This is a genomic window from Lysobacter korlensis, assembly GCF_042434515.1.
In genome coordinates, this window is the sequence record NZ_JBHLTG010000001.1 from 1,412,814 (window position 1) to 1,525,433 (window position 112,620).

The window sequence follows — 112,620 nt, forward strand, 5'->3', positions numbered from 1 at the left end:
AGGACCGGCTCTCCCGGTACGGCCGCGCAAAGCGCGCGCTGATCGGAGTCGCCTGATGCCGCATCGTCTTGTGATGTCGGCGGCACCGCCCGTAGTCGATGCCATCGCGTCCACCGCCACGCTTGCCGTGCCGCTGACGGTTTCGGGCTGGATGCTGCTCGGTCATCCGGTCGAGGACTGGGTGCTGCTGGGAACTGTGGGGCAACTCTGCCTGACGCTGCCCTATTGGGTGTGGCGCATCGCCCGCGAGTGGCGCCAGGCCCGCAAGCAGGAATCGACCCTGTGAAGCCCAAGATTAATCGCCGCAAGCTGGCGCGTGCATGGGACTGGGGGCTTGTCGCCTTGGGTGGCGTTGCCGCGTACCTCGTGACTGCGATGCCGGCGCTCGCTCCTGAGATGGGCAAGGCCGGGCCGTGGATCACGGTCGGTATTGGCGTGCTCAACGTGCTGCTCAACAAGCTGCCGAAGCTGCCGGCCGAATGAATCCCTCGCCTGTAGGTGTCGTCATCGAGGCGATCGGTGGCGTGCGGGCAGCCGTGTTCCTGTGCACTGCGATCGGCATGACCGTGATGGCCGGCGGCTATCGACTGAAGGTCGAGCGCTTGGAGTCGGCGGCCGCGACGCACGCGGCGGCTGATCGCCAGATGCAGCTGTGGGCGCTCGACCGCGCCCGCGAAACCGAATACCAGCACCGGCTCGCTGTGGGCGAGATCGATGCGCGACTCACAAAGGCGCAATCCGCCCATGACGAAGCACTGCATGTCCTTGGCGCTGCTCGCAGCGCTGGCACTGTCCGCGTGCGCGACGACCGGAAGTGCCCAGCCGCCCACGTGCCCGCGACCGAGCCCGCCACCAGCGGCAGTCATGGTGCCGAGGGAATCTACCTTCCTCCAGAGGCTGAGCAGCGAGTTCTACGACTTACTGCAGAAGCCGACCGAAACACCGAGCAACTGACCGCATGCCAGGCCTACGTGCAATCGCTACAGGTGGCGCCGTGATCCCGGGCCAGTCCGTCGACATCGGCAGGCTAGTGCGGGAGGAGGCTGACCGGCTCGACCTGCGGGATGGCGCTGCACGCGCATGGGTTGAGGGGACCTGCTTCCTGTGCCGAGACGTCAGCGAGTGCCCGTCGCCCGCGATGTGTGGAATCGATAAGCCGGCCCCCGACAAGGCGCTCGAGCGCTAGTAGCCACATGGATGCCGGCCTGCTCACCGCCGTGGTCGTGACGGTGGCATGTGGCATTGCGCTGTCGGTGCCTGTGATCCGAGCGGTACGCAGAATCAGGTGCAGGTAAGAATGCCCAAGGGAGCGCCCCGACATAGGCCGACATCGGTGCAGGCGAGGCGGCACTGCCCACCGGAACAGAGCAGGCAAGCGCGCCGCACGCTGGCGACCAACTGCGCCGCATGGCGGAAGCTCCGGGCCACAGTGCTCGCAGCCGAGCCGCTGTGCCGTGAGTGCAACAAGAAGGGAATCGTCCGGGCCGCCAATCACGTCGACCACGTGAACGGCGACCCGAGCAACAACGACCTGACCAACCTCCAGCCGCTGTGCGCTCCCTGCCATAGCAGGAAGACCGCAGCCGAGGACGGTGGGTTCGGCAACAGGAGAAAGGCCGATGTCCGTGTTCACCGCTGAGGACAAGGAGCTGCTCACGCAGCTGATCGCTGCGAACGAGTCAGCCACCCGCGCCAGCCTTGAGGTTGCCCGCTCAGTAATGGAGCTCGCCAACTCGGTGGGACAGCTGGTGATCGCCATGGACGCAGAGAGCGCAGACGGCTTCGACGACGCCCCTGCGCCGGTTGACACGTACGGCGGGCTCGATGCCTGACCGGGGAGGGGTGGGTCGAAAGTCTGGCTCGCCTCCAACGCGACACGGGCGTCCAGTCGTTTTTTCACACCGTCAAAATTGAGATTCGAAAATGCGAGGACGGAAGCCAACGGCTCCGCACCTCAAGCTCCTGGCTGGAACCACTCGCCCGGACCGTGAGGTTTCGGACGCGCCGCAGTTCGACCTGATCGACGAATTCCCGTCGCCGCCCCAGCATCTGAACGTTGACGGCGCGGAAATGTGGAACCGCCTCGGGCCGCAGCTGGTGATGGCGCGCGTGCTGCAGGTCGTCGACCTCTACGCGCTGGAGCAGCTCTGCTACGCCTGGGAGCGATTCCGGAAAAAGGCGAAAGCGGGCATGGACATCACGGCCGCCGAGGACACTGCCTTGAAGGCGCTGTTCTCCGAATTCGGCATGACGGCCGCCTCGCGGCGGAAGGTCTCCAGTGGCGAAGAAAAGAAGTCCGGAAACCGATTTGCCCGAAACGGCAAGCGGTGATCGGGACTACGTAGCGGTCGCCCTCGCGTACGCGCGGGAGGCGGTGGCCGACAAGAAGGGGAGGAGGTTCGGCCGGCTGATCCGGCTCGGCGCGCAACGGTTCCTCGACGACCTGAAGCGGGCGAAGCGGAAGGACGCTCCGTTCCGGTTCGACGAGTGGCACGCGGTCGACGTGTGCGACTTCATCGAGAAGTTGCCGCACGTCGAGGGGAAGTGGGCGACGCCCGAGATTGTGCTGCACCGGTCGCACGTGTTCTTCCTCGTGAACCTGTTCGGGTTCCGGAAGCCGGACGGCACGCGGCGGTTCACGTCGGCGCTGTTCGCGGTGGCCCGTAAGAACGCGAAGTCGACGTTGGCCGCGGCGATCCTGCTGTACTGCCAGTGCTGCGAGGACGAGGAGGGCGCTCAGGTTATTTCGGCGGCGACCACCGGCTCGCAGGCGCGGATCATCTTCAACGTCGCCAAGCGGATGGCGGAGAAGACGGCCGACCTTCGGGACGCGTTCGGACTGGAGTGCTGGGCGAACGCGATCAGTCGGGTCGAAACCGGCGCCACGTTCAAGCCGATCAACGCGAAGGCCTCGACGCAGGACGGCTTGAACCCGTCACACGTCGGGCTCGATGAGATCCACGCGCACAAATCGGCAGACCTGCTGAACGTGCTGACCTCGGCGGCTGGTGCGCGCGCCTGTCCACTGTGGCTGTACACCACGACCGAGGGATACACGAACCCGGGGCCGTGGGCAGAGATCCGCCAGTTCGCCAAGCAACTGCTCGAGGGCGTGCTCGGCGACACGGCCGATCACTTCCTCGCAGTGTTCTACGCGGTCGATGACGGGGACACCGATTTCGACGAGGCGGCCTGGCACAAGGCCAACCCCCTCGCCGATTCGAACCCGCACCTGATCGCGGCCATCCGGAAAGAAGCGGTCGAGGCGAAGGCGATGCCTTCGAAGCTCGCCGAGTTCCAGATCAAGCGGCTCAACCGTCCGGCCTCCGCGGCGAACGGCTTCATCCTGCTGCCGAAGTGGAAGGCCTGCGACGGTGCGGTCGACCTCGAGGCGCTGCGGGATGTGCCGTGCTGGGGCGGGCTCGACCTCGCGAGCACGCGCGACCTCACGTCGCTGCGGCTGGTGTGGAAGCTGGACGGAAAGCTCCTGACGTGGGGCCGGCGCTGGGTGCCAAACGCCGCAGTGACGCAGCGGACCGAGCGCGGCACCGTCCCGTACGCGGGATGGGTCGCGGCTGGACTGCTGGAACAGACCGAGGGCGACGTCACTGATTACGCGGTGATCGAGGCCGCGGTGCTCGACGTGTGCAGTCGCTTCAACGTCCAGGCGATCGGCTTCGACCGGTGGAACGCAACCGAACTGTGCAACCGGCTTCTCACTGCAGAGGTGCCGATGGTCGAGTTCGTGCAGGGCCCGAAGTCGTACCACCCTGCAATGACCGAGCTCGAACGCGCCTACGTGAGCGGAGCGCTCGCGCACGGCGGCGACCCGGTCCTCGGATGGTGTGCTTCGAACCTGATCGCCCGCAAGGACCAGAACCTCAACCTCGCGCCGGACAAGAAGCGTTCGGCCGACAAGATCGATGACGTGGTCGCGCTGCTGATGGCCATCGGCCTGTCGGGCAGTGCGCCTGTCGAGGAAGACCTCGACGCCTTCCTTAACTCTCCAGTGGTGGCCTGACCTATGGCGCGAGACCTGAAATTCTGGCGCGGCTGGTTCGGCGGGAGCGCGCTGGCTGAGCGCACCGGCGACCAACATGCGCCGCCGGGCGCGGCCCTGGTGGACGGCACGGCGAGCGTCGGGCCCGATGGGGCGATGCAAATCGCCGCTGTGTGGGCCTGTATTGACCGCCGCGCTATGACGATCGCGGCGCTGCCGCTGTTCACGTACACCACCGATGCGGACGGGCAGAAGACGCTCGCGCGCGGGTCGCGCCTCTACCAGCTGCTGCACGACAGTCCGAACGCCCGCATGACGCCGCTCGAGTTCTGGCGCGCGATGCTGATGAACTACGACCTGCGCGGCAACGCGTACGCGCGGATCGACCGCGACGAGCGAACCGGGGAGGCAATCGCGCTGTGGCCCATGCCAGCCGACCAGGTGCGTGTCTCCGTCCTCGACGACGGCTCCATGGTCTACGAGTACCGGGTCGGATCCGATGTGGCGGTTCTCGCCGAGTCGAACGTCCTGCACCTGAAAAACCTGGGCAACGGCACGACGGGACTCGCGAAGCTCGAGTTCATGAGGGCAAGCACCGACGAGGCGGCGAAGGCGCAGACCAGCGCGTCCAAGACCTTCGGCAACGGTGGGAAGCCGACCGGCGTGCTGATGATCGACAAGGCCCTGACCGATCCGCAGCGCGAGAAGGTGCGCGAATCCTTCCGCGGCCTGACCGACGGAAGCACGTCGCGGCTGATGGTCCTCGAACATGCGATGACCTATCAGCAGCTCAGCCTCACGCCTGAGCAGCAGCAGATCCTCGAGACACGCAAGTACGGGATCGAGGAATTCTGCCGCTGGTTCGACGTGCCGCCGGTGCTGATCTACCACTCGAACGTGACCGTGTGGGGTAGTGGCATCACAGAGATCGTCTCGGGCTGGTACCGGACCTCGATCGGGCCGCTTTGCGTGATGGCCGAGCAGGCGATTCGTAAGCGTGTCCTCACCCCGCGCCAGCGCGCGACCATGTCCGTCGAGTTCAGCACCGACGCGCTACTGCGCGCGAGCCTGAAGGACCGGATCGAGATTTACGGCAAGGGCATCGCGGCCGGCGTCTACAAGCCGAACGACTGTCGCCAGCTCGAAAACCTGTCGCCCGAGGAGGGCGGCGACCGCCTGCTGATTCAGTCGGCCCTTATCCCGCTCGCGATGGCCGGGCAGAAAACCGCACCAGGAGGCGGCACCGATGCAAGTACGCAAGCACCTCGCGCTGACTGACGTCGCGCTCAAGTTCGACGACACCGGCGCCGGCACGTTCCAGGGCTACGCCTCGGTCTTCGGCGGCGTCGACTCTTACGGCGACACGATCATCAAGGGCGCGTTCGCCTCGACGCTGCGCAACAACGGCGCGCCGAAGATGTTCTTCAACCACGAGTGGACCATGCCGGTTGGCAAGTGGCTCACCGTGAAAGAGGACGATCACGGCCTGTTCGTTGAGGGCGAGCTCACCCCGGGCCTCGGCCTAGCCGGCGACATCCGCGCGGCCATGAAGCACGGGACGCTCGACGGCCTGTCGATCGGCGGCTACCTGAAGAAGGGTGACTACGAGGAGACCGAAGGCGGCCGCGTGATCCGCCGCTGGTCGAACCTCATGGAGATCTCGCCCGTCGCGTTCCCGGCCGATGCGTCGGCGCGCGTCAACCTCGGCAGCGTGAAGGCAGCCGACTCCACCGAATTGGCGGAAGCGATCGAAGAGATCGAATCCGTCCGCGATTTCGAGCGTTTCCTGCGGGATGCAGGCGGCCTCGGCAAAGGGGCGGCCGTTGCGCTGGTCGCCCGCGCCCGTGAGGTGTTCGCAGCCGGGGGATCCGGCGCCGAAAACCTTGAGGCGAAGCAACGCGCGGAGCTCGTCGAGCGCATTCAGCGCCTGGCCGCAGGCCTCGCGTAAGGCGCAACCACCGCTGCATCCCAATCGACCGCCATTCCGGCGGTTTTTTTATACCTGGAGACATCGTAATGACCGACCAAATCATGGTTGCCCTGTCGGGCATCGAGACCGCACTGCAGAAGGCTGCAGAGCGCGCCGACAACGAAGCCCGCGAGCTGGGCAAGGTCTCGACCGAGACGAAGAACGCGCTCGAGAAGTTCGGCACCGAGCAGCGCGAACTCGCTGACCGTCTGCTGTCGCTCGAGCAGCGCGGCCTGGCCCCCGCCAACGGCATCGCCTCGGTCGACACCTGGGGCTCGCAGCTGGTCAAGGCGTCCGCGCTGTCGGCGTTCCAGTCCGGTCAGACGAACAAGTGCTCCGTCGAGGTGAAGAACACGATGCTCGGCTCTGACGCGACCGTCGCGCCGGACCGCAAGCCAGGCATCGTTCCGGGTGCGTCGCAGATCCTCACCCTCGAGGCGCTGCTGCCGTCCCTTCCGACGAGCTCGAACGCGATCGAGTACACGAAGGAGAACGTGTTCACCAACGCCGCGAACGGAACGGCCGAGGGTGGCGTTCTGCCGGAGTCGAGCATCACGTACACGCTGGTGAACATGCCGGTCTCGACCGTCGGTCACTTCATCAAGATCAGCGAGCAGCTGTCGAAGGACAATGCCGCGCTCGCGGCCTACGTCAATCAGCGCATGGTCTACGGCGTCGATCTGAAGGTCGAGACGGCGCTGGCCACCGGCGCCGGCGGCGCGAACCTGTCGGGCATCTTCAACGCCGGCAACTACACCGCGCACGGCTACCTGTCCGGTGCGCTGGGCTCGGTGCTGGCGAAGTGCGTGCTGATCCGCAAGTCGATGGCTGACCTGCGCAACGCCGGCTACATCGCCGACGCGATCCTGCTGAACCCGACCGACTGGGCGAACATCGAGATCGAGCTGCTCACGACGAACGCTGGCCAAGTGCCGTTCCGCTACGACGCAGCGGGCACCCCGATTCTGTTCGGCGTGCCGGTGGTCCAGTCCGGTGCGGTCACGGCTGACACGTTCGCGGTCGGCGCGTTCCGCCAGGCCGGCGTCGTGCACAACCGCGAAGGCGTGACGATCGAGCTCTCCGGCTCGGACGGCACGAACTTCACGTCGAACCTCGTCACGATCAAGGCGAACCGTCGCCTCGCGCTGGCGATCGAAGTGCCGGCGGCGATCCGCGGCGGCGACCTGACGCCGCCGTCGGTCTAAGCCGTAACGCAGCAATGAGGCGCCGCCCCTCCGGGGGCGGCCCTCTCGCGAGGACACATGCAAAAGCAAATCGAATTCATCGCGCTGGGATCCAGCGGGCTGATCGGGAACTTCAAGCCCGGCGACCGCGCGCGCGTTCCGGCCACGCTAGCAGCGCACTTGGTCGACGAGGCCAAGGTCGCCAGGTACGCCGACGCACCGCCGCCGGCAGAGTTCAAGGTTGACGCGCCGGTGCGCGAAAACGTCGAGCAAGCGACCCGACGCATCCGCAAGACAAAGGGCTAACCCATGCTGACCGTCACCGCTGCGGCCGTTGAGCCCGTCACACTCGCCCAGGCCAAGGCGCACCTTAACGTGCTGCACACCGACAGCGACGTGCACATCGGCGCGCTCGTCAGCGCGGCCCGCGCGCACGTCGAGATGACCACCGGGCGTGCTCTGGCGGCGGCGCAATACATGTGGCCGGCGGGCCCGTCATGGCAGCAGTTGCCGCTTGCGCCGATCGCTGCGGTGGCCGCCGCGACCTACATCGATTCCAGCGGCGCGCGCGTCGCCCTGCCGGCCTACACCGTCGACCTCGAGCGCGGAGCATTGGCGCTGGGGTCGGGCTCGCTGCTCGGATCGAAGGTCAACATCACCTTCACGACCGCGGCCCCGGCCGTGGTTCCGGAGCCGTTGCAGCAGGCGATTCTCCTGCAGGTGCAGCAGCTCTGGGACGGCGAAGACGAGAAGCGGCGCGACACCATTGCCGCGCTCGTCGCTCCGTACCGCCTGAACCTCGGGGTCTGACCGGTGAACGAGAACGCGCTGCCCGAGCGGATCGCGATTGAGCAGCTCGCCGAGGCGGTCGATCCCGCTACTGGCGCGCGGGCGAAAACATGGAGCGTGCTGCATGCGCGCGTGCCCGCGCAGTACCGGCCGCTGTCGAGCGGCGAGTCACTGAAGGCCGCGGCGGCGACGTCGAGCCTGCGCGTGCGCTTCATCGTGCCGCGGCTGTTGGGCGTCACTGCGGCGATGCGCGTGCGGTACGACGGCCGCCTGTTCGCCCTGACCGGCGAGCCCATCGTCGACCCGACGAAGCGGAACCGCATGACGATCGAAGCCGAGGCGGGGGTGATCGATGGCTGACACCCAGACCCTTCGCGGGCTCGACGACGTGCTGTCGAAGCTGCGCGCGCTGCCGCCGGAGATCGTCAGCAAGCGCGGCGGCGTGGTGAAGTCAGCCCTGCGCAAGGGCGGCAAGGTCATCGCCGATGCCGCGGTGCGCAACATCAACGCGATCACCACGCGGCCTGAGACGGAGGAGGGCGGCTACGTCAGCACCGGCATCCTCGCGAAGTCGGTGGCCGTAAGCCGTGACCCGAAGCCGCAGCAGGCCGGCGCGAATGAGCGCTACCGCGTTCACCTGCGCAAGCGCACCTATCCGGACGGCACGCGGACCATCGCGACCGGGCGCTACCTCGAGTTCGGAACCGCCAAGCGCGCGCCTACGCCGTGGCTGCAGCCGGCCTACATGGAGACGCGCCAGCAGGCGCTCGAAACCGTCGCGTCCGAGCTCGGCAAGGGCATCGATCGCGCGATCAAGAAGATGAGCCGAGGCGCCTGATGCTCCCGACCGTCTACGCAACGCTGCAGGCCTCGCCCGCGGTGGTCGCCCTCGTCGGCAATCGCGTGTTCCGCCACGGCTCTGCGCCGCAGGACGTCGCGCGCCCGTACGTCACATGGGCGGTCGCCGGCGGCGCGCCGGAGAATGGATTCGATGGCGCATGCGCCGACGCCTTCCGCGTGCAGGTCGACTGCTGGTCGGACAGCGACGCGGGCGTCGAGACGCTCGCCGCCGCGGTGCGCGACGCGATCGAGCCGGTGGCGCACCTGGTCGCCTACGTCGCCGACGAGCGCGACTTCCAAACCCAGCGGTTCCGGATCGGCTTCGCCTTCGATTGGATCCTCGGCCGCTAACGGCCGCGCACCGCTGCAATCCCATCGCCGCCTACGGGCGGTTTTTTTCTGCCCGTTAGGAGGGCCGTTCTATGTCCGTTATCAAGTCACAGGGCACCCATCTGCATTGGGCGACCGCTGCCACCACCAACAACAAGGTCACCTGCGCGACCGGTATCTCCGGACTCGGCGGCGCCGCGGACCAGGTCGACATCACCTGCCTCGACGACAGCGAGCGCAAGTTCGTGAAAGGCCTCGGCAACCCGGGGCAGGTGACGGTGCCGTTCAACCTCCACGCGGACGATGCCTCGCACAGCGCGCTGATGGCGCTCAAGGAATCGGGCGCGGTCGTGTCTTGGGGCATCTACGGCTCGCAGGCGACCACTGCCCCGACCACTGTCGGCAGCGTGATGCAGCCGGTCGTCGGACGCACCTCGGCGATCTTCAACGGCTACATCAGCGACATCAACATCGATGTCGCCGGCAACGACATCTGGAAGGGCACGATCACGATTCAGCGCTCCGGCGCTGTGGCGTGGGATCTGACGCTCACCTAATCGACTGAACGGCGAGAGTTCAACGGCTCGGCCCGGTCGATGGGGTAACGCGCGGCGTTCGCCGTGTCGCGCGCCTGTCGGCCGGGCCTCTTTGAGGCAACGGCGAATGAGCAAGTACGGTTTTCTCCTGGTCAAGCCGGAGATCCACGCGCGTGAGGTGAAGATGCCCGACGGCTCGACGCACACGCTGCATTTCAAGCAGATCAGCGCCGCCGACTTCCGTGGCTACCAGCTCGACGAGCAGAGCGACGACGCATCCGTGCGGACCGCGGCCATGCAGAAGCTGGTCGCTGCTTCGTTGTGCGAGGACGACGGGAAGCCGGCTCTTACGGCTACGGAGTACGCGCAGCTGACCATCGAAGGGCTCAACGCTCTGTTTCCGGTGGTGCTCGAGGTCGGTGGCTTCAACCGGAAGGCGGACGCTGCAAAAAAGGACTGACCGAGCGTGGCGAGGCGTGGTTCTGGCACGTGCTCGCCCTCGCGCTCGGTAAGACCATCGGCGAGCTGCAGGCCTCCATGGGCGAGGCCGAGTTTGACGCCTGGCGGGAGTTCTACCGCCTGTATCCCTTCGATGACCTGCACCGGTTCCACCGGCCGGCCGCCCTCATGGCGTGCTCGGGCGTGTCCGGAAGCTTGGATCAAGCGATCGAGCAGCGCCTGAAGTGGCTGCAGCCAGACCCCTCCGACCGCTTTGCAGACACCGACGCCCTCTTCTTCGGGGCGGCCGAACCCTGATGAGGTAATCCGATGAGCGTAGGCCGCATCGTTGTCGACCTGCTTGCCAAGACGGGCAGCTTCGAAACGGACATCAATCGTGCCGCGAAGCTGGCCGAGAAGCGTGCGAAGGAGATCGACGACTCTCTGCGCCAGGCAGGCGCTGCGGTGGGGACCGCGGTGGCTGCAGGCGCCGCGGTCGCAGCGGTCGCGATCAAGGCCAGCATCGACCGCATGGACGAGCTGAGCAAGGCCGCGCTCAAGGTCCAGATGCCCACGGAGGAGCTGAGCAAGCTCGCCTATGCAGGTGGTCTGGCCGACGTGTCGGTAAGCGACCTCGAGTCGGCCCTCGGCAAGCTAACGAAGTCGCAGGCGGCTGCGCTCAAGGGCACGAGCGAGCAGGCGCAGGTGTTCGAGGCGCTGGGAATCAGCGTCAAGAAGGCCGACGGTTCCTTGCGCGGCAGTGGCGAGGTACTGGCTGATTTCGCCGACAAGTTCGCCGCGGCGCAGGACTCCCCTGAGCTGATGGCTGCCGGTATGGCGATCTTCGGCAAGTCCTTCCAGGGGATTATTCCGCTGATCAAGGACGGCTCTCAGGGGCTTCGAGAGGCGGGGGACGAGGCAGAGCGTCTAGGCCTCGTGCTCACAACGGAGGCCGGGCAGAGCGCCGAGGCGTTCAACGACAACCTGACCCGACTGCAAGGCGCACTTGACGGTGTGACCAGCGTGGTCGCAGCTCAACTAGCGCCTCATCTCAACGAGCTCACTGACCAGCTGGTCGAGCTTGCCAAGGAAGGTAACGGCGCGGCCGAGATCGCCGACAGCATAGGCGCAGCCTTCGATCTGATCGGCGGCGCGGCGGTCGTGGTGTCGAGCACCGTCCGCGGCGTGACATTCGACCTCATCGCGATGGGCAACGCCGGCCAAGCGGCGCTTGCCGCCCTGCGAGGTGACTTCAAGGGGGCGGCAGCAAACCTCCGAGAGGCGGGTGCTGCGCGCAGCCTGGCCGAGGCCGAGAGCGCGGACATCGAGCGGGTGTTCTCTGGCCGCAGGGCGGCTTCGAAACAGCCCTCTGCCGCTCTCTCCAAGCAGTCGGCTGCGCAGGTTCAAGCGGAGCAAGAGGCGGAGCAAATGCGCCAGCGCCTGGCGGCCGTGCTGAGCGGCGGCGCAAGCAAGTCCAAGGCCGGCAAGTCTCGCGGGGGCAAGTCGGAAGCCGAGCGGGAAGCCGAAGCGCTGCAGGCGCAGTACGAATCGCTCATCGGCGCCCAGCAGCAGCAGATCGCGCTGTTCGGTGAGGCCGGCGAGGCCGCGCGCGTCCGATATGAAGTCGAGAACGGTGCGCTCGCCGCGCTGGAGCCGGCATTGAAGGCGGTCGCGGTCGCCAATGCGGAGAAGCTGGACACGTTGCGCGAAGAGGCTGACGTGCAGGCCGAGCTCGACGCGATCAACAAGCGGCGCGAGGAGTCGGCGCAGGACGTGCTCGCGACCATTCGCGAGGAGATCGGCCTGATCGGCATGAGCGCCGAGCAGCAGGAGATCTGGAACAACCTGAAGTGGGCCGGCGTCGACGCGAACAGCGCGCTCGGGCAGTCGATCGCTGACACCACGCGCGAGCTGCAGAACCAGCGCGAGACGCTCGGCACGCAGATCACCCTGATGGACGACTTCCGCCAGGGCGCGGCGAACGCGCTGACCGACTTCGCGACGGGCATGAAGAGCGCGAAGGACGCTGCGATCGACTTCTTCGACAGCTTCGCCGAGCGGATCACGCAGATGATCGCGGAGCGCTGGATGGAGCAGCTCTTCGGACAGGCGGGAACGACCGGCACCGGCACGTCCGGTGGGAACTGGATTGGCATGGCGCTGGGCGCGCTGTTCGGTGGCGGCCGCGCCGGCGGAGGGCGGGTCGACAACTCGCACGGCTACCTGGTCGGCGAGCGCGGCCCGGAGCTGTTCATCCCGGCGACGGCAGGCACGGTCATACCGGCCGAGCAGACCCGGCGCATGGGCGGCGGGGGCGCAACGCTCAATCAGACGTTCGTGGTGCAGGGCGCGCCGGACCGGCGTACGCGCGAGCAGTTGGCACGCGAGAGCGGGCGCGCTGCGGCGCGCGGCATGGCGAGGACAGGACGATGAGCTTCATCAACACCCGGCTCAGCAAGGCCGTCGCGTACGGGTTCACGGGCGGCCCTGAGTGGTCGACGCAGATCGTCCCAATGGACAACGGCCGCGAGCAGCGCAACGCGCAATGGCTCTACCCGCGGCACCGGTACAGCGCGCAGTTCATGAACCTGCCTCCGGCGCTGCGCGACGAGGTGCTTGCTGCCTTCCATGCATGCCGCGGCCAGCTGCATGCGTTCCGCTTCAAGGACTGGAACGACTTCACGGCGGCGAACGAGCCCATCCTGCCGACGGTCGGCACCACGACGCCGGTGCAGCTGCTCAAGACCTACAAGTTCGGCAGCGAAAGCGCGACGCGCCTGATTCAGGCGCCCATCGCAGGCGCGGTGGTCCGGCGCGACGGCGCAGCGGTGGCCGGCACCCTCGACACGGCGACCGGCCTGTTCAGGCCCGACGTTGCGTGGCTCGCGGGCGCATACACCTGGTCCGGCGAGTTCGACGTCTGGGTGCGTTTCGACTCGGATTTCAACGCCTTCACGATCGGCAACTGGCAGGCACACACCAGCGACATCGAGCTTCGCGAGGTGCGTCGATGAAGACGATCCCGGCAACGTTGCAGGCGCACTACGACGAGCCGGCCACGACCACGACGTATCTGTGCCGCATGCAGTGCAAGGACGGCACCGTGCTCGGCTTCACCTCGCTCGATGCCGACCTCACCTTCAACGACGGTGCCGGGCCGGTGCTGTATCGGGCGGACAACGGGTTCCGTGCCGACCGCATGCAGGCGACGGCGGACCTCGCGGTCGACAACACCGATCTACACGGCTGGGTCGCGGACACCGGCATCACTGAGCAGCAGATCCGCGCCGGCCTGTTCGACTACGCGCGGATCCGGATCTACCGGGTCAACTATCTGGACCTCGCGGCCGGGCACGAGATCATCGCGACCGGCACCGCGGGTGAAACGAAGTTCAGCGGCTCGAAGTGGTCGCTCGAGTTCCGCTCGCTGACCCAGCAGCTCAAGCAGCCAATCAGCAAGCTCTACTCGCGCACGTGCCGCGCGAAGTTCGGCAGCCAGCCGGTCGGCACCGCGGGCGAGCAGCCGACCGAGCGCCACCCGTGCCGCAAGGCCTGGACGTGGATCGCGGGCACCGTGACAGCGGTGAACGCAACCGAGCCCGACCGCCTCTTCACCGACACCGGGCTCACGCAGGCCCAGCACCACTTCGTGCCTGGTGTCGTCGAGTGGGTGACCGGCCAGAACGCCGGCGCGCAGATGGAGGTCGACGCGTTCGCCGCTGGCGCGGTGACGCTGACCCTGCCGCTCGCGTACCCGATCGCCGCCGGAGACACCTTCCGCATCCGCCAGGACTGCGACAAGACCTTCTCGATGTGCGGCGCGCGCCATGCGAACACCCTGAACTTCCGCGGCGAGCACCTGATCCCGAACGACGGCGGGCAGTCGATGGTCCCGGGGGCGCAGATTGAACGCGCCTGACGCCGCGCGCGCGTACATGGGCGTGCCGTTCGTGCACCAGGGACGCACGCGCCGCGGCCTCGATTGCATCGGGCTGCTCGAGCTCGCGTTGCACGACGCAGGGATGGGCCACTACGCAGCCCATCCCGCTAACCGTACCGACTACGGGCGCGATCCGCACCGGGGCCTGCTTGAGCAGCGGCTCCGGGAAATCTTCGGCGAGCCGGTCGCTGACATGCGGCCGGGCGATGTCGTTGCGCTTCGCTACGCCGGCCCGATCCGGCACGTCGGACTCATTGGCGATCACCAGCACGGCCTGTCCCTGATCCACACCGATTCCCACCTCGGCCGCGTGACCGAGCACCGCATTGACGACCGCTGGGCGACGCGCATCGCGCTCGTGTTCCGGCCGGAGGTTTCAGCTTGAGCGGATCGACTATCGGCGGCGTCATCGGCGGCGCCATCGGCTTCTTCGTCGGTGGTCCGGCGGGCGCGCAATGGGGCTTCATGATCGGCTCCGCGATCGGCGGCTACGTCGATCCGATGCAGATCGAGGGCCCGCGCCTCACCGATGCGATGCAGCAGACGTCGAGGGACGGCGTCCCCATCCCGTTCGGCTACGGCACGTTCCCCACCGCCGGCAACGTCATCTGGACCGACGAGCTCAAGGAGCACAAGAAGAAAGAGCGTCAGGGCAAGGGTGGTCCCGAGGTGACGAGCTACACCTACACACGCAGCTATGCGATCGGTATCTGCGAGGGCCCGATAACCGGCCTGCTGATGATCAAGCGCAACGGCAAAGTGGTGTGGGACGCTCGTGACCCCGACACGTTCCGGGAGTACCTGCAGGACAGTCTCGCCGCGAGCACTGGCGTGTGGCGTTCGTTTGGCACTCTCTTTTTAGCGCGAAATGCATGGAACAGCCGGTGGGAGGGCAAGGCGACCATGTACCTCGGCGACGAAACGCAGTTGCCCGATCCGACGATCGAGGCCGTCGTCGGCGTGGGCAAGGTGGGCGCGCAGCGCGGCCTTGCCTACATGGTGATCAAGGACGATGACCTGACCGATATGCAGGGCGCCATCCCTCAGTACGAATTCGTGGTTGCGAAGTGCGGTCAGCAGGTGAACGCTCCGAGCTTCATACAGGCCGAGTGGTTCGTGCTCGGGTCGCAGGCAAACCAGAGCGGCCGTTGGCTGCAGCCAGGCGACGGCTATGACTTCGCGACGTTGCCGGACACGGTTACGCCGGACATGGCAACGCTGAACCGATTGATGCGACTTCGGACCCGACTCGTCGCGTGGTTCGGCGAGCTCGGGTACTACACGACGGATCGCGGAGCGACGTGGAAGAAGCTGACCGGGCCGCCCATAAGCGTCCATCCATACACTTACTTCGGCACCGCGTACTCCGGCTCGACTGCAGTGATCGGGGGCCGATGGTGGCTCGCCCTCGGTAATCAAGGCAGCGCGTGGACGTTGGACGAAGGCGATAGCTGGACGTCGGTGCCGCGAGTGCCTTGGCCGGGGATCGGGTCGGTCGATGACCAGTTCGTCGCCGGGCATCCCGGCCTGATCGTCCGCGGTGGCGCTTACGGCGGCGTAACGTACTCGACCGACAGCGGCGCGACCTGGGCGCCACGCGTCGAGATCTACCACCACTCGAACGATGGCAGCATTAATTGCGGCGCGTCCGACGGTACGACAGTGGTGGTCGGGGGTTCGCGCTATCGCATGTGGTGGTCGACCAATGGGGCGGCATGGAGCGAGTGCTCCGTTCCCTTTGCAATGCCCCTTACAGGCACCAATGCCGGGGCAACGAGCAGGATCGTCAAGATCGTGCACACGATCATCCGGGGCGAGCCCGCGTGGGCGGCGATCTGCGACGGTGGCGAGTACGCGAACGCGATCCTCATCTCGCGCACTGGCAAGGCATGGACGAGAGTCGAGGGGCTGACGCCGTTCTTCCCGGCTGACATGCATGCGGCTGCAGAGCGCATCGTCATCGTCGGCAGCCGCAATGACCAGGCGGTGATTCTCACGACGACCGACCTGGTCCAGTGGGAAGAGCGACCGCATGGGTTTGGGGGCTCGACGAGTTACGGCGTAGCGGTCGCAGCTGCGCCTGCGCCCGATGCCGACACGCTGGTCCCTATCCCGGACGCGCCTGCGTACTCGCTGCAGCCCGACGGATCCCTCGCCGGTCCCGGCGGGACGGTGATCGACGTGTGCCGGCCGGCGCTGGGCGAGGTCGTGGCGGATCTGCTGCAACGCGTCGGCATCGAAAGCGGGAGCTACGACACGAGCCAGCTGACGGACCCCGTCGACGGCTACAAGGTGGCTACCGCGGCGGGCGCGGACGTAATGATCGGCGCCCTGATGCCGGCGTACTTCTTCGATGCGGCGGAGTACGACGGCAAGCTGCGGTTCGTGAAGCGCGGCGGGAACGCCGTCGTTTCGATCGGCCCGAACGACTTCGCCGAGCGCGACGGCGAGGCGGTGACGCTCGAGCGTGTCCAGGAGGCTGAGCTGCTGCGCAAGGTCACGGTCGGCTACCTCGATCCGATGACCGCCTACGCACCGAATACCCAGTCTTGGGAGCGCCGGAGCGGCACCATCGAGGCCAAGGGGGAGAGCGCGAGCGAGCTGCCGATCGTTTGCGCAGCGGACTTCGCGGCGCAGGTTGCGGAGAAGCGTGGCAAGGTCGCGTGGGCGGAGCCTGAGAAGCTGCATTTCAGTCTGCCGGCCTTACGGTGGGCGCGTCTCGTGCCGACCGCCATCGCGCACGTTACCGTCCGCGGAGAAGTGATCCGCACGCGCATCATGTCGGTGGAGGAAGACTCCGGCGTGCTGCTGGTCGAGGGCTCCCGCGATCGCCAGGCGGCCTACACCGGCACGGTATCGGGTGTTCAGCCGCCGCCACCGACGATGGTGGAGCCCCCGCTCATCGGGCCCACGAAGTTTGCGGTGATGGACCTGCCGGTGTGGAGGGAGGCGGACGATGCACTTGGCGTGTACGTGGCGGCCTGCGGGTTCCTAGCGGGCTGGCGCGGCTGCGAGGTGCAAGTCAGCACGGACGCCGGTGCGACGTTCGCAGAGGTGGCGCAGGTGACTGCCGCGGCAACCGTCGGAACCACGACCACCGCGCTTGCGGAATGGGTCAACCCGGCATATCCGTCGCCGCAGAGCGTCACCGTCAGCCTGCCGGATGCGCCTGCCAGCGTCAGCTACGAGTCGCTGCTGCAGCTGACCAACCGCGCCGCGCTCAAGCTCGATGACGGCACGTGGGAGATCCTGCAGTACCAGACGGCCGCCACGAACTCCGACGGCACGTTCACGCTGTCGGGGCTGGTGCGCGGACGTTATGCGACGACGCCGGGCGCGGCGTCTGCGGGAGCGGTTCTAGTGCTCCTGGACCACGCGGTGCAGTTCGTCCCCGTGCAGCGCCACGTGCTGGGCGCTTCGCTCATGGCGCGAGCTGTGCCGTACGGCGTAGATCCGGACGCGGTTACGGGGCGCGCCCTCACGATCGCCGGGCGCAGCCAGCATGAGTGGCCGGTGCATGCCGTCGCCGCGACGCGCGACGAGACCGGAGGCGTCACCGTCTCATGGGTCGGTCGCGGACGCATCGGAGCCGAGACCGTAGCCCACCACTCTCAGTACTTCGCCGGCTACCGCGTGACCTTCAGCGACGGACACAGCGCCGACGTCACTGCCAGCAGTTACACGCGAGCCAGTACGCCGGCGGGCGCCACGGTACGCGTCGCCGCACTCAACTCCATAACGGGCGCGGGCCCGACCAGCGAGGCCATTTCCACATGACGACCCCGAACCTCTCGCTTCAGACCGTTCCGGCCAACAGTCTGCAGCCATCTGTGCCGGTCAACGATGCGCTGCAGGTCCTGGACGCACTCGTGCAGCTCAGCGTCGAGACCATGGCGGCCGCGCCGCCGGCGACCCTTCAGGCGGACGTCGGAAAGCGATGGATCATCGCCGCGGGCGCAACCGGCGTATGGGCCGGCAAGGACCGCCAGATCGCGCTGTGCACGGCAGCCGGGTCGTGGCGTTACTTCAGTCCAGCAGAGGGCTGGCGTGCAGACGTGCGCGACACCAACGCAGCGCTCCGGTTCGATGGCGCGGCATGGGTGGCGATCTCGGCGGAGATCGGGGACGGCGCCGTCACGACGGCCAAGCTTGCGGCCGGAGCGGTAACGCCCGCCAAGCTGGCAGCCACGGCGGTCACGCCGGGGAGCTACACCAATGCGAGCATCACGGTCGACCAGCAAGGCCGGATCACGGCCGCCGCCAACGGCTCTGGCGGAGGAGGGGGCGCTGCGAGCAAAGCCCGGGTCTACCTGAACACCGCGGCCAGCACGCCGGGTGCGGCCGGCTGGTACAAGCCGCCGTTGGACACCGTCGATTTCGACACAGGCTCCATGTGGGACGCGACCAACCAGCGATTCATGCCCAAGGTGGCGGGCTACTACCAGTGCAACCTTCGCATGCGGACGAACACCACCGGAAGCCTGTCGGGCGTCGCCATCCGAAAGAACGGAACGGTTTACTTCAACGTCGGCAGCGACAACGCGACCGCATCCTCCAACGCCCGCGGCGGCTCGGGGATGATCTACTGCAACGGGACCACGGATTACCTGGAGCTGGCGGGTTACAGCTTCGCCAGTCGCGCGATGACCGTCGGCCAGTACGACACCTATATGGAGGTGTTCGGCCCGATCTAGCACGGCATGCGCCCGCTAGCTGGGCACCTTGACGAACATCGTCGCGCCCGAGTCTCCAGCGGTCAGTTCAATCATTCCTGCCAGCGCTTCGATGTGGGGCAACAAAGCGGGATCGGAGATCACGCTCGTCAGAAGCTGGAGCTCCAAAAGGAGCGTCTGCAGTGAGATGAAGTCCACGTAGAAGCTACCCCTCGGATGCATTGCTGCGATCCGAGGGAGGTCATACGCGCGCCCGAGGTGGTAGAGCCGGAACATGAGCGGCAGCGGCACGTGAGTCACGTGTTCGATCGGGGCATCGCCGCGCGGCAGCGAGACGCGTACGTAGACCAGCTTGTCGTGCGCGTAAGTGTCCGGCTCAAGTTTCTGCTGGAGCGGGCGAGGGCACTGACGCATGCGGGGTCCTGCGGGATTGGGTCGGGCGCCTATGTTCGCGCGATTCGCTGGCTGGGCGGCGCCCGGTTCTGTTCGGCGTCTCAGCACCTCATCCGCTGAGACGCCGACGCGGATACTGCCAGCATGGACTTCACTTGGCACCCTTATCTTCGCGGCCCCGGCCTAGCTTTCAACGGCCTGTTCGTTGCGCTGCTCGAGAACCTGGACGACGGGCGGGCAAGGGTCGTGCTGCATCCGAACCTGCCGGCGAAGTTGCGACACGAGTTCGTGGAGTCGGAAGCGCACGGCCGTCGCTACGTGGAAGCATGGACCAAACGGTGGGATAGCGAGCTGCGGGAGCTGTACGGACCCGGCGGCGCGATCGAGTGACTTGCGATCACCATGGTTTCACTCGCGCGGCGAGATCGTCTCCGCGGCCCCGTCTAGGCGCCGCCGCTTGCAGGGTTGGTTCTCAGCGAGCAAGGGCCCGGGAGCCACGGCCCCGGGCCCCTTCTGTTCTAGAACGCTGCCGCGGCGAAGGATCAGTGACGGCAAGCCTTCGCAACGTGGTCATTCCAGGTGCGCAGCGCATCATACGAACGCTCCAGGCCGACGGTCTTTTCCCATCGGTCGCGAGCGGCCTTGGTGTCGGCGCACTCGTCGTAAATCGGCGCCTGGTGTTGGATGGGAATTACTGCCGCTTCGCCGCCCGGAGCCTGATTCGATCGGCGCGCCCACTGTGCCTCTCGGTAACGCTTCTCGGCCGGAGTGAGCTCGCGGTCGGGCGTGAACTGCTTGATGCCCGCGACAGCCGCCGAGGCAGGGCACGGAGACGTCTGGTAGCTGACCGGCTTGCCCTTCTCAGTGCACTTGTAGATCGCCTGTGCGTGCGCTGAGGCGGAACCCACCAGCAGCAGCAACAGGACGGCGCGAACGGCGAGCATGGGGTGGCTCCTTGAGCGGCTGGTAATCCTACCGGACAGAAGTCGAGCGGGGCTGTCAGAAAAACCCTACGTCGCCGCGGAGAGTTTGCTGACTGCGGCATGCCGATCGCTGCGGCAACCTGTATCTGCCCCGGCGCCTGGCCACTTCGGGCTGCCACGGACTGGCGGCCGATCGACCGCACGGACCTCAAGCGCCGGCGCCGGGGCACACGCGGCGCTTGCATCTCAAGGCAGAGTCCTGAAAAATAGCGGACTGCGCTAAGCGCGGTGCATGTTCCACGGCGGGGACTCCTGAAAATAGAGTCGCCTAAGTGCTTGTAATCCCGGCAGAGTCAATCAGCCTTCTAAGCCGGTGGTTGCAGGTTCGAGTCCTGCCGGGCGCGCCACGTTGAAGTAAATGGTTTTATGGTGGCTGTAGCTCAGCTGGTTAGAGTACTGGATTGTGATTCCAGATGTCGGGGGTTCGAGTCCCCTCAGCCACCCCAGATTGTGTGGTTCCGCTGCGGTCTGATACACTTCCGCAGCTGCGATTGTTAGACGAGTTCCGGGCCGTTAGCTCAGTTGGTAGAGCAGTTGACTCTTAATCAATAGGTCCAAGGTTCGAATCCTTGACGGCCCACCAAATCGAAAAGCACCTGGTCCGCCAGGTGCTTTTCCTTTTTGGGCGAAGCTCGCGCAAAATCCGCAGGCTCCGGGCGAAAGTGGCGGAACTGGTAGACGCACTGGATTTAGGTTCCAGCGCCGCAAGGCGTGCGGGTTCGAGTCCCGCCTTTCGCACCACCCCTGTGGCCTGGCGCTGTCGGCGTGACGCCGCAAACGCGCCGCGTCGACGGGGGGCGCTCCGCGCCCTCATGTCCTGCAATTGCGCATGGCGCCCCGCGGCATGTCCCGCGCTAGCGCCAGCGCTGGCAGATCGTGCAGTTATCGGCGAAACTTGCCCGTTCCGTTGCCGCGAGCCGGCGCGGCTCCCTAGTTCAACAACATCGTGTCGCGGCCCGGGGCCGCGGTCGCAGGAGTGGATATGCAAGTCTCGGTCGAATCCCTGGGTAACCTCGAGCGTCGCCTGACCTTCAGCCTGCCGGAGGATCGCGTCGCGGACCAGGTGAGCGGACGTCTGCGGGAGATCGCACGTGGAGCCAAGATCAAGGGCTTCCGCCCGGGCAAGGTGCCGACGCGCGTGATCGAGCAGCGCTACGGCCAGCAGGTGCGAGCCGAGGTTGTCGACGCGCTGCTGCGCGAGAGCTTCTCGAAGGCTATCCGTGAGAACGAGCTGAAAATCGCGGGCAATCCGCAGATCGTCCCGACGGACACCAGTGCGTTGTCGTACGTGGCCACGTTCGAGGTGGTGCCGGACTTCGGCGACATCGATGTTTCCAAGCTCAACGTCGTGCGTCACACCGCCGAAGTCACGGACGCAGATATCGACACGATGATCGAGAACCTGCGCATGCAGCGCCGGACCTGGAACCCGGTCGAGCGCGCTGCGCAGGAAGGCGATGCCGTTGAGGTTGAAACGTACTCGCAGGTCGAAGGCGAGCGCTTCCCGGCAGAAGGCGTCGAGCGTGGCGTGACGATGGTTGGCTCGGGCGCGATGTTCCCGGCGATCGAGAGCGCGCTGATCGGCATGCAGACCGGCGACGAGAAGACGGTCGACGTCGAGTTTCCGGCGGACTGGCGCGTGCCGCAGTTTGCTGGCCGCACCGTGCAGGTGCACCTGAAAGCTCTGAAGGTTTCAGAGTCGCAGCTGCCCGAGGTCGACAGCTCGTTCATCCAGAGCTTCGGCATCAAGAGCGGTGAGCTCGACCAGTTCCGCAGCGACATCCGCACCAATCTCGAGCGTGAGCTCAAGGGTGCACTGATGACGCGCCTGCGTCGCGAGGTCGGCGAGCAGCTGATCGCCGAATACGCCTCGGTCGAGATGCCGCCGAAGCTCGTCGAGGCCGAGGCGCGCGAGATGGCGCGGCAGGCATTCGAGCAGGCGCGCCGGCAGGGTCATCAGGGCGACCTTCCCGCCGATGCATACACCGGCTTCCTTGAGGCGGCGCGCAAGCGTGTCCTGGTGGGGCTGCTCGTCGGTGAGATCGCGCGTCGCAACGAACTCCGGCTGGACCCGCAGCGCGTCAACGAAACGCTGCGCCTGATCGCGTCGACGTATGAAGAGCCGCAGCAGGTCATCGAGCTGTACCGGAATGATGCCCAGCTGATGTCCGGGCTGCAGTCGCGCGTAATGGAGGAGCAGGTGATCGACTGGATCGCCGAGCGCGCGCAGCACACTGAGCAGCCGATGTCCTTCAGCGAGGCGATCCGCCAGTAAGCGATTGCCGGGCGCTACCCGGCCGCCCGGCACGCGTTTCGGTCGGTACCGGTCATCGGGGCGACGAAACCGTCGCTCCACCCACTTGCATGATGGTCGGCTCGACCCCAAGTTGAGCAGACCTTGCCCAAGCCCGACCAGGTGCTGTCGATATGGAAAACCTTACCCGTGCCCTCAACCTCGTTCCGATGGTGGTCGAGCAGACCAGCCGCGGCGAGCGCGCGTACGACATCTACTCGCGCCTGCTGAAGGAGCGGGTGATCTTTCTGGTGGGCCCGATCGATGACCACGTCGCGAACGTGATCGTCGCGCAGATGCTGTTCCTCGAGGCGGAGAACCCCGAGAAGGAAATCAGCCTCTACATCAACTCGCCCGGTGGCGTCGTCACGGCCGGTATGGCGATCTACGACACCATGCAGTACATCCGCCCTGACGTCAGCACGATCTGTGTCGGTCAGGCGGCGTCGATGGGCGCGTTGCTGCTTGCGTCGGGCGCGAAGGGCAAGCGCTACGCGCTGCCGAACTCGCGCGTGATGATCCACCAGCCGCTCGGCGGCTTCCAAGGTCAGGCGAGCGACATCGATATCCATGCGCGCGAGATCCTGACCCTGCGTCAGCGCCTGAACGAAGTCCTGTCCAAGCACACCGGCCAGCCGCTTGAAACGATCGCACGGGATACCGAACGCGATAACTTCAAGAGCGCTGAAGCCGCGCGCGAGTACGGCTTGGTCGATCAGGTGCTCGAGCGTCGCCCCGAAGAGTCGATCCAGTCGGCCTGACGGTCGCGAAAACGGCCTAAGTTGCTGTTACTTCTTAAATTTATCCGGTTCGGCCTGACGCCCGGGACTGCCCGGGCGCCTGTGTTATTCTCGGGCCGTCCCACCTGAGGTTGGCGCCTCCGTCGACCTCGAGACTTGAGCATTACTAGGCAGAAGCATGAGCGACGACCGACAGGGCCGCAGCGCCGGCGACGGCAACAAGATTCTCTACTGCTCGTTCTGCGGCAAGAGCCAGCACGAGGTCCGCAAACTGATTGCCGGGCCCAGCGTGTTCATCTGTGATGAATGCGTCGAGCTCTGCAACGACATCATCCGAGAGGAGCTCGAGGAGAAAGCGCAGTCTGGCCGCAGCCACCTGCCGAAGCCGCGCGAGATCCTCGAGGTGCTCGACCAGTACGTGATCGGCCAGCAGCGCGCCAAGCGCACGCTCGCGGTTGCCGTGTACAACCATTACAAGCGCATCGAGAGCCGTCAGAAGAACGACGACGTCGAGCTTGCGAAATCGAACATCCTGCTGGTGGGCCCGACGGGCTCCGGCAAGACGCTGCTTGCCGAAACTCTCGCGCGACTTCTCAACGTGCCGTTCACGATGGCCGACGCGACGACGCTGACCGAAGCCGGCTATGTCGGCGAGGACGTCGAGAACATCATCCAGAAGCTGCTGCAGAAGTGCGATTACGACGTCGAGAAGGCGCAGCACGGCATCGTCTACATCGACGAGATCGACAAGATCTCGCGCAAGTCCGACAACCCGTCGATCACGCGCGACGTCTCGGGTGAAGGCGTGCAGCAGGCGCTGCTCAAGCTCATCGAGGGTACGGTCGCCAGCGTGCCGCCGCAGGGCGGGCGCAAGCATCCCCAACAGGAGTTTCTGCAGGTCGACACGCGCAACATCCTGTTCATCGTCGGCGGAGCGTTTGCGGGGCTCGACAAGATCATCCAGCAGCGCAGCACCGAAGCCGGCGGCATCGGTTTCGGCGCGAAGGTCAAGAGCAGTGAGCGCAAGGCCGACATCGGTCAGACGCTGGCCAATGTCGAGCCGGAAGACCTGATCAAGTTCGGCCTGATCCCCGAATTCGTCGGCCGCCTACCCGTCGTCGCCACGCTCGAGGAGCTCGACGAAGCCGCGCTGGTGCAGATCCTCACCGAGCCGAAGAACGCCATCACGAAGCAGTTCAAGAAGCTGTTCGAGATGGAAGGGGTCGAACTGGAGTTCCGCTCGGACGCGCTTGCTGCGATCGCGCGCAAGGCGCTCAAGCGCAAGACCGGTGCCCGTGGCCTTCGCACGATTGTCGAGGCGGTGCTGCTCGACACGATGTATGACTTGCCCTCGCTCGAGAACGTCAGCAAGGTAGTCGTCGACGAATCTGTGATCGACCACAAGACTGACCCGTATCTGATCTATCAGTCTTCCCCTACGGGTGGGGCGAAGGTTGCCTCGGGAGACTGAACCGTCTTCCGAGGGTCTGAGGCGACCGGAACGGTCGCTTCAGGTACGTGGTCCCCGAAAGCCCGGCGCGCAATGCGGCGGGCTTTTTGCCATGCGCGTAACGGTTGCATCGGCTATATCGGACCCAATTAACCTGTTAAGCCGTGTTTCTCCACGTCCTTTTCTCGACAACAGGCGCATCTTGACCGTTGTCATGACTTTTGGAGCTCATCCATGACCGATCCCATCACGCGCGACACCTTTGATCTGCCGGTTCTGCCGCTGCGCGATGTCGTCGTGTTCCCGCACATGGTCATTCCGCTGTTCGTCGGGCGCGACAAGTCCATCCGCGCGCTCGATCTCGCCATGGAAGGGGACAAGCGGATCCTGCTCGTGGCCCAGAAGTCGGCCGAGACGGACGATCCTGGCGCCGGGGACCTCTACAACGTCGGCACGCTGGCCCATGTTCTCCAGTTGCTCAAGCTGCCCGACGGCACGATCAAAGTGCTGGTCGAAGGCATGGACCGTGTGAAGGTCGAGCGGATTCAGGAGCGTGACGGTGCTCTGGCCGGCCGGGCCTACGTGGTGCCGCCGGTGCTCGACCGCGACGAGCGCGAAATGGAAGCGATCGTGCGCTCGCTGATGGGGGTGTTCGAGCAGTACGTCAAGGCGAATCGCAAGCTGCCGCCCGAGCTCATGCAGACGCTCTCCGGCATCGACGAGCCGGGGCGGCTGGCTGACACCATCGCCGCGCACCTTGGCGTTCGCCTGAGCGACAAGCAGAAGCTGCTGGAAACCCACACGATCGGTCTGCGGCTCGAGCAGCTCGTCGGCCTGGTCGACGGCGAACTCGACGTGCAGATGCTCGAAAAGCGCATCCGCGGCCGTGTCAAGTCGCAGATGGAGAAGAGCCAGCGCGAGTACTACCTCAACGAGCAGATGAAGGCGATCCAGAAGGAGCTCGGCGAGAGCGACGAGACCGCCAACGAACTCGAGGAGCTTGGCCGCAAGATTGCCGATGCGGGCATGCCCAAGCCGGTGGAGACCAAGGCGCGCTCCGAACTCAACAAGCTCAAGCAGATGTCATCGATGTCGGCCGAGGCCGCCGTCGTGCGCAACTACCTCGAGTGGCTGCTTGGTGTGCCTTGGAAGAAGCGCACGAAGGTGCGTAAGGACCTCAAGGCCGCCGAGGACGTGCTTGACGCCGATCACTTCGGCCTCGAGAAGGTCAAGGAACGCATCCTCGAATACCTCGCGGTGCAGGCGCGCGTGAACAAGCTGCGCGGCCCGATTCTTTGCCTCGTCGGTCCGCCGGGCGTCGGCAAGACCTCGCTCGCGCAGTCGATCGCGAAGGCTACGAACCGCAAGTTCGTCCGCATGAGCCTCGGTGGCGTGCGCGACGAGGCCGAGATTCGTGGCCATCGCCGTACGTACGTCGGCTCCATGCCGGGCCGTATCGTGCAGAACCTCAACAAGACCGGCAGTCGCAACCCGCTGTTCCTGCTCGACGAAATCGACAAGATGGCCAACGATTTCCGCGGCGATCCGTCGGCTGCACTGCTCGAGGTGCTCGATCCCGAGCAGAACTCGACCTTCAACGATCACTACCTGGAGGTCGATCTGGATCTCTCGGAGGTTATGTTCGTCGCGACGTCGAACTCGCTGTACATCCCCGGACCGCTGCTCGACCGTATGGAAGTGATCCGTATCCCGGGTTACACCGAGGAAGAGAAGCTCAATATCGCGATGCGGTATCTGTTGCCCAAGCAGATGAAGGCGAACGGTCTGCGCGAAGACGAGATCGAGGTCGACGAGAGCGCGATCCGCGGCATCGTCCGCTACTACACGCGTGAGTCCGGCGTACGTAACCTCGAGCGCGAGATCGCGAAGCTCTGCCGCAAGTCGGTTCGCGAGATTGCCTTGGCCGGGCCGCCAGAGAAAGGTTCGTCCAACAAGATCCGCATCGACGACGAGAACCTCGAAAAGTACCTGGGTGTCCGCCGCTTCGATTTTGGGCGCGCCGAGGAGCAGAACGAGATCGGCCTGGTGACGGGGCTTGCCTGGACCGAGGTCGGCGGCGACCTGCTGCAGATCGAATCCACGCTGGTGCCCGGCAAGGGTTCCTTGATGCTCACTGGCCAGCTCGGTGACGTGATGAAGGAATCGGCCTCGGCCGCGCTGTCAGTGGTGCGCGCGCGCACTGAGCGCCTGGGCATTGATCTGGACTTCCTGCAGAAGCACGACATCCATGTGCACGTGCCGGAGGGTGCGACGCCCAAGGACGGCCCGAGCGCCGGTATCGCGATTACGACTGCGCTCGTGTCGATGCTGACGAAGAACCCGGTGAAGGCCGATGTCGCGATGACCGGCGAAATTACGCTTCGCGGCCGCGTGCTGCCGATCGGCGGTCTCAAGGAAAAGCTTCTTGCGGCGCTGAGGGGCGGGATCCGGACGGTGATCATCCCGGACGAAAACAAGAAGGACCTCGCCGACATTCCGAAGAACGTGACCGACGGCTTGCAGATCATTTCTGCGCGCTGGATCGACGAGGTGCTGGACGTCGCGCTCGAGCGCCCGTTGACCCCCGCGGCGGCCCCGCCGGCACTGCCGGTGGAGACCAAGGACGTGAAGGTTGTCGAGGGTGACAAGTCGATCGAAACCGTGGACGTCAAGCACTGACTCCACGCGTGCGAATGGCGCTGGAACCCGCATGGGCGCTGGGTTTCAGGCTTGCGTGCCCAAAGTGGCGCTGCTATAAGGGCTCGTCCCGCGAGGTGTTAAGGACTCGTGGGCGAGCCGATCGGGGGGCGGTCTCTAACGGGCTGATCCGGTTACCAGCACACTGCGGCACGGGTCCGCACACGGAGTCCAACTTAATGAACAAGGCTGAGTTTGTTGCCGCCGTCGCGGAGGCGTCCGAGCTCTCCAAAACTGATGCGGCCGGCGCCGTCGACGCGGTCATCAGCGTAATTACGAAGGCACTGAAGAAAGGGGACACGGTAACGCTCGTGGGCTTCGGCACCTTCCAGGTGCGCAAGCGCGCAGCCCGCCAGGGGCGTAATCCGAAGACGGGCGACACCATCAAGATCAAGGCGTCGAAGAATCCCGCGTTCAAGGCTGGCAAGGCGCTGAAAGACGCTGTAAACTAGCGAACTCGCCCACCGGCGCCTTGGCGGCGGTACAGCCTGGGTGCTTAGCTCAGCGGTAGAGCGTCTCCTTTACACGGAGAGGGTCGGGGGTTCGAAACCCTCAGCACCCACCAGTTCGCTGGGATCTGCCGAGGTGGTTGATGAGCACCTGGCGTGCTCCGGTCGGGAAGAGAAACGAGTTCAAAGTGCGGAGTGGTAGTTCAGTCGGTTAGAATGCTGGCCTGTCACGCCGGAGGTCGCGGGTTCGAGTCCCGTCCACTCCGCCAGTTTCACCCGAAGGCGCCCACGGCGCCTTCGCTTTTATAGGTTGAGGGGCTGCGTTTATGGCTGCCCTGTTGGTCTACGCGGAGTGGTAGTTCAGTTGGTTAGAATGCTGGCCTGTCACGCCGGAGGTCGCGGGTTCGAGTCCCGTCCACTCCGCCATTTGTTCGAGAAGGCGCCGGAAACGGCGCCTTCTTTTTTGCTTTTGCGCTGGCAGTAGCGGAACCGGCATCGGCGTCGCGGGCGCGTTAAACTGCCCGGCTTAGCCTCGACGCGCACCGGACATGCTGCAAACACTTCGCGACAAGACCTCGGGCTGGATCGCCACCGTCATCATCGGTCTGCTGATCATTCCATTCGCGCTCGTCGGACTGCAGGACTATCTCGTCCAGCGTGGCAACGACCACGTTGCACAGATCGACGTGCCGCCGTCGTGGTGGCCAAGCGCGCCTTCGTGGTGGCCTGTGTCGACCCTGTGGGACCACGAGCAGATCAGCGTGCAGGAGTTCCGCTCGCGATTCGAACAGGCCCGTCAGCGCGCCCGCACCGAGCAGGGTGAAGCGTTCGATGCGCGCGCGTTCGAGAGCGCGGAGAACAAGCGCGCGGTGCTTGACGCGATGATCGACGAGCGCGTGCAGGGCATCGTCGCCGAGCACGGCGGCGTCGTGATCAGTGACGAGCTGGTGCGGCGCGAGATCCAATCCATTCCCGCATTCCAGGTCGACGGCAAGTTCAACCCCGAGCGCTACCAGCTGGCGCTCGCGTCGCAGGGGCAGTCGCCCCGGCAGTTCGAGCAGGTCGTACGCGACAGCCTGCAGCAGTTGTTCCTTGCGCGCGGGCTCGGTGAGAGCGCGATTGCGACTGACGCCGAGACCGACCGCCTGATCCGTCTGCTCGGCGAGCGGCGCACCGTTAGTCTGTTGAGCCTGCCTGCGGTCGCGGCTGACACTGCGCCGGTTACCGATCAGGAGGTGCAGCAGTGGTATTCCGGGCACCCGCAGGACTACCGCGCGCCCGAGACGGTCACGCTCGAGTACGTCGAACTCGATGCAGCGAAACTGCCGCCCCCTGCTGCCCCCGACGAGGCAGCACTGCGCCGCCGTTACGAGCAGGAGAAGACCCGTTTCACCGCGTCCGAGCAGCGGCTCGCGTCGCACATCCTCGTGCGCGTGCCCGAAGGCGCCGACGCGGCTGCGCAACAGGCGGCAAAGCGTAAGGCCGAGCAGCTTGCCGCGCAGGCGAAGGCGCCCGGGGCGGACTTCGGCGCATTGGCGCGCGCGAACAGCGACGACACCGGCTCGAAGGCGGCCGGCGGCGACCTCGGTTGGGTCAGCAAGGGCATGATGGCGGGGCCGTTCGAGGAGGCACTGTTCGCGATGCAGCCGGGTCAGGTTTCAGCCCCGGTGAAGACGGACTTCGGCTGGCACGTCATCCAGCTGCGCGAACTGCAAGGCGGCGCTCAGGAGTCGTTCGAGCAAGCGCGCGAAACGCTCGCCCGCGAGCAGGCCGAAGCTGATCGCGAGCGCGGCTTCAACGAGCTCAGCAGCCGGCTGGTCGATCTGGTCTACAAGAACCCGTCTTCGCTTGCTCCGGCCGCCCGTGAAGTCAATCTGCCGGTGCAGACGTTGGGCCCGGTTGGTCGCAATGATTCGACCGGGATCCTCTCCAACCCTGCCGTCAAGCGCGTCGCGTTCTCCGAATCGATGATCCAGGACGGCACGGTGAGCGACCCGATCGAGCTTGGTCCGAACCGCAGCGTGTTGGTCCGCGTCGCAGCGCACCAGCCGGCCCGGACGCTTCCACTGACACAAGTTCGCGATCGGGTGGTTGCGGCAGTGCAGGCTGACCGCGCCCGGAAGGTCGCCGAACAGCGCGCGCAGGCTCTGCTCAAGCAACTCGCCGCTGGGCAGGCGCTCGCATCGATCGCGCAGGCGAACGGCCTGCCCGAGCCGACGCGTATCCCGGAGCTGCCGCGTGGCGCGCCGGTCGGCGCGCCGGGCGTGAACGAGGCGCTCTTTGCCGCGACGCCGCCAGCGGCCGGCAAGGCAACGCCAGGCATGAAGGTGCTCGACGATGGCTCGATCGTGCTGTTTACCGTCGATGCCGTCCTTCCCGGCGACTTGGCGCAGTTGCCGCCAGGCCAGCGCGAGATGCTGAAGGAGCAGATCCAGAACATGCAGGGCATGAGCGACGTGCAATCGCTCGTGCGTCAGCTGCGCCGGCGTTACAAGATCGACGTGGTCGAAACGATCCTCTGACGAGCGACGTAGAGCCGCCGCTGTGTCCCTGCAGCGGCGCTGACGGGCGCGAGGATGAACGAATCGATTGCATCGCGCCGGTGACAAACAAAAAGCCCGGCTTTTGCCGGGCTTTTTCGTGAATGGTCGGCGATTCAACCGCCGAGCCCGGATCGATCAGTCGCCGTCCCCGATACCCGTCATGCCGAGGATGTTGTAACCCGCATCGACATAGGTGACTTCGCCCGTAACACCGGCGGCGAGGTCCGAGCACATGAAGGCCGCGACATTGCCGACGTCCTCGATCGTCACGCTGCGACGCAACGGCGCATACGTCTCGAAGTGGTGCAGCATCTTGCGGAAGTTCGCGATGCCGGCCGCGGCCAGCGTCTTGATCGGCCCGGCGGAGATCGCGTTGACGCGCGTGCCTTCCGCGCCGAGGTTCAGGGCGAGGTAGCGCACCGTTGCCTCGAGGCTGGCCTTCGCAACGCCCATGACGTTGTAGTTCTGCAGCGCGCGCTCGGCGCCGAGGTAGCTCAGCGTGAGGATGGAGCTGTTGCGGCCGGCCATCATCGGGCGTGACGCTTTGGCGAGTGCGGCGAGCGAATACGCCGAAATGTCGTGCGCGATTGCGAAGTTCTCGCGCGTGAGGCCGTCGAGGAACTCACCATCGATCGCCTCGCGCGGAGCGTAGGCAATCGCATGCACGAGGATGTCGAAGCCGTCGCTCCAGTGCTGGCCAAGCTGCTCGAAGCACGCTGCGATCTGCGCGTCATCGCTGACGTCGAGCGGCAGGACGATGTTGCTGCCGAGTTCGGCCGCGGCGGCTTCGACACGCGATTTGAGCTTGTCGTTCTGGTAGGTGAAAGCCAGTTCCGCGCCTTCGCGGTGCATGGCTTCGGCGATGCCGCTGGCGATCGAACGCTGGCTGGCGACGCCGGTGATCAGCGCGCGCTTGCCCTGAAGAAAACCCATGTGTGCTCCCTCTTGTTGACGCGAGCGCATAGCGGCGCCAGCGAAGTCGGCTAGTGTGCCCTGCAGCGACGGTAGCGGCTAGCTGCGGCCCGGTATGGTGGGTGCGCCGGGCAGCGCAGCGCCAGGGCGCGGATCGAGCCGGCGGACCGGGCGGTCCAGCGCACGCAGCCATTCGCTGCGGGTGGACGCTTCGTCCATGACGCAGGCAAGCGCATCGAGCTTCTCGACGTACGCGCGGGTCGACCCCGGTATGCCTTCAAGCGAAGCGGGATCAGTCTGGCCCGGCGCGCCCTTCTGGCTTCGCAGCGCCTTGGCAACGCGGTGTTCGCCTGCGTTGTAGGCCATGGCCGCCAAGCGCCAGTCGCCGCCGAAGCGCTTGTGCAGCAGTTTCAGATACTCGACCGCTGCGCGGGTGGATTCGACAGGTGAAAGCCGCCCGTCTCCCGCGGTGCCCATCGGAATCCGCAGCCGGCGCGCAGTGGGTGCGACGAACTGCCATAGACCCGCGGGGCCTGCCGGATTTCGCGCCTGCGGGCGATAGCCGCTCTCCACGAAAGGGATGAGTGCGTACTCGGTGGGCAGGCGGGCGCTGCGCAGCGAGTCGACCACGTGCGCGAACACCGGCAATGTCTGGCCGTCGCGTTTCGCCAGCCTGGTAGCAGCGCCGGCGTAGTGCTGCCGCCAGCGCTGACTGGTGCGCGTGCTGCATCGTGCATCGGCCAGACCCGAGCGGAAACGTTCGAAAACATCGCGGCCGGTGCCCGCGGGCACCGTCGGTGCTGCGCCGTTTGCGGCTGCTGCCGGTCCCGCAATCACTACGGTGGCCCAAAGAAGGCACGCGAGCATGGATGTCCTGCGCGTGCTCATGCGCGGAACCCATCTTTCCAGCGGCGCAACTCGGCGAACGTTTCGACATCGTCGACCGGCACCCGCCCCAAACGCTGTTCCACCGCTTGCCTTACGGCCGGAGCGGAACAGCGCAGGAAGGGGTTGCACGCGCGCTCGTCCGCCAATGTGCTCGGGACAGTCATCTTGCCGTCCGCCCGCAGCTCATGGGCTCCGGTCGCGCGCGCGTGGAGCGCAGCGTTGTCCGGCTCGACGGCAAGTGCGAACGCCGCGTTCGAGACCGTGTACTCGTGCCCGCAGCAGACCTTCGTGTCTCCGTCGAGCGCCGAAAGCCGCTGCAGCGATGCCAGCATCTGCGCAGGCGTACCCTCGAACATCCGTCCGCAGCCGAGGCTGAAGAGCGTGTCGCCGCAGAAGACGATGCCTTCCCCGACAAATGCGACATGACTGCTCGTATGGCCGGGCACGGCGAGCACCTCGAACTGTGCATCGAACACGCGAACCCGATCGCCGTCGTGCACGCGATGCGTGGCGGTGGCGATCCGGGCGTCGTCCGGCGCCCACACCTCGAGCGCTGGCCAGCGCTCGAGCAGCGCCGGCACACCGCCAATGTGGTCATGGTGATGGTGAGTCAGCAGGATCGCGGCCGGCTCCAGCCCGCTTGCGGCTGCGGCGAATACCGGCGCCGCCTCGCCGGGGTCAACGAGGATGGTCCGGCCAGCCTCGTCCGCAAGGGTCCAGATGTAGTTGTCGTCGAAGGCGGGCAGGGCGCTCAGAAGCACGGGTGTCGTTCCTCTGGTGATTCACGCAGAATCGGGCCGCCAGCCATCCGGACCCGAAACCCGACGACCATGCCTCGCATGCGGCCAACCCGTCAACCCGAGCCTGCCCTGGACTGGTACGCCAGTGCCCCCGGGCAGGGCCTGCTCGCGGTCGAGCAGGCGGCGATGACGCGCGTGCTTTCCAGCGCGACCGCGGCCGCCCCCGGTTGGCTGTGGTTAGGCGTCCCGGGCGCGACGCCGCCGGAGTCCGACCGGCGCAGGGGCCTGCTGTTGCGACCGGGAGCGAGCGGCCTGGAGGGCGACGTGCGGTGCTCGCTGCCGCTTCCTATCGCGAGCGAGAGCCTCGGCGTCGTACTGCTGCAGCACGTGCTCGACGACGCGGCGCCCGGCGATCCGTTGCTCGACGAGTGCTCGCGCGTGCTCGGGCCCAGTGGGGTGCTGTGGCTGGCGGTGCTCAATCCGTGGAGCCCCTACCGGGCGCGGTGGCTGCGCTCGGGCCTGCGGGCGCACGACCCGGGCCGCTGGCAGCGGCGCCTGCAGCGGGCCGGCTTTGCGGTGGACTCGCTGGGTCTGCAGTGGCTCGGGCCGCGCTGGCGGAGCGCGCATGGCGACGTCGGCGTCGGCGCCGTGGATCGGCTGAGGGCCGGCGTCGCGCTGACGATCAGCAAGCGCACGCACGCGGTGATTCCGCCCGCGCCGCTGCGCAGCCTGCGCCTGCAGACGCGCTGAGTCGCGCCGGTCCCGCGGGGCGGTGCGACCGGTCGCGGCAATAATGCGCCGATGAGCGAACCGACGAATTCATCGAAAGCCGTTGAGATCCACACCGACGGCGCCTGCCTCGGCAACCCGGGCCCCGGCGGCTGGGCCGCGCTGCTGCGCTACCGAGGCAAGGAGCGCGAGCTCTTCGGGGGCGAGGCGGCAACGACGAACAACCGCATGGAGCTGATGGCCGCGATCATGGCGCTGGAGGCGCTGAGCGAGCCATGCGTTGTGACCCTGCATACCGATTCGCAATACGTGCGCCAGGGCATCACCGAGTGGATGAAGAACTGGGTGCGCCGCGGTTGGAAGACCGCGGGCGGCGACCCCGTAAAGAACCGCGACCTCTGGGAGCGTCTGCACGCGGCCAGCCAGCGCCACACGATCGACTGGCGCTGGGTCAAAGGCCACTCGGGCAACCCCGACAACGAGCGGGTGGACGTGCTGGCCCGGAACGCGGCCGTGCGTCTCAGGTCCGGTGCCGCGAGCGTGATATAGCCTGCAGCATGCCCATCGTGGCGCGGCCCGAATGTTGCAGCCGGTTCCTCCCCCGCACCAACCTGACCCGTACATGCGCCAGATCATTCTCGACACTGAAACCACCGGCCTGAGCTGGGAACGCGGCAACCGGGTGGTCGAGATCGGCTGCGTGGAGTTCGTCGAGCGGCGTCCCACCGGGCGCACGTTCCACTGCTACCTGAACCCGGGGCGCGAGTTCGAAGCCGGCGCGCAGGAAGTCACCGGCCTGACGCTCGAGTTCCTGGCCGACAAGCCGCGCTTCGAGCAGGTCGTCGACGAGTTCCTGGAATTCATCGACGGCGCCGAGCTGATCATCCACAACGCCGCGTTCGACGTCGGCTTTCTGAACAACGAACTGCGCCTGCTGGGGCCGCAGTACGGCTGCCTGGCCGACCGCTGCGCGATCGAGGACTCGCTGGCGATCGCGCGCAAGCGGTTCCCGGGGCAGCGCAATTCACTGGATGCGCTGTGCAAGCGGCTCGGCGTTGATAACGCGCATCGGCAGTTGCATGGCGCGCTGCTCGACGCCCAGCTGCTGGCCGAGGTCTACATCGGGCTGACCTCGGGGCAGGGCGAGATCGGTTTCGGCGACGAACGTGACGACGCGGCGGCGGCCGCGACTGCGGCGTTCAAGGCCGCACCGGCCTCGTCGCGACCGCGAGTGGAGGTCACTGCCGACGAACACCGGGCGCACGAGGCGCGCCTGGAGAAACTTCGCAAGAAAGCGGGACGGGCGGTGTGGGACGCCTGGACCGAGGACGAAGCCGCGGCCGAGGCACCCGCAGCGAGTGGGGTGCTCGCGACCGCCTGAGGTCAGTGGCTGCGGACCAGCACTACGGTGATGTTGTCCGAGCCGCCCCCGTCCAGCGCCGCAGCAACCAGCATGTCGACGCATTCCTGCGCGCTGCAGTCGTGCTGGCCGATCACGCGGGCGATGTCCGCGTCGTCGACTTCCTCGGTCAACCCGTCGCTGCACAGCAGCAGTTGCATGCCGGGCCGGAGTTCGCCGGTCATGCTTTCGACGTTGAGGTTGCGCGGATCGGTGACGCCGAGCGCTTGGGTAACGACGTTGCGGTGCGGGTGATTGCGCGCCTGCTCGTGCGTGATCGCTCCATTCGCGATCAGCTCCTGCACGTAGCTGTGGTCCTGGGATAGCTGCGCCAGCTGGCCGTCACGCCACAGGTAGACGCGGCTGTCGCCGACCCAGGCAACCTCGAAACGGGTGCCGCTGACGCGGGCTGCGACGACAGTGGTGCCCATCGGCAGCGCATCGTTGCGGCGACGAGAGGTGCGGATGATCTCCTCGTCGGCGATGCGGATCGCCTGCACCAGCGACGTCCCGGCGCGGATCTCGCGCACGATCGTGTCCCGCGCCAAGGCGCTCGCGACTTCGCCGTACTCGTGCCCGCCCATCCCGTCGGCCACCAGCCACAGCCCCAGCTCGCTGTCACCGTAATAGGTGTCCTCATTGAGGTCGCGTCGAAGGCCGACGTGCGTCAGGTGTCCGAATTCGATCATGGTTCGATCATGCCTGCCGCATTCCAGTCTGTACCTCGTGCATAACGCGATCATCACGGTCGGGCGGCCGCGAGGCAACCGGACCACAGGTTGATGCCGCTGCAGGCTACCTGCATGGATCAGCGTTCTGCCATCCATACGGCGAAATCGGCAGGGGCCGGACGCATGGGTTTTGCGTCGTATGCCGCACAAAGAAAAAGGGCAGCCTGCGCTGCCCTTTTTCGTGTTCTGGCGGAGAGGGGGGGATTCGAACCCCCGGTGCGCTATAAACGCACGCCTGATTTCGAGTCAGGTACATTCAACCACTCTGCCACCTCTCCGGGTGGCCGCCGACCTGCGTCGACGGGCCGCTCATGATACGTGGCGGCCTGCGGTGGGACAAGCCGCCTGCGGGCCCCACGTTCCGAAGGCTAAACTGCCGGCCCCTTTCCGGTGACCTGCCATGTCCGAGATCCTCGTTCCCGTGTCGTTCGGCGAGCTGCTCGACAAGATCGCGATCCTGCAGATCAAGTCCGAGCGCATCAGCGACGACGCCAAGCTGGCCAACGTGCGTAACGAACTTTCCGCACTTGAGAAGACCTGGATGGCGCACCCCGCGGCCGGTCACAACATCGTGCGCCTGCGCGCCGAACTCAAGGACGTCAACGAGCGTCTGTGGGTGATCGAGGACGAGATCCGCCTCAAGGAACGTGCGCAGGAGTTCGATGCGGAGTTCGTCCGGCTTGCGCGCAGCGTGTATTTCGAGAACGACGAACGGGCCCGCATCAAGCGCGAGATCAATGTCGCGCTGGGCTCGGCGTATGTCGAAGAAAAGTCGTACCAGGATTACCGGACCGGCGCTGCGCCCTGAGTTTCGCCGCCGATGACCTGGCGCAGCGTGCGCTCAGCCCAGGTGGTCGGCGACGTAGCGCTCGAAGGCCGCGATCGCATCATCGACGGTCACCAGATCCATCACGCCTTCGCGTTCGATCTTCGTACCCCAGCGCAGTTGCGATGCGGGCTTGCCCAGGTACCGCCTCGCGGCATCGTCATAGCGGTCGACGCAATAGCGGCGGTCACTGTAGGGGCCGCTGCGCGCTGGGTTGCTGGCCGCATGCAGGCCCAGCACCTTGGTGCCCATCGCATTGCCGATGTGCATCGGGCCCGAGTCCGGGGTCATCAGTAGCTGACCGCGCTCGAGCAGTGCAGGCAGCTGCTTGAGCGTGTCCTTGCCGATCAGGTCCAGCGCCGGCTGTGCCATGCCGGAGAGAATTGCGTCGCCAGTGCTGCGTTCGAGCTCGCTGCGGCCGCCGCACAGCACGACGCGCCAGCCTCGCGCGACGGCGTGGTTCGCGACCGCGGCGTAGCGATCCGGTCGCCAGTTGCGCAGCACATGGCTGGAGCAGGGTGAGATCACGAGGGTTGGGCGGCCATCCTCGGGCCACTGCGCCTGCGCCCATGCGCGCGCGTCGTCCGGCACCGGAAGGTCCCAACGCACCTGCGTCTGCCGAAGGCCCAGCGGTTCGCAGAAGCTGCCGAGTGCGTCGAGCACGTGGATGCCGGGGCGGTCGGCGATGCGTTCGTTGATGAAAAGCCCATGCCCGTCCTTCGATCGCGCTCGGTCGTAACCAATTCTTCGACGCGCAGGGATAAACGCCGATAGCAGGTTGGCCCGCGCGGCGACCTGCATCTGCAGCAGCGCATCGAAGCCATGGGCCGGCAACCCGCGTCGCAATGCACGCATGCCGGCCAGTCCGCTGCGCTTGTCGTACTCGACAAACTCCACGCCTTCGAGCCCTTCGAGCAGGCGGCGTTCGCCCTTGCCGATCACCCAATGCAACGTTACAGAGGGAAAACCTTCGCGCAGGGTCCGCACCAGCGGCACCACGTGAGTGACATCGCCGAGCGCGGACAGCCGCAGCAAACAGATGGACGAAACATCAACAGGGGAAGAAGTAGGCACGGCTGTTGCTAGACTCGCGGCGATGACGGGGTATGACGCCGCCGAAGGACTGACGCCGTTCCGCGATGAAGGCGGATACGGGGCGATTCTGTTCGACGTGGCGCAGGTCCGGCAACCGACGCCGCAATGGTTCTCCCCGGCTCACTGGGGCGAGCACGCGCGTCCCGTGGAAAGTGGTGGCAGGGGTGGGGCCTGGTTCGTCGATGCGCCGTTCGGCCGTGTGCTGCTGAGGCGTTACCTGCGTGGTGGCCTGGTGTCGCAACTGAGCCGCGAGCGCTACTGGTGGCATGGCCCCTCGCGTACGCGCAGTTTCGCGGAGTTCCGACTTACCCGGGCGGCCGCCGAACGCGGGCTACCGGTGCCGCGTCCGCTTGCAGCGTACTACCGGCGCGAAGGGCTGCTGTACACCGCTGCGATCCTGCTCGAACGATTGGAAAACGTCCGCACGCTCGCGGACCGCGCGGCCGTCGCGGGTGACGGTGCGCCCTGGGAGGAGGCCGGACGGCTGGTCGCGCGCTGCCACCGCGCGGGCCTCGACCATGCCGACCTCAATGCCCACAACCTGCTGTTCGATCCTGCCGGGCACGGCTGGATCATCGACCTTGACCGTGGTCGGCTGCGCATCCCCGAGACCGGATGGCGCGAGCGCAACCTGCGCCGTCTGGAGCGATCGCTGCGCAAGCTGCGCGGGGGTCGCTCGCTCGAGGCCGTCGAGCGGGACTGCGCGCGCCTGCGTGACGCATACGAACTCGCATGGGGGCGCGGATACTGATGGATTGGCACCTGCGCTTGCATGGCGTCGGCAGTGCCGGGGCGGTCGAACTCGGGTCGGCGATGGCGACGATCGAACGCGGCGGCATGCCGTGGCTCACGATCGACTGCGGCAGCGAAGGCCTGACCGGTTACCTCGGCCACTACCCGCAAGCGCCGCGTGCGACCTTCGTGACTCACGCCCATCTGGACCACGTCGGAGGCTTCGAGCGGCTGTTCGTCGCCAGTTACTTCGACGAGGCGTGGCGGGGCAGGGTGCGCCTTTACGTGCCCGCGAAGCTCGTGCCGTTGGTGCACGCTCGCGTGGCCGACTATCCGAACGTGCTGGCCGAAGGCGGCGCGAACTTCTGGGACGCATTCCAGCTGGTACCGGTGGGCGATGCGTTCTGGCACGAGGGCCATCGGCTCGAGGTTTTCCCGGTCCGGCATCATTGGCCGGACACCGCGTTCGGCCTTCGCCTGCCCGGCAGCGTGGTCTGGACCGGCGACACGCGGCCGATCCCAGAGCAGCTCGCGCGATTCGCCGCGGCTGGCGAATTGATCGCACACGACTGCTCGCTACGCGGTAATCCGTCGCACAGCGGTATCGAGGATCTCGAACGCGAATACCCGCGCGAGTTGCTGGACAGGTGCGTGCTCTACCACTACGGCAGCCGCGAGGAAGGCGACGCGCTGCAGGCCCGCGGCTACCGCGTGGCGCGGCCGGGCGGCGTGATCGCGCTGGAGCCGCCATTGGCGGATGCCGTGGCGGCAGAGGTCTGAGGCGGGCCCGTCAGTGGCGATGGCCGCAGCGGTAGGCCGCGGACCGGCTCCCAAGTCGCGGCGGCCTTCACGAGCCTGAAATGGTGATGGCCCCGCCGGCTGGCCTCGGCACCCACATCAGTCGATACCGTTGCTGCCTTCCGGCCCTGGCGGGGTTTTCGACCTAGTGTCGCGAGGGGCCGACGGGGCCACCATGGAGACTTGCGACCGCTCCCGTCATCGCGACCGGAGAGCTTTTCCTTGAGAAGTCCGCACATGGATGTGCGGGCTCTTGTGAGGGACTCACATTTATGGCGGAGAGAGGGGGATTCGAACCCCCGAAGCGCGGTTTAGACGCTTACACACTTTCCAGGCGTGCTCCTTCAACCACTCGGACACCTCTCCGCACCTGGTACTGCTTGCCCCCGGGCCCGGCGTCCGGCCGGTTTCAGGGCCGCAGAGTCTAGCCCCGGCGGCCCTTTGCCACAAGGCGTCGCGGCCGGTGCAACCCGCCGTGGCACAATGCCCCGACCCGTGCCGATGGCGACCGCGAACTTCCCGGCGCCGCTTCATCCGGCCGAATCGCAGGATCCAAGCCGCCCGATGTCCTACCTCGTCCTCGCCCGCAAATGGCGCCCCCGGCGCTTCGCCGAACTGGTCGGACAGGAGCACGTCGTCCGCGCGTTGACCAACGCCCTCGACACCGGGCGGGTCCACCACGCATTCCTGTTCACCGGCACCCGCGGCGTCGGCAAGACGACGATCGCGCGCATCTTCGCGAAGTCGCTCAACTGCGAGCAGGGCACCTCGGCCGATCCCTGCGGCGAGTGCAACTCGTGCAAGGACATCGACGCCGGCCGCTTCCTCGACCTGCTCGAGATCGACGCGGCGAGCAACACCGGCGTCGACGACGTGCGCGAGGTCATCGAGAACGCGCAGTACATGCCCTCGCGTGGCCGCACCAAGGTCTACCTCATCGACGAGGTGCACATGCTGTCGAAGGCGGCGTTCAACGCGCTGCTCAAGACGCTCGAGGAGCCGCCGGGGCACGTGAAGTTCCTGCTCGCGACGACCGATCCGCAGAAGCTGCCGGTCACCGTGCTGTCGCGCTGCCTGCAGTTCAACCTCAAGCGTCTGGACGAGGGACAGATCTCCGGCCAGATGACGCGCATCCTCGAGGCCGAGGGCATCGCGGCCGAGTCCGGGGCGATCCGGCAGCTGGCCAAGGCCGCGGACGGCAGTCTGCGTGACGGCCTTTCGCTGCTCGACCAGGCGATCGCCTATACCGGCAGCCAGCTCGACGACGCCGCGGTGGCGACGATGCTCGGCAGCGTCGACCGGACGCGGGTCGGCGCAGTCCTCTCGGCACTGGCCGAAGCCGACGGTGCGCGGCTGATGCAGGAGATTGCCGAGCTGGCCGAGTTCTCGCCCGATTGGAGCAGCGTGCTCGAAGCGATCGCCGAGGCGCTGCACCGCACCCAGGTGCGGCAGCTGGTTCCGGATGCGCCTGCTGAGGCCGACGGTGTCGACCTCGACGGACTTGCCGTGAGTGTTCGTCCCGAAGTCGTGCAGCTCTGGTACCAGATGGCGCTGGGCGGGCGACGTGACCTGCCGTTCGCGCCAAGCCCGCGCGCGGGGTTCGAGATGACGCTGCTGCGCATGCTCGCGTTCCGGCCGGCGGATGGAGGCGAGGCCGATGCTGCGCCCAAAGCCGGAAGTGGCGCCGCGCGTGCTGCAGCCGCACTAGGCGCGGCCCCGTCGGGGTCGGGCGAAGGCCGAGCGACTCGCGGGCGCACTGACAGCCGAGGCCCTGCCGCTGGGTCGCGAGCCGAACCGTCCGCAGCGGGCCCGGTACCACCTGCAACAGCCCCATCCCGCGAGCAGCCGCGCGCGATCATCGACGAGGCCGCCGAAGTAGCCGGTGCGGCGCTGCGCAAGGTGGCTGCTGCAGCGTCGGCCGCGCCGGTGCTTGAAACCGCCGCCGCGGTCGTGTCGGCTGCAGTCCAGACCAGCGAACGACCCGGTACCGCGCAGGGCCGCCTTGCGGATGCTGCCGACTGGCACGCGATCGTGGCGGCCAGTGGCCTCAAGGGGCCGGCGCGTCTGCTCGCCGAGCACGCCCGTTTTGTCTCGTATGCCGACGGCGTGCTCAACCTTTCGCTGGCGCCGGACGACGAACACCTGCAGGGCGCAGTGATGGTCAAGCTGGTGGCCGAGGCGCTGGCACCAACGCTGGGGCTTACCCCGCAGATCCGCTTCGAGACCGCGTCCGTCGCCGCCGAGTCGATCAGCGAGCGCAATCGCCGCGAGCGCGACGAGCGTCAGGCGAATGCCGAAGAAGCTTTCATGAACGACCCGGATGTGCAGCGGCTCATGTCGCAGCGCGGCGCCCGGGTCGTGCCCGATTCCATTCGTCCTTTTGATGAGTAAATGACCATGCGTGGAAACATTGCCCAACTGATGCAGCAGGCGCAGAAGATGCAGGAAAACCTGCAGCGCGCGCAGGAAGACCTGGCCAAGATCGAAGTCACCGGCAATGCCGGCGGCGGCATGGTCAACGTCACGCTGACCGGCCGCATGGAATGCCGCAAGGTGCGGATCGACCCGAGCGTGCTCAGCGACCCGGAAATGGCCGAGGACCTGATTGCCGCGGCCTTCAACGACGCCGTCAACAAGGCGAACACCGAGTCGCAGGCGAAGATGGCGGCCGCCACCGCCGGCATGCCGATCCCGCCGGGCATGAAGCTGCCGGGGATGTTCTGACCCGCGAGGGCCAAGGCGGCTGCCCTAGCGGCCGCGGCTGCGGTTCGCCGGCGCAGCGTTTGGCCCTTCATGGCACCGGGATATTTCCCGCGTGCCGGGCTGGAGGATTGATTTGAGCCAGTTGCTCGAGCAGTTGATCGAAGCGTTCCGCGTGCTGCCCGGCGTCGGGCAGAAATCCGCGCAGCGCATGGCCTATCACGTGCTCGAGCGCGAGCGCGCCGGTGGTCAGCGGCTGGCCGATACGCTCGCCTCGGCGATCGAGAAGGTGGGTCACTGCGAGCGCTGCCGTGACTTCAGCGAATCGCCGGTCTGCACGGTCTGCGCAAGCGCCTCGCGTGATGCGCACCAGCTGTGCGCGGTCGAATCGCCGGCGGATCGCCTTGCGATCGAACAGGCAACGGGCTACCGCGGCCTGTATTTCGTGCTGCAGGGCCGGCTGAGCCCGCTGGACGGAATCGGCCCGCGCGAACTCGGTCTGGATCGTCTCGCTTCGCGCCTGGCCGAGGGCGAGGTGCAGGAACTGATCATCGCGACCAACCCCACCGTCGAGGGCGAGGCGACCGCGCACTACCTCGCACAACTGGCGCGCCAGCATCGTGTGCGGCCGAGCCGGCTTGCGCACGGCGTGCCGCTGGGAGGTGAGCTGGAGTACGTCGATCGCGGCACGCTGTCGCACGCGTTCGGCAGCCGGAGCGAGATGCCGGACTGATCATCCGGCGCACGCAGGCGCAGTCGTGCAGGCCGCATCGACTGTGCTTATCGAGCGGCCCGCTATCCTGTCGACCCGTCCGGTCCAGTGAGGCTCCGATGTCCGACACCGTCTTCCACAAGATCATCCGCCGCGAGATACCGGCCGACATCGTGTTCGAGGACGAACACCTGATCGCGTTCCGCGACATCTCGCCGCAGGCGCCGGTGCATGTGCTGTTCGTGCCCAAGCAAACGGTTGCGACGCTCAACGACCTCGAGCCTTCGCAGGCCGAGACCGTCGGCCGGCTCGTGACCGCCGCGGCCGCGTACGCGAAGCGCGAAGGTTTTGCCGATGACGGCTACCGAGTGGTGATGAACTGCAACGGGAACGGCGGGCAGACCGTGTTCCAGATCCACCTGCATTTGCTGGCCGGTGCGCCGCTGGGTGGCTTCGGCACCGGTCGTTGATCGACGGGCGGGCGGGAGCTCGCCTCGGGGTGGCCGGATGCTCTCGATCGCATCCATGATCCCGGCCCGCAGACGAGGTGCCGGGAGTTTCTCGATCCCGCCGACGGCCACTGCGTCGGCGGACCCGGAATCATCCGGTGGGTCGTGTCAGCTGCTTACCACCAGCCCCACCACGGCCACGGCGCCGGGCGGGTCACGACATCGACACGCTCACGGACCGGCCACAGGTACACGGTCTCGGCCTCGACCCGCGGAAAGCGATAGTCGTACTGACCGATCCGGCGGTTCTCGTAGCCGTCGATGCGGCCGGTAAACGTCACCTCGCGGTTCTTCTCGAACAGCGCCGGGTCGTAGAACCCGGTACGGCAGGCGATGAAGCGGCCTCCGGTGTCGTCGGTCGCCCAGTACGGCCTGGCGTAGTGGTCCAGGCGGGTCGAGATCATCTCGAAGCAGGTGCGGTTCGACTGGGGCTCGACCTGCACGATGCGTCCGCCCCAGCGCACCACGGCGCCGGTGCTGTCGGTGGCCGCGGCTTCGCGCGGTGTGATCTGGGCGAACTCGCCCTGTAGGGGGCGGGGTTGGGACGCGCACGCGGCCAGCAGGGCGCTGGCCAGTGCGAGCGTGGCGATACGGATCTTCATGGGTGCTCTCCTCATGATGCGCGGCAGCAGGTCGCATCCCTTGCGAAGGCTCCGCGCGTCATGCGCGGTTATCGATTCCGGCGTGGCGGCCGATGGGCACGCAGGTCGCGGACGAGTGCTTGCCTGTCACCGCGGTCGGATCCACCGGGAGCGTAACGCCAGTCAGTGAAACGGCGGGTGAGTGCGAGCAGCGGCGCGGCGAGGTCGGGTCGCGCCTTTGCGACGCGAGCCGCCCAGTCCTGCGCGGGTTCGTGCGGCTCCCGTGCCAGGCCAAGGGCCTCGTAGCGCGCGCAGAGCCGATGCCAGGCGCGAAGGACCGGGTCGACTTCGCGCGGGCCGCGTGCGCTGAACCAGAGCATGACCAGCAGCGCCAGCGCGCAGGCGGCCGCGAACATCAGGCCCAGCCTCGCAGCGCCGAGCTGTTCGATGCCGACGGACCGCAGCATTCGGTCCTGCCGCTGCGCGTTGAAGCCGAGCACGAAGTCATTCCAGCCGCGCCGCATCCAGTCGCCGACGTCGTAGAGAGGCGCCGATGCACCGAACCCCTCGAGCAGGCCACCGCCGCCCGATGGACGATCGGCGAGGGTGTCGTAGATGCGCTCGGGCGCGACGGCGGCGGTGGGGTCGACGCGCGCCCAGCCTTGCGCCGGCAGCCAGACTTCGGCCCAGGCATGCGCGTCTGACCGACGCACCAGCCAGTAATCGCCGATCTGATTGCGATAGCCGCCCGCATAGCCCGTGACAACGCGCGCCGGGATGCCGGCGGCACGCATCAGCACTACGAATGCCGAGCTGAAGTGTTCGCAATAGCCGGCCTGATAGCCGAACAGGAACGCGTCAATCGATTCGCGCCCGCTGGGCGGCGGATTGAGCGTGTAGGCGAAATCGGTGCGGATCCACGTCAGTGCGCGCTGCACGATGGCAGCGTCGTCAAGCCCCGATTCGCGCCGCCATTGGCGGCCCAGCGCCACGGTGCGCGGATTGAAACCGGCCGGCAGCTGCAATGCCAGTTGCCTGAGTTCGGCCGGTAGCTGCGGCTGGAAGCGCTCCGGCGGCGCCGACCGGAAGCGCCAGCGGGTGAGCGAACTCAACGGCCGTGCGGCGTAGACGACCCGGTCGACTGACATCGACGTGCCCGGCGGCAGTTCCAGCGGCAGGTCGAGCGCCACCAGCTGGCGCCGGTCGGTGGGCTCGATTTCGATTTCGTAATCCCAGCGCGGCGCACGCACGGGGTCGACCGGCGCGGGCTCGGTCCTGCGCAGCCACCACGGCGAGCGCCAGGTAATGCCGTCGAAGTGCCACAGCACCGGCCCGCGCCAGTACATTTCGGTGGTCGGCGGCGCCGGACCCGAGAACTGGACGCGCAGCGCCGCGCGCTCGTCAGTCAGCAGGTCCAGCCAATCGCCGGGGCGCATCTCGTCCGACAGACCCGGCCGCGCGAGTGCCCGGTCGGGCACGCCCCACAACGGGGAGCCGAGACGCGGAAACAGCCAGAACACCGCCAGTGCCAGCGGCAACCCGAGCGCGACGAGGCGGCCGGTCCCGCGGGCGTGTTGCCATGGCGACGCGCGGCGCGGGACGTCGCCGGACTCCACTTCGGCCAACCGCTGCAGGACCGCGAGCGCGAGCAGCGCGGCGACCAGCCCGAGCGCCAGCGTCAGCGGTCCCTGGTCGAGCAGGAACGTGGCGAACGGTGCGAACAGCGCGAACCCGACGAGGCTGCGTGCATCGCGCAGCGCGAACGTCTCCGCCGGTTTGATCGCGATCATCGCCGCGAGCAGTGCCGAGCCCGTATCGCGTCCGAGCCGGAAGCCCGACAGGCCCAGCACCGCGGCGATCGCCGCAATCGCCAGCATGATGCGCGCCCATTGCGGCAGCGGTCGTCGCCACGACAGGGATGCCGTCGCCACTGCGGTCAGTGCGAGCAGCACTGCGATCGGGAGCGGCAACTGCAGCAGCAGCGGCAACAGGCACGCCCCGCCGGTCAGCACGGCCGCATGGCGGCTGGCCGGGTCGAGCTCGACCATGGGGGGCGCCTCAGCCACCGGGCATCAGCGCGAGCGCGCGCAGGCAGGCATGGCGATGCGCCGCGCCCTGGTCGGGGCCGAGCGACGTGTGGCCGGGCAGCACGAGCCGGTAGCGGCGGCCGTCACGTTCGGCTTCGTCCACCCAGCGCGCGAGCCGGGAAATCCGGGCCTCGGTCGACAATGGGCCGGCCTGCCGCCAGTCGAGCACGATGTCGGTGCCGAGCGCCTGCTCGTACTCGCGAACCAGCAGGGAGTCGCGGCGGGCGGAGTGCTTCCACGCGATCGCCCGCGTCGCGTCGCCGACGCGATACGGACGCAGATGATGCAGCTCGTCGCCGCTTGGGTGCAGGCGCGCCTGGGCGAGTTCGCCGGCCCCTTCGGGAAGCGGAGGGCCGTTCGGCTCCGGGGTCGGATAGACCAGCAGCGGTGTCTCGGTCCACACGTATGCCCAGGCTCGCGCAAGGCCGAGCGGGTGCGTCGTGGAAATCCGGATGCGGGGCAGGTCGAACCAGCCGCGATGGGATGTGGCGAGTGCGAGCTGGGCCTGGCCGCTGCCGTCGGCCAGGCTGAGCACGGCGTGGTCGGGCGAGGATTCGTCATCGACGCGCAGACCGCGCCTGACCCGGGAATCGGCCGCCTGCGCATGGACGCGGACCATCAGCGGCGAACCGGCCGGCACCGGTTGCGCGTCGATCGCCGTGATCTTCAGTCCGGCCAGCTGCAGCTGCGCCGCGATCAGGCTCGCGAGCCCCGCGCCCGCCAGCAGCAGCCCGAGCAGCAGTGCCGGGTTGTTGTTGTAGTTCAGTGCGCCGGCCAGCATCGTGAGCAGGAGCGCCGCGTAGAACAGACCGAACCGCGTCGGCAGCACGTAGATGCGGCGGCGATCGAACTCCACCGGCAGGGTTTCCGGCGCGCGCGGTCGTGCGAGCGCCCGCATGTGCTCCCGCCACGGCCGGCCAGCCAGCGCCACCATCGTTCAGTCCACCGGCACCGCGTGCAGGACCGACTTCGCGAGCACGTCGCCGCCGCCGGCCTGCGCCTCCGGCACGAGGCGATGCGCCGCAACGACGCTAAACAGCGCCTGCACATCCTCGGGCACGACGTGCGCGCGACCCAGCAGCAGCGCGTACGCGCGTGCTGCGCGCAGCAGGGCAAGCCCTGCGCGCGGCGACAGGCCGACCCGGACCCCGGGATGGCGGCGACTGCGCGCGAGCAATGCCTGCACGTAGCCGATCAACACATCGCTGGCGTGGACCGCGTCCACCGCCTGGCGCAGCGCCACGACGTCGGCACTGCCGAGCGCCGGCTCGACCTGCGAGATCATCGCGCGGCGGTCCGTGCCCGCCAGCAGGTCGCGCTCGGCCGCCTCGTTCGGATAACCCAGCGCAAGGCGCAGCAGGAAGCGATCGAGTTGCGAATCGGGTAGCGGGTAGGTGCCTGAGAGGTCCACCGGGTTCTGCGTGGCGATCACGAAGAACGGGTCCGGCAGCGCATGCGTGCGCCCGTCGACCGTGACCTGGTGTTCGGCCATCGCCTCGAGCAGCGCGCTTTGCGTACGTGGCGGGGCGCGGTTGATCTCGTCGGCGAGCAGCACCTGCGTGAACACCGGGCCGGGGTGGAACTCGAAGCGGCGCGCCTGCGCATCGAACACCGACACGCCGACCACATCGGCCGGCAGCAGGTCCGAGGTGAACTGCACGCGTTGGAATTCGAGGCCCAGGCTGGCGGCCAGCGCGTGTGCCAGCGTGGTCTTGCCGAGGCCGGGCAGGTCCTCGATCAGCAGGTGTCCGTTCGACAGCAGCGCGACGAACGCCAACCGCACCTCGTGTGCCTTACCGAGTACCAGCGAATTGACCTGCGTCTGGGCACGGTCAAGGGCGGCCCGCAGGCCATCAGTTAGCATTGCCGCCGCCGAGGAGGGTGCCGCCATCGAGTGTCTCCTGATCGTCATCCGAGTTTACGAGGTCACGGACACATATGCGGGACGCAATGGAAGCGGGCGCTGACGACGCCCGATCGGCTCAGCTGGCGTTCTGGGTACTCTGGGCGGGCGTGTTCGTCATCAAGCTCGGCATCGCCGCGATGCTGCCGCTGTTCGTCGATGAGGCGTTCTACTGGCAGGAAGGCCAGCACCTCGCAGCGGCGTATTCCGACCTGCCCGGACTGACCGCATGGTTGGCTCGGCTCGGGGTCGAGGTGGGCGGCAATCACCCCCTCGCGTTACGGATGCCATTCCTGCTGCTGGCTGCGCTCGTGCCGCTGCTCGTTGTGCGCATCACGGCCCGCGAATACGGGCGCCGCAACGGCTGGTATGCGGGCAGCTTCACGCTATTGCTGCCACTGGCCGGCTCGCTTGGCCTGCTTGCGTTGCCGGACGCGCCGATGGCGCTTGCTACGTTGATGTGCGTCGACGCAGGGGTCCGGCTGTTGCGGCGCGTCGATGCGAGTTCGGCGCTCGAACTTGCATTGGGCCTCGCGGTCGGCGCGCTGAGCCACTACCGATTCATCGCGGTGATCGCGGTCGGCTTCCTGGCGCTGGCGCTGCTGCCAGACGGGCGCCGGGTGCTCAAGGACGTGCGCACCTGGACCGCGATCGCATTCGGCGCGTCGGCCTGGGCCCCGTTGATCGCCTGGAACTTCGACAACGCCGATGCCGGGCTGCGGTTCCAGCTGGTCGATCGCCATCCGTGGGCGTTCCACGGCGACGGCATCCTGTTCGTCGCGATCCAGGCGCTGATGGTTACGCCGCTGTTGTTCGCCGCGTTGCTGCACGCGGGATGGCGCGCTCGGCTTGGTGCGTTGCCTTCGACCCGCTACTTTGCGCTGCTCGGACTGCTGATCGTCGCCGGGTTCTTCCTGCTCGGCTTTTTCGCCGACACCGAGCGCGTGAGTTTCCATTGGCCGCTGCCGGGTTATCTCGCGCTGCTGCCGCTGCTGCCTGCGGCGCTGGCAACGTGGCCGCGGTGGCTGCGCATCGCAACTGCCGCGCTGGCGGCGCTCGGACTGGTGGCTTCGCTGGGCTATTACGCCGCTGCCTCCACCCCGGCGCTTCGCGCACGTGCCGCATCAAACAAGTGGTATCCGTCGAACTTCGCCGGCTGGGAGACCCTTAGCGAGGCAGTGCGCGGAGAGCTGGCCCGGATGCCGCCTGGCACCCGCGTCATTGGCGACAGCTTCAAGGTGGGCGCGGAACTGGGCTTTGCGCTCGGCAACCCCGACATCGGGGTGCTCGACCACCCACTCAACCGCAGCCACGGCCGCGCGCCGCAGTTGCGCCTTTGGGGGCTGGAAGTCGAGGGCCGCGAGCCCGGTCCGGCGCTGCTCGTCGTTGCCGCGTCAGAGGTCAAGCTCAAGGACCTGCTCGCGCACTACCAGCGCCTATGCAGTCAGTTCGGCGGTCTGCCGCCGCCGCGTGTCGTCGATATCGACCATGGCCACCAGCGCTTCCTGCTGTTCCGCCTGCCGGCGCAAGCCACGCCAACGGCCACGTGCGTAACGCCGGTGCTGGCGTATATCGACCAGCCGGTGAAGGGCGCGCGCGTTCCACCGCGCTTCACGGTGAAGGGTTGGGCGATCAAGGACGGGGTCGGGATCGAGCGCGTGCAGGTACTGCTCGACGGCAACCCGGTTGCGGACGCGGCATACGGCCGCCCCAACCCGGGCGTGCAGTCGACCTGGGCCAGCTCCACCGACCCGAACCACCCGAACGTCGGCTTCGAAGCGGTGGTGGATGCAAGCGGCGTGGCGCCTGGTACCCACTGGCTCGGGCTGCGGCTGCACGGAGCGGACGGCAGCGTCGAGGACTGGCAGCAGCAGCCGGTCGAGATCGCAGGGCCACGATAAACTCTCGCGCCTTTCAGCCCGACCGGGACCGCCGTGAGCGCAGCACCCCCACCCGCCCCGCGAGCACCGGACGCGCCGCGTATCGCCGTGCTCGTGCCGTGCCATAACGAGGCCGCGACGATCCGGGGCGTGGTCGTGGACTTCCTTCGCAGCCTGCCCGGTGCGGCGATCCATGTGTTCGACAACAATTCGCGGGACGGCACCGCCGCCATCGCGCGGGAAGCCGGCGCGCTCGTCCACCCGGTGGCGCTGCAGGGCAAGGGGAACGTCGCGCGGCGAATGTTCGCGGACGTAGATGCGGACGTGTACGTGATGGTGGATGGCGACGGTACGTACGATGCGTCCGCCGCGCCGCGCCTCGTGGCGAAACTGGTCGACGAGCACCTCGACATGGTGGTTGGCGCACGCAGTAGCAGCGAGCGCTCCGCGTATCGCGCCGGCCACCGCTTCGGCAATGTGCTGCTCACCCGTTGCGCCGGCGTGCTGTTCGGGCGCAGCTTCGACGACATGCTGTCGGGTTACCGCGCGTTTTCGCGGCGCTATGCCAAATCCTTCCCGGCTCACTCGGCGGGGTTCGACATCGAAACCGAACTGGCGGTGCATGCACTGCAACTGCGCATGCCGGTCGCGGAAATCCCGACCGACTACGGCGCCAGGCCCGAGGGTTCAAGCAGCAAGCTCAACACCTGGCGGGACGGCGCACGGATTCTCCTGCGCATCCTGCGCCTGTGGAAGAGTGAGCGCCCGCTGCTGTTCTTCTCGCTCGGCGCGCTGGTCTGCGCGACGGCTTCAATCGTGCTCGCACTGCCGTTGATCGATACCTATCTGGAAACCGGGCTCGTACCGCGCTTCCCGACCGCGGTGCTGTGCGTGGGCCTGATGGTGCTGGCAGGCCTGTCCGCCGCGTCGGGTCTGATCCTCGACGCGATCACACGCGGCCGCACCGAACTCAAACACATGGCTTACCTGGCCACGCCGCCTTACGGCACCTGGGGCGCCCATGCCCGTTCCGCGTCAACCGAGTGAGCCGGTGAACACTGGCGACGCGAGCGCATTTCAGCGCCCGACACGCACGCTTTGGTGGTCGGGCGCGGCATTCGCGTTGCTCTCCGGTCTGGTTTCGCTTGCCCTGGGGCAGGACCGCAACTGGGATCTGCGCAACTACCACCTCTACAACGCCTATGCGTGGTTGGGCGAGCGCTGGCATGTGGATCTGGCGCCCGCGCAGTTGCAGAGCTATTTCACGCCGTTGCTTGATCTGCCGTACTTCTGGCTGCTGCGACACGGGTCTGCCGAACTCGCCGGTTTCGCGCTCGGCGCTTGGCATGGACTGGGATTCGCACTGGCGGCCGCGGTGGCGTGGCGTCTGCTTGACGCGGAGCCCCGCCGCATGCGCACGGCGTTGCTGCTCGCACTGGCGGGATGTACCGGGGCCGCGTTCCTGTCCGAGCTCGGCAACACCATGGGCGACAACACCACGGCCCCGTTCGTGCTCGGCGCGCTGCTGGTGCTGTTGCCGCGTGACACGCCGATCGGGCGGGGCCAGCTCATCGGCGCGGGGGCGCTGCTGGGCCTGGCTGTCGCACTCAAGCTGACCAACGCAATCTACGCGGTCGGGCTGGCAGCGGCCGTGCTCGTGCAGCCCACCGGGCAGCCGCGCTGGGGTCAGCTCACAACGCTCACGGTGGCCGCGCTGGTCGTCTTCGCGCTGGTGGCCGGCCCGTGGCACTGGACGCTCTGGACCACGTTCGGAAACCCGCTCTTTCCGCAGTTCAATGCCTTGTTTCAGGCTCCTCTCGCGCAACCGATCGGCGTGGCCGACCACCAGTGGGGGCCGAAGGGGCTGGCTGAATGGCTGGTGTGGCCGTTGGTGTTTACGTTTGATCCCATGCGTGTCGGGACCAGCCCATTGCCGCAGGTGATCTGGGCCGTGCTGTTCGCGTTCGCGGCTGGACTGGCACTGCGCCGCTTGGTGCGCCAGCCTCTGCCACGACAGCCGCTTGCGGCGGATCTGCGCTTCGTCGCTGTGTTCTTGGGCGCAAGCTTCCTTGCGTGGATGGCGGTGTTCAACATCTACCGCTACCTCGTTGTGCTGGAACTTCTTGCGCCGCTGCTGTTGTGGCTGATGCTCAGGCCGCATTGGCCACGCGCAACGCCCTGGCTGGTGGCGGGCTGTGCGTTGGTCTCGTTGCTCGGCTGGAATACCTGGGGCCACGCCGGCTGGAGCGAACGCGACTTCGCCGTTGACCGTCCGGCGGCTGCGCGCGACAAAGCCGCGACGGTTGTCTTCGTGGGCGGCGAGCCCGTCGCCTGGACAGTTCCATTCCTGCCTGCGGACTGGGCATTCGTTTCGGTCGCGACGAACTTCCCGGAATCCGATGCCTATCGCACACGTGCGGCCGACATCGTGCGCTCGCGCGGCCAGCCGGCATTCGCGGTCGTGCCTGCACACGTCGACCGCAGTGCCGAGCGGATCGCCCGTGTTGACGCGCAGGCGAGGCGGCTGGGCCTGGACGGTTGCGGAGCGCTTGGACGGCTTGCCAAGCACGTGCGTGGCAATGCAGCCGTGGTGCCAGTGGGCGGAGGTAGGTGCCGGCTGCACGCCCCGGCCGACGCAGGACTAACTGCGGCGGAGAACAAGGCAGCCGCCGAGCGGGCGCAGGAGCTGCTGCGCGGCTACGGTCTGTCGATGCTCGCCGCCGACTGCCGCGTCCATGACGCACGCATCGGCGCCGATGCACACCCGCTGCTCTGGTGCCCGATCGCGTTGCGCTGAGGATCAGGGCAGGGCGAACCCGGCCGCGCGCAGCAGCCGCGCAGTCGCGATCAGCGGCAGGCCGATCAGTGCGGTCGGGTCGACAGTCTCGATCGCATCGAACAGCGTGATGCCCAACCCCTCGGATTTGAAGCTGCCGGCGCAGTCGAACGGCTGCTCGGCATCGACGTAGCGCGCGATCTCGTCCACTTCGAGCGCACGGAACCGCACCACGGTGCGATCGCATTCGACATGTTCCCGGTCGCCTGCGCGAACCACGCACAGCCCGGTATGGAACACGACGTCCCGCGACGCCATCGAAGCGAGCTGGGCGCGCGCCGCAACGGCATTGCCGGGCTTTCCGAGCGGGCGGCCATCGAGTTCGGCGACCTGGTCCGAGCCGATCACCCAGGCGTCCGGATGTCGGGCTGCGACCGCCGCGGCCTTGGCGCGCGCAAGGCGGATAGCAAGGTCACGAGGCGCCTCGCCGGGGAGGGGGGATTCGTCGACTTCCGGCCGCTCGACGTCGAATGGCAGCCGCAGCCGCGTCAGCAGTTCGCGCCGATAGAGGGATGTCGAGCCGAGGATCAGGCGCATCGGTCAAGTGATCGGCGTGCGTGCGCGTTCGATTCGCGACAGTTGCTGTTCGATGCGCCGCCGCGCCACGTCGATCGACTCGCGTACCTCGGCCAGCTGCTCGAGACTGGCCGAGCGGCCGTGGTCCCGTAGCCAGAGCCGCTGTCGAAGCATCTCGCGCATGGCCTCGCCGACCGGGTCCGCGCCGTCCTCGCCGGCTACGGCTGCGATCTCCGCTCTGGCCACGCGCAGGCGCGATTCGAGCGCGTCCGCCGCGTCGAGCAACTCGCTGAGCATCCTCTGGCGCGGCGTCGGGCCGCGCTTGCGCCGCAGCATCAACCACAGGCCAAGGGCGGCGACCGCGACGGCAATGAGGATCATGGGAGCTGGGCTTGCGGTCACGGCACGACAACGGGGTGCGGCAGTGCAGTCTGCCGCGGCGTGGCGACAGTCGCAAACCGCGCGGGCTAGCCGCCCGTTAACGGGCGTTCGGGTTTGACAGGGACGGGGGCGGTCACTACCATTCCGCGGCTTATGTCAGCGAACCTGCCCGAGGTGTTCGACGCGTGGCGCATGGTCGCGGCGCGGCGAGGTGTCGAAGGGCGTCTGCCGCTGTCCGCGCTGACGCGCTTGCGTGGCAGCCTGCTCGACGGCGATGGTGAAGTGACATTCTCCATCGAGTTCGGTCAGGACGCGCTCAAGGTGCCGTACGCCGAGCTCAGGATCGATGCCGAGTTGCCGCTGGAATGCCAGCGCAGCCTGGAGCGTTTCGCGCTGCCGGTGCACATCGAGCAGCGGCTCGGGCTGATCCGCAGTGAATCGGAAGAAGCGGCGTTGCCGCCGGGGTACGAGCCACTGCTGATGCCGGAAGACGGCATGCTGCGGCCCGCCGAGCTGGTCGAGGACGAATTGATCCTCGCCGTACCGGTGGTGCCGATCATGCCGGGTAGCGACGTGGTGGAGCGGGAGTGGCCGGTCGAAGAGGGCGGCAGTGCCGAACCCGAACGTCCGAACCCGTTCGCGGCGCTCGCGGCGCTGAAGAAAGATCCGAAGAAGTAAGTCACCTACAGTTTCTCCTGGAGTAACACCATGGCTGTCCAGAAGTCCCGCGTCTCCCCGTCCAAGCGCGGCATGCGCCGTTCGCACGATTCGCTGTGCCCCAAGCAGCTGGCGACCGACCCGACCACGGGCGAGACCCACCTGCGCCACCACGTGACCGCTGATGGTTACTACCGTGGCAAGAAGGTCATCAACACCACGACCAAGGTTGTCGACGAAGAGTAAGTCTTCGTTCCGGCGCCTGACCGGTGCTGGAGTCGAGTCCCTGGATGCGGGCGGCGAGCTGCCGCAGTGTGTAATGGGGAGGCCGGCGCTGGCCGGTAGATCGGACGGAATGCGACCCTCGCGGTCGCATCCGTTTTTCGGGGCGCCGCGTGTTGGCATGGCAGGCGCCCACTGACGCGACGGGGGGCCGTGCGCGTCGTTCGACCGGGGGTGGGCGAATGACCCAGCAACTGTTCTCGCGCATTGCCGGCACCGGCAGCTACCTGCCTGAAAAGGTGCTGACCAATGCCGACCTCGCACAGTTCGTCGATACAAGTGACGAGTGGATCGCGGCACGTACCGGCATCCGGCAGCGTCACGTCGCGGCCGAGGGTGAAACCACCTGCGACCTCGCTTACCACGCGGCGATGCGTGCACTCGAGGCGGCCGGCGTGGCGCCGTCCGAACTCGACCTCATCGTGCTCGGCACGACGACACCCGACATCATTTTCCCGTCCACTGCCTGCCTCGTGCAGCACCGGCTGGGCGCGATCGGCTGCCCGGCATTCGACGTCAATGCCGCGTGCTCGGGCTTCATCTACGCACTGACGATCGCGGACAAGTTCATCCGCTCGGGTGCGGCGAAGACCGCGCTCGTGATCGGTGCCGAGACACTGACGCGCATGCTCGACTGGAATGACCGCTCGACCTGTGTGGTGTTCGGCGATGGTGCGGGCGCCGTCGTGCTGAAGGCCGACAGCGAGACCGGCATTCTCAGTACCCACCTGCATGCCGACGGCGGAAAGAAGGAACTGCTGTACAACCCGGTTGGTGTGTCGGTCGGCTTCAAGCCCGAAGAGCACAACGCCGGTGTGAAGGTGCTGATGACCGGCAACGAAGTCTTCAAGTACGCGGTGAAGGCCCTCGATTCCGTGGTCGAGGAGACGCTCGAGGCGAACGGTCTCGACCGCCATGAGATCGACTGGCTGATCCCGCACCAGGCAAACCTGCGCATCATCGAGGCGACCGCGAAGCGGCTGGAGATGCCGATGGATCGGGTCGTCGTGACCGTCGACAAGCACGGCAATACGTCCTCGGGCTCGGTGCCGCTCGCGCTCGACGAGGCCGTGCGCTCCGGGCGCGTGCAGCGGGGTCAGCTGCTGTTGCTCGAGGCATTCGGCGGCGGTTTTACCTGGGGTTCGGCGCTCGTGCGCTACTGAGCCCGACCGCCGGAAGCTCGAACGCCCCCGCATGGGGGCGTTGTCATTTGGGGACTGTACGCATCAGTACAGACGCTGCCCGATGTTCGCCCGTATGATGCCGCGTCCTTCACATCGGGTATCCGCGTGACTGCACCTGTCGTCACTGATCCGCAACTGGCTTTCGTGTTCCCGGGCCAGGGATCGCAATCGCTTGGCATGCTCGCCGAACTTGCAGCCGAGCATCCTGTGATCAGCGAGTCGTTCGCCGAGGCCAGCGAAGGTGCGGGCGCGGACCTTTGGGCATTGAGCCAGCAGGGGCCCGAAGAGCAGCTCAACCGTACCGAGTTCACGCAGCCGGCGCTGCTTGCGGCGGGCGTCGCTGTGTGGCGCCTGTGGTGCAGCCGAGCGAGCGTCCAGCCGTCCGTGCTGGCCGGCCACAGCCTCGGCGAGTACAGCGCGCTGGTCGCGGCCGGCGCACTGCCGCTGGTCGATGCGGCGCGACTGGTACGCCTCCGTGGCCAGCTGATGCAGGATGCGGCGCCGGCAGGCAGCGGCGCGATGGCAGCCGTGATCGGTGCCGAAGACGCGCTCGTACAGGAGGTCTGCGAAGCGGTGTCCGGCGACAGTGTCGTCGTGCCTGCGAACTACAACTCGCCCGGTCAGATTGTCATCGGCGGTCACGCCGACGCGGTCGACAAGGCACTTGCGCAGCTCGCTGAGCGCGGCGTTCGCAAGGCCGTCAGGCTCGCGGTCAGCGTGCCCTCGCACACGCCGTTAATGCGCGAGGCCGCAAACCGGCTCGCCGAAGCAATGTCGGCGCTGGACTGGCGAGCGCCCGCGCTGCCGGTCGTGCAGAACGTCGACGCCGAAGTCCACGAAGGCATCGAGTCGATCCGCGATGCGCTGGTGCGGCAGCTGTACCTGCCTGTCCGGTGGACCGGCTGCGTGCAGGCGCTCACGGCGCGCAACGTTGTTCGGATCGCGGAGTGCGGTCCCGGAAAGGTACTTGCGGGGCTTGTGAAGCGGATCGACAAATCGATCGATGCCCGCGCACTCGGCACGCTCGCCGAGTTCGAAGCCGCGCAGTCGGGGTGGGCGCCGCGCTGAGGGCGGGTCTGCGTTGACCAGTCATTGCAAGCAGCAGTGCGTTTCGCACTGCTGCCTCTAGAAGGAAGTTGCCATGGAAAAGACACTGCACGGTGAAATCGCACTCGTGACCGGCGCCAGTCGCGGCATTGGCGCGGCGATCGCCGATGAGCTCGCATCACAGGGCGCCACCGTCATCGGCACGGCGACCAGCGAGAACGGTGCCGCCGCGATCGGTGAGCGGCTGGCTGCTCAGGGCGGGCACGGCCGCGTACTCGATGTCGCGAACGCGCAGTCGATCGATGCGTTGATCGAGTCGATCAGCAAGGAGTTCGGCTCGATCTCGGTCCTCGTCAACAACGCCGGCATCACGCGCGACAACCTGCTGATGCGCATGAAGGACGAGGACTGGCAGGCGATCATCGATACCAACCTCACCAGCGTCTTCCGCACGAGCAAGGCGGTGATGCGTTCGATGATGAAGGCGCGCAAGGGCCGCATCATCAACATCGCATCGGTGATCGGCGTGACGGGTAACGCAGGGCAGGCGAACTACGCCGCCGCAAAGGCCGGCATCATCGCCTTCAGCAAGTCGCTGGCAAAGGAGATCGGCTCGCGCGGCGTGACCGTGAACGTCGTCGCGCCGGGCTTCATCGATACCGACATGACGCGCTCACTGCCCGAGGACGCGAAGAACGCGATGCTCGGCCAGATCGCACTGGGCCGCTTCGGCGAACCCGCCGACATCGCCCGCGCGGTGGCGTTCCTCGCGGGGCCGTCCGCGACGTACATCACCGGCGAGACGCTGCACGTCAACGGCGGCATGTACATGCCGTAACAGAAATTCGGCGCCTATGCTCGAGCCACGATGCCGTGGGCGCCGGTAGGCGGGTGTTCTTGCGAACGCCCGTGTTCCATTAGACTATTCCGTCGAACATTCCCGTCCGGGAGGAGAGAACATCCATGAGCAGCATCGAAGAACGCGTCAAGAAGATCGTGGTCGAACAGCTTGGCGTCAAGGAAGAGGACGTCACCAACAACGCTTCGTTCGTCGATGATCTCGGCGCCGATTCGCTCGATACCGTCGAACTGGTGATGGCGCTCGAGGAAGAGTTCGAGTGCGAGATCCCGGACGAGGAAGCCGAGAAGATCACCTCGGTGCAGCAGGCGATCGATTACGTGAAGGCGCACGTCAAGTCGTAATCCGCGTCGCCTTCGAGCGCAACAGCGCTTGTGCGCTTGAAGTTCAGACCGGGGCCGCTATGCGGCCCCGCGTCGTTGCGAGCCCACCGCGATCGGCCGTGCTGCGCACTGCGCTACGCATAGGCGGCCCGCGCTGAAAGCCCGATGTATTGCATACCCGTCCGCTGGCCTTGTGCCGGCGTGCATGAATCCGGGTGCTGCCTACCAGCACCACGCTGCAAACGGAGTCCTCCATGTCCCACCGTCCGGCCAACTCCCGCCGTGTCGTCGTCACCGGTCTCGGCCTGGTGTCGCCGCTGGGCAATGATGTCAGCAGCAGCTGGGATGGCATCGTCAACGGCCGTTCCGGCATCGGGCCGATCACGCATTTCGATGCGACGAACTTCAGCACGCGCATCGCGGGTGAAGTGCGGGGCTTCGACGCGAGCCAATGGGTGAGCGCGAAGGACGCGAAGAAGATGGACCCCTTCATCCATTACGGCATCGCCGCCGCGGTGATGGCGCTGAAGGATGCGGGCCTGACGATCGACGAGTCCAATGCCGAGCGCGTGGGTGCGCTGGTCGGCTCCGGCATCGGCGGCATCCTCGGCATCGAGGAGCAGACGGTGAAGTTCAACGAGGGCGGGCCGCGCAGGATCTCGCCCTTCTATGTGCCCAGCACGATCATCAACATGCTGCCGGGGCAGATCTCGCTGTTGACCGGCGCGAAGGGCCCGAATTTCTCGGCGGTGTCCGCCTGCGCGACGTCGAACCATTCGCTGGGCATGGCCATGCGCATGATCCAGTACGGCGACGCCGACGTGATGATCGCGGGCGGCGCCGAGCGTGGTTCGTCGCCGACGTCCGTCGGCGGGTTCTGCTCGATGAAGGCGATGAGCACGCGCAACGACGAACCCACGCGTGCGTCGCGTCCGTGGGACAAGCAGCGCGACGGCTTCGTGCTCGGTGACGGCGCGGGCATCCTGATCCTCGAGGAATACGAGTACGCGAAGAAGCGCGGTGCTCGCATCTACTGCGAGCTCGCGGGCTTCGGCTCGACCTCCGACGCGTTCCACATGACCGCGCCGCACGACGAAGGCGAGGGCGCCGCGCGCTGCATGACGCTGGCGCTGCGCGACGCGGGCCTCAATCCCGAACAGGTCGGTTACGTCAACGCGCACGGCACATCCACGCCGCTGGGCGATCTCGCGGAGACGATCGCGATGAAGCGCGCGCTGGGCGAGCACGCCTACCGCACCATGGTCAGTTCGACGAAATCGATGACCGGCCACCTGCTGGGCGCCGCTGGCGGCGCCGAAGCGGTGTTTTCGGTTCTGGCGCTGCACACCGGCATCATTCCGCCGACGATCAACCTTGAAGAGCCCGGCGAAGGCTGCGACCTCGACTACGTGCCGAATACCGCGCGCGAAGCGAAGGTCGACGTGGCCGTCTCGAACGGCTTCGGCTTCGGCGGCACGAACGGCACGCTGGTGTTCCGCCGCCTCTGATGCGCTGCATCCGCGCCCTGCGGTGGCCGACGCTGCCGCAGGTTCGCCACGTGGGCGTATATCTCATTGGTTTGCGCTCCGCCGGCAGTCGGCACGATGGGACACGATCTGCTCGCGCTCCGTCGCGGCGGCGAGCGGTCACGATGGTGGGCTCGCGGGTGATCAGCCGTACCTTCGGAGCCCCCGGACCTGTATGACAATGCGTCGATGCCCCTGATCCGCTCCCTGCCGGTTGCCTTCGACCTGCTCGATCTGCATCGACTGTCGCCTGCGCGTTACCCCGTGCTGCTCGAGTCCACAGCGTCCGGCACGCCACAGGGGCGCTGGGACCTGCTCCTGGTTACGAACGGCGAGTCGATCAGGTTTGGAGCCGATGGCGTCGTGCGCGATCACGTTGGCGCCGTCCTTGAGGGCGGCTTCCTGCCCGCGCTCGACGCAGCATGGAAGCAGGCCGCCAACTCCGGGCCGAGCGATGGAAGTGAGAGCGTGCCGTTTATAGGCGGGTGGGCCCTATTGCTCGGCTACGAGCTGGCAGCCGAGGTGGAGCCGGTGCTGCAGTTGCCCGATGGAGCCGGCGGGGTGCCGCGCGCACTGGCGCTGCGCTGCGCAGCGGCCGTGCTTCGGGACCGGTCCACCGGCATGTGCCTGGCGGTCGCGGAAGACGGCGCGGCGGATTGGTTCGAAACGATCGTCAGCGACTTGGGTGGCCTGAGCTCGCTGCCGGCGCCCGCGGCGTGGACGCCCCCGCTGTCGCTGGACGAGGCGCCGGCCGAGCGGTTCACCGACGGCGTTGCGCGCGTGCTCGAGTATCTGGCGGCCGGCGACGTGTTCCAGGTCAATCTCTCGCGAGGCTGGCATGCGCGCTTCGGCGAGGCGCCCGAGCCGGCGGCGCTCTTTCAGCGCCTGCGCGAGCACAACCCCGCACCATTCGCAGGCATTTTTTCCGGTGAAGACTGGGCGGTGGTCAGTGCGTCCCCGGAGCGGCTCGTCTCGGTAGTCGGCGATATGATCGAAACGCGCCCGATCGCGGGCACGCGGCCGCGGCTCTCGGGTGATGACGACCGTCTGCGCATCAGCGAGCTCGTCGGGCACCCGAAGGAGCGCGCCGAGCACGTGATGCTGATCGATCTGGAGCGCAACGACCTCGGGCGCGTCTGCACCCCGGGCAGCGTCGAGGTCGACGAACTGATGACCGTCGAGAGCTACGCCCACGTGCACCACATCGTCAGCAACGTGCGCGGACGCCTGCGCGCGGGAGTGACGCCGGGTGAGGTGATTCGCGCGCTTTTCCCGGGCGGAACGATCACCGGCTGCCCGAAGGTGCGGTGCATGCAGATCATCGCCGAGCTCGAGGCCGAGCCGCGCGGCATCTACACCGGCGCGATGGGCTGGCTGGGCCGCAATGGCGACATGGACCTCAACATCCTGATCCGCAGCGCGACGCTCGAAGGCTGCAGCCTGCGTTTCCGGACCGGGGCGGGCATCGTTGCCGACTCCGATCCGCAGCGCGAACTCGAGGAAACGCGCGCGAAAGCACGCGGAATGCTGCGTGCCCTCGGCTGATCCCGGAGCCGTACCCGCATCACGGGCCTCGCGGCGATGACGCTGCCGCCGGGCGCAGGCGATCGAGGCTTCGCCCCGCCGGTGATCGTGCATCGCGACATCGGGCGCGAGCCGGCATTTGCAGCGGACGATCGCGGAGTCGCGTACGGCGACGGCCTGTTCGAAACGATGCGCGCGCACGCGGGCGACGTGCCGTGGTGGCAGGCCCACTGGGCACGGCTGCGCCTCGGCGCGGATCGCCTGCGGATTCCGCTGCCGTCGCAGGACGTGGTGCACGCCGATGCGCGTCGGCTGCTCGACGGTCGGGACGGTGTGCTCAAGCTTGTGGTCACGCGCGGCAGCGGGGGGCGGGGTTACGCGCTGCCTGCCGAGCCGGTTCCGACGTGGGCACTGGCGTGGCATCCATTGCCGCCCGCACCCCCTGAAGAGGGCATCACCCTGCGCTGGTGCGATCTGCACCTCGGAGTACAACCGGCGCTTGCCGGGATCAAGCACTGCAATCGGCTCGAGCAGGTGCTCGCGCGTTCGGAGTGGGTCGACCCGTCAATCCACGAAGGGCTGCTGCGAAGCATTGAAGGCGACGTCGTGTGTGCGACGGCCGCGAACGTGTTCGTCCTGCACGACGGACGCTGGAAGACGCCGGCCGTCGACCGCTGCGGCGTGGCGGGCGTTTGCAGGGCTTGGGCGATTGCGCAGCTCGGCGTGCACGAGGTGCGGCTGTCGGTCGGCGAGGTCGAGGCCGCCGAAGCGGTCTTCGTGTGCAATGCCGTGCGCGGTATCCTCGCGGTCGCCCGGCTTGGTGGCCGCGGGTGGCCGCCGCACCCCCAGGTGCAGGCGCTGCAGCGCCGCCTTGCAGCCGAGCATCCCGCGTTCGCCCTGGAGTTGCCGTGACCCGTAATCGCAAGTCCCGCTTCGGCGGGTTTTTTCTGATCGTGTTGCTGGCCCTGGCGGGCGCAGGATTCTGGGCCTGGGAGCGCTACACCGGTTTCGCCGACGCCCCGCTTTCGGGGATCGAAGCCGGCGAGACGCTGCTGGTGGAGCGCGGTGACTCGCTGCCCGTCGTGCTGCGCAAGCTGCGAGAGATCGGCGTCGAGGACGGGCAATCGTTCGAGTGGAGCGCGCTCGCCAAGCAGATGGGCGCGGCAGGGCGCCTGCAGGTCGGCCAGTACAACCTCGATCCCGGCATGACGCCGCGCGAATTGCTGACCGCGATACGCGACGGACGAGTCGTGCAGAAGCGGTTCACGATCGTCGAGGGCTGGAACATCCGCGAGCTGCGTGCCGCGCTGGCCCGTGCCGAGCCGCTGGAGCAGGAAACGGCAAAGCTCAGTGATGCCGAACTCATGAAGAAGCTCGGGCATGCGGGCCAGCATCCCGAAGGCCGTTTCCTGCCGGAGACCTACCTGTACACGCCAGGCGACAGTGACCTGGACGTGTTGCGGCGCGCATACGACGCCATGGACAAGGCGCTCGCCAACGCATGGCGTCGCCGCAGCCCCGACAGCGTGCTGAAGACGCCCGAGGAAATGCTGGTGCTCGCCTCGATCGTCGAGAAGGAAACCGGCGTGGCCGAGGAGCGTCCGCAGATCGCGGGCCTGTTCGAGCGGCGCCTGCGCATCGGCATGCGACTGCAGACCGATCCGACGGTGATCTATGGCTTGGGCGCGAACTACGACGGCAACATCCGCAAGCGCGATCTGCTCGCGGACACGCCGTACAACACCTACACGCGTGCAGGCCTGCCGCCGACCCCGATCGCAATGCCCGGCGTGGACGCGCTGGACGCGGTCGCGCAGCCGGCCGACGGGGAGGCGCTGTATTTCGTCGCCGTCGGCGATGGCAGCGGGCGCCACCTGTTCGCGCGCACGCTCGCAGAGCACGAGGCCAATGTCGCACGCTACCTGCGCAACTACCGCGCGGCGCGCAAGGCGGCTCAGTGACGGCAGCTGGCACCGGCCTGGTGCGGCACCCTCGCTTCGTCAGCCTCGAGGGCGGCGAGGGTGCGGGCAAGTCGACCGTCCTTGCCGCGCTGCGCGGCGCGCTGGAGCAGGCGGGCGAAGAGGTCGTATGCACGCGCGAGCCGGGTGGCTCGCCGCTCGCCGAGCGCGTCCGCGGCCTGCTGCTGGACACCACGGGCGATGCGCCGGTACCGCAGGCCGAGCTGCTGCTGATGTTCGCTGCGCGCGCCCAGCTGGTCGACACCGTCATCCTGCCGGCACTGCAGCGCGGCGCCTGGGTGATCAGCGACCGGTTCACCGATGCCAGCCATGTCTACCAGGGCGCTGCGCGCGGTGGCGACCGGGCTCTGATCGCCGAGCTCGAACGGTGCGTTGTCGGCATCGAGCCGGGCCTGACGCTGCTGCTCGACCTGCCGGTCGCGGTCGGCCATGCACGTGTTCGCGGCCGAGGCCAGCCGGATCGGATCGAAACCGAGCGCGAGGAGTTCTTCGAGACCGTCCGCGAGGCCTACCTCCAGCGCGCAGGTCTCCACGCCGACCGCTTCCGCGTGATCGACGCCGCAGCGCCGGCCGAGGACGTCGCTGCACGCGCGGTGGCACTGCTGCACGCGCACCGCGGGACGCAGCGATGACCGTATTCGCGCCTTGGCAGCAACGCGTTTATGACCAGCTGGTCGCGTCGGCCGACGCGGGTCGGCTCGGCCACGGGCTGCTGTTCTCGGGCCCGGCGCGCCTCGGCAAGGCCGCGGTTGCCGAACGCCTGGCGCAGCGCCTGCTGTGCGAGCGCCCGTCGGGCGGTGAGCCCTGCGGACGATGCCGGGGCTGCCTGCTGCTCGCGGCCGGCACGCACCCGGACTTCCATCGGATCTCGTTCGTGCCGAACAAGGAAGGCACGCGCCTGCGCACGGAAATCGTGATCGAACAGATCCGGCGCCTGTCCGAACAGCTCTCGCTCACGCCGCAGTACGGCGGCGCGCAGGTCGCGATCATCGATCCGGCCGATGCGATCAACAACGCGGCATGCAACGCGCTGCTCAAGACACTGGAAGAGCCGGTGGCCGGCCGCTACCTGTGGCTGATCACGGCCCACCCGGCGAGGTTGCCGGCCACCATCCGCAGTCGGTGCCAGCGGGTGGCCTTTGCCGTGCCCGGCCGAACTGAGGCGCTGCAGTGGCTGCGCGACGCCGGCCATTCCGAGGACACGGCGATCGAAGCGCTCGATGCCGCTCGCGGTCATCCCGGTCTGGCCCGCGAATGGCTGGAGGGCGAGGGCCTGGCACTGCGGCGTCAGGTTGCGCAGGACCTCGAGCAGGTTGCTCGCGGGCAGGTTGGCGTCGTCGAGACCGCGCAGCGTTGGGTCGCGGACGAACATGCGGCGTCGAGGCTCGGCCACGCCGCTGACCTGGCTGTGGTCGAGGCCGCACGCTTGACCGAGCCGGGGCGCGTGCGCAGTCTGGGGGACTGGTTCGACCGGGCCAATCGGACGCGCGACCTGCTGAGGACCACTGTCCGTGCCGATCTGGCCGTGGTGGAATTACTGATGGCCTGGCGCACGAGCGTCGGTCGGCATGAGACGGGCGGCGCGGCCGCTGGAGGACGACGGCGATGAGCGCGACAGGCGGTGGGGCGCGTCAGGGCATCCTGAATCTGGCGATCAAGGACAAGGCGGCGCTCTACAGCGCGTACATGCCGTACATCAAGAGCGGCGGCATCTTCGTGCAGACGCCGAAGCGCTACTTCCTCGGCGACGAGGTGTTCCTGCTGCTGACGCTGCCCGAGTCGAACGAGCGCCTGCCGATTGCCGGCAAGGTCGTCTGGGTGACGCCTGCCGGCGCGCAGGGCAACCGCCCCGCGGGCATCGGCGTGCAGTTTCCCGAAACCCCCGAGGGCGAGCAGGTCAGGGGCAAGATCGAGACCCTCCTCGCGGGACAGCTGGGCTCGGACCGCTCGACGTTCACGATGTAGCCCGCCGGCCGCCCCGGGCTGCGGTGTCAGCGCAGCGCCGGTGAGTCCCAGCCCGGCCTCGGAGCGAAGCGGTCGCCATGGCGGGTCTGCAATTGGCGCAGTCGTTCAAGCACCGCGTCGGCGCCGGTCTCGCGGATGTACTGGATCGGCCCGCCCCTGAACGGCGCAAAGCCGGTGCCGAAGATCACACCGGCGTCGAGCAGGTCCGCGTCGCTGACCACGCCGTCGTGCAGGCAGGCCACCGCTTCGTTGAGCAGCGGCAGGATCAGACGGTCCTCGAGGTCGGCCGGAGCCTGGTAACCCTCAGGCAGCTCGGGCTTGACCGGCTTTCCGTCCTCCCACTTGTACAGCCCCTGGCCGTCCTTCTTGCCTCGGCGGCCCGGCTCGGCCTTGGCCGCGAGCGCGGCCGGCACGGTCAGGCCAAGGAACGGGGCCAGCTCGTTGCCCACGCCGGACGCGACATCGAGGCCCACGGTATCGACCAGTTCGATCGGCCCCATCGGCATGCCGAACTTCACGCCGGCCTTGTCGATCGCCGGGCCGGGGACGCCCTCCGAGTACGCGGTCACCGCTTCCAGCAGGTACGGGAACAGCACCCGGTTGACCAGGAAGCCCGGCGTGCCGGCCACCGGCACCGGAAGCTTGTCGATTGCTTTGCAGAACGCCGCGAGCCGCTGCTCGGTCTGCGCGGACATGGAGTCATGGCGCACGATCTCGACCAGCGGCATCAGCGCGACCGGATTGAAATAGTGCAGACCCGCGAACTGCGCCGGCCGTGCGATGCCTTCGCGCAGTTCGGTCAGCGGAATCGATGAGGTGTTGGATGTCAGCAGTGCATCGGGCTTCAGGCGTGGTTCGATCGCGGCATAGAGCTCGCGCTTCGCCTGGGGGTTTTCGATGATCGCCTCGATGACGAGGTCGGCATCGGCCACGCCGTTTCCTTCGACGTCACCCTTCAGTCGCGCGGCGACCGCCGGCCGCTTCGCGTCGACCTTCACCTTCTTCGCGAAGAGCTTCTGCGCGCGCTCGAGGGCGCCGTCGATAAAGCGCTGCTCGCGGTCCTGCAACGTCACCTCGAAGCCCTTGTACGCGGACCAGGCCGCGATATCACCGCCCATTACGCCTGCGCCGACCACGTGCACGTGGGTGACGCCGTGCTCGCCACCGCCCTGTGACTTGAGCCGTTCCTGCAGGAAAAACACGCGGATCAGGTTGCGGGCGGTCGGGGTGGAGGCCAGCTTGACCACCGATCGGCGCTCGGCGTCGAGCCGCCGGCGGATGCCGCCGCCGCTGCGCTGCCAGGTGTTGATCAGCGCGAATGGCGCGGGGTAGTGCTCGCGCCTGGCCTTGCGGGACACCTGCTTGGTCAGCATCGGTGCAAGCACCTGCCGTGCGGGCCAGGTGTTGGTGATCCAGCCCATCGCACGCTGCTGGAGCGGGCGCTGCGCACCGCGAAGCGCTAGCTTCGCCGCCTCGTCGATCAGCAGCGCCGGTTCGGCAAGCTTGTCGACCAGCCCCATGCCGCGCGCGGCCGTTGCCGAAAGCGACCTTCCGGTCAGCATGAGATCGAACGCGGCCGGCGCACCCACGAGCCGCGGCAGGCGCACGCTGCCACCCCAACCCGGGTAGATGCCGAGCTTCACCTCGGGCAGTCCAATGCGGGTGGAGCCGTCGCGGCTTGCGATGCGGTAGCGGCAGGCGAGCGCCAGCTCGGTGCCGCCGCCCATGCAGAAGCCGTGGATCGCAGCGACGGTGGGGAAGGTCAACTCGGCGAGCTTCTGGAACACCGACTGGCCCCGGCGGATCGCATCCGCCACGGTGCCATTGCGATCGAACGCCTGGAACTCCTTGATGTCCGCGCCGGCGATGAAGCCGCTGCGCTTGGCGGAGGCGATCACCAGCCCCTTCGGCGGGTCGAACGCGAGTCGCTCCAGCAGTCCGTCGAGCTCGATCAGAACGTCCTGCGACAGCGCGTTGACGGCCTCGCCGGCGCGGTCGAGCGACAGCACCAGCACGCCGTCCTCTCGCGGCTGCAACCGCCAGTGCTGCATGCGCAGACCATCGAAACTCGCAAGCCCTTGGGCGCCAGCGACCATGCCGCACCATCCGTTCAGGTATGGAACAAGCCGCTATCATCCCGATGTTGTTTCACCGGCGTCAATTCGCGCGGACACGTGGCGACGCGCCGGACGCGGCGTCTGGCGGTTGTGCGGGGCCGGTTCGAACTCCAATTCCAGTTCGATTGAACTTTTCTTCCACAGGCTTGTCCCATTGCTCGGCCAAGGCTGAGCTGACAGGAGTGCCGGCGCGGCATGGCCGTTAAATCGTCGTCCCCAGGAACGCCGCCTACGGGTGGGCCGACCTCAGAAACGGAGTTCGACCACGAGCTGGTCAGGCGCGTGCAGCGCGGCGACAGCACGGCGTTCGATGCGTTGGTGCGCAAGTACCAGCATCGGATCACCTCGCTGATCGGGCGTTACATCCCCGACTGGAGCGAATGCCAGGACGTCGCGCAGGAAACGTTCATCCGCGCCTACCGCGCGCTGGGCAATTTCCGGGGCGATGCCCAGTTCTATACATGGCTGCACCGGATTGCCGTGAACACTGCCAAAAACCATCTCGTTTCCCAGAACCGCAGGCCGCCGACCGACGACATCGATGCGTCGGACGCCGAACAGTTCGACACCGGCGCACGCCTGCGCGTTACCGACACACCCGAGCATGAACTGCTCAGGCAGGAAATCGAACGCACGGTGATGCGTGCGGTCGAAGCACTGCCGGAAGAACTGCGCACGGCGATCACGCTGCGCGAAATGGACGGGCTGAGCTACGACGAGATCGCCGAGCGCATGGCCTGTCCGATCGGCACCGTCCGCTCGCGCATCTTCCGTGCACGTGAAGCGATCGACGTGCAGCTTGAACCGCTGCTCGACAAGACCACCCGGGAGCGAGCCCGCCCATGATGTCCGACCGTCCGATGCCCGACGATCTCGAAGACCTCAGCGCCCTGTTCGACGGGGAGCTCGACGGCGACGCCGCGCGCTTTACGCGAAAGCGGCTTGGCCACGACAGCGAGTGGCAGCAGGCCTGCGGTCGCTGGCAACTGATTGGCGATGCGCTTCGTGGCCAGGCGACTGCGGCCGCGCCTGCGGGTTTCGCAGCGCGGGTGACCGCGGCCGTCGCGCAGGAGCCGACGCCGGTGTTCGTGCCCGATCTGTCGCCCATACCACGCGTGCAGCCGCGCGGCCGCAGCCGCCTCTGGCTCGGCAGTGCGCTTGCGGCCTCGATGGCGTTGGTGGCCGTATTCGTGACCCGCCCGCCGTCGATCGCGCCCGGGGCGCAGATGCCGGTAGCGCAGACCGTTCCCGCGGGGCAGGGCGCAGCGCCGGCCATCGCGGTGGCTGCGCCGGTCGTTGACGAGGCAGCGCCGCAGATCGCGGCCGTGCCCGACGACGAGCCGCGGGTAGCGCCCCAAGCGGTCGCTGAGCCCTCTACGCCCATGCGGCCGCTGCGTTCGCGCGCCACGGAACTCGCCGCGCGCCAATCTACTACTCGCATCGCCCGCAGCGTGCAGCAGCGCGCCGCCGGGTTGGACGAGGTCAACGACTTGCCACGTGTGGCCGTTGCCGAGGCCACGCCGGACCCGTTCCGCCCGAGCGATGAGATCGCGACGCGGCCGTGGCCGCGTGCGGTGCTGCCGAATTCGCAGGCGGCCGGCGCATTGACTGCCAGCTTCGGTGCGCAAGCCACGGGCTCGCGTTCGTTCTATCCGTTCGAGCCGCAGGAACCGGCCGAACCTGTCGTGGCTCCGGTGCGCCAGCCCTGAGCCCATGCCGTCACGCGCCGCTTTGGCGGCGCCTGTCCACAATCCCGTATCCCTTCCGGAGGCCGATTCCATGAACCGACCGCTGCGCGCCCTTGCCCTCGTCGGCGCGATCGCCGCTGCGCTGCCCGTCGCCTGCACGGCGCAGTCCCCCGAATCCCGCGCCGCGGCGCTGCCGCCGGTGCCGTCCACCGCACCACCGGCCGTGCCGATGGTGACCGGGCTTCCCGACTTCACGAACCTCGTCCAGCAGGTCGGGCCTGCGGTGGTCAGCATTTCCGCCGAAGTCAGCGGACGCAACGCCATGCAGGGCCGTGGCCCGCAAGGCCCGGGCGGCGAGGAGATCCCTGAGTTCTTCCGTCGCTTCTTTGGCGACGAGTTTCCGATGCCGGGCCCGCAGCAGGGCCCGCCGGGTCCGCGTCCGCGCGGCGTTTCGCAGGGCACCGGCTTTTTGATCTCCGACGACGGCTATGTGCTGACGAACCACCACGTCATCGATGGCGCCGACACCGTCACCGTGCGCCTCGGCGACCGCCGCGAGTTCAAGGCCAAGGTCGTCGGCAGCGACGAGCAGTCCGACGTCGCGCTGCTGAAGGTCGAGGGCAAGGGCCTGCCCGCGCTGCGCACCAGCGCCAAGCCGCTCAAGGCCGGTGAATGGGTGGTCGCGATCGGCTCGCCGTTCGGACTCGAACATTCGGTCACCGCGGGCATCGTCAGCGCGGTCGGCCGCGCGAATCCGTACGCGAACCAGCAGTACGTCCCGTTCATCCAGACCGACGTCGCGATCAACCGCGGCAACTCGGGCGGCCCGCTACTGAACACCAAAGGCGAGGTGGTCGGCATCAACTCGCAGATCTTCTCGAACTCCGGCGGCTACATGGGCGTGAGCTTCGCGATTCCGATCGACGTCGCGATGAACGCGGTGCAGCAGCTGCGCGAAACCGGGCGCGTGAGCCGCGGCCTGCTCGGCGTCGGTGTTCAGGCGCTGAGTGCCAACGAGGCACGTGCGCTCGGCCTGCCCGACGTGAGCGGCGCGCTGGTAAACGCCGTCCAGCCCGGCAGCGCCGCCGACAAGGCCGGCATCGAAGTGGGTGACGTGATCCGCGCGGTCAACGGCAAGCCCGTCGACGTGTCGAGCGACCTGCCGCCGCTGGTGGGCCTGTTGCCGCCCGGCACACGCGCGACGGTGACGGTCTCGCGCAACGGCCGCAATCGCGACATCCCGGTCGTGCTCGATGCGCTCGAAGGTCCGGCATCGGCCGCCGCCGGCGCCGCTCCAGCGCCGGCCGGCGCGCCGCCCGCCGCGGCGTCTAACGCGCTCGGGCTCGCCGCGCGCGACCTCAGTGCGGCCGAACGGCAGAGCCTGGGCGTGGAGCCGGGACAGGGCGTCGTGATCGCCCGCGTCGATGGCGCGGCCGCGCGCGACGCAGGGCTGCAGCCTCGCGATGTGATCCTGCGCGTCAACCGCACCCAGATCGGCTCGGCCGCCGAGCTCGGCCGTGCGCTCGGTTCGGTCACCGACGGGCAAACGGTGATGCTGCTCGTCCGTCGTGGCCCCAATACGCAGTGGGTCACGCTGACCGCAGGGCGCGGCTGATCGCCGATCCGCCTGCGTCCTTCCGGGGGCGCAGGCGGGGCCGTGGGCTGTGCGATACTTCCGAGCTGTTTTACGCCCGATTCGCGAGCCAGCGCCGCCCCGATGCAGCAGATCCGTAATTTTTCCATCATCGCCCACGTCGACCACGGCAAGTCGACGCTCGCTGACCGCATCATCCAGCTGTGCGGTGGCCTCGAAGCCCGCGAGATGGAAGCGCAGGTGCTCGACTCGAATCCGATCGAGCGCGAGCGCGGCATCACGATCAAGGCCCAATCCGTTTCGCTGCCGTACAAGGCGAAGGACGGGCAGACCTATTTCCTGAACTTCATCGACACCCCCGGCCACGTTGACTTCAGCTACGAGGTCAGCCGCTCGCTGGCCGCGTGCGAAGGCGCGCTGCTGGTGGTGGACGCGGCACAGGGCGTCGAGGCCCAGTCCGTCGCGAACTGCTACACCGCAGTCGAGCAGGGTCTGGAAGTCGTGCCCGTGCTCAACAAGATCGACCTGCCGACCGCCGACATCGAGCGCGCGAAGGCCGAGATCGAGGCGGTGATCGGCATCGACGCCGAGGACGCCGTGGCGATCAGCGCCAAGACCGGCCTCAACGTCGTCGACGTGCTCGAAGCGATCGTGCATCGTATTCCGCCGCCGAAGCCGCGCGACACCGACAAGCTGCAGGCGCTGATCATCGACTCCTGGTTCGACAACTACCTCGGCGTGGTGAGCCTCGTGCGCGTGATGCAGGGCGAGATCAAGCCCGGCGACAAGCTGCTGGTGATGTCGACCGGCCGCTCGCACCAGGTCGACAAGGTCGGCGTATTCACCCCGAAGCGCAAGGACCTGCCGGCGCTGCGCGCAGGCGAGGTGGGCTGGATCCACGCGGCGATCAAGGACGTGCACGGCGCGCCGGTCGGCGACACGCTCACCCTCGCGGGTGACCCGGCAGCAAAGCCGCTGCCCGGCTTCCAGGAAATGCAGCCGCGCGTGTTCGCCGGCCTGTTCCCGGTCGATGCCGAGGACTACCCGGACCTGCGCGAGGCGCTCGACAAGCTGCGCCTCAACGACGCCGCGCTGCGCTTCGAGCCTGAAAGCTCCGAGGCGATGGGCTTCGGTTTCCGCTGCGGCTTCCTCGGCATGCTGCACATGGAGATCGTGCAGGAGCGCCTCGAGCGCGAGTACAACCTCAACCTCATCAGCACCGCGCCGACGGTGGTCTACGAGGTGCTCAAGACCGACGGCACGATCGTCTCCATGGACAACCCGGCGAAGCTGCCGCCGGTGAACATGGTCGAGGAAGTGCGCGAGCCGATCATCCGCGCGAACATCCTCACCCCGCCGGACTACGTCGGCAACGTGATCACCCTGTGCGAGGAAAAGCGCGGCTCGCAGATCGGCATCACCTACATGGGCCAGCAGGTGCAGATCAGCTATGAGCTGCCGATGGCCGAGGTGGTGCTCGACTTCTTCGACAAGCTCAAGTCGGTCAGCCGCGGCTACGCGTCACTGGACTACCAGTTCGTGCGCTTCCAGGAAGGCCCGTTCGTGCGCGTGGACACGCTGATCAACGGCGACAAGGTCGACGCGCTCAGCATCATCTGTCACCGCAGCCACGCCGACCGCCGTGGCCGCGACCTGTGCGAGAAGATGAAAGACCTGATCCCGCGCCAGATGTTCGACGTGGCGATCCAGGCCGCGATCGGCTCGCAGGTCATCGCGCGATCCACCGTCAAGGCGATGCGCAAGAACGTGCTGGCCAAGTGCTACGGCGGCGACATCTCGCGCAAGAAGAAGCTCCTCGAGAAGCAGAAAGAGGGCAAGAAGCGGATGAAGCAGGTCGGTAGCGTCGAGATTCCGCAGGAGGCGTTCATGGCCGTGCTGCAGATGGACAACAAGTAACGCGGAGCGGACGGGGAGGTCGACCGCGCGCCGCAACTGCGGCGGTGATTGCCGGGCTGGAGATGCGGTTGCGAGCCTGCGGGCCGATGCCACCGTAACCCGCGCATGGGCGGTCGCGGCCTTCCTGGACTGCACTCGCACTTCAAGGAAACAAGATGCGTTGGTTTGAAATCGCCCTGGTCGTGCTGACGGTCTTTACCGGCATCGTCTGGCTGCTCGACAAGCTCTACTTCGAAAAGCGCCGCACTGCGGCTTCGGGCCTGCTCGACGAAGGCAAGGAGCCGGTCGTCGTCGATTATTCGAAGGCGTTCTTCCCGGTGCTGCTGGTAGTGCTCGTGCTGCGCAGCTTCGTCGCCGAGCCGTTCCGCATCCCGTCGAACTCGATGATGCCCACGCTGCTGACGGGCGATTTCATCCTCGTCAACAAGTTCACCTACGGCCTGCGCCTGCCGGTCACGAACCGCAAGTTCGTCACGCTCGGCGAGCCCGAGCGCGGCGACGTCGTGGTGTTCCGCCCGCCGCACCATCCCGACCAGGACTGGATCAAGCGCGTCGTCGGGCTGCCGGGCGACCAGGTCGCGTACCGCGACAACCAGGTCTACCTCAACGGCGAACCGGTGCCGTACACGCCGATCGGCGCCTATGAAGGTCACGGCAACGGCACCGAGATGACCGGCGCCGATGAGTTGCAGGAAGAACTGCCGGGCCGCCCGCACCGGGTGCTCGAGCGCAACGATCTGCCGTTCATGGACCAGGGCGAGGGCGAGTGGGTCGTGCCGGCCGGTCACTATTTCGTGATGGGCGACAACCGCGACAACAGCGAGGACAGCCGATACTGGGGCTTCCTGCCGGAGAAGAACCTGCGCGGGAAGGCGTTTCTGATCTGGATGAACATCGACGGCGGCATCGAGTTCTCGCGCATCGGCAGCCCGATCGAGTAAGCCTGCCGGCTGCGCAATTCCTGGGGTCCGTTTTGGGGGAGTGGTCAGATGAAGCGTAACCAAGGGGGCATGACCCTGATCGGGTTCATCCTGGTCCTGGCGGTCGTAGGCGTGTTCGCCTACATGGGCATGAAGCTGATTCCGATGTACTCGGAATTCCATACGGTCAAGCAGTCGCTCAAGGCAGTTGCGAATGAGCCGGGGATCACCACTCAGGATCCGGCGCGCATCAAGGATCTGTTCTTCCGTCGCTTGTACGTTAGCTACTCCGAGAGCGTGAAGCCGGAACACGTGAAGATCTCGCGCAAGGATGCCGGATACCTCATCACGGTCGACTACGAGGTCCGCAAGCCGCTGATCGCGAACCTCGACGTGGTCGGCCGCTTCCAGACCGAGCAGGAAGTGCGCCGCGCACGCGACGCCGGCGCGTACTGATCTGCCGGGGCCGGTGGGCGCTGCTTGAACGGACGTGACTCGAACCGGCCGGTGCCCGACAGCATCGGCGGCCACCGCTTCCGCGACCCGGCACTGCTGGCACAGTCGCTGCGCCACCGCAGTGCGGGCACGCCGCATAACGAACGCCTCGAATTCCTCGGCGATTCGCTGGTCAATCTGTTCATGGCCGAGGCGCTGTTCGCGCGTTGGCCCCAGGCGGACGAGGGCGCGCTGACGCGGGCCCGCGCGGAGCTTGTGCGTGAGTCCGCGCTTGCACCGATCGCCCGCGCGCTAGACCTCGGATCCCGCCTGACGCTTGGGCCGGGCGAGATGAAGTCCGGTGGCCACCGGCGCGACTCGATCCTCGCCGACGCGCTCGAGGCCGTGGTCGCGGCGATCTACCTGGATGCCGGATTCGAGGCATGCCGCGGCGCGGTGCTGCCCTGGTTCGAGCCGTCGCTGGACGCGCTGCCGCCGCCTCATAAAGTCGGCAAGGACGCGAAGACGCGCCTGCAGGAATGGCTGCAGGGGCGGCAGAAGCCCCTACCGACGTACACGCTGCTGTCGGAGTCCGGCGAGGAGCACGCGAAGATCTTCCACGTCAGCTGCGTGCTGCCGGAGCCTTCGCTGGTGACCGAAGGCGAGGGCAGTTCCCGTCGCGCCGCCGAGCAGATGGCGGCCGAGGCGGCGCTCGTGGTACTCGAGCAGCGCCCGGGCAAGGCCTGAAGCCGGCTGGCCGTCGCGGTTTGCCTCGTTCGCGCTGCACGCGGACAATCCCCCGATGACTAATGCCCCGCACCGAGCCGGCCACGTCGCCGTCATCGGCCGACCCAACGTCGGCAAATCCACCCTGGTCAACGCGCTCGTCGGCGCGAAGGTCAGCATCACATCCAACCGCCCGCAGACCACGCGCCATCAGCTGCTGGGCATTGCGACGTTTCCCGAGGGCCAGCTGTTGCTGGTCGATACCCCCGGCATTCACCGCGAGCAGAAGCGCGCGATGAACCGCTGGATGAACCGCGCGGCTCGCGGTGCGATCGAAGGCGTCGACGCCGCAATGCTGGTCGTGCGCGCCGGGCAGTGGGACGACGAGGACGCGCTTGCGTTCGGCGCGCTTCGCAGCGTTGGCGTGCCTGTCGTGCTCGTGGTCAACCAGGTGGACCGGGTCAAAGACAAGGCCGCGCTGCTGCCGTACCTGGCGCAGGTCAGCGAAGGGCGCGAATTCGCGGCGGTGCATCCGATCTCCGCGCTCAAGCGCAAGGGCCTGGAAGCGCTGGTCAAGGACGTGCTCGCGCTGGTGCCCGAGCAGCCGGCGTTGTACGAGGAAGACGAGATCACCGACAAGAGCCAGCGCTTCCTGGCTGGCGAGCTCGTGCGTGAACAGCTGATGCGCCAGCTTGGAGAGGAGCTGCCGTACGCGACGACGGTCGAGATCGAGCGCTTCGTCGTCGACGGCGCGCTGCTGCGCATCGGTGCGGTGATCTGGGTCGAGCGCGATGGGCAGAAGGCGATCGTGATCGGCAAGGGCGGCGAGCGCCTGCGCGAGATCGGATCATCGGCGCGCCTGCAGATGGAGCGGCTGTTCGGTGCGAAGGTGTTTCTCGAAACCTGGGTGCGGGTACGCGAAGGCTGGTCGGACGACGAGGCTGCGCTGCGTGCGTTCGGCTATCACGACTGACCGGCCCCGGCCCGTCACCGGCCGCGGACGTTCCTAGCGTGGCGTTAGCGCCGGTCGGAATGTTGCACCTCCGTCGCGCGGGAGGCCCGGTTCGCAGCTCGAAACCGCGTCGACGATGCGCCTGACCGCCGAGCCCGCGTTCGTCCTGCACACGCGCCCGTGGCGCGAGACCAGCCTGCTGGTCGAAGTGCTGAGCGAGCAGCACGGCCGCATGGGCATCGTTGCGCGCGGCGTCCAAGGACCGAAGCGGCACGTGCTGCGCGCGGCGCTACAGCCGCTGCAGTGGATCCGCTTCGACGCAGTACACCGAGGCGAGCTGGCGCGGCTGGTCTCGGCCGAAGCACTGGACGCGGCGCCGCGGCTCACCGGGGATGCGATGCTCGCCGCGTTCTACCTCAACGAACTCACGCTGCGCCTTTCGCCCCGCGGCGACCCGCAGCCGGAGTTGTATGGAGCCTACGCCGCGGCGCGCGAGCGCCTGCGCGCGGGTGAGTCGCTGGCATGGACGCTGCGGCGCTTCGAGCGCGATCTGCTCGACGTGCTCGGCGTGGGGCTGGACTGGGGCCACGACGCGCACGGCCCGGTTAACCCGGCGGCGCGCTACCGGATCGACCCCGAAGAGGGCCCGCAGCGCGTGCTCAGCGACCGCGGGCACGGCGACCGCAGCCACGCGGCGACCGGGCGCGCCTTGCTTGCGCTGGCTGCGGACACGGCGCCGTCGCCGGAAGACCTCGCGAGCCTGCGACGCCCGATGCGCGAAGTGATTTCACACCACCTCGGGCCGCGTGGGCTGCGCTCGTGGGAGCTGATCGGCGAGATGTCGCGCGTGGGCCGCGCCGCGCCGCCTCAGGCGGACTGAGCGTCCCGCACGGTTGCCAGGAGGGCGTGAAATGCACGCTCGAAGCGAGCGAGCGATGCAGCATCAGCCCGCATTCCGAGCTCGTGCGCGGCCACTGCAAGTGCAGCCGCGCCGACGAAGCCACAGCTCGCGTGCAGGCGGTGCAGCTCCGCGTGCAGCGCCGATCCGTCGGACGTGACCACGGCCGAGGTCACCCGTTGCAGCACGGCCGGCAGTTCCGCCAGGAACAGCGCCCGCAGCGCAGCTACGTGGGTCGCGTTACCGGCCATCGCGCGCAGCGCGGCCTCGTCGTCCCATACCTGTGCTTCGGGCGCGCCCCGCGTTGGCAGTACGTCATCTACGGGCACCGCCCGGAGTTGGGTGACCGGCAACCAGAGAGCCAGCGCTGCCGCAAGGGTCGCGGATGCCAACGGCTTGACCAGTACCTCGGCAAACCCGGCCGCGCGCAGCAACCGATGCAGCGCTAGGTCCTGCGATGCGGTATGTGCGATCGCGACCGCATCGGCATCGATGCGCCGCAGTGCCTCGAGCAGTGCAATACCCGAGCCGTCGGGCAGGTGGGCGTCAATCAGCCACAACGCATGCCGACCGCGTGCGGCCACGTAGAGCGCGTCGCGGACGCAGCCGGCCGTTTCGACATTGAGGCTGCAGCGCTCCAGCGCCGCGCCCAGGACGCTGCAGCTGATGGGGTCGTCCTCGACCAGTAGCACGTTCGGCATCGGTTCCATCGACGTTGGCCTCCCCGGCCGTATCCTTCGACCATGTCGCTCCCGATGGTACGCCTGCCGACGTGGTCCCTGCTCGTGCTGGCGTGCGCACTGCTTTCTGCGCTGCCCGGCAATGGGGACGCACGCACCGCGACTGCGCGTATCGAGCGTGTCTCGACTCCCGTCGCGACGCTGCGGAAGGTGCGGGTGCGGCTGGAGTGGGAAGACGGGGCGTCGCAGGGCGAGCTGCGCATCCAAGCCGGGACACTCGACGCGCCCGACCTGGGTTACCGCTTTCGCGATCTCGACTGGCAGTGTCCGCTGACGCGCGCGGCCGACCGCTGGCAATGCAAAGGCGTGCTGCGCAGCGGCGCTTCGGCGCCGTTCGGTTTCTCGCTCACCCTCGACGACGCGAAGACGAACGCGGTGCTGACACGTGGCGCGGCGCGAATCGGGCTGGATCGCGAGGCGCAGTCGCCGGACATCACGCGGATCGATCTTGCGCGCGTACCGGTGGCCTGGACGCAGGCGCTGGTTGCACAGGCATGGGCTGACGCGCGGTTGACCGGCGGAACGCTGGATGCCTCGCTCGCGATCCGCGCCCCGGCGGGCGGCCGCCTTCAGATCGAAGGGCCGGTGAAGCTGCAGGCAGCGGGCGTCGACACTCCGGACGGCGCGATCGCGGCAGAGAATCTCGGCGCGCGGCTGCATGTCGATGCGCGGTTCGGAGAGGTCGACGAGGTCAATCTCGACGGTCAGTTGCTCGGCGGCGAGTTGCTGTTCGGTCGCACCTATGTCTCGCTCGGCGAGCGCCGCGTGCCGCTTCACATGCGCGCCGTTCAGCGCGACGCCGGCGGTTGGCAGCTGCCGGCATTCTCGTGGGATGACCCCGGCGTGCTGAAGGCCGCAGGCAGCGCCACACTCGGGTCGGAGCAGGACGTCGAGGTCCTGGACCTGACCGTGGACAGCCCGAGCCTGCAGGCGCTCGGTGAGCACTACCTGTCGGGGTGGCTCGGTGCGGCGGGGTTGGGCGAGCTGCAACTTCGCGGCGCCGCCAGCGCCCAGCTCGGAACCAACGGCAATGGATTGCAACGGGCAACGCTTTCGCTCGAACATGCCGGCGCCGACGACCCGCGCGGGCGGTTCCGGTTCGATGACCTGCACGGCGACCTGCAGTTCTCCGCCGGCGCGCCGGTGGCCAGCGATCTGCGCTGGGCCGGCGGGGCGCTGTACGGGATCGAGTTCGGTGCCGCGCGCCTGCCATGGCGCAGTGCCGATGGCGTCCTGCAGCTGCGCGAGGACCTGGTGATCCCGCTGCTGGATGGCACCGCGCGCTTCGAAGGCCTGCAGCTTCGACCGGCGTCGGGCGAAAGCCGCTTCGACGTGAAGTTCGGTCTGGCGCTCGACGGGCTGGACGTGCGGCAGCTTGCGAAGGTCATGGGCTGGCCGGAGTTCGGCGGCGAGCTCAGCGGCCGCATTCCGCAGGCGCATTACCGCGAGGATCGACTGACGCTCGATGGCGGGCTGGCGATGCAGTTGTTCGATGGGCGCATCGATGTGTCCTCGCTGTCGATGGAGCGGCCGTTCGGTACCGCGCCGACGCTGACCGCCGACCTCGCGCTCGATGATCTGGATCTGCAAGCGCTGACCGGCGTGTTCGGGTTCGGCAGCATCACCGGCCGGCTCGATGGTCGCGTTGCGGGACTTCGACTCGTCGACTGGCAACCGGTCGCGTTCGATGCGCGGCTGCAGACCGATCCCAAGCGCGGTGTCCGTCAGCGAATCAGCCAGCGCGCCGTGCAGGACCTGTCGAGCGTGGGTGACGCATCGCTGATGAGCAGCCTGCAATCACAGGTGATCGGCCTGTTCGACGACTTCGGCTATTCGCGCATCGCTATCGGCTGCCGCCTCGTCGACGAGGTCTGCACGATGGACGGGCTGGGTTCAGCGGATCGCGGATTTATTATCGTCCAGGGGGCAGGCCTGCCGCGGCTGACCGTGGTCGGATTCAACCGGCGCGTCGACTGGCCCCTGCTGGTCGAGCGGCTTGCGGCGGCGGGTTCGGGCGACGTGCGCCCGGTAGTGGACTGACGGCGCAGCGCGCCTTTTCGGGAGATAACGATGACTCGTTGGATGGGATTGCCGGTCGCGGCCGTGATGTTGACCGCGTGCGTGACAATCAATGTGTATTTCCCGGCGGCTGAAGCGAAGGAAGCCGCCCGTGAGTTCGTCGAGAACGTGATTGGCGAGGACGCGTCGAAAGCGCCGCGCCCCGAGGGCGGCCCGGGCGGCCAGAGTGCCTCGCTGGAATCGGCACTGCCTGCCGCGATCGCGCAGGTGCGGCAGCTCACGCAGCGCGTCGACCTGTGGGCGATGATCGGGGTTGGCTCTGCGCATGCGCAATCGCCCGACATTTCGATCAAGACGCCGGCGATCCAGGCGATCCAGGCGCGCATGGCCGAGCGGTTCGACGCGCAGCTGCGTGCGGGCTTTGACGCGGGCGCGCTGGGATTTGCGGGCGACGGCACCATCGTCGTGCGTGATGCCGGCAAGCTGCCGCTGAAGGATCGCGTCGCGATCAGTAATGCGGTGGCCGACGACAACCGCGATCGCAAGGCCGTCTACCGCGAAGTGGCGGTCGCGAACGGCCATCCCGAGTGGGAAGCCCAGATCCGCGAGGTGTTCGCACGGCAGTGGATCGACAGCGCGCGACCGGGCTGGTGGTACCAGAGCGGTGGCAATTGGAAGCAGAAGTGACGGCGCGCCGCACCTGAGCACGACACAGGGCGCCGTCGAAGCGATCAGCCTCGCCGCGGCACGCAAGGGCGAACGCACTGCTTCCCCGGCGTGGTTGCCAACCCTATGAACGGAGCGGCCGCAGTTGCGGCCGTTGCCGTTCCCGCGGCCACCGTCGCGGCGCGGCGGACAGGCGCATCTGCGACAATGCGCGGCCTCGAGTTTCACGCCAGCCGCCATGGCCCGCATCGACAAGACTCCCTTCGAGGTCGAGATCACCGACCTGACCCATGACGGCCGCGGCGTTGCGCGGCGACCCGACGGCAAGGCCGTGTTCGTGGCCGGTGCATTGCCGGGCGAGCGCGTCATGGCGACGCAGACCGGCCGCCACCGCAGCTTCGATGAAGCGCGCACGGTCGAGGTGCTGCACGCGGCCCCGGAGCGCGTCGATCCGCGATGCGCACACTTCGGTGTCTGCAGCGGCTGCGCGATGCAGCATTACGACGAGACGAAGCAGATCCACGCCAAGCAACGCGTGCTGCTGGAAAACCTCGAACGCATCGGCCATGTGTCGCCTGAACGCGTGCTGCCGCCGCTGGTCGATGCGAGCTGGGGCTATCGTCGCAAGGGCCGTTTCTCGGTGCGGCGCGTCGAGAAGAAGGACAAGACGCTCGTCGGCTTCCGCGAGACCGATCCGCGTTTTGTCGCCGAGATCTCGCAGTGCCACACCGTGCTGCCGATCATTGGCGATCGGATCGACGCGATTGCCGCACTGGTCGATTCGCTGCAGGCGCGTCGCGAGATCCCGCAGATCGAGTTCATCGCCGGCGATCCGACGCCCGAGTTCTGCGGTGTCGCGCTGACGTTCCGGCACATGTCGCCCCTGTCGGACAGCGATCGCGATGCGCTGATCGCGTTCGCGCAGCAGCACCGGTTTGCGATCTTCCTGCAGCCGGGCGGCATCGATTCGGTGCATGCGCTGTGGCCGGCGGAGCCGAAGCTTTCGTTTTCGCTGCCGCAGTGGAATCTGGAGTTCCTGTTCCGCCCGCTCGATTTCATCCAGGTCAACGCCGGCCTCAACGGCAGGATGATCCAATCGGCAATCGATCTGCTGGATCCGCAGCCGGATGACCGGGTGCTGGACCTGTTTGCGGGCCTGGGCAATTTCACCTTGCCGCTTGCGCGACAGGTGCGCGAAGTGGTCGGTGTGGAAGGTGAGGCGGGGCTCGTGCGCCGCGCACGCGAGAACGCCGAACACAACGGCATCGCGAATGCGAAATTCCACGCGGCCGATCTGGCGAAGGATCTGTCGGGCGAGCCATGGATGCGCGAGAGTTTCGACCGGCTGCTGCTCGATCCGCCGCGCTCGGGCGCGGATTTCGTACTGGCCCACCTGCCGCTGAAGCAGTTCAGTCGCATCGTCTATGTGAGCTGCCATCCGGCATCGCTGGCGCGTGATGCGGGCTACCTCGTCAACGAGAAGCGCTGGAAGCTGCGCGCGGCGGGCGTCATGGACATGTTCCCGCATACCGGGCACGTGGAAAGCATTGCGATGTTCGAGCCGCGCTAGGCGGTGACGCGCATACGTTGATGTACAACGCGTCGCCACGCGCGACGTAACCTGCTTGCGGGCTTTGCCCGGGATCGCCGACGGACGAACAATGCCCATCGAAATCGAACGCAAGTACCTCGTCACGGGTGACGGTTGGCGCGACGCGGCGCGCAAGGTCGTGCCGATGGCGCAGGGGTATCTCAACGACCTGGCGGCCATGGACAGCGGCGCGATGAAGGCATCGGTGCGCGTGCGCATCGCAGGCGACGAAGCCTGGCTCAACCTCAAATCGCGCGAACTCGGCCATACCCGTCAGGAGTTTGACTATCCGATTCCGGTCGACGATGCGCGCGCACTGCTGGCACTGTGCGTCGGCGGGTTGGTCGACAAGCGCCGGCACTATGTCGAGCACGACGGGCGAACCTGGGAAGTCGACGAATTTCTCGGTGAGAACGCCGGCCTCGTGGTTGCCGAACTCGAGCTCGAGGCCGCCGACGCAAGCTTCGAAAAACCGGCCTGGGCCGGCGCAGAGGTCACTGACCTGCCGCGTTACTACAACCTCGCGCTGGCCACTCGTCCTTACGCGCAGTGGAGCGAGGACGAGCGCGCAGGGCCGGGTTGACGGCGGCTCGACACGTCTGCGGGTTGGCTGCGCCGGCTTTTCAGCCAGCCTGTAGCTCGGCAGCCGCAGCTTTGAAAGTGGGGCCGTGTGCCAAGCGCAAGCGCGGTTCGCCAAGCCTTCGCAATCGAGACTGCGCGACAACGATGGGCACACGCGGCTCGAGGTCGGCAACAGCGCATTCCGCCGAACCGGTTCAATGCCGGGCAGGCCGCCTGCTCTTGCCGGGCGCCCGCGGTGTCAGCCGCAAGCATCCGGTCTGCATGCCCGCTCACGCGATCTGGGTGACAATGCCGGCCGCATCCGAATCGCACCGTAGGAGTTCCGTATGCTCGTGATCGGCGTCGCCGGTACCGAACTCAACGCGCAGGAGCGCGACTGGCTGCAGCACGACGCCTGCGCCGGCGTGATCCTCTTCTCGCGCAATTTCGCCTCGAAGGCGCAGGTCACCGAGCTGTCGCAGGCGATCCGCGAAGCCGCGCGGCGACCGCAGCTGATCTGCGTCGACCAGGAAGGCGGCCGCGTGCAGCGCTTCCGCGAGGGCTACAGCGCGTTGCCGCCGCTCGAGAATTTCGACGCGCTGTTCGCGCAGGACAAGGCGGCCGCCCTGAAGCTCGCGCAGGAGCATGCGTGGCTTATGGCGAGCGAGATCCGCGCGACCGGCGTCGACCTGAGCTTCGCGCCGGTCGTCGATCTCGGGCGCGGCAACCTCGCGATCGGCAACCGCGCGTTCTCCGCCGACCCGCACATCGTCGCAGCGTTTACCCGCGCGTACATCGAAGGCATGCACGCCGCAGGCATGGCCGCGACGCTCAAGCATTTCCCGGGCCACGGCTCGGTGCTCGAGGACACGCATTTCGACGACGCCGTCGACGATCGACCGCTGGAGGAAATGCGCGCGCTCGACCTGATCCCGTTCGAGGCCGGCATCGATGCGAAGGCCGATGCGGTGATGATGGCGCACGTGGTCTATCCGAAGGTCGCGCCCGAGCCCGCGGGTTATTCACGCCGCTGGATCGAGGAGATCCTGCGCGCCGAGATGGGCTTCCGCGGCGTCGTGTTCTCCGACGACATCGGCATGGCGGCCGCGTTCTCGGCTGGCGGCGTGAAGTCGCGCATCGATGCACATCTGGATGCCGGCTGCGACGTGGTGCTGGTCTGTCATCCGGACCTGGTCGACGAGTCGCTGAAGGCCGTCGAAGGCCGCTCGCTCAACACGATGGCGCTGACCGGGTTGCTCGGCCGCGGCGTCATGGGCTGGGACGGCCTGCTCGCCGACCCGCGCTACGGCGAAAGCCGCGGCCGGCTGGAGGGGCTGGCGTGATGGCCGCCGACCTGCAGGCGGCGCTTGCGAATGCCGACGTCATCCACGACCGCGAAACGCTGGAGCGCGCGATCGCGAAGATGGCCGTGTCTATCCGCGATGCCTATGCCGACGGCCCGGTGCCGGTGTTCCTCACGGTGATGCACGGCGGCCTGCCGTTCGCGGGGCGGCTCGCGATCGAGCTGGGCGAATGCGGCCTCGACTGCGAGTTCGATTACCTGCACGCGACGCGCTACCGCGGTGAAACCGCAGGCGGCGAGCTGGTGTGGAAGCATCGCCCGGCAACGTCGCTGCAGGGCCGTCGCGTGCTGCTGGTCGATGACATCGTCGACGAAGGCCAGACGCTGCTCGCCGTGCGCGACTGGTGTCGCGAGCAGGGTGCGAGCGAAGTCCGCATCGCTGCGCTGGCGGTGAAGTCGCACGACCGCTGCGTCGAAGGCATCTGCGCGGATTTCGCGGGCGTCGAGGTGCCGGACCGCTACGTATTCGGTTACGGCATGGATTATCACGAGCAGGGCCGGAACCTGCCGGCGATCTACGCGCTGCGCTGAGCGCACGCGCCGTTGCGCCCGCGGTTTGCGGGCGATCGCTTTGGGCGACCGGGGCGTGGAAGCCGGCAGCAGAGAAATTCCCGTGATCGTGGGCTGCCGTGACGGACGTGCTGCGCCGGGCCGGCGCATGCGGTGAGTGCGGCAGGGGCCAACCGGAGTCGAGACATGCAAACGATTGAACTCGCCGTCATCGGCGGTACCGGCCTGTACCGGCTGGCCGAGCTCGAGGATGTGCAGACGCTGCAGCCGGAAACGCGCTACGGCATGCCGTCCGGGCCGGTGCGCGTGGGTCTGCTCGAGGGCAAGCGCGTTGCCTTCCTCGCCCGGCACGGCGAGGGCCATTCGCTGCCGCCGCACCGCATCAACTACCGCGCGAACCTCGCCGCGTTGCAAGGGCTTGGCGCAAACCGAGTGCTCGCTCTGAACACCGTCGGCGGCATCACCCAGCGCTTCGGTCCGCGCGTTCTCGCATGTCCCGACCAGCTGATCGACTACACCTGGGGCCGCGTTTCCACGATCTGCGAAGAAGCCGGCACCGAAGTCATCCACGTCGATTTCGGCGAGCCGTACACGCGTTCGCTGCGCCAGGCCACGCTGGCCGCCGCGCGCGACGCGGGCGTGGAACTGGTCGATGGCGGCTGCTACGGCGCCACGCAGGGGCCGCGTCTGGAGACACGCGCCGAGATCGCGCGCATGCGCCGCGACGGCTGCGACCTGGTCGGCATGACCGGAATGCCCGAGGCCGCGCTCGCACGCGAGATGGGACTGGACTACGCGTGCCTGGCAATCGTGGCGAACTGGGCGGCCGGCGCCGGGCCCGACCCGGACGAGGTGATCACGCTTCAGGACGTGCTGGACAACGTGGCCGCCGCGTCGGCGGGCCTACCCGCGCTACTACGAAAAATGTTGTGAGATTGAAACGTCACAGGCACTTTGCAGCAATTGTTTTCTCGGCGTTCAGTTTGCATACTCGGGTCGCGACTGAGCCGCATCACGCGCCAGCGCACATCGCACCCAGCATGAGGTCATGGATATGCAGTACGGCACCGTGAAGTGGTTCAACGACGCCAAAGGCTTCGGTTTCATCTCGCCAGAGGACGGCAGTGCGGATGTATTCGTTCATTTCTCCGCGATCAACGCCAAGGGCTTCCGTAGCCTCCAGGAAGGCCAGCGCGTCAGCTACGAGCTGACCCAAGGCCCGAAGGGTGCGCAGGCTTCGGGCGTCACTCCGATGGCCCCCGCCACGGCCTGATCGCTACACCTACGAGATTCCAGACCCCGCTCCGGCGGGGTCTTTTTTTGCCTGCGAAGTCGACCCCGACCCAGGACACTCAGCGTGCCTGCAGCGTCGCGACCAGCACATCGAACGACTGCGGCCGTCCGAGCAGGTAGCCCTGCACCTCGTCGATCTGCCGAGCGCGCAGCCAGTCCAGCTGCATCGTCGTCTCGACGCCTTCGGCCACCGTGCGGATGCCGAGAGCATGGGCGAGGCCGATGATCGAGTTGCAGATCGCCGCGTCGTCGTCATCGGTGCCCAGGTCGCGCACGAACGAGCGGTCGATCTTGAGCCGGTCGATCGGGAAGCGTTTGAGATACGCGAGGCTGGAGTAGCCGGTGCCGAAGTCGTCGACCGAGAAGCTCACACCCATCGCGGCGATCTGGTTCATCAGCTCGATCGCGCGCTCGGGGTCGGCCATCAGCAGGCCTTCCGTGATTTCCAGTTCGAGCACGTCGGACGGGATCTGGTGTTCGCGCAGTACCTGGGCCACGTCGCGCACCAGTTCGTCGTTGAACTGCGCAGGCGAAACGTTGACCGCGATTCGAAGGTGCCCGAGTCCGTGCTCGGCAAGCCGCCGGTAATGGCGTGCCGCCTGATGCAGGATGCGCCGGCCCAGGTCGGCGATCAGGCCGCTTTCCTCGCAGACGGGGATGAACTCGCCCGGCAGCAGCAGGCCGCGCACGGGGTGCTCCCAGCGTGCGAGCGTTTCCAGCGCCACGGCGCGGCCCTCGCGGTCGAACAAGGGCTGGAACACCGGGACGAACTGGTCCTGCTCCAGCGCCAGCCGCAGTTCGGACACCAGCTGCAGACGACGCGACATGCCGTCCGCGAATTCGCTGTGGAACGCGACGGCGCGGTTGCGGCCCTGGCGCTTGGCCTGGTACATCGCCAAGTCGCCATGTTTGAGCAGCGATTCGGCGTCCTGACCTGCGTCGGGGTAGCGACACCAGCCGATGCTTGCGGTCAGCGAGTGACGGCTGCCACTGACGACGAACGGTGCGGCCAGCGCTTCGGTGATGCGTGCCAGAACGGCGCTGATGCCCTGTACGCCGTCCTGCTCGGTCAGCACCAGCACGAACTCGTCACCGCCGAAGCGGGCGACCGTGTCGGTCTCGCGGGCCACGCCACTCAGGCGCGCCGCGACGTCCTTGAGCACCACGTCGCCGGCACCGTGCCCCAGGCTGTCGTTGACGAGCTTGAAGTCGTCCAGGTCGATGAAGATCAGTGCGACGCCGCGCCCGTAGCGCTGCGCGTTGAGGATGCCCTGCTGCAGGCGGTCCTGCAGCAGCTGGCGGTTCGGCAGCCCGGTGAGCTCGTCGTGCGTGGCGCGGTACGCGAGCTGGTCCTCGTAGTGCTGGCGCTCGCTGATGTCGAGCATGCCGCCGACGATGCGTAACGGCTGGCCCGTCGCGTCTCGCAGCACGAAGCCGCGGTCGAGCACCGTAGCCAGGCTGCCGTTGCCACGCCGGAACCGGTACTGCTCCTGCCATTCCGACTCAGTGCCCTCGATTGCGTTGCTGAGGCTTGCGATGACTCGTTCGCGGTCATCAGCTGCGACGCGCTCGCTCCACAGGTCCGCGGTCTCGAACGGGGCGGGCGGGTAGCCGAAGCCCGTGTAGTAGCTCTCGCTCCACCAGATGCGGCCGGTGGTCAGGTCATAGTCGTAGACCGCGTCGCTGGTGGCGCGCGCGACCAGTCGGAAGCGTTGCTCGGCCTGCTCGCGTTCGGTCACGTCCTGGGCTGCGACCAGACGCGCGGTCGAGCCGTTGAAGTCGACGTCATGGATGAACACCGCCATCCGCATGACGCGCCCGTCCTTGTGCAGGTGCGTCCAGACGCGGCCCTGCGACTGGGCGCTGACTGGCAGTCGCGCGGCCTCGCGGAACGCATCGGCGTCAGCCTCGGGGCGGATCGACAGCATGCTGCGGCCGACCAGCTCGGAGCCCGAGTAGCCGTAGTGCGCGACCATCGCGTCGTTCACCGCGACGAACTTCAGCGTGTCGCGGTCGAACAGCCACATCGGCAACGGGTTGTGTTCGAACAGGAACCGGTACTGCGCTTCGGCGCGAACCGCGCGCTCGCGCGCATCGGCCAGTTCGGTGATGTCCTGCTGGATGCCGTGCACGACGTCGCGGCCGTCACTGGTTCGCGTGCGCGTGCTGCGCGCCAGGACGTGGCGTAGCGTCCCGTCCGGCCGCACGATCAGCAACTGCTGCTCCGCCGTCGAGCCCGGGCCCGCGGGCACCTCGAGCAGCCGCCGCATCCCGGCCTGGTCGCCCAGGTCGACCGCAGCGCGGAACGCGGCACCGCTGACGTGGGTGGCCGACGGGTCGAAGCCGAAGATGCGCGCCGTCTCGCCGAAGATCGCCACGGTGTCCGTAGCCGGATCCCATTCGTATTCGCCGAGCAGGGCCAGCGTGTGGGCCTGCCGCAGGCGCTCGTCGGTCGCGCGGGTTGCCTGCATCGCCGATTGCAGGTCGACGATGAGCCGGGCCTGCCGCGACTGCGCCTGGTCGAACCGGCGCACCAGCCAGCCCCACGCGGAGGCGAGCAGCAGGGTCACCAGCAGGATCGCGAGTGCCGGCCGCGCCCAGATCTGCACGAGGCTGCGATTCTCGACGCCGACCATCACCGCGAGCGGAAGCTTCTCCAGGCGGCGGTAACTGAACTCGCGCTCGATCCCATCGACGACGCTCTTGCCGGTGTAGCGACCCTCGCGGCGGCCGCGGTGGGCGTCGGAAAACATGCCTGAATCGACGATGCGCTGGCCGACGACCTGATCGTTGTCGACCGAGCGCGCGATGATCGCGCCGCGCTCGTGGATCAGGCTCACAAAGTCGCTCGGACCGAGCGGGTAGCCGCCGACGACGTCGAGGAAGACCTCGGCATCGATGCGCGCGGTGATCATGACGTCGCCAAAGCGCTGCGAGACCGGGATCTCCCAGCGATCGCCGGCGCGGACCGGTTCGCCCAGTAGAAGCCGATCGGGGATGTCGCGTTCGGAGTCGGAAACGCGGCGGCGGCTGATCTCAGTCATCGGCAGCACCCACGGCACTGCGAGATCTTCGGGCCGCGAGGCGCGGTACAGCTGACGGCTGACGAGGAACAGGCGGTCGCGCAACTGGCGCTCGATCGCGTCGGTGACCAGTCTCGTGCGGCTGTGCGCGTTTTCCTGATAGTGCAGGTATTCGGCCGCGATCAGGCCCAGCCCGACCAGCGGCAGCAGCGCGGCCAGGCTCCAGCCGAGCGCGAGCAGCTGCGTCCGGTGAAGCGGACGCCTGAGTGACCACCATCCCCGGAGGGATGCCGGCAGCGTCCTCATTTCGGCTGAAATCATGCCCATCCAGTCCTTTTGCCGCACTTCGCGGGGCCCGTGGTGCCGTTAGCACGCCAGCGCGGGACCGTAGGGCGGCCCCGCCTCGGGCCCGTTTCCGAGCCGTCCCGCTTAGTGATCTGGAGTCGTTAACGGGTCGTGAAGTTCATCCTTGAGCCCGATCACACACATTGGCCGTCTGGTTCAGGAAAGCGCGGTGCGGCGCAGGCGGCAGGCGGCAGGCGGCTCGGTGCGGTCGAGCAGCCAGGCGCGAAGAGGGCAGTGGTCTCGCGGCCCCACCCGCCAGCCTCGCCGTGGCGACGAGGCGTAATACGCCGGTCAGAGGACGCGACGGGTCGACCCCGGCGATGGACGGTTCGCCAGGGCCTGTCCGCCAAGCCCCAGCGGCTCAGTCGAGGAACTGCAGCCGTGCCAGATCGGCGTACAGGCCGCCTTCGGCGATCAACTGCTCGTGCGTGCCTTCGGCGACGATGCGGCCTGCGTCCATGACGACGATCCGGTCGGCCTTCAGCACCGTGGCCAGCCGATGCGCGATCACGAGCGTCGTACGGCCGCGCATCAGCATTTCGAGCGCGAGTTGCACCGCTCGTTCGCTGTGTGCGTCGAGCGCGCTGGTCGCCTCGTCCAGCAGCAGCACCGGCGAATCCTTCAGCAGCGCGCGTGCGATCGCGATGCGCTGCTGCTGGCCACCGGACAGGCGCGCACCGCGTTCGCCCAGTTCGGTCGCCATGCGTTCGGGCAGGGCATCGATGAATTCGCTGGCATGCGCTGCCCGCGCGGCCTCGGCTACGGCCACGTCGTCGGCTTCCAGCCGGCCGTAGCGGATGTTGTCGGCCGCGCTCGCGGCAAAGATCGTCGGGTGCTGCGGCACCAGCGCGATCGCCTCGCGCAGGGCTGCGGGGTCGAGCGTGCGGATGTCCAGCCCGTCCAGGCGCACGGCGCCGGACTGCGGATCGTGGAAGCGCAGCAACAGCGAAAGCACCGTGCTCTTGCCCGCGCCCGACGGGCCAACGAGCGCGACGGTCTCGCCGGGCCGTACGCGCAGGTTGAATCCGTCGAGCGCGGGCAGGTCCGGCCGCATCGGGTAATGGAACGTCACCTCGTCGAACGCGATCTCGCCGCGCAGCGGAACCGGCAACCTGCCGGGTTCGGCCGGGGCGCGTACACCCGGGGTCTCTTCCAGCAGTTCGCTGATGCGGCTCATGCCGCCGGCCGCACGCTGCAGCTCGTTCCAGACCTCGGCCAGCGCGCCGACCGAGCCACCGCCGATCAACGCGTACAGCACGAACTGGCCGAGCGTGCCTGCGCTCATGCGGCCGGCGACGACGTCGTGCGCGCCCGACCACAGCACCAGCGTGATCGCGCCGAAGATCAGCACGATGGCGACCGCGGTGACCACCGCCTGTGCCCGGATGCGCTGCGCCGAAGCACGCACGGCCGTAAGCACCGCCTGGCCGAATCGCTGGCGTTCGTACGGCTCCCGCGCATGGGCCTGCACCGTGCGGACCGCGCCGAGCGTCTCGTTCGCAAGCGCGTTGGCTTCGGCGATGCGGTCCTGGCTGGTGCGCGACATTTTCTGCAGACGGCGACCGCCGAGCACGATCGGCAGCACGGCCAGCGGGATGCCGATCACCGCGTACGCGGCCAGCTGGGGGCTGGTGACGAACAGCATCACGATGCTGCCGATGAACGTGACGCCGCTGCGTAGCGCGACCGACATGCCCGACCCGACCACGCTGCGCAGCAGCTCGGCGTCAGCGGTCAGGCGCGAGACGAGCTCGCCGCTGCGGTTGCGGTCGTGGAAGCCGATGTCGAGCGCGAGCAGGTGGGAATACAGGCGTTCGCGCAGATCGGCCACGACGCGTTCGCCCAGCAGCGAGACGAAGAAGAACCGGGCGGCGGTCGCGAGCGCGAGCACAACGGCCACCAGAAACAGCAGCATGAACGCGCGGTCGACCGCATCGCCGCCACCGGCCGCGAAGCCCTGGTCGATCATCGTGCGGAACGCGATCGGCAGGCTCAGCGTTGCGGTGCTGGACGCCGCCAGCGCGACCAGCCAGCCGATGAACAGGCCCAGGTGCTGGCGTACGAATGGCCACAACGTGCGCAGGCTGCCGACCGGCGCCTTCGCGGCCGGCCGCGGATCGGGAGATTCGCTCATCCGGCTATTGTCCCCGATCGGCACGGCGAGCTGGCGGCCGGCGCGAGGCCGTACCGCGCGTCAGGCGTTGTCCAGAAAGCGCAGGCGGTCGCGTGTGGCGTCGCGCAGCTGTGCCCGCAGCGCAGGCAGCCGGTCGGCCGGTAGCTCCACCACCATGCGCGCGCCGTCCTCCTCGAACTGCTCGTCGAGCTTGTTGGCGCCGAACGCCGCAAGCGTGCTGTGCACGACGCCGATGTCGTTGAACGCGACTGCGAGCCGGCACTGCGTCATCGCAACCAGCGGCACACGCGGTGCCGTGCGCAGGCATTCGGCCGCGCAGCCGCCGTACGCGCGCACCAGCCCGCCGGCGCCCAGCTTGGTGCCGCCGTACCAGCGCGTCACGACCACCATGACGCGATCAAAGCCCTGGCCGTCGATCGCTGTGAGGATCGGTCGACCGGCCGTGCCGGAGACCTCGCCGTCGTCGCTGGAGCGGTACTGATCGCCGATCCGATATGCCCAGCAGTTGTGCGTCGCGGTGGGGTCGGCCACTTCGTCCAGAAAAGCGATCGCCGCGTCGGCCGTGTCGATTGCCACCGCGAACGCGGTGAAGCGGCTGTGCTTCACCTCTAGCGTGTGCGACGCGCGGCTGGCGAGCGTATCCAGTGTCATTCCGCCAGGTCGCGCAGGTCGGCAGGCACTGGAACGTCCGGGTGGCGCACGCGGAAACGGCGCAGGCTCTCGATTGCGGCGTCGGTTTCGCCCCGGGCGCGGCGCTCGCGGATGCGTTCGAACCACAGGTCCGGCGCGAGCAGGGCATCTTCGGATACGGACGCGGGTGGCCCGGCATTCGTTTGCGTTGCGCTTGCAGGCTCCGCGCCCGCGGACGGTCGGGCCCGGTCGGCTGACGACGTGCGGGCTTCGGCACGAGCACGGGCGCTCGTCGTGTAGGTCGGGCGGCGGGCCGCGGGCGCAGATCGTTCCGGCACGCGCGGCGATGCGGCATCGGCCGGTGCGACCGATTCTGCGGACATCGCTGCAGACGCGGCAGAAGACTCCGACTGTGCAGACGCTGCTGCCGGCTGCGCAGGCGAGCCCGGGGCGGCTGGAGCCGCCACTTCCGGCATCGAGATCGCCGCCGCTGTCGCAGCAGGTGTCGCGGGCGTTGCAGTGTCAGCGGCTGCCGACGCCGGCGCCGGCGCCGGCGCAGCGGCAGGCGAACCGCGTCGCGTGCTCGCGGCGGCCTGCCTCATGGCGGCTGGCGCATCCGGGGCATCCGCGGTTCGGGATTCCGCCGCGGCGGTACGCCCGCGCCCATCAATGACTTCGATCGGCACAAATTCGCCATCTGCGGCCGACGTGTCCCCTGCAGGCACCGGCAGCCCGGCAGGCTGCGTCTGCCACACCACGCCGACCGCGAGCACGAATGCCGCTGCAGTGCCGACCGCGGTGACGAGACCGCCCGGAATCGCAGTCCACCTAGACCGACGTCGCCGCGCTGGCGGTGCGGCCGTGGCGGCCGACTGCCGCGCAGCGGAAAGAATGCGTGCGTCGAGCGCGGCCGAGGGGCCTTCGGGCCCGCCCAGGCCGCGCAGGCGAGACGCGAGCGCCTGTTCCTCGGGCGAAAGCGGGTCGTGGCGGGGAGCGTTCATTCGTTGAGTCCTGCGCGCAGCTTGTCCATCGCGTACCGCAGCCGCGACTTGACCGTTTCCCGGCCGGCACCGGTGATTTCACCGATGTCCTCCAGGCTCAGTTCCTGCTCCAGCCGCAGCAGCACGACGGTGCGTTGTTCTTCCGGCAGCGCTTCGATCGCGCGCTGCAGCCGGCGCCGCTGTTCGAACTCGGACAACGCATGTTCGGGTGTGACGGGGTCGGGGACACGCGCGGCGCGGTCTTCGCCGTCCTGCGGGTTTGCCGGGCGATGCTTCAAGGCACGCCAGTGATCGCCGAGCCGGTTGTGCGCGATACGGAACAGCCACGTGCGAAACGCCGCGTCCGGGCGCCAGCCGGCGCGCGCGGCGATGACACGCTGCCAGACGTCCTGGAACAACTCGTCGGCCAGCGCCGGCTCGCGCAGCTGCCGCAGCAGGAACCGGTACAGGGGCGCGCGATGACGCGCGTACAGCCGCTCGAACGCCGATACGTCGCCGCCGGTCCAGGCCAGCATCAACACGTCGTCGCTCGGGTCGGCACCGGAATTCATCGCGCGCAGCGTACGGGCTTGTGCGGTTGCGGCAAAGCGCGCGGAGCGTGCAGCGCGACCACATCCCCGCCGCCCGAACGCACGCGGCCGTTGACGCGCGGCCCGTACCAGCACGCTATGCTCGGCCGGCCGCAGGGGGCGGCATGCAGGAGAAGCAGGTGCAGAAGGCTGTCTTCCATGCCTGGCCGGACCGGGACAACGCGGCCTGTGCGCTGGTGTCGCTTGCCGCCGGACTGCGGCATACGCTGCCGCGTACGGCCGAGGTCGCCGTGTACTGGCGCGACCCTGCGGGCGAAGTGGGCTGCTCGCTCAGCGACGGCGCCGCGCCACTGTCCACGCTCGCCGCGCAGATCCTGCATTCGGACGAGCCCGTGCCGAGGGCGTCCCATCTGCTCATCGACGCCTGGCATGAAGAAGACGGCACGCATTCGGTGATCGTCGCCTCGATGCCCGAGCCGCTGATCCCGGCTGCATTCGATGCCTGGTCCGGCCTTGCGCGACGCGTCGTCTGGGCAAGCCTGACCGCGGCGCGCGCACAGGCGCATGTCGCGCTGCTGCGCAAGTCCGAGCGCCTGCAGCAGGCGCTGTATGAAATCGCGGACCTGGCAGGCTCTGACCTGGAGCTCGGCGACGTGCTGCGGCGCCTCCATGGCGTGGTGGGCGGGCTGATGTTCGCCGAGAACTTCTACATCGTCTCGTACGACGATGTGCGCGAGCGCATGCGCTTTCTGTACTTCGCCGACCAGCGCGACCCGTATGTCGCCGATCCCGACGAGGAAATCGGCGCCGACGACCTGCCACACAGCCTGACGCTCGCGCTGCTGCGCCACGGCGCACCGTTGCGCGGCCCGACCGAGGCGATCCGCGAACAGATCGGCCTGGCGATCGACGACGCCGACACCCGCATGCAGGTCAGCGCGGCCGCAGGGCCAGAAAGCCTCGACTGGCTCGGCGTGCCGATGCTGCGCGAGGAGCGTGTGGTTGGCGCTGTCGTGGTGCAGAGCTACGACCGCGCCGAGTGCTATTCGGACGAGGATCGCGCGTTGCTCGCGTTCGTCGCCCAGCACATCCAGACCGCACTCGACCGCCACCAGGCGCGCGAAGAACTCGAACGCCGCGTGCAGCGGCGCACCGAAGCGCTGTGGCAGAGCAATCGCGACCTGCAGGGCGAGATCATCGAGCGGCAGCGTGCCGAGCGCCTGCAGCGCGCGCTGTTCCGCATCGCCGAGCTGTCGATCACATCCGAGACGCTCGAGCGCTTCTACGCGCACGTGCACGACATCGTCGACGAGCTGCTGTACGCGCGCAATTTCTATATCGCGCTGCTCACGCCCGACGGTACGAAGCTCGAATTCCCGTATTCGGTCGACGAACGCGACATCGAGCGCGTGCCCCGCCAGCGCGTGAACGGCCTGACCGAGTACGTGATCGACCGCGGCGAGCCACTGCTGGCGGAGCGCTCCCACATACGCGAGCTCGAAGCCGAGGGCGCGGTTCGCAGCGTCGGTGCGCTCTCGCACTGCTGGCTCGGTGTGCCGCTGCGCCGTGAGGACGCGGTGGTCGGCTGCATTGCGGTGCAGAGCTATTCGCCCGAGATCCTGTTCACGTCGCGCGACCAGGAACTGCTGACGTTCGTGGCCCATCACATCGGCATAGGACTTGCGCGCAAGCAGGCGCAGGATCGGCTGATCGCCGCACACGCCGAACTCGAACAGCGCGTCGCCGCGCGCACGCATGAACTCGCGCAGACCAATGCGCAGCTGATCGCGCAGATCGGCGAGCGCGTGAGAGCCGAGAAGCAGCTGACCCACCAGGCGCTGCATGATCCGCTGACGCAGCTGCCGAACCGCACCCAGCTGCTCAAACGCCTGGCGCGTGCGATCGAACGCGCGAGGAGCGAGCAGGGCGCCGGCTTTGCGGTGCTGTTCCTCGATCTGGACCGCTTCAAGCTGATCAACGATAGCGCCGGGCACGCGGCGGGCGACAAGCTGCTGGTCGAAGTCAGCCGTCGAATCGTCGAGACCGTGCGCGCGAACGACACCGTCGCGCGCCTGGGTGGCGACGAATTCGCGATCGTCATCGAAGACCTCGACAACCCCGAGCTGGCCGAGGAACTCGCCGGTCGCATGCTCACCGTGCTCGGCGCGCCCTGCTGGATCGCCGGGCGGGAACTGTATCCGTCGGCCAGCATCGGCATCGCACGGTGGCACCCGCGCTACAAGGACGGCGCCGAGATGCTGCGCGATGCGGACGCGGCGATGTACCGCGCGAAGGGATCAGGCCGCAATGACTGGGCGGTGTTCGACGAGGCGATGCGTGAGGATGCGATGCGCATCTTGGATCTCGAGGCCGACCTGCGGCGCGCCATCATCGGCAGCGGGTTTATCGCGTTCTATCAGCCGATCGTGCGCCTTGCCGACGGCAAGGTGATCGGCCACGAGGCGCTGCTGCGCTGGCGCCACGAGCGCCGCGGGCTGCTGATGCCCGGCGAGTTCATCGGTCTGGGCGAGGACAGCGGGCTGATCGAAGAGGTCGACTGGCTGGTCTACGAGCAGGTCGCGCACCGGCTTGCCGCGACGAGCGACGGCTATATCTCGGTCAACGTTTCGCCACGGCACTTCCGCAGTGACGACTTCGCCGACCGGATGCTGGATCTGCTTGCGTATGCCGGCGCTGACCCGCATCGGCTGCGCATCGAGATCACTGAAGTCGCGCTGCTGGATGATGCGCCGCGCGCGCTGCGCATGTTGCAGGAGCTGCGCGACAAGGGCGTGCTGGCGCAGCTAGATGATTTCGGCACCGGCTACTCGGCGCTGTCATACCTGCACCGGTTCCCGATCGAGTGCCTGAAGATCGACCGCAGCTTCGTCGCCGGCCTGGTGGGTGAATCGCGCGCGGAAAGCATTGCAGTGGTGCGCGCGATCCAGGCGCTTGCGAACGCGCTCGGCATCCACACGGTCGGCGAGGGCATCGAGACCGAAGCCCAGCGGCGCATCCTGGCCGAGCTGGGTTGCAGCCACGGCCAGGGCTTCCTGTTCGGCCACTCGATCGAACTGCCCGATCCCGAACAGGCGGCGCTCGAGCCGGTGCCATAGCGGCGGAAGTCGGCGCCGCACGGCCGCTGCCGCAGTTCGTGCACTACGAGCCGCGGATCACCAGCAGGCGCGGCTCGGTCATGTCCTCGATCGCGTAGCGCACGCCTTCGCGGCCAAGGCCGGAGCCTTTGACGCCCCCATAGGGCATCGTGTCGACGCGGAAACTCGGCACATCGCCGATGATTACGCCGCCGACCTCGAGCCGGTCCCAGGCGCGCATCGCATGGTCGAGACTGGCGGTGAATACGCCCGCCTGCAGGCCGAAGTCGCTGTCGTTAACGATCGAAAGCGCGTCGTCGAACTCATCGAACGGCTCGATCAGCGCGACCGGCCCGAACGCTTCCTGCCGCTGCAGCCGCGCATCGCGTGGCACGTTCTCGAGCAGCGTCGCCGGCAGCATCCGGCCCTTGCGGGCGCCGCCCGCGAGCCGGGTTGCGCCCGCGCGGCAGGCTTCGTCGATCCAGTCCTCGACGCGCCGCGCGGCATCCTCGTCGATCATCGGACCGATGAACGTGTGCTCGTCGCGCGGGTCGCCGGTACGCAACTTCGATACCGCCTCGACCAGCCGCGGCCGCAAAGCGTCGATGAGGCTGCGATGCACGAGGATGCGCTGCACGCTGATGCAGCTCTGTCCGCTCTGATAGTAGGCGCCGAGCACCAGTCGCTCGACGACGTGGTCGAGCGCAGCGCCCGGGTCGGCGTCGACGATGCAGGCCGCATTGCCCCCGAGTTCGAGCACGACTTTCTTGCGGCCTGCGCGTGCCTTGAGGTCCCAGCCCACCAGTCCTCCGGTAAAGCTCAGCAGCGCGATGCGGTCGTCCTCGACCAGCGCCGTTGCGTCCTCGACGCGGCACGGCAGCACCGAGAACGCCCCGAGGGGCAGGTCGGTTTCAGCCAGCACGCCCCCAATCAGCAGTGCACCAAGTGGCGTTTTCTCGGACGGCTTGAGCACGAATGGGCAGCCCGCTGCGATCGCCGGCGCGACCTTGTGCGCGACCAGATTCAGCGGAAAGTTGAACGGCGTGATGAAGCTGCAGACGCCGACCGGCACGCGCTGGCTCATGCCGCGGTAGCCACGCGTCCTCGGCGAGATCTGCAGCTCGTGCACCTCGCCGCCGATGCGGGTGGATTCGGCGGCAGCCTCGCGGAACGTGTCGATGAGGCGGCTCACTTCGCCGCGTGCATCGCCGATGGGCTTGCCGGCTTCCGCGCACAGCAGCTGCGCAAGTTCCTCTGCCCGCTCTCGGAAACGCAGCACGCAGTGCTCGAGCACGTCGCGTCGCGCGTCGGGCGGGAATGCACGCATCGCGGCACGCGCTGCGGAGGCGGCGGCGATCGCCTCATCGACGGCCGCCGCATCGGCCAGCGCCACCCGCGCGATGCATTCGCCGCTGTACTTGTCGGTCACTTCTAGGTCGTCGTTCGGCGCCTTCGGCCGGGACGCGAGGTAGTAGGGATGGCTGGTCGGCATCGCCCGGTCTCCGCAGTGGATCAGTCCGCCGTTCGGCGGTCGGTAACGCGCACCTGCAGGCTGCCTTCGGACAGCCGGACGTCCAGCAAACCGCCGGGCTCGGCGTCCTCAGCGCGCCGCACCACGCGGCCGTCTTCGTCGCGCACGATCGCGTAGCCGCGCGCGAGCGTCGCAATCGGGCTCACCGCGGCCAGCGAGCGCACCAGCCCCCGCAGCTTCAACGCGTCGTTCGCCAGCCGTCGCGCGAGCGCGGCCCGCGGACGATGCCCGACCGCAGCAAGCCGCTCGCGCATGCGGGTCAGCTGACGCTGCGGGTGGCGCGAACGCAGCACCGCATCGGCATGCCGCAGCCGCGCACGCTCGCGGTCGACGCGTCGTTGCCAGGCGGCCTCGAGCCGCCGGAACGCCTCGGCCTGGCGACGGCACAGCAGCTCGACCCGCGCCTGCGGCCGCAACGCGTTGAGCCGCAGCGCCGCGCGATCGGCGCGCTGCATCGCCTGGCGCAGGCGCTGCAGCTGCGTCGCGCGCAGGCGGCCGCCGAGTGCGCGCAGGCCACGCGTCAGGTCGTCCGCGCTCGGCACCACCAGCTCGGCCGCGACCGACGGCGTCGGTGCGCGTACGTCGGCAGCGAAGTCGGTCAGGCTGAAATCGGTTTCGTGGCCGACGGCGGACACCACCGGAACCGGCGACGCCGCGACCGCGCGTGCGAGGTGCTCATCGTTGAACGACCACAGGTCCTCGAGCGAGCCGCCGCCACGCGCCAGCACGATCACGTCGTAGCGGCCCGACGCGCCCGCGCGCTGCAGCATTGCGGTGATCTGTGCGGCAGCGCCGATGCCCTGGACCGGCACCGGCAGCACCTCGGCCTCGACCAGCGGGAAGCGTCGCGCAAGCACGCTGAGCACGTCGCGCACCGCCGCGCCCGTGGGCGAGGTGATCACCGCGATGCGCCGCGCAAAGACCGGCAGCGGGCGCTTGCGGGCGGGGTCGAACAGGCCTTCGCCGGCCAGTCGCGCCTTGAGTTCGTCGAACGCGCGGCGCAGCGCGCCTTCGCCGGCCTCTTCCATGTGGTCGAGCACGACCTGGTACTCGCCGCGCGCCTCGTACAGCGTCACCCGTCCGCGCGCGAGTACGCGCAGGCCCTCGCGCGGTGCGAACCTCAACCAGGTGCTCTTCGGCTTGAACATCGCGCAGCGCACCTGCGCACGCGCGTCCTTGAGGTTGAAGTACAGATGCCCGGACGACGGACGGGCGACATTGCCGAGCTCGCCTTCGACCCAGATCAGCGGGAACGAGCCTTCCAGCACGTCGCGCGCCAGCGTGTTGAGCTGGCTCGGAGTCAGCACGTCCTGCGGTGAGCTGGTGTCCATCGGCACGCCGGAAGCGAACAGGGCGGCTACGTTAACGCAGCGGCCGTGCAGGCCGGGCATTGCGCGGGTGCCCGGCTGTACGCGCACGGCCCGGCCGCGCGGTTGACCGCCGTTCGGCCGGGCCCGAAAGCGCTGGCTTACAATCGCTGCATGAATTTCGAAGCCACGCCCCCCTGCAGCGCTCCCCTGTTCGGCCCCCAGCCGCGCCGCAACACGCGCGCGGTCGAGATCGGTGGCGTGCGCGTCGGCGGTAATGCGCCTGTCGTCGTGCAGTCGATGACGAACACCGACACCGCCGATGTCGCCTCGACCGCCAAGCAGGTGGCCGAGCTGTGGCGCGCCGGTTCGGAACTCGTGCGCATCACGGTCAACACGCCCGAGGCCGCCGCAGCGGTGCCGCGCATCCGCGACAAGCTCGCGATGATGAACGCATCGGTGCCGCTGATTGGCGACTTCCACTACAACGGTCACCAGCTGCTGGCGAAGGAGCCCGCCTGCGCCGAAGCGCTGGCGAAGTACCGCATCAACCCGGGCAATGTCGGCTTCGGCAAGAAGAAGGACATCCAGTTCGCGCAGCTGATCGAGTTCGCGATCCGCTACGGCAAGCCGGTTCGCATCGGTGCGAACTGGGGTTCGCTGGACCAGGCGCTGGCGGCGCAGCTGATGGACGAGAACGCGAACCGCGCCGACCCGTGGGATGCCGGCCGCGTGCTGCGCGAGGCACTGATCCGCTCGGCGCTGGACTCGGCCGCACGCGCGGTCGAGCTGGGGCTGCCACGCGAACAGATCGTGCTCAGCGCCAAGGTCAGCGGCGTGCAGGAGCTGGTGACGGTCTACCGCGAACTCGCCTCGCGCGGCGATTACGCATTGCACCTGGGGCTGACCGAGGCCGGCATCGGCAGCAAGGGCATCGTCGCCTCGAGCGCGGCGCTCGGCGTGCTGCTGCAGGAGGGCATCGGCGACACGATCCGCATCTCGCTGACGCCCGAGCCGGGCCAGTCGCGCACGCACGAGGTGATCGTCGCGCAGGAGCTGCTGCAGACGATGGGCCTGCGCGCGTTCACGCCGATGGTGACCGCGTGCCCCGGCTGCGGGCGCACCACGAGCACGTTCTTCCAGGAACTCGCGCAGAAGGTGCAGGAGCACGTCCGCGCGAAGATGCCCGAGTGGAAGATCACCCATCCGGGCGCCGAGAACCTCACGCTCGCGGTGATGGGCTGCGTGGTCAACGGCCCCGGCGAGTCGCGCCACGCGAACATCGGCATCTCGCTGCCCGGCATCGGCGAGGCGCCATCCGCCCCGGTGTTCGAGGACGGCGAGAAGACCGTGACGCTGCGCGGCGAGAACATCGCGAAGGAATTCGTCGAGCTGATCGACCGCTACGTCCAACGGCGCTATGGCGCAAACGCCGACGCCGCCTGACGACCCGGTTGTCGAGGCAGGCGCCGCGCTTCGGCACGGCACCCGCTTCGGCATCGGCCTGCTCCGCCGGCACGGCTGGCGGCTGGCGCTGGTTTTCATCGGACTGCTGCTGCCGATGTGGGGCTTCGGCGAACTCGCCGACGAAATCCACGAGCAGGAAGCGATCGCGTTCGACGAACCGCTGCTGTATTTCGCACGATCGATCGCCGGCACGTGGCTGGACCAGGCCTTCCTGCTGGTCACGCGGGTGGGCTTCGCCCACGGCGTGATTCCCCTCGACATCCTGCTGATCGTCGTGCTGGCGCTGCGCCGGTATTTCCGCGAGGCGGCGTTCGCGGCGTTTTCGCTCGGCGGTTCGGGGCTGCTCAACATCGCGACCAAGCAGCTGTTCGCGCGCGAGCGGCCGACGCTGTGGGACTCCATCGCGCCCGAGGTGACCTACAGCTTCCCCAGCGGCCACGCGATGGGGTCTGCCACGCTGGCCTGTGTGCTGATCCTGCTGGCTTGGCGCAGCCGGTGGCGTTGGCCGGTCACGATTGCCATGATCGCGTTCACGCTGGCGGTGGGGCTTTCGCGCGTGTACCTCGGCGTGCATTACCCGTCGGACATCCTCGCCGGGTGGACCGCCGCGAGCGCGTGGACGGCAGCGGTGTTCCTCGTGGTGTTCCGCCTGAACCGCCGGCCCTGGCAGCGGCGCGAAACCGCCTGAGGCTACTCGCCCGGCTTCGCCGCCGCGCTCGGCGATGCGGTCGCGGCCCTGCGGGCCAGCTGGGCTTCCCGATGGGCGATGTATGCATTCGCGCTGAAGATGATCGCCGCGCCGAGGGCGGTCCAGCGGTCCACCGCTTCGTCGAACAGGACGTAGCCCAGCACCGCGACCACCGGCAGCTGCATGAAGCTGATCGGCGTCAGTGCCGATACGTCGCCGAGCTTGAGCGCGCGCGTCCACATCATGTGCCCCAGCGTGCCCAGCGTGCCGGCTGCCGCGACCCAGAGCCAGGTGACGCCCTGCGGCCATTCCCAGACGAACAGCGCGGGGCCGAGCGACATCGGCACCCAGAGCATCGTGGTCCACAGCACGATGCGGTCGGCCGGCTCGGTGGCCGACAGCTGCTTGATCTGGATGGAGACGATGCCGCTGAGCACGGCGGCTGACAGCGCGACGAGGGTGCCCGCGGTGAAGCTGGCGGTGCCCGGCCGCACGATCACGAGCACGCCAATGAAGCCGATCACCACCGCGGCCCAGCGCCGTGCGCGCACGTGCTCGTGCAGGATCAGGACAGCGGCGATCGTGACGAACAGCGGCGTGGAGTACGACAGCGACACCGCCTGCGCGAGTGGCAGGTTACCGATCGCCCAGAAGCCGCAGAACATCGAGACGATGCCGACGAGGCAGCGGACGAAGTACTTCGACAGCCGGTCGGTCTTCAGCAGTCCGGGGCCGTGCCGCAGGAGCAGCGGCAGCGCGGCGATCACCCCGAAGAAGTTCCGGAAGAACGCGATTCCGAACGTGTGCAGTGTCTCCGACGCCAGGCGGATCGCAACCGCCATGAGGGCGAAGAACAGCGTGCTGCACAGCATCAGCAGCGCGGCGCGGCTGTGGGTCGTCAAGGGCATTCGGTCCTCCGTCGGCGCGGCAGTGTCGCCGGTCCGCGATGAGCGGCGGGCGAGCGGACGACAGGGCTTCGCAGTACGGCGAGTGGCGTGGAATGAACACCGCGTCGTTGTGGGGCGCGCACGGTGCGTGGCGACCCGCAGCCCGCCGCGGCCAGGTTCACCACGATGCGCCGATCACCCGCGGTTCCGGCTCGAGCGCGACGCCGAAGCGCGTGTGCACGCTGTCGGCAATGCGGCGTGCGAGTGACAGCAGCTGCGCGCCGGTCGCGCTTCCGTGGTTCACCAGCACCAGCGCGTGCGAGGACGCGACGCCGGCGTCGCCGTCGCGGTGGCCCTTCCATCCCGCCTGGTCGATCAGCCACGCGGCCGACAACTTGCGGGTGTCGGGGCCGGCGCCGCGGAACACCGGCAGTGACGGGTGCTGGGCTGCGAGCGCATCGGCCAGGTCGACCGCGACGATCGGGTTCTTGAAGAAGCTGCCCGCGTTGCCGAGCACGGCGGGATCCGGCAGTTTTCGCTGCCGGATCGCGATCACCGCATCGGCGATATCGCGCGCGCTCGGTGAATCCACGCCGCGGGCGCCAAGCTCGTCGCGCAGCCCGGCGTAATCGAGCTTCGGCGATGCCGTACGCGACAGCGCGAACTCGACCGCGGTCACGATGAAGCGGTCCGGCGCGTGCTTGAACACGCTGTCGCGGTACGCGAACGCGCAGGCCTCGCGGTCGAGACGGTGCAGCTCTCCGGTGGCCGGCTCGAATGCCTCCACCGCATGCACGGCCTCCTGCACTTCGACGCCATACGCGCCGATGTTCTGGATCGGTGCGGCGCCGACGGTGCCCGGGATCAACGCAAGGTTCTCGAGCCCGCACAGTCCCAGGCCCAGCGTCTGCATCACGAATCCGTGCCACTCGACCCCCGCGTCGGCGCGCACGATGACGCGGTCATCGGTGTCCTGCACGATCGCGACGCGACGGCCGGTCAGCGCCAGCACGGCGCCCGGCGCATCCGCCGCAAACAGCAGGTTGCTGCCGCCGCCGAGCACCAGCGGGGCCGCGCCCTGCAGTTCCTGGGTGGCGAGGATCTCCGGGAGCCGGGCCGCATCCTCGGCCTCGACCAACAACGGCGCGCGTGCAGCCACGCCGAACGTGTTGCGCCGGGTCAGGTCCGCGTCGCGGGTGATACGCGTGCTTTCGCTCATCCGACCGGCGGGACGTGGCCGCGGCTCGGGGCTTCCTTGCGGCGGCGCATTGCTTCGACGCATTCGCCGATCAGCGCTGGGCCGCGGTAGACGAGCCCGGAATAGCACTGCACCAGATTCGCGCCCGCCGCCATCTTGGTCACCGCGTCGGCGCCCGACACGATGCCGCCAACGCCGATCAGCGGGATCGCCTCGGGCAGGCGCGTGCGCATCATGCGCAGCACCGTCGTGGCCTGCGCCATCAGCGGCCGGCCGGACAGTCCGCCGGCTTCATCGGCAACCGGCAGGTGCTCGACGTCGGGCCGGCCGACCGTGGTGTTTGTCGCGATCACGCCATCGACCTGAAGGTCGGACAGCACACGTGCGGCCGCCTCGATGTCGCTTTCGCTGAGGTCCGGCGCGATCTTGACCAGCATCGGCACGCGCTTGCCGTGGTGCGCACCAAGGCGTTCCTGCGCCTCGCGCAGCGAGCCGACGAGCCGGCGCAGCGCCTGCTCTTCCTGCAGCTCGCGAAGGCCGGCGGTATTCGGGGAGGAAATGTTGACCGTGATGTAGTCGGCCAGCGGATAGACACGTTCGAGGCAGTGCAGGTAATCGGCTTCGGCCAGCTCGTTCGGCGTGTCCTTGTTCTTGCCGATGTTGATGCCGAGCACGCCGCGACGGTTGCGCACGCGCTCGACATTGCGCACCAGCGCGTCCACGCCCTCGTTATTGAAGCCCAGCCGGTTGATCACGGCCAGATGCTCGGGCACGCGGAACATGCGCGGCTTCGGGTTGCCCGCCTGCGGGCGAGGGGTGACGGTGCCGACTTCGACGAATCCGAAGCCGAGCGCGAACAGCGAATCGATGTGCGCGCCGTTCTTGTCCAAGCCGGCCGCGAGGCCGACCGGGTTCGGGAACGTCAGCCCCAGCACGCGGGTCGGGAACGGCTTCGGCGGCCGCGGCAGCAGCAGGCCACCGGCCACGGCGTGGATGAGATCGAGGCCGCGCAGCGTCACGTGGTGCGCGGTCTCGGCATCGAGCCGGAACAGCAGCGGGCGGGCGAGGGCGTAGGCGGGGCGCATCAGCGGTTCACTGCTGCCACGACGAGAGCCAGGCGACGCCGCCGAAGAACACCAGCACCATCAGGATGCCGATCACCAGCGTCGCCAGCGCCAGGTAACCCAGCACCAGACCGGCGACGGCCATGCCATCGCCGGTCAGCCGGTCCCCTTCGCGACGCAGTTCGGACCGGGCGAGATGCCCGGTCACGATCGCGACGATGCTTCCGATCAGAGGCAGAACCGTCCAGCCGAGGATGCCGCTGACCAGGCTCGCAATTGCGAGCGAGGACGTGCTGCGCACGGGCTCGTTCATCGGGGCGGCCTCGGCGGGGCGGCGGTTCAGAGGTCGAACTTGATGCCCTGGGCGAGCGGCAGCGCGTCGGAGTAGTTGATCGTGTTCGTCTGGCGGCGCATGTACGCCTTCCAGGCGTCCGAACCCGACTCACGGCCGCCACCGGTCTCCTTCTCGCCACCGAACGCACCACCGATCTCGGCGCCCGAAGTGCCGATGTTGACGTTCGCGATGCCGCAGTCCGAGCCCCACGCCGTGAGGAACTGCTCGGCGACCTGGAGGTTGGTGGTGAAGATCGAGGACGACAGGCCCTGCGGCACGGCGTTCTGCAGTTCGATCGCCTCTTCGAGCGTCGAGTACTTCATGACGTAGAGGATCGGCGCGAACGTCTCGGTCTGTACGACTTCGGCGTCGTTGCTCAGCCCGGTCACGATCGCCGGCAGCACGAAGTTGCCTGGGCGGTCGATGGCCGAGCCGCCGCTTTCGATCACGCCGCCCTGCGCCTTCGCGCGTTCGATCGCGTCGAGGTAGCCCTTGACCGCGTCCTGGCTGTTGAGCGGGCCCATGAGGTTGGCCGGGTCGGTCGGATCGCCGATCTTGCCCTCGACCTGCTTGTAGGCGGCCTTGAGCTTGCCGAGCACCTCGTCGTAGATCGACTCGTGCACGAACAGGCGGCGCGTCGTGGTGCAGCGCTGACCCGCGGTGCCGACCGCGCCGAACACGATCGCCGGGATCGCCAGCTTCATGTCGGCCGAGGGGTCGACGATGATCGCGTTGTTGCCGCCCAGCTCGAGCAGCGAGCGGCCCATGCGGCGCGCGACGCGCTCACCGACCATGCGGCCGACCTTGGTCGAGCCGGTGAAGCTGATCAGCGGGATGCGCTTGTCATCGACGAACTTCGAGGCGAGCTCGCTGCCGGCGTCGTTGAACAGGAAGAAGATGTCCGGGAAACCACCGGCCTTCAGCGCCTCGTTGCAGATCTTCATCGACGCGATCGCCGACAGCGGGGTCTTCGGCGAGGGCTTCCAGATCGAGACGTCACCGCAGACGGCCGCGACAAACGAGTTCCAGGCCCAGACCGCGACCGGGAAGTTGAACGCCGAGATGATTCCGACGATGCCGATCGGGTGCCACTGCTCGTACATGCGGTGGCCCGGGCGCTCGGAGTGCATGGTCAGGCCGTAGAGCTGGCGCGACAGACCGACGGCGAATTCGCCGATGTCGATCATCTCCTGCACTTCGCCATCGCCCTCGGGCTTGGACTTGCCCATTTCGAGTGCGACCAGCGAGCCGAGCGCGTCCTTGTGGGTGCGCAGTGCCTCGGAGCACAGGCGGATCGCTTCGCCACGCTTCGGCGCGGGAATCGTGCGCCACACCTTGAATGCGGCCTGGGCGCGCTCGACGATCTGCTCGTACTCGTCGGCGGTGGTCGCATTGACCTTGGCGAGCACCGTGCCGTCGGTCGGGCTCACCGACTCGATCGTGCCGGCGCTGCTGGTTGCGGCCCATTCGCCACTGCCGAGGTAGGTGCCGGATTCGGTCTCGTTGAGGCCAAGCGCGGTCAGGACGGGGTGGGTCATTGCGGCAACTCCTGTATTTGGCATGCGGCCGCGGACAGCGGGCGCGTGCGGAAAATCGCCCGCAGCGACCGGACCGGACGGACCGGCGGGCGCAGCGGGCTGCAGATCGACGATGGAACGTGGCGGCCCCGACACGATTCGAACGTGCGACCTGTCCCTTAGGAGGGGACCGCTCTATCCAGCTGAGCTACGGGGCCAAGCGGCGCATTTTCGCACGAACTGTTGAGCGGCCGGAAATCGACCACGGCCGGGCGGACCGGCGTAGGCGGGGCCTGCGGGCCGGCGGGGTCCGCGCGAGAGCTCGGACGACCCGGACTCGACCGGGCCTCCAGTGCCGCGGTGCGCGGTCAGACCAGCCCGGTCGCGTAGAACACCCCGATGACGACGAAGACCGCCGCCGTCTTGATCAGCGTGATCGCGAAGATGTCCTTGTAGGCTTGCCGGTGAGTCAGGCCAGTCACCGCGAGCAGGGTGATCACCGCGCCGTTGTGCGGCAGCGTGTCCATACCGCCAGAGGCCATCGAGGCGACACGGTGCAGCACTTCCATCGGGATGCCTGCTGCCTGCGCATTGGCGATGAAGCTCTCGGCCATCGCCGCGAGCGCGATGCTCATGCCGCCTGAGGCCGACCCGGTGATGCCCGCCAGCGCGGTGACGGTTACCGCCTCGTTGACCAGCGGGTTCGGGATCGAACCCAGCGCATTGGCGACAACGAGGAAGCCGGGCAGGGCGGCGATGACGGCGCCGAAGCCGTACTCGCTGGCCGTGTTCATCGACGCGAGCAGCGCGCCGCCGATCGCTGTTTTCGTGCCGTCGGCGAAGCTCGAGACCACCTGCTTCCACGCAAACAGCAGCACGGTCGCGATGCCGACCAGCAGCGCCCCCTCGACCGCCCAGATCGCGGCGACCTTCGTGACGTCCTGCACGACCGGCTCGGCGCTGCCCATCACTGCGGGCATGAACTCGTGGCTGGTGCCGTAGGCGAGCGGGATCAGCGTCGTGAACAGCTTGTTGGAAACGCCGACCATCACCAGCGGAAGGATCGCGACCAGCGGGTTGGCGAGTGCACCGCCCGCATACGGCGTGGGTTCGTTGAGAAGCGTCGCTGCGTCGCCGTAGCCCTCGCCGCGGGCGGCGGCGACGCGGCGACGCCACTCCAGGTAGCTCAGGCCGACGATTGCGATGAAGATCGCGCCAACTGTGCCGAGCACCGGCGCCGCCCATGAGGTGGTTCCGAAAAACGCGGTCGGGATGATGTTCTGGATCTGCGGCGTGCCGGGCAGCGCGTCCATCGTGAAGGTGAACGCACCGAGCGCGATCGTGCCCGGGATCAGCCGTTTGGGGATATCGCTCTGGCGGAACAGCTCGGCCGCGAACGGATATACCGCGAACACGACGACGAACAACGACACGCCGCCGTAGGTCAGCAGCGCGCAGACCGCGACGATCGACAGCATCGCGCGGCCCGCGCCGAACAGGCGGATCGTCGCGGCAACGATCGCCTTCGAGAAGCCCGATATCTCGATCAGCTTGCCGAAGATTGCCCCGAGCAGGAACACCGGGAAATACAGCTTCAAAAAGCCGACCATTTTGTCCATGAACAGGCCGGTGAACATCGGTGCGACCAGCGAGGGCTCGGTCAGCAGCACGGCGCCCAGCGCGGCGACCGGGGCGAACAGGATGACGCTGTAGCCGCGGTAAGCGACCAGCATCAGGAACACCAGCGCCGCGAGCACGATCAGAAACGACATTTTCCATCCCCGCTTGGATTGCGCTCCGGCCGGCGACAGCCAGCCCTGCGTGCAGCCAGTGCCCGGCTGCCGGTGCGGCGGATGCGTTCGGCATCGGGAGCTCGACGCACGCAGTGTCGGTGGCGAGCGCAAGCGGGGGCATTGTCCGAAGGTACAGATGCCGGCGCGCCGGGGCGCTCCTAGTCTTGCATTCATGGCGGCAACCGCGTCGCCGATCGCGTTCGATCCGGGCGCATTGAACCGCACACGCTGATCCGTACTGGGGAGAAGTTCTGATGGGCCGCAACGCTACGAGTCGCAAACGCCTCACCGTCGCCATCGCCTGCGCGCTGCTGGCACCGGTGGCCTGGGCACAGGACGCCACCCCGACCGAGCAGGGCCGGCCCTCTGACGAGGCTGGTGCGGTCAACCTCGGCGGCGTCAAGGTCACCGCGCGCAAGCGCGAGGAAACGTTGCAGGACGTCCCGGTGGCGGTCACCGCATTCACCGCCGATGCGCTCGACAAGCTTGCCGTCGACGACCTGTCGGACCTCGATGCGCAGGTCCCGAACCTCACGGTGTATGCCGCGCGTGGCTCCAGCAGCACGATCACCGCGTACATCCGCGGCGTCGGCCAATCCGATCCGCTGTGGGGCGTCGACCCGGGCGTCGGCATCTACATGGACGATGTCTACATCGCCCGTCCGCAGGGCGCATTGCTCGACGTGTTCGACGTCGAGCGCGTCGAAGTGCTGCGCGGGCCGCAGGGCACGCTGTACGGCAAGAACACCATTGGTGGCGCGATCAAGTACATCTCGCGTGGCCTGCCAACCGCGTTCGACGGCTTCGCTTCGGTCACGGTCGGCAATTACAACCAGCTCGACGTCAAGGCGGCCGTTGGCGGGCCGATCGGCAGTGACGCGCTGCGTGCACGCATTGCGGTTGCCAGCCTCAATCGCGACGGCTTCGGCGAAAACCTGATCACCGGCCAGGAAGTCAGCGACAAGGAAATCCTCGCGCTGCGCGGGCAGGTGGGCGCTTATGTGAGCGACACGTTCAACCTGCAGGTCGCGTTCGACTGGGTCGACGACCAGTCCGGCGTACGCGGTGCGCAGCTGCTTGCGCCGAACCGCTTCAACACGATCGCGTTCCCGCAATTCGGTGCGTTCCCGCCGCTTGAGGACCGCTACGACGTCCGCAACGGCATGCCGAACATCAACGACACCACGCTGCGCGGTGTATCGGCTACGGCGAACTGGGCGGTCAACGAGAACTGGGGCCTGAAATACGTCGTCGCGCTGCGCGCATCGGATACCGAAACCAATATCGACTTCGACACCACGCCGGCGCCGATTGCGGACGTCAAGGCGTTCTACGAGGACGAGCAGCTCAGCCACGAGCTGCAGGCCAACTACGACGCTGGCGGCCGCGTACGCGGCGTCATGGGCGTGTACGTGTTCGACGGCGAGGCTGGCGGACGTGTGCTCAACAACTTCTTCAACCGGCTGTTCGGCGATACGCAGGGCACGGTCTTTACCGAGAGCGTCGCGCTGTACGCGGACTGGACGTTCGACCTCAGCGAGGCGCTTTCGCTCGATGTCGGCGCGCGCTATACCGACGAGGACAAGCGTGCGCGGGTTCTGAACCAGGGCTACACCGACGCGACGTATACGGTGCCCAACGGCCGCATCTCGGCCAACTTCGACAAGACGATCAACTTCAAGAACGTCTCGCCGAAGGTCTCGCTGGACTGGCAGGTAACGCCGGACATCATGGTCTACGCCTCGGCAAACCGTGGCTTCAAGTCGGGCGGTTACAACATCCGCGCCCAGGCGACCGCGGTGCCACGTTCGGCCGAGCCGTTCGATGACGAGGTTGTCGACAGCTTCGAGGTCGGCAGCAAGATGGCGTTCCTCGACAACAGCCTGTTCCTCAACCTCGCGTACTTCCACAACCAGTACGAGGACATCCAGCTGTCGGTGTTCACCGCCTACGACAGCAACGGCGACGGCACGAACGACGCGTTCTTCGGCGACTTCACGAATGCGGGTTCGGGCACGGTCAGCGGCCTGGAGGTCGAGTACCAGTGGCTGCCGAGCGAGAACTGGGCGCTGTCGGGCAACGTTGCCTGGCTGGATGCCGAGTACGACGAGTTCATCTACGCCGGCGTCAACATCGCCGACGAGCAGGAATTCACGAACGCGCCCGAGTTCTCCGGCGCGGTCAACATCGAGTACCGCACCGACCTGGCGAGCGGTGGCAACCTGTCGGCGCGTGTCGGCTATGCGTATCAGAGCGACGTGGTGGCCACGACCGAGATCATCCGGACCGGCGCGCAGCCGATCACGCAGGATGGCTACGGCCTGGTGAATGCGGGCGTGACCTGGCGCATGGACGACGCATGGTCGTTCCAGCTGCAGGGTACGAACCTGACCGACAAGGAGTACCGGACCACCGGCTACAACATCAACGCGGCGCTCGGCGTGCTGACCGGCTTCTATGGTCCGCCGCGCCAGGTCTCGCTCACCGCGCGTTACGACTTCTGACCGGTCCGGCCGATCCCCGAAGGCGGCATGGACGCAGCGGCGGGCTTTTGTCCGCCGCTGCGTTACTCTGGGCGCGATCGGCATGCGCCCTGCGAAAAGCACGGGCAACCGCAGCCGAGGGGCGCGGCGTTGGCCGCGGCGCGACCGGATGAGCTGGGGCGGATCCGTGCTGAGTGTCGGCGTTGTGGTGCTGGCCGCGCTGCTGTGGCTCGGCGTGCTGTTCGGGGTAGCACTGCATGCGGAGCGCCGGCCCGGCCTTTTGGCCCGGCACTGGCCCTATGTCTACGGACTGTCGCTGGCGGTCTACTGCACCTCGTGGACGTTCTACGGAACGGTGACGCAGGCCGCCCGCTACGGTTGGCCGCTGCCGCCGACGTTCGTGGGCACCATCGTGCTCTACGCATTCGCCGCTGCGGCAATGACGCGGCTGGTGCGGCTTGCTCGCGAGTCGGGCGCGACGTCGCTGGCGGACCTGATCGCAACGCGTCTGGGCAAGGACACCTGGATTGCGGGCACCGTCACCGCAGTCGCCGCGCTCGGCCTGATCCCGTACATCGCGCTGCAGCTCAAGGCCGTCGCCATGAGCTACGCGATGCTGACGGGCACCGCGAACGACGCCGCACCCGAGCTGTGGCGCGATGGCGCCCTTTATGTCGCGCTGGCGATGGCCTTGTTCGCGATGCTGTTCGGCACGCGGCGCGTCAGTGCGTCGGAGCACAACCGCGGGCTGGTGCTCGCGGTCGCGTTCGAATCCCTGTTCAAGCTTGCGGCGATGCTGGCACTGGGCGTGTTCGTCGTGTTCGGACTGGACCTGCCTGCTGCCGCGGTTGCCGAGCCAAGCGCCCGGCCCGACGCCGACGGTTTCATGCCGCTGGTGCTGCTGGGCGTGCTGGCGATGTTCACGCTGCCGCACCAGTTCCATGTCGGCGTGGTCGAGTGCCGCGACGAAAAGCATCTTCGAACCGCACGCTGGCTGTTTCCGCTCTACCTGCTGCTGATTGCCGCGCCGCTGCTGCCTCTTGCACACGCAGGTGATGCGCTGCTGGCCGACAGTGGCCTGTCGCCCGACCTGTACGTGCTGGCGCTGCCGCTGTCGCAGGGGCAGCAGGGGCTGGCGCTGTTCGGATTCCTGGGTGGCCTGAGCGCCGCGACCGGCATGGTGGTGGTCAGCACGCTCACGCTGAGCCTGATGATCGGCAACCACTGGCTTGCGCCGGGCCTCGTGCGCGGCGCGTGGTCGCGCCCGAGCGGCGGCGATCTGCGCGGCAGCGTGCTGCTGCTGCGGCGCGTAGGCATCGTCGCGATCATGCTGTGCGCCTGGGGCTACAACCGCCTGATCGGCGACAACGCGGCGTTGGCCGACGTCGGCGCGGTGTCGTTTTCGGCGCTCGCGACGCTGGCACCCGCGCTGGGTTTCGCGGTCTGGCGGCCGGGAACGCCGCCACGCGCGGTGACGGCCGGCATTGTTGCGGGGTTCGCGGTCTGGTGCTGGGCGCTGCTGCTGCCGCTGGTGGCACAGGCGCGCGGCGTCCCGCCCGCGTGGCTGGAGCACGGGTTCGCCGGCATCGGTTGGCTCGCGCCCGATTCGCTGTTCGGCCTGACCGGATGGAGCCGCCTGGGCCGCGCGGTCGCGTCGAGCCTGTTCGTCGGTGCGGCGACGACGTTCGTTGTTGCCGGCTGGTTGCCGGGGCACCGCCGGGAGGAACGCGGCTTCGATCTGCGCACGCTGCGCAATGCGGGGCGACGTTTCCTGCCGGAGGAGCGGCTCGACGAGCTGCTCGGCGACGCGCCCGCCAGCGGCCCCGTGCCGGCGCCGGTGCAGGCACGCGTCGAGCACGAACTCGCGACTGTGCTCGGCAGCGCGTCGGCCCGGCTGCTGCTGGACGCCGCGCATCGGCAGGCTGGTGCCGACCTGGATACGGTGGCCGCGATCGTCGGCGAGGCCTCGCAGGCGCTGCGGTTCAACCAGCGCGTGCTCGAAGCGGCGCTCGAGAACATGAGCCAGGGCATCAGCGTGGTCGATGCGCAGCTGCGCCTGGTCGCGTGGAATCGTCGCTATGTCGAGCTGTTCGGCTTCCCGCCCGAACTTGTCCGCGTCGGCCAGCCGATCTCGGTGCTGTCGGAGTGGGCGTTGCAGCGCATGCCGCACCAGGGCGCCACCCGCGAGGCACTGGAGCGCCGGCTCGCGCACATGCGCGCCGGCACGCCGCATCTGTCCGAACGCGTGCTGCCCGACGGGACCATCGTCGAAATCCGCGGTAATCCGATGCCGGGCGGCGGCTTCGTCGCGACGTTCACCGACGTCACCGAGTTCCGCCGTGCAGAAGCCGCACTGATCCTGTCGAACGAGACACTGGAGCAGCGCGTCACCGAGCGGACCACGCTGCTCGAACACGCCAAGCGCGAGGCCGAGCGCGCGAACGATGCCAAGAGCCGCTTCCTCGCGGCGATCGGCCACGACCTGCTGCAGCCGCTGCATGCAGCGCATCTGTTCACCGACGCGCTGTCGCAGCAGTTGTCCGAGCCTGCGCAGCGCGAGCTCGCCGCGCAGACGCGTGGAGCGCTGGAGTCGACGACGAACCTGCTCGGCGGCCTGCTCGACATGTCCCGTCTCGAGGCCGGCGGCCTGGCGCCACAGCCGCGCGATTTCCCGCTGGCCGAGGTCCTCGATCCGCTCGCATCGGAATTCCGTGCGCTAGCCGCCGAACGCGGCCTGGAGTTCTGCTACCTGCGCAGCCGCGCCTGGATCCACAGCGACCCGCAACTGCTGCGGCGCGTACTGCAGAACTTCCTTGCGAATGCGGTGCGCTACACCGTGCATGGCCGCGTGGTGCTCGGCGTGCGCCGCCTGCCGCGCTCGGTGCGGGTGGAAGTGCACGACACGGGCCCGGGTATTCCGATCGACCAGCAGCGCGTGATCTTCGAGGAGTTCCGTCGGGGCGACGGCGTCGGCGGTCAGGGCCTGGGGCTCGGCCTGGCGATCGCCGATCGCATGGCGCAGCTGCTGCAGGCGCCGCTGACGCTGCGCAGCCGG

At 67.9% G+C, this 112,620-nt stretch carries 108 protein-coding genes, 9 tRNA genes and 1 other RNA gene (2 of these 118 running past the window's edge); 86 read left to right on the forward strand and 32 right to left on the reverse strand.

The features are described from left to right. From ACFFGH_RS06550 to ACFFGH_RS06670, 25 genes are all read left to right on the forward strand, one after another. Positions 1-56 carry the 3' end of a glycoside hydrolase family 19 protein gene (locus tag ACFFGH_RS06550; protein WP_386666103.1) on the forward strand. It extends 580 nt beyond the left edge of the window, so 56 of the gene's 636 nt are visible here — the last part of the coding sequence; the start codon falls outside the window, past its left edge; its stop codon occupies positions 54-56. Next, positions 56-286: a hypothetical protein gene (locus tag ACFFGH_RS06555; protein WP_386666106.1), complete on the forward strand. Its 231-nt coding sequence runs from the start codon at positions 56-58 to the stop codon at positions 284-286. Before ACFFGH_RS06550 ends, ACFFGH_RS06555 begins: the two co-directional genes overlap by 1 nt. Further along, positions 283-483: a hypothetical protein gene (locus tag ACFFGH_RS06560; RefSeq protein ID WP_386666108.1), complete on the forward strand. Its 201-nt coding sequence runs from the start codon at positions 283-285 to the stop codon at positions 481-483. The genes ACFFGH_RS06555 and ACFFGH_RS06560 overlap by 4 nt, the downstream gene beginning before the upstream one ends. A 77-nt stretch (positions 484-560) precedes the next feature. Then, positions 561-998: a lysis system i-spanin subunit Rz gene (locus ACFFGH_RS06565; RefSeq protein WP_386666110.1), complete on the forward strand. Its 438-nt coding sequence runs from the start codon at positions 561-563 to the stop codon at positions 996-998. 431 nt (positions 999-1,429) lie between these two features. Further along, positions 1,430-1,639: an HNH endonuclease signature motif containing protein gene (locus ACFFGH_RS06570; RefSeq protein WP_386666112.1), complete on the forward strand. Its 210-nt coding sequence runs from the start codon at positions 1,430-1,432 to the stop codon at positions 1,637-1,639. Next, positions 1,620-1,832 (forward strand): hypothetical protein, encoded by a 213-nt coding sequence (locus ACFFGH_RS06575; protein WP_386666115.1) that lies wholly within the window; start codon positions 1,620-1,622, stop codon positions 1,830-1,832. The genes ACFFGH_RS06570 and ACFFGH_RS06575 overlap by 20 nt, the downstream gene beginning before the upstream one ends. A gap of 91 nt (positions 1,833-1,923) precedes the next feature. Continuing rightward, a complete protein-coding gene (locus ACFFGH_RS06580) occupies positions 1,924-2,331 on the forward strand; it encodes a hypothetical protein (protein ID WP_386666117.1) in 408 nt (135 codons plus the stop codon). Continuing rightward, positions 2,309-4,021, forward strand: a complete 1,713-nt coding sequence (locus ACFFGH_RS06585) for a terminase large subunit (RefSeq protein ID WP_386666119.1) — start codon at positions 2,309-2,311, stop codon at positions 4,019-4,021. The genes ACFFGH_RS06580 and ACFFGH_RS06585 overlap by 23 nt, the downstream gene beginning before the upstream one ends. A 3-nt stretch (positions 4,022-4,024) precedes the next feature. Continuing rightward, positions 4,025-5,278: a phage portal protein gene (locus tag ACFFGH_RS06590; protein ID WP_386666121.1), complete on the forward strand. Its 1,254-nt coding sequence runs from the start codon at positions 4,025-4,027 to the stop codon at positions 5,276-5,278. Next, positions 5,247-5,948, forward strand: coding sequence for an HK97 family phage prohead protease (locus ACFFGH_RS06595; RefSeq protein ID WP_386666123.1), 702 nt, complete (start codon positions 5,247-5,249; stop codon positions 5,946-5,948). The genes ACFFGH_RS06590 and ACFFGH_RS06595 overlap by 32 nt, the downstream gene beginning before the upstream one ends. A gap of 68 nt (positions 5,949-6,016) precedes the next feature. Beyond that, positions 6,017-7,174, forward strand: coding sequence for a phage major capsid protein (locus ACFFGH_RS06600; protein WP_386666125.1), 1,158 nt, complete (start codon positions 6,017-6,019; stop codon positions 7,172-7,174). Positions 7,175-7,231: 57 nt separating this feature from the next. Continuing rightward, positions 7,232-7,459 carry a hypothetical protein gene (locus tag ACFFGH_RS06605; protein WP_386666127.1) on the forward strand — a complete coding sequence of 76 codons (228 nt, stop codon included), beginning with the start codon at positions 7,232-7,234 and terminating at the stop codon, positions 7,457-7,459. Positions 7,460-7,462: 3 nt separating this feature from the next. Further along, positions 7,463-7,963 (forward strand): head-tail connector protein, encoded by a 501-nt coding sequence (locus tag ACFFGH_RS06610; protein WP_386666129.1) that lies wholly within the window; start codon positions 7,463-7,465, stop codon positions 7,961-7,963. A gap of 3 nt (positions 7,964-7,966) precedes the next feature. Continuing rightward, complete coding sequence (locus ACFFGH_RS06615; protein ID WP_386666132.1) at positions 7,967-8,302, forward strand: phage head closure protein; 336 nt, start codon at positions 7,967-7,969, stop codon at positions 8,300-8,302. Then, complete coding sequence (locus ACFFGH_RS06620) at positions 8,295-8,780, forward strand: HK97-gp10 family putative phage morphogenesis protein (protein ID WP_386666134.1); 486 nt, start codon at positions 8,295-8,297, stop codon at positions 8,778-8,780. Before ACFFGH_RS06615 ends, ACFFGH_RS06620 begins: the two co-directional genes overlap by 8 nt. Beyond that, complete coding sequence (locus ACFFGH_RS06625) at positions 8,780-9,133, forward strand: DUF3168 domain-containing protein (RefSeq protein WP_386666136.1); 354 nt, start codon at positions 8,780-8,782, stop codon at positions 9,131-9,133. Before ACFFGH_RS06620 ends, ACFFGH_RS06625 begins: the two co-directional genes overlap by 1 nt. A gap of 71 nt (positions 9,134-9,204) precedes the next feature. Next, entirely contained in the window at positions 9,205-9,669 is a 465-nt protein-coding gene (locus ACFFGH_RS06630) for a phage tail tube protein (RefSeq protein WP_386666138.1), read from the forward strand. Between the two features lie 106 nt (positions 9,670-9,775). Beyond that, positions 9,776-10,108: a hypothetical protein gene (locus ACFFGH_RS06635; RefSeq protein ID WP_386666141.1), complete on the forward strand. Its 333-nt coding sequence runs from the start codon at positions 9,776-9,778 to the stop codon at positions 10,106-10,108. 29 nt (positions 10,109-10,137) lie between these two features. Then, positions 10,138-10,404 carry a hypothetical protein gene (locus ACFFGH_RS06640; RefSeq protein ID WP_386666143.1) on the forward strand — a complete coding sequence of 89 codons (267 nt, stop codon included), beginning with the start codon at positions 10,138-10,140 and terminating at the stop codon, positions 10,402-10,404. Positions 10,405-10,416: 12 nt separating this feature from the next. Next, positions 10,417-12,519 (forward strand): hypothetical protein, encoded by a 2,103-nt coding sequence (locus ACFFGH_RS06645; protein ID WP_386666146.1) that lies wholly within the window; start codon positions 10,417-10,419, stop codon positions 12,517-12,519. Beyond that, positions 12,516-13,100, forward strand: a complete 585-nt coding sequence (locus ACFFGH_RS06650) for a DUF2460 domain-containing protein (RefSeq protein WP_386666148.1) — start codon at positions 12,516-12,518, stop codon at positions 13,098-13,100. Before ACFFGH_RS06645 ends, ACFFGH_RS06650 begins: the two co-directional genes overlap by 4 nt. Then, positions 13,097-14,005, forward strand: coding sequence for a phage/gene transfer agent baseplate hub protein (locus ACFFGH_RS06655; protein ID WP_386666151.1), 909 nt, complete (start codon positions 13,097-13,099; stop codon positions 14,003-14,005). The genes ACFFGH_RS06650 and ACFFGH_RS06655 overlap by 4 nt, the downstream gene beginning before the upstream one ends. A 16-nt stretch (positions 14,006-14,021) precedes the next feature. Then, positions 14,022-14,411, forward strand: coding sequence for an NlpC/P60 family protein (locus ACFFGH_RS06660; protein ID WP_386666153.1), 390 nt, complete (start codon positions 14,022-14,024; stop codon positions 14,409-14,411). Then, the gene (locus ACFFGH_RS06665) at positions 14,408-17,803 is read left to right on the forward strand and encodes a phage tail protein (RefSeq protein ID WP_386666156.1); all 3,396 of its coding nucleotides are present in this window, start codon (positions 14,408-14,410) and stop codon (positions 17,801-17,803) included. The genes ACFFGH_RS06660 and ACFFGH_RS06665 overlap by 4 nt, the downstream gene beginning before the upstream one ends. Next, complete coding sequence (locus tag ACFFGH_RS06670; protein ID WP_386666159.1) at positions 17,800-18,720, forward strand: DUF2793 domain-containing protein; 921 nt, start codon at positions 17,800-17,802, stop codon at positions 18,718-18,720. The genes ACFFGH_RS06665 and ACFFGH_RS06670 overlap by 4 nt, the downstream gene beginning before the upstream one ends. 15 nt (positions 18,721-18,735) lie before the next feature. On the opposite strand, the gene ACFFGH_RS06675 is transcribed toward ACFFGH_RS06670, so the two are convergent. Continuing rightward, a complete protein-coding gene (locus tag ACFFGH_RS06675; protein ID WP_386666162.1) occupies positions 18,736-19,113 on the reverse strand; it encodes a hypothetical protein in 378 nt (125 codons plus the stop codon). A gap of 123 nt (positions 19,114-19,236) precedes the next feature. On the opposite strand from ACFFGH_RS06675, the gene ACFFGH_RS06680 reads away from it, so the two are divergent. Continuing rightward, positions 19,237-19,482 carry a hypothetical protein gene (locus ACFFGH_RS06680; RefSeq protein WP_386666165.1) on the forward strand — a complete coding sequence of 82 codons (246 nt, stop codon included), beginning with the start codon at positions 19,237-19,239 and terminating at the stop codon, positions 19,480-19,482. A gap of 152 nt (positions 19,483-19,634) precedes the next feature. Here ACFFGH_RS06680 and ACFFGH_RS06685 read toward each other — a convergent pair whose 3' ends face one another. After that, positions 19,635-20,036 (reverse strand): hypothetical protein, encoded by a 402-nt coding sequence (locus tag ACFFGH_RS06685; protein WP_386666167.1) that lies wholly within the window; start codon positions 20,034-20,036, stop codon positions 19,635-19,637. Positions 20,037-20,444: 408 nt separating this feature from the next. Between ACFFGH_RS06685 and ACFFGH_RS06690 the strand changes: the two genes are divergently transcribed. From ACFFGH_RS06690 to ACFFGH_RS06745, 12 genes are all read left to right on the forward strand, one after another. Beyond that, a tRNA-His gene (locus tag ACFFGH_RS06690) sits at positions 20,445-20,521 on the forward strand. Positions 20,522-20,582: 61 nt separating this feature from the next. Beyond that, a tRNA-Lys gene (locus tag ACFFGH_RS06695) sits at positions 20,583-20,658 on the forward strand. 73 nt (positions 20,659-20,731) lie between these two features. Continuing rightward, positions 20,732-20,816 (forward strand) — tRNA-Leu (locus ACFFGH_RS06700). Positions 20,817-21,057: 241 nt separating this feature from the next. Further along, a complete protein-coding gene (tig, locus tag ACFFGH_RS06705) occupies positions 21,058-22,350 on the forward strand; it encodes a trigger factor (protein ID WP_386666171.1) in 1,293 nt (430 codons plus the stop codon). A 152-nt stretch (positions 22,351-22,502) separates the two neighbouring features. Beyond that, positions 22,503-23,129, forward strand: a complete 627-nt coding sequence (clpP, locus tag ACFFGH_RS06710; RefSeq protein WP_386666174.1) for an ATP-dependent Clp endopeptidase proteolytic subunit ClpP — start codon at positions 22,503-22,505, stop codon at positions 23,127-23,129. A gap of 157 nt (positions 23,130-23,286) precedes the next feature. Then, positions 23,287-24,579: an ATP-dependent Clp protease ATP-binding subunit ClpX gene (gene clpX, locus ACFFGH_RS06715; RefSeq protein ID WP_386666176.1), complete on the forward strand. Its 1,293-nt coding sequence runs from the start codon at positions 23,287-23,289 to the stop codon at positions 24,577-24,579. A 213-nt stretch (positions 24,580-24,792) separates the two neighbouring features. Beyond that, a complete protein-coding gene (lon, locus tag ACFFGH_RS06720) occupies positions 24,793-27,237 on the forward strand; it encodes an endopeptidase La (RefSeq protein WP_386666179.1) in 2,445 nt (814 codons plus the stop codon). 197 nt (positions 27,238-27,434) lie between these two features. Further along, positions 27,435-27,707 carry a non-specific DNA-binding protein Hbs gene (gene hbs, locus ACFFGH_RS06725; protein WP_386666181.1) on the forward strand — a complete coding sequence of 91 codons (273 nt, stop codon included), beginning with the start codon at positions 27,435-27,437 and terminating at the stop codon, positions 27,705-27,707. Positions 27,708-27,745: 38 nt separating this feature from the next. After that, positions 27,746-27,820 (forward strand) — tRNA-Val (locus ACFFGH_RS06730). Positions 27,821-27,896: 76 nt separating this feature from the next. Further along, positions 27,897-27,973: transfer RNA gene (locus tag ACFFGH_RS06735), tRNA-Asp, on the forward strand. An 80-nt stretch (positions 27,974-28,053) separates the two neighbouring features. Beyond that, a tRNA-Asp gene (locus ACFFGH_RS06740) sits at positions 28,054-28,130 on the forward strand. Between the two features lie 122 nt (positions 28,131-28,252). Beyond that, a complete protein-coding gene (locus ACFFGH_RS06745; protein WP_386666185.1) occupies positions 28,253-30,226 on the forward strand; it encodes a SurA N-terminal domain-containing protein in 1,974 nt (657 codons plus the stop codon). A gap of 156 nt (positions 30,227-30,382) precedes the next feature. Here ACFFGH_RS06745 and ACFFGH_RS06750 read toward each other — a convergent pair whose 3' ends face one another. From ACFFGH_RS06750 to gloB, 3 genes are all read right to left on the reverse strand, one after another. Continuing rightward, complete coding sequence (locus tag ACFFGH_RS06750) at positions 30,383-31,180, reverse strand: enoyl-ACP reductase FabI (RefSeq protein WP_386666187.1); 798 nt, start codon at positions 31,178-31,180, stop codon at positions 30,383-30,385. A 78-nt stretch (positions 31,181-31,258) separates the two neighbouring features. Next, entirely contained in the window at positions 31,259-31,951 is a 693-nt protein-coding gene (locus ACFFGH_RS06755; protein WP_386666190.1) for a lytic transglycosylase domain-containing protein, read from the reverse strand. A gap of 92 nt (positions 31,952-32,043) precedes the next feature. After that, a complete protein-coding gene (gene gloB, locus ACFFGH_RS06760; protein WP_386666192.1) occupies positions 32,044-32,808 on the reverse strand; it encodes a hydroxyacylglutathione hydrolase in 765 nt (254 codons plus the stop codon). A gap of 78 nt (positions 32,809-32,886) precedes the next feature. Here gloB and ACFFGH_RS06765 point away from each other — a divergent pair, with 78 nt between their 5' ends. The 3 genes from ACFFGH_RS06765 to dnaQ all read left to right on the forward strand — a co-directional run bounded on the left by ACFFGH_RS06765 (position 32,887) and on the right by dnaQ (position 34,897). Beyond that, entirely contained in the window at positions 32,887-33,537 is a 651-nt protein-coding gene (locus ACFFGH_RS06765) for a hypothetical protein (RefSeq protein ID WP_386666194.1), read from the forward strand. A gap of 51 nt (positions 33,538-33,588) precedes the next feature. After that, entirely contained in the window at positions 33,589-34,065 is a 477-nt protein-coding gene (rnhA, locus tag ACFFGH_RS06770; protein ID WP_386666196.1) for a ribonuclease HI, read from the forward strand. Positions 34,066-34,138: 73 nt separating this feature from the next. Continuing rightward, a complete protein-coding gene (dnaQ, locus tag ACFFGH_RS06775; protein ID WP_386666199.1) occupies positions 34,139-34,897 on the forward strand; it encodes a DNA polymerase III subunit epsilon in 759 nt (252 codons plus the stop codon). Between the two features lie 2 nt (positions 34,898-34,899). Here the strand turns inward: dnaQ and ACFFGH_RS06780 are convergent, their stop codons facing one another. Continuing rightward, positions 34,900-35,604: a PP2C family protein-serine/threonine phosphatase gene (locus ACFFGH_RS06780; RefSeq protein WP_386666202.1), complete on the reverse strand. Its 705-nt coding sequence runs from the start codon at positions 35,602-35,604 to the stop codon at positions 34,900-34,902. 229 nt (positions 35,605-35,833) lie between these two features. Beyond that, positions 35,834-35,924, reverse strand: a tRNA-Ser gene (locus ACFFGH_RS06785). Positions 35,925-36,046: 122 nt separating this feature from the next. On the opposite strand from ACFFGH_RS06785, the gene ACFFGH_RS06790 reads away from it, so the two are divergent. After that, positions 36,047-36,454 carry a DUF6165 family protein gene (locus ACFFGH_RS06790; RefSeq protein ID WP_386666205.1) on the forward strand — a complete coding sequence of 136 codons (408 nt, stop codon included), beginning with the start codon at positions 36,047-36,049 and terminating at the stop codon, positions 36,452-36,454. A gap of 33 nt (positions 36,455-36,487) precedes the next feature. Here ACFFGH_RS06790 and ACFFGH_RS06795 read toward each other — a convergent pair whose 3' ends face one another. After that, positions 36,488-37,546 (reverse strand): glycosyltransferase family 9 protein, encoded by a 1,059-nt coding sequence (locus ACFFGH_RS06795; RefSeq protein WP_386666207.1) that lies wholly within the window; start codon positions 37,544-37,546, stop codon positions 36,488-36,490. 22 nt (positions 37,547-37,568) lie between these two features. Here ACFFGH_RS06795 and ACFFGH_RS06800 point away from each other — a divergent pair, with 22 nt between their 5' ends. Both ACFFGH_RS06800 and ACFFGH_RS06805 read left to right on the forward strand, forming a co-directional pair. Further along, entirely contained in the window at positions 37,569-38,318 is a 750-nt protein-coding gene (locus ACFFGH_RS06800; RefSeq protein ID WP_386666211.1) for a 3-deoxy-D-manno-octulosonic acid kinase, read from the forward strand. Continuing rightward, positions 38,318-39,079: an MBL fold metallo-hydrolase gene (locus ACFFGH_RS06805; RefSeq protein ID WP_386666213.1), complete on the forward strand. Its 762-nt coding sequence runs from the start codon at positions 38,318-38,320 to the stop codon at positions 39,077-39,079. Before ACFFGH_RS06800 ends, ACFFGH_RS06805 begins: the two co-directional genes overlap by 1 nt. Positions 39,080-39,168: 89 nt before the next feature. Here ACFFGH_RS06805 and ffs read toward each other — a convergent pair. Continuing rightward, positions 39,169-39,265: signal recognition particle sRNA small type (gene ffs / locus ACFFGH_RS06810), an RNA gene on the reverse strand. Between the two features lie 105 nt (positions 39,266-39,370). Continuing rightward, a tRNA-Ser gene (locus ACFFGH_RS06815) sits at positions 39,371-39,463 on the reverse strand. 198 nt (positions 39,464-39,661) lie between these two features. On the opposite strand from ACFFGH_RS06815, the gene dnaX reads away from it, so the two are divergent. From dnaX to ACFFGH_RS06835, 4 genes are all read left to right on the forward strand, one after another. Further along, the gene (dnaX, locus tag ACFFGH_RS06820; protein ID WP_386666216.1) at positions 39,662-41,488 is read left to right on the forward strand and encodes a DNA polymerase III subunit gamma/tau; all 1,827 of its coding nucleotides are present in this window, start codon (positions 39,662-39,664) and stop codon (positions 41,486-41,488) included. A gap of 6 nt (positions 41,489-41,494) precedes the next feature. Then, positions 41,495-41,821 carry a YbaB/EbfC family nucleoid-associated protein gene (locus tag ACFFGH_RS06825; protein ID WP_386667418.1) on the forward strand — a complete coding sequence of 109 codons (327 nt, stop codon included), beginning with the start codon at positions 41,495-41,497 and terminating at the stop codon, positions 41,819-41,821. Between the two features lie 112 nt (positions 41,822-41,933). Next, the gene (gene recR / locus ACFFGH_RS06830) at positions 41,934-42,530 is read left to right on the forward strand and encodes a recombination mediator RecR (RefSeq protein ID WP_386666218.1); all 597 of its coding nucleotides are present in this window, start codon (positions 41,934-41,936) and stop codon (positions 42,528-42,530) included. A 98-nt stretch (positions 42,531-42,628) separates the two neighbouring features. Continuing rightward, positions 42,629-42,979 carry a histidine triad nucleotide-binding protein gene (locus ACFFGH_RS06835; RefSeq protein WP_386666221.1) on the forward strand — a complete coding sequence of 117 codons (351 nt, stop codon included), beginning with the start codon at positions 42,629-42,631 and terminating at the stop codon, positions 42,977-42,979. 155 nt (positions 42,980-43,134) lie between these two features. Here ACFFGH_RS06835 and ACFFGH_RS06840 read toward each other — a convergent pair whose 3' ends face one another. The 4 genes from ACFFGH_RS06840 to ACFFGH_RS06855 form a co-directional block, all read right to left on the reverse strand. Beyond that, on the reverse strand, positions 43,135-43,620 hold the full coding sequence (locus ACFFGH_RS06840) for a Slp family lipoprotein (RefSeq protein ID WP_386666224.1): 486 nt from the start codon (positions 43,618-43,620) through the stop codon (positions 43,135-43,137). 68 nt (positions 43,621-43,688) lie between these two features. Next, positions 43,689-45,647, reverse strand: a complete 1,959-nt coding sequence (locus tag ACFFGH_RS06845; protein ID WP_386666226.1) for a transglutaminase TgpA family protein — start codon at positions 45,645-45,647, stop codon at positions 43,689-43,691. Positions 45,648-45,657: 10 nt separating this feature from the next. Continuing rightward, entirely contained in the window at positions 45,658-46,620 is a 963-nt protein-coding gene (locus tag ACFFGH_RS06850; RefSeq protein WP_386666229.1) for a DUF58 domain-containing protein, read from the reverse strand. A gap of 3 nt (positions 46,621-46,623) precedes the next feature. Further along, positions 46,624-47,577: an AAA family ATPase gene (locus ACFFGH_RS06855; protein ID WP_386666231.1), complete on the reverse strand. Its 954-nt coding sequence runs from the start codon at positions 47,575-47,577 to the stop codon at positions 46,624-46,626. A gap of 59 nt (positions 47,578-47,636) precedes the next feature. Between ACFFGH_RS06855 and ACFFGH_RS06860 the strand changes: the two genes are divergently transcribed. The 3 genes from ACFFGH_RS06860 to ACFFGH_RS06870 are packed head-to-tail and all read left to right on the forward strand — an operon-like array spanning position 47,637 to position 52,266. Further along, entirely contained in the window at positions 47,637-49,490 is a 1,854-nt protein-coding gene (locus tag ACFFGH_RS06860; RefSeq protein WP_386666234.1) for an ArnT family glycosyltransferase, read from the forward strand. Between the two features lie 33 nt (positions 49,491-49,523). Then, positions 49,524-50,516 (forward strand): glycosyltransferase, encoded by a 993-nt coding sequence (locus ACFFGH_RS06865; RefSeq protein ID WP_386666236.1) that lies wholly within the window; start codon positions 49,524-49,526, stop codon positions 50,514-50,516. 4 nt (positions 50,517-50,520) lie between these two features. Beyond that, positions 50,521-52,266: a hypothetical protein gene (locus ACFFGH_RS06870; RefSeq protein ID WP_386666239.1), complete on the forward strand. Its 1,746-nt coding sequence runs from the start codon at positions 50,521-50,523 to the stop codon at positions 52,264-52,266. Between the two features lie 3 nt (positions 52,267-52,269). Here ACFFGH_RS06870 and ACFFGH_RS06875 read toward each other — a convergent pair whose 3' ends face one another. Together ACFFGH_RS06875 and ACFFGH_RS06880 are read right to left on the reverse strand one after the other, a co-directional pair. After that, positions 52,270-52,842, reverse strand: a complete 573-nt coding sequence (locus ACFFGH_RS06875; protein ID WP_386666242.1) for a Maf family protein — start codon at positions 52,840-52,842, stop codon at positions 52,270-52,272. Positions 52,843-52,845: 3 nt separating this feature from the next. After that, the gene (locus ACFFGH_RS06880) at positions 52,846-53,202 is read right to left on the reverse strand and encodes a hypothetical protein (RefSeq protein WP_386666244.1); all 357 of its coding nucleotides are present in this window, start codon (positions 53,200-53,202) and stop codon (positions 52,846-52,848) included. Between the two features lie 153 nt (positions 53,203-53,355). On the opposite strand from ACFFGH_RS06880, the gene ACFFGH_RS06885 reads away from it, so the two are divergent. The 13 genes from ACFFGH_RS06885 (at position 53,356) to ACFFGH_RS06945 (ending at position 64,548) form a co-directional block, all read left to right on the forward strand. Beyond that, entirely contained in the window at positions 53,356-53,880 is a 525-nt protein-coding gene (locus ACFFGH_RS06885; RefSeq protein WP_386666246.1) for a YceD family protein, read from the forward strand. 30 nt (positions 53,881-53,910) lie between these two features. Next, positions 53,911-54,105 carry a 50S ribosomal protein L32 gene (gene rpmF, locus ACFFGH_RS06890; protein ID WP_386666248.1) on the forward strand — a complete coding sequence of 65 codons (195 nt, stop codon included), beginning with the start codon at positions 53,911-53,913 and terminating at the stop codon, positions 54,103-54,105. Between the two features lie 218 nt (positions 54,106-54,323). Further along, positions 54,324-55,304 (forward strand): beta-ketoacyl-ACP synthase III, encoded by a 981-nt coding sequence (locus ACFFGH_RS06895; RefSeq protein WP_386666251.1) that lies wholly within the window; start codon positions 54,324-54,326, stop codon positions 55,302-55,304. Between the two features lie 126 nt (positions 55,305-55,430). After that, entirely contained in the window at positions 55,431-56,393 is a 963-nt protein-coding gene (gene fabD / locus ACFFGH_RS06900; RefSeq protein ID WP_386666253.1) for an ACP S-malonyltransferase, read from the forward strand. A 73-nt stretch (positions 56,394-56,466) separates the two neighbouring features. Next, the gene (gene fabG / locus ACFFGH_RS06905; protein ID WP_386666257.1) at positions 56,467-57,210 is read left to right on the forward strand and encodes a 3-oxoacyl-ACP reductase FabG; all 744 of its coding nucleotides are present in this window, start codon (positions 56,467-56,469) and stop codon (positions 57,208-57,210) included. 125 nt (positions 57,211-57,335) lie between these two features. Beyond that, positions 57,336-57,575: an acyl carrier protein gene (gene acpP, locus ACFFGH_RS06910; RefSeq protein WP_189452523.1), complete on the forward strand. Its 240-nt coding sequence runs from the start codon at positions 57,336-57,338 to the stop codon at positions 57,573-57,575. 233 nt (positions 57,576-57,808) lie between these two features. After that, complete coding sequence (gene fabF / locus ACFFGH_RS06915; RefSeq protein ID WP_386666260.1) at positions 57,809-59,062, forward strand: beta-ketoacyl-ACP synthase II; 1,254 nt, start codon at positions 57,809-57,811, stop codon at positions 59,060-59,062. Between the two features lie 207 nt (positions 59,063-59,269). Beyond that, positions 59,270-60,625: an aminodeoxychorismate synthase component I gene (locus tag ACFFGH_RS06920; protein ID WP_386666263.1), complete on the forward strand. Its 1,356-nt coding sequence runs from the start codon at positions 59,270-59,272 to the stop codon at positions 60,623-60,625. Between the two features lie 36 nt (positions 60,626-60,661). After that, a complete protein-coding gene (pabC, locus tag ACFFGH_RS06925) occupies positions 60,662-61,516 on the forward strand; it encodes an aminodeoxychorismate lyase (protein WP_386666265.1) in 855 nt (284 codons plus the stop codon). Next, positions 61,513-62,565: an endolytic transglycosylase MltG gene (gene mltG, locus ACFFGH_RS06930; protein WP_386666268.1), complete on the forward strand. Its 1,053-nt coding sequence runs from the start codon at positions 61,513-61,515 to the stop codon at positions 62,563-62,565. Before pabC ends, mltG begins: the two co-directional genes overlap by 4 nt. Next, on the forward strand, positions 62,562-63,215 hold the full coding sequence (gene tmk, locus ACFFGH_RS06935; RefSeq protein ID WP_386666271.1) for a dTMP kinase: 654 nt from the start codon (positions 62,562-62,564) through the stop codon (positions 63,213-63,215). The genes mltG and tmk overlap by 4 nt, the downstream gene beginning before the upstream one ends. Then, entirely contained in the window at positions 63,212-64,192 is a 981-nt protein-coding gene (locus ACFFGH_RS06940) for a DNA polymerase III subunit delta' (RefSeq protein ID WP_386666273.1), read from the forward strand. Before tmk ends, ACFFGH_RS06940 begins: the two co-directional genes overlap by 4 nt. Then, positions 64,189-64,548, forward strand: coding sequence for a PilZ domain-containing protein (locus ACFFGH_RS06945; protein WP_386666275.1), 360 nt, complete (start codon positions 64,189-64,191; stop codon positions 64,546-64,548). Before ACFFGH_RS06940 ends, ACFFGH_RS06945 begins: the two co-directional genes overlap by 4 nt. Before the next feature lie 26 nt (positions 64,549-64,574). Here ACFFGH_RS06945 and ACFFGH_RS06950 read toward each other — a convergent pair whose 3' ends face one another. After that, positions 64,575-66,644: a 3-hydroxyacyl-CoA dehydrogenase NAD-binding domain-containing protein gene (locus ACFFGH_RS06950; RefSeq protein ID WP_386666278.1), complete on the reverse strand. Its 2,070-nt coding sequence runs from the start codon at positions 66,642-66,644 to the stop codon at positions 64,575-64,577. 216 nt (positions 66,645-66,860) lie between these two features. Here ACFFGH_RS06950 and rpoE point away from each other — a divergent pair, with 216 nt between their 5' ends. From rpoE to recO, 9 genes are all read left to right on the forward strand, one after another. Beyond that, on the forward strand, positions 66,861-67,511 hold the full coding sequence (gene rpoE / locus ACFFGH_RS06955) for an RNA polymerase sigma factor RpoE (protein WP_386666280.1): 651 nt from the start codon (positions 66,861-66,863) through the stop codon (positions 67,509-67,511). A 14-nt stretch (positions 67,512-67,525) separates the two neighbouring features. Then, positions 67,526-68,374, forward strand: a complete 849-nt coding sequence (locus ACFFGH_RS06960) for an RseA family anti-sigma factor (RefSeq protein WP_386666283.1) — start codon at positions 67,526-67,528, stop codon at positions 68,372-68,374. A gap of 70 nt (positions 68,375-68,444) precedes the next feature. After that, positions 68,445-69,968 carry a Do family serine endopeptidase gene (locus tag ACFFGH_RS06965; protein WP_386666285.1) on the forward strand — a complete coding sequence of 508 codons (1,524 nt, stop codon included), beginning with the start codon at positions 68,445-68,447 and terminating at the stop codon, positions 69,966-69,968. Positions 69,969-70,070: 102 nt separating this feature from the next. Then, the gene (lepA, locus tag ACFFGH_RS06970; protein WP_386666288.1) at positions 70,071-71,864 is read left to right on the forward strand and encodes a translation elongation factor 4; all 1,794 of its coding nucleotides are present in this window, start codon (positions 70,071-70,073) and stop codon (positions 71,862-71,864) included. Positions 71,865-72,019: 155 nt separating this feature from the next. Further along, on the forward strand, positions 72,020-72,805 hold the full coding sequence (gene lepB / locus ACFFGH_RS06975) for a signal peptidase I (RefSeq protein WP_386666291.1): 786 nt from the start codon (positions 72,020-72,022) through the stop codon (positions 72,803-72,805). Positions 72,806-72,853: 48 nt separating this feature from the next. Further along, complete coding sequence (locus ACFFGH_RS06980; protein ID WP_386666293.1) at positions 72,854-73,240, forward strand: DUF4845 domain-containing protein; 387 nt, start codon at positions 72,854-72,856, stop codon at positions 73,238-73,240. Positions 73,241-73,291: 51 nt separating this feature from the next. Next, on the forward strand, positions 73,292-73,966 hold the full coding sequence (gene rnc / locus ACFFGH_RS06985) for a ribonuclease III (RefSeq protein ID WP_386666295.1): 675 nt from the start codon (positions 73,292-73,294) through the stop codon (positions 73,964-73,966). 55 nt (positions 73,967-74,021) lie between these two features. Beyond that, complete coding sequence (gene era / locus ACFFGH_RS06990) at positions 74,022-74,918, forward strand: GTPase Era (protein WP_386666297.1); 897 nt, start codon at positions 74,022-74,024, stop codon at positions 74,916-74,918. Positions 74,919-75,033: 115 nt separating this feature from the next. Further along, positions 75,034-75,777 (forward strand): DNA repair protein RecO, encoded by a 744-nt coding sequence (recO, locus tag ACFFGH_RS06995; RefSeq protein ID WP_386666299.1) that lies wholly within the window; start codon positions 75,034-75,036, stop codon positions 75,775-75,777. Here recO and ACFFGH_RS07000 read toward each other — a convergent pair. Further along, a complete protein-coding gene (locus ACFFGH_RS07000; protein ID WP_386666302.1) occupies positions 75,765-76,505 on the reverse strand; it encodes a response regulator in 741 nt (246 codons plus the stop codon). The two genes, recO and ACFFGH_RS07000, sit on opposite strands and share 13 nt — an antisense overlap. Before the next feature lie 33 nt (positions 76,506-76,538). Here ACFFGH_RS07000 and ACFFGH_RS07005 point away from each other — a divergent pair, with 33 nt between their 5' ends. The 8 genes from ACFFGH_RS07005 to ACFFGH_RS07040 all read left to right on the forward strand — a co-directional run bounded on the left by ACFFGH_RS07005 (position 76,539) and on the right by ACFFGH_RS07040 (position 84,518). Further along, the gene (locus ACFFGH_RS07005) at positions 76,539-78,575 is read left to right on the forward strand and encodes an AsmA family protein (protein ID WP_386666304.1); all 2,037 of its coding nucleotides are present in this window, start codon (positions 76,539-76,541) and stop codon (positions 78,573-78,575) included. A 48-nt stretch (positions 78,576-78,623) separates the two neighbouring features. Next, positions 78,624-79,241: a DUF1318 domain-containing protein gene (locus ACFFGH_RS07010; RefSeq protein WP_386666307.1), complete on the forward strand. Its 618-nt coding sequence runs from the start codon at positions 78,624-78,626 to the stop codon at positions 79,239-79,241. Between the two features lie 217 nt (positions 79,242-79,458). After that, the gene (gene rlmD, locus ACFFGH_RS07015; protein WP_386666309.1) at positions 79,459-80,790 is read left to right on the forward strand and encodes a 23S rRNA (uracil(1939)-C(5))-methyltransferase RlmD; all 1,332 of its coding nucleotides are present in this window, start codon (positions 79,459-79,461) and stop codon (positions 80,788-80,790) included. Between the two features lie 91 nt (positions 80,791-80,881). Continuing rightward, the gene (locus tag ACFFGH_RS07020; RefSeq protein ID WP_386667420.1) at positions 80,882-81,394 is read left to right on the forward strand and encodes a CYTH domain-containing protein; all 513 of its coding nucleotides are present in this window, start codon (positions 80,882-80,884) and stop codon (positions 81,392-81,394) included. A gap of 325 nt (positions 81,395-81,719) precedes the next feature. Then, positions 81,720-82,715: a beta-N-acetylhexosaminidase gene (gene nagZ, locus ACFFGH_RS07025; protein WP_386666312.1), complete on the forward strand. Its 996-nt coding sequence runs from the start codon at positions 81,720-81,722 to the stop codon at positions 82,713-82,715. Continuing rightward, entirely contained in the window at positions 82,712-83,266 is a 555-nt protein-coding gene (locus tag ACFFGH_RS07030; protein WP_386666315.1) for a hypoxanthine-guanine phosphoribosyltransferase, read from the forward strand. Before nagZ ends, ACFFGH_RS07030 begins: the two co-directional genes overlap by 4 nt. A 165-nt stretch (positions 83,267-83,431) precedes the next feature. Next, positions 83,432-84,178 (forward strand): S-methyl-5'-thioinosine phosphorylase, encoded by a 747-nt coding sequence (locus ACFFGH_RS07035; RefSeq protein WP_386666317.1) that lies wholly within the window; start codon positions 83,432-83,434, stop codon positions 84,176-84,178. A gap of 121 nt (positions 84,179-84,299) precedes the next feature. After that, on the forward strand, positions 84,300-84,518 hold the full coding sequence (locus ACFFGH_RS07040) for a cold-shock protein (RefSeq protein WP_386667422.1): 219 nt from the start codon (positions 84,300-84,302) through the stop codon (positions 84,516-84,518). Positions 84,519-84,597: 79 nt separating this feature from the next. On the opposite strand, the gene ACFFGH_RS07045 is transcribed toward ACFFGH_RS07040, so the two are convergent. From ACFFGH_RS07045 to ACFFGH_RS07065, 5 genes are all read right to left on the reverse strand, one after another. Further along, positions 84,598-87,882 (reverse strand): EAL domain-containing protein, encoded by a 3,285-nt coding sequence (locus ACFFGH_RS07045; RefSeq protein WP_386666319.1) that lies wholly within the window; start codon positions 87,880-87,882, stop codon positions 84,598-84,600. 385 nt (positions 87,883-88,267) lie between these two features. Beyond that, a complete protein-coding gene (locus ACFFGH_RS07050) occupies positions 88,268-90,040 on the reverse strand; it encodes an ABC transporter transmembrane domain-containing protein (protein WP_386666321.1) in 1,773 nt (590 codons plus the stop codon). 60 nt (positions 90,041-90,100) lie between these two features. Further along, positions 90,101-90,691, reverse strand: coding sequence for an IMPACT family protein (locus ACFFGH_RS07055; protein ID WP_386666323.1), 591 nt, complete (start codon positions 90,689-90,691; stop codon positions 90,101-90,103). Continuing rightward, positions 90,688-91,053, reverse strand: a complete 366-nt coding sequence (locus ACFFGH_RS07060; RefSeq protein ID WP_386666327.1) for a hypothetical protein — start codon at positions 91,051-91,053, stop codon at positions 90,688-90,690. Before ACFFGH_RS07060 ends, ACFFGH_RS07055 begins: the two co-directional genes overlap by 4 nt. 614 nt (positions 91,054-91,667) lie before the next feature. Beyond that, positions 91,668-92,222, reverse strand: a complete 555-nt coding sequence (locus ACFFGH_RS07065; RefSeq protein WP_386667424.1) for an RNA polymerase sigma factor — start codon at positions 92,220-92,222, stop codon at positions 91,668-91,670. 143 nt (positions 92,223-92,365) lie between these two features. Here ACFFGH_RS07065 and ACFFGH_RS07070 point away from each other — a divergent pair, with 143 nt between their 5' ends. After that, complete coding sequence (locus tag ACFFGH_RS07070) at positions 92,366-95,317, forward strand: EAL domain-containing protein (protein ID WP_386666330.1); 2,952 nt, start codon at positions 92,366-92,368, stop codon at positions 95,315-95,317. Positions 95,318-95,360: 43 nt separating this feature from the next. On the opposite strand, the gene ACFFGH_RS07075 is transcribed toward ACFFGH_RS07070, so the two are convergent. After that, the gene (locus tag ACFFGH_RS07075) at positions 95,361-96,788 is read right to left on the reverse strand and encodes an aldehyde dehydrogenase family protein (protein ID WP_386666332.1); all 1,428 of its coding nucleotides are present in this window, start codon (positions 96,786-96,788) and stop codon (positions 95,361-95,363) included. Positions 96,789-96,808: 20 nt separating this feature from the next. Continuing rightward, positions 96,809-98,158 carry an exodeoxyribonuclease VII large subunit gene (gene xseA, locus ACFFGH_RS07080; RefSeq protein ID WP_386666335.1) on the reverse strand — a complete coding sequence of 450 codons (1,350 nt, stop codon included), beginning with the start codon at positions 98,156-98,158 and terminating at the stop codon, positions 96,809-96,811. A 150-nt stretch (positions 98,159-98,308) separates the two neighbouring features. Between xseA and ispG the strand changes: the two genes are divergently transcribed. Next, the gene (ispG, locus tag ACFFGH_RS07085) at positions 98,309-99,580 is read left to right on the forward strand and encodes a flavodoxin-dependent (E)-4-hydroxy-3-methylbut-2-enyl-diphosphate synthase (RefSeq protein WP_386666337.1); all 1,272 of its coding nucleotides are present in this window, start codon (positions 98,309-98,311) and stop codon (positions 99,578-99,580) included. Further along, entirely contained in the window at positions 99,555-100,289 is a 735-nt protein-coding gene (locus ACFFGH_RS07090; RefSeq protein ID WP_386666340.1) for a phosphatase PAP2 family protein, read from the forward strand. The genes ispG and ACFFGH_RS07090 overlap by 26 nt, the downstream gene beginning before the upstream one ends. 2 nt (positions 100,290-100,291) lie before the next feature. On the opposite strand, the gene ACFFGH_RS07095 is transcribed toward ACFFGH_RS07090, so the two are convergent. The 7 genes from ACFFGH_RS07095 to ACFFGH_RS07125 all read right to left on the reverse strand — a co-directional run bounded on the left by ACFFGH_RS07095 (position 100,292) and on the right by ACFFGH_RS07125 (position 107,061). After that, positions 100,292-101,197, reverse strand: a complete 906-nt coding sequence (locus ACFFGH_RS07095) for a DMT family transporter (protein ID WP_386666342.1) — start codon at positions 101,195-101,197, stop codon at positions 100,292-100,294. 157 nt (positions 101,198-101,354) lie between these two features. After that, the gene (gene murB, locus ACFFGH_RS07100; protein WP_386666344.1) at positions 101,355-102,395 is read right to left on the reverse strand and encodes a UDP-N-acetylmuramate dehydrogenase; all 1,041 of its coding nucleotides are present in this window, start codon (positions 102,393-102,395) and stop codon (positions 101,355-101,357) included. Beyond that, positions 102,392-103,459 (reverse strand): quinone-dependent dihydroorotate dehydrogenase, encoded by a 1,068-nt coding sequence (locus tag ACFFGH_RS07105; RefSeq protein WP_386666347.1) that lies wholly within the window; start codon positions 103,457-103,459, stop codon positions 102,392-102,394. Before ACFFGH_RS07105 ends, murB begins: the two co-directional genes overlap by 4 nt. Before the next feature lie 7 nt (positions 103,460-103,466). Continuing rightward, positions 103,467-103,751, reverse strand: a complete 285-nt coding sequence (locus ACFFGH_RS07110; RefSeq protein ID WP_386666350.1) for a DUF4190 domain-containing protein — start codon at positions 103,749-103,751, stop codon at positions 103,467-103,469. A gap of 26 nt (positions 103,752-103,777) precedes the next feature. Next, on the reverse strand, positions 103,778-105,310 hold the full coding sequence (gene amaB, locus ACFFGH_RS07115) for an L-piperidine-6-carboxylate dehydrogenase (protein ID WP_386666352.1): 1,533 nt from the start codon (positions 105,308-105,310) through the stop codon (positions 103,778-103,780). Between the two features lie 120 nt (positions 105,311-105,430). Beyond that, positions 105,431-105,507: transfer RNA gene (locus ACFFGH_RS07120), tRNA-Arg, on the reverse strand. Between the two features lie 150 nt (positions 105,508-105,657). After that, positions 105,658-107,061, reverse strand: coding sequence for a GntP family permease (locus ACFFGH_RS07125; protein WP_386666354.1), 1,404 nt, complete (start codon positions 107,059-107,061; stop codon positions 105,658-105,660). 275 nt (positions 107,062-107,336) lie between these two features. Here ACFFGH_RS07125 and ACFFGH_RS07130 point away from each other — a divergent pair, with 275 nt between their 5' ends. Both ACFFGH_RS07130 and ACFFGH_RS07135 read left to right on the forward strand, forming a co-directional pair. Then, positions 107,337-109,586, forward strand: a complete 2,250-nt coding sequence (locus ACFFGH_RS07130) for a TonB-dependent receptor (protein WP_386666357.1) — start codon at positions 107,337-107,339, stop codon at positions 109,584-109,586. A gap of 148 nt (positions 109,587-109,734) precedes the next feature. Then, positions 109,735-112,620, forward strand: the 5' portion of a protein-coding gene (locus ACFFGH_RS07135) for a hybrid sensor histidine kinase/response regulator (RefSeq protein WP_386666360.1). Its footprint extends 510 nt past the window's final position; the window shows 2,886 of its 3,396 coding nt (coding positions 1-2,886); its start codon is at positions 109,735-109,737; its stop codon lies beyond the right edge, outside the window.

Coding starts and splice junctions, on each gene's coding strand:
- ACFFGH_RS06555 (WP_386666106.1), top strand. CDS start 56: ATGCCGCATCGTCTTGTGATGTCGGCGGCACCGCCCGTAGTCGATGCC.
- ACFFGH_RS06565 (WP_386666110.1), top strand. CDS start 561: ATGACCGTGATGGCCGGCGGCTATCGACTGAAGGTCGAGCGCTTGGAG.
- ACFFGH_RS06575 (WP_386666115.1), top strand. CDS start 1,620: ATGTCCGTGTTCACCGCTGAGGACAAGGAGCTGCTCACGCAGCTGATC.
- ACFFGH_RS06580 (WP_386666117.1), top strand. CDS start 1,924: ATGCGAGGACGGAAGCCAACGGCTCCGCACCTCAAGCTCCTGGCTGGA.
- ACFFGH_RS06590 (WP_386666121.1), top strand. CDS start 4,025: ATGGCGCGAGACCTGAAATTCTGGCGCGGCTGGTTCGGCGGGAGCGCG.
- ACFFGH_RS06595 (WP_386666123.1), top strand. CDS start 5,247: ATGCAAGTACGCAAGCACCTCGCGCTGACTGACGTCGCGCTCAAGTTC.
- ACFFGH_RS06600 (WP_386666125.1), top strand. CDS start 6,017: ATGACCGACCAAATCATGGTTGCCCTGTCGGGCATCGAGACCGCACTG.
- ACFFGH_RS06605 (WP_386666127.1), top strand. CDS start 7,232: ATGCAAAAGCAAATCGAATTCATCGCGCTGGGATCCAGCGGGCTGATC.
- ACFFGH_RS06610 (WP_386666129.1), top strand. CDS start 7,463: ATGCTGACCGTCACCGCTGCGGCCGTTGAGCCCGTCACACTCGCCCAG.
- ACFFGH_RS06620 (WP_386666134.1), top strand. CDS start 8,295: ATGGCTGACACCCAGACCCTTCGCGGGCTCGACGACGTGCTGTCGAAG.
- ACFFGH_RS06625 (WP_386666136.1), top strand. CDS start 8,780: ATGCTCCCGACCGTCTACGCAACGCTGCAGGCCTCGCCCGCGGTGGTC.
- ACFFGH_RS06630 (WP_386666138.1), top strand. CDS start 9,205: ATGTCCGTTATCAAGTCACAGGGCACCCATCTGCATTGGGCGACCGCT.
- ACFFGH_RS06635 (WP_386666141.1), top strand. CDS start 9,776: ATGAGCAAGTACGGTTTTCTCCTGGTCAAGCCGGAGATCCACGCGCGT.
- ACFFGH_RS06645 (WP_386666146.1), top strand. CDS start 10,417: ATGAGCGTAGGCCGCATCGTTGTCGACCTGCTTGCCAAGACGGGCAGC.
- ACFFGH_RS06650 (WP_386666148.1), top strand. CDS start 12,516: ATGAGCTTCATCAACACCCGGCTCAGCAAGGCCGTCGCGTACGGGTTC.
- ACFFGH_RS06655 (WP_386666151.1), top strand. CDS start 13,097: ATGAAGACGATCCCGGCAACGTTGCAGGCGCACTACGACGAGCCGGCC.
- ACFFGH_RS06660 (WP_386666153.1), top strand. CDS start 14,022: ATGGGCGTGCCGTTCGTGCACCAGGGACGCACGCGCCGCGGCCTCGAT.
- ACFFGH_RS06670 (WP_386666159.1), top strand. CDS start 17,800: ATGACGACCCCGAACCTCTCGCTTCAGACCGTTCCGGCCAACAGTCTG.
- ACFFGH_RS06675 (WP_386666162.1), bottom strand. CDS start 19,113: ATGCGTCAGTGCCCTCGCCCGCTCCAGCAGAAACTTGAGCCGGACACT.
- ACFFGH_RS06680 (WP_386666165.1), top strand. CDS start 19,237: ATGGACTTCACTTGGCACCCTTATCTTCGCGGCCCCGGCCTAGCTTTC.
- ACFFGH_RS06685 (WP_386666167.1), bottom strand. CDS start 20,036: ATGCTCGCCGTTCGCGCCGTCCTGTTGCTGCTGCTGGTGGGTTCCGCC.
- tig (WP_386666171.1), top strand. CDS start 21,058: ATGCAAGTCTCGGTCGAATCCCTGGGTAACCTCGAGCGTCGCCTGACC.
- clpP (WP_386666174.1), top strand. CDS start 22,503: ATGGAAAACCTTACCCGTGCCCTCAACCTCGTTCCGATGGTGGTCGAG.
- clpX (WP_386666176.1), top strand. CDS start 23,287: ATGAGCGACGACCGACAGGGCCGCAGCGCCGGCGACGGCAACAAGATT.
- lon (WP_386666179.1), top strand. CDS start 24,793: ATGACCGATCCCATCACGCGCGACACCTTTGATCTGCCGGTTCTGCCG.
- hbs (WP_386666181.1), top strand. CDS start 27,435: ATGAACAAGGCTGAGTTTGTTGCCGCCGTCGCGGAGGCGTCCGAGCTC.
- ACFFGH_RS06745 (WP_386666185.1), top strand. CDS start 28,253: ATGCTGCAAACACTTCGCGACAAGACCTCGGGCTGGATCGCCACCGTC.
- ACFFGH_RS06750 (WP_386666187.1), bottom strand. CDS start 31,180: ATGGGTTTTCTTCAGGGCAAGCGCGCGCTGATCACCGGCGTCGCCAGC.
- ACFFGH_RS06765 (WP_386666194.1), top strand. CDS start 32,887: ATGCGGCCAACCCGTCAACCCGAGCCTGCCCTGGACTGGTACGCCAGT.
- rnhA (WP_386666196.1), top strand. CDS start 33,589: ATGAGCGAACCGACGAATTCATCGAAAGCCGTTGAGATCCACACCGAC.
- dnaQ (WP_386666199.1), top strand. CDS start 34,139: ATGCGCCAGATCATTCTCGACACTGAAACCACCGGCCTGAGCTGGGAA.
- ACFFGH_RS06780 (WP_386666202.1), bottom strand. CDS start 35,604: ATGATCGAATTCGGACACCTGACGCACGTCGGCCTTCGACGCGACCTC.
- ACFFGH_RS06790 (WP_386666205.1), top strand. CDS start 36,047: ATGTCCGAGATCCTCGTTCCCGTGTCGTTCGGCGAGCTGCTCGACAAG.
- ACFFGH_RS06800 (WP_386666211.1), top strand. CDS start 37,569: ATGACGGGGTATGACGCCGCCGAAGGACTGACGCCGTTCCGCGATGAA.
- ACFFGH_RS06805 (WP_386666213.1), top strand. CDS start 38,318: ATGGATTGGCACCTGCGCTTGCATGGCGTCGGCAGTGCCGGGGCGGTC.
- dnaX (WP_386666216.1), top strand. CDS start 39,662: ATGTCCTACCTCGTCCTCGCCCGCAAATGGCGCCCCCGGCGCTTCGCC.
- ACFFGH_RS06825 (WP_386667418.1), top strand. CDS start 41,495: ATGCGTGGAAACATTGCCCAACTGATGCAGCAGGCGCAGAAGATGCAG.
- ACFFGH_RS06835 (WP_386666221.1), top strand. CDS start 42,629: ATGTCCGACACCGTCTTCCACAAGATCATCCGCCGCGAGATACCGGCC.
- ACFFGH_RS06840 (WP_386666224.1), bottom strand. CDS start 43,620: ATGAAGATCCGTATCGCCACGCTCGCACTGGCCAGCGCCCTGCTGGCC.
- ACFFGH_RS06845 (WP_386666226.1), bottom strand. CDS start 45,647: ATGGTCGAGCTCGACCCGGCCAGCCGCCATGCGGCCGTGCTGACCGGC.
- ACFFGH_RS06850 (WP_386666229.1), bottom strand. CDS start 46,620: ATGGTGGCGCTGGCTGGCCGGCCGTGGCGGGAGCACATGCGGGCGCTC.
- ACFFGH_RS06855 (WP_386666231.1), bottom strand. CDS start 47,577: ATGGCGGCACCCTCCTCGGCGGCGGCAATGCTAACTGATGGCCTGCGG.
- ACFFGH_RS06860 (WP_386666234.1), top strand. CDS start 47,637: ATGGAAGCGGGCGCTGACGACGCCCGATCGGCTCAGCTGGCGTTCTGG.
- ACFFGH_RS06875 (WP_386666242.1), bottom strand. CDS start 52,842: ATGCGCCTGATCCTCGGCTCGACATCCCTCTATCGGCGCGAACTGCTG.
- ACFFGH_RS06880 (WP_386666244.1), bottom strand. CDS start 53,202: ATGATCCTCATTGCCGTCGCGGTCGCCGCCCTTGGCCTGTGGTTGATG.
- ACFFGH_RS06885 (WP_386666246.1), top strand. CDS start 53,356: ATGTCAGCGAACCTGCCCGAGGTGTTCGACGCGTGGCGCATGGTCGCG.
- rpmF (WP_386666248.1), top strand. CDS start 53,911: ATGGCTGTCCAGAAGTCCCGCGTCTCCCCGTCCAAGCGCGGCATGCGC.
- ACFFGH_RS06895 (WP_386666251.1), top strand. CDS start 54,324: ATGACCCAGCAACTGTTCTCGCGCATTGCCGGCACCGGCAGCTACCTG.
- fabG (WP_386666257.1), top strand. CDS start 56,467: ATGGAAAAGACACTGCACGGTGAAATCGCACTCGTGACCGGCGCCAGT.
- acpP (WP_189452523.1), top strand. CDS start 57,336: ATGAGCAGCATCGAAGAACGCGTCAAGAAGATCGTGGTCGAACAGCTT.
- fabF (WP_386666260.1), top strand. CDS start 57,809: ATGTCCCACCGTCCGGCCAACTCCCGCCGTGTCGTCGTCACCGGTCTC.
- ACFFGH_RS06920 (WP_386666263.1), top strand. CDS start 59,270: ATGCCCCTGATCCGCTCCCTGCCGGTTGCCTTCGACCTGCTCGATCTG.
- pabC (WP_386666265.1), top strand. CDS start 60,662: ATGACGCTGCCGCCGGGCGCAGGCGATCGAGGCTTCGCCCCGCCGGTG.
- ACFFGH_RS06940 (WP_386666273.1), top strand. CDS start 63,212: ATGACCGTATTCGCGCCTTGGCAGCAACGCGTTTATGACCAGCTGGTC.
- ACFFGH_RS06945 (WP_386666275.1), top strand. CDS start 64,189: ATGAGCGCGACAGGCGGTGGGGCGCGTCAGGGCATCCTGAATCTGGCG.
- ACFFGH_RS06950 (WP_386666278.1), bottom strand. CDS start 66,644: ATGGTCGCTGGCGCCCAAGGGCTTGCGAGTTTCGATGGTCTGCGCATG.
- rpoE (WP_386666280.1), top strand. CDS start 66,861: ATGGCCGTTAAATCGTCGTCCCCAGGAACGCCGCCTACGGGTGGGCCG.
- ACFFGH_RS06960 (WP_386666283.1), top strand. CDS start 67,526: ATGCCCGACGATCTCGAAGACCTCAGCGCCCTGTTCGACGGGGAGCTC.
- ACFFGH_RS06965 (WP_386666285.1), top strand. CDS start 68,445: ATGAACCGACCGCTGCGCGCCCTTGCCCTCGTCGGCGCGATCGCCGCT.
- lepA (WP_386666288.1), top strand. CDS start 70,071: ATGCAGCAGATCCGTAATTTTTCCATCATCGCCCACGTCGACCACGGC.
- lepB (WP_386666291.1), top strand. CDS start 72,020: ATGCGTTGGTTTGAAATCGCCCTGGTCGTGCTGACGGTCTTTACCGGC.
- ACFFGH_RS06980 (WP_386666293.1), top strand. CDS start 72,854: ATGAAGCGTAACCAAGGGGGCATGACCCTGATCGGGTTCATCCTGGTC.
- era (WP_386666297.1), top strand. CDS start 74,022: ATGACTAATGCCCCGCACCGAGCCGGCCACGTCGCCGTCATCGGCCGA.
- recO (WP_386666299.1), top strand. CDS start 75,034: ATGCGCCTGACCGCCGAGCCCGCGTTCGTCCTGCACACGCGCCCGTGG.
- ACFFGH_RS07000 (WP_386666302.1), bottom strand. CDS start 76,505: ATGGAACCGATGCCGAACGTGCTACTGGTCGAGGACGACCCCATCAGC.
- ACFFGH_RS07005 (WP_386666304.1), top strand. CDS start 76,539: ATGTCGCTCCCGATGGTACGCCTGCCGACGTGGTCCCTGCTCGTGCTG.
- rlmD (WP_386666309.1), top strand. CDS start 79,459: ATGGCCCGCATCGACAAGACTCCCTTCGAGGTCGAGATCACCGACCTG.
- ACFFGH_RS07020 (WP_386667420.1), top strand. CDS start 80,882: ATGCCCATCGAAATCGAACGCAAGTACCTCGTCACGGGTGACGGTTGG.
- nagZ (WP_386666312.1), top strand. CDS start 81,720: ATGCTCGTGATCGGCGTCGCCGGTACCGAACTCAACGCGCAGGAGCGC.
- ACFFGH_RS07035 (WP_386666317.1), top strand. CDS start 83,432: ATGCAAACGATTGAACTCGCCGTCATCGGCGGTACCGGCCTGTACCGG.
- ACFFGH_RS07040 (WP_386667422.1), top strand. CDS start 84,300: ATGCAGTACGGCACCGTGAAGTGGTTCAACGACGCCAAAGGCTTCGGT.
- ACFFGH_RS07045 (WP_386666319.1), bottom strand. CDS start 87,882: ATGATTTCAGCCGAAATGAGGACGCTGCCGGCATCCCTCCGGGGATGG.
- ACFFGH_RS07050 (WP_386666321.1), bottom strand. CDS start 90,040: ATGAGCGAATCTCCCGATCCGCGGCCGGCCGCGAAGGCGCCGGTCGGC.
- ACFFGH_RS07055 (WP_386666323.1), bottom strand. CDS start 90,691: ATGACACTGGATACGCTCGCCAGCCGCGCGTCGCACACGCTAGAGGTG.
- ACFFGH_RS07060 (WP_386666327.1), bottom strand. CDS start 91,053: ATGTCCGCAGAATCGGTCGCACCGGCCGATGCCGCATCGCCGCGCGTG.
- ACFFGH_RS07065 (WP_386667424.1), bottom strand. CDS start 92,222: ATGAATTCCGGTGCCGACCCGAGCGACGACGTGTTGATGCTGGCCTGG.
- ACFFGH_RS07070 (WP_386666330.1), top strand. CDS start 92,366: ATGCAGGAGAAGCAGGTGCAGAAGGCTGTCTTCCATGCCTGGCCGGAC.
- ACFFGH_RS07075 (WP_386666332.1), bottom strand. CDS start 96,788: ATGCCGACCAGCCATCCCTACTACCTCGCGTCCCGGCCGAAGGCGCCG.
- xseA (WP_386666335.1), bottom strand. CDS start 98,158: ATGGACACCAGCTCACCGCAGGACGTGCTGACTCCGAGCCAGCTCAAC.
- ispG (WP_386666337.1), top strand. CDS start 98,309: ATGAATTTCGAAGCCACGCCCCCCTGCAGCGCTCCCCTGTTCGGCCCC.
- ACFFGH_RS07090 (WP_386666340.1), top strand. CDS start 99,555: ATGGCGCAAACGCCGACGCCGCCTGACGACCCGGTTGTCGAGGCAGGC.
- ACFFGH_RS07095 (WP_386666342.1), bottom strand. CDS start 101,197: ATGCCCTTGACGACCCACAGCCGCGCCGCGCTGCTGATGCTGTGCAGC.
- murB (WP_386666344.1), bottom strand. CDS start 102,395: ATGAGCGAAAGCACGCGTATCACCCGCGACGCGGACCTGACCCGGCGC.
- ACFFGH_RS07105 (WP_386666347.1), bottom strand. CDS start 103,459: ATGCGCCCCGCCTACGCCCTCGCCCGCCCGCTGCTGTTCCGGCTCGAT.
- ACFFGH_RS07110 (WP_386666350.1), bottom strand. CDS start 103,751: ATGAACGAGCCCGTGCGCAGCACGTCCTCGCTCGCAATTGCGAGCCTG.
- amaB (WP_386666352.1), bottom strand. CDS start 105,310: ATGACCCACCCCGTCCTGACCGCGCTTGGCCTCAACGAGACCGAATCC.
- ACFFGH_RS07125 (WP_386666354.1), bottom strand. CDS start 107,061: ATGTCGTTTCTGATCGTGCTCGCGGCGCTGGTGTTCCTGATGCTGGTC.
- ACFFGH_RS07130 (WP_386666357.1), top strand. CDS start 107,337: ATGGGCCGCAACGCTACGAGTCGCAAACGCCTCACCGTCGCCATCGCC.